This window comes from Aureimonas psammosilenae, from assembly GCF_009176975.1.
GTDB lineage: Bacteria > Pseudomonadota > Alphaproteobacteria > Rhizobiales > Rhizobiaceae > Plantimonas > Plantimonas psammosilenae.
Genome location: NZ_WEZG01000007.1, coordinates 169420 through 255791 on the forward strand (window position 1 = coordinate 169420; position 86372 = coordinate 255791).

Sequence of the window (86372 nt, forward strand, 5' to 3'; positions counted from 1 at the left end):
ATATCGGCACGGAGATGGTGCGCGCCATCGACGAGAAGGTCTTGAACGAGCGCATCCTGCCGCTGATCCCCGTCGGTCGCCTCGGCGAGCCGGAAGAGATCGCGCGCTGCGTCCTCTTCCTCGCCTCCGACGAAGCCGGGTTCATCACCGGCTCCACCATCTCGGCCAATGGCGGACAATATTTCGTCTGAGATCCCGCACCGCAATCGGGTGCCGGCCTTCCAAACCGGGGGCCGGCGTCCCAGATAGATGCCCGACATGAACGATCGCCGACCCTCGCCGTCACCGGCCCGCTTCGACGGCACTGGCGTCACCGCCGTCCTCGGACCCACCAATACCGGCAAGACCTTCTATGCGATCGAGCGGATGGTCGCCCATTCCTCGGGCGTCATCGGTCTGCCGCTGAGGCTTCTGGCGCGCGAGGTCTATGGCCGGCTGGTGGAGCGGGTGGGCGAGTCCCAGGTCGCGCTCGTCACCGGCGAGGAGAAGATCAAGCCCCCGAAGGCCCGCTTCCATGTCTGCACCGTGGAAGCCATGCCGCAGAAGACGGATGCCGCCTTCGTCGCCATAGACGAGGTGCAGCTCGGCGCCGATCTGGAGCGCGGCCACGTGTTCACCGATCGCATCCTGAACACGCGCGGGCGGCAGGAAACGCTCCTTCTCGGCGCGTCCACCATGCGCAGCGTTCTGGAAAAGCTGCTGCCGGGCGCGCATTTCGTCACCCGCCCGCGCATGTCGCAGCTTCTTTACGCCGGCTCCAAGAAAACGACGCGCCTGCCGCGCCGCTCGGCGATCGTCGCCTTTTCGGCCGACGAAGTCTATGCCATCGCCGAACTCGTGCGGCGCCAACGCGGCGGGGCGGCCGTGGTGCTCGGCGCGCTGAGCCCCCGCACGCGAAACTCCCAGGTCGAGCTTTATCAATCCGGCGAGGTCGATTTCCTGATCGCCACCGACGCGATCGGCATGGGCCTCAATCTCGACGTCGACCACGTCGCCTTCGCGCAGGACTGGAAGTTCGACGGCTTCCAGTATCGCCAACTGACCCTGCCCGAGATGGGCCAGATCGCCGGCCGCGCCGGGCGGCACCTGCGCGACGGCACATTCGGCGTGACGGGGCAGGTCGATCCCTTCGCGCCCGAAGTGGTGGAAGCCTTGGAGGCGCACAACTTCCCGCCCGTCCGCAACATGCAATGGCGCTCGGCCGATCTCGACTTCTCCTCGGTGCGCGCCCTGATGGCCAGCCTCGACGTCGTGCCCTCGCTTCCCGAACTCACCCGCTCGCTGCCGTCCGTCGACCAGCGCGCCCTGGAACACGTGTCGCGCGACAAGGGCATCGCGGACCGGGCGGTCGGGGCCGCGCGCGTCGCGCTTCTTTGGGAAGCCTGCAAGCTGCCGGACTACCGGCGCATCGCGCCCGCCCAGCATGCCGAAATCATCGCCACCGTTTATCGCGACCTTGCGGATAACGGCCATGTGGCGGAAGACTACATGGCGGCCGAGGTGCATCGCGCCGACCGGATGGAAGGCGACATCGACACTTTATCGCGTCGAATCGCGGAAATCCGTACCTGGACCTATATTTCGCATCGTCCGGACTGGCTGGCCGATCCGACACACTGGCAGCAAAAGACGCGTGACATCGAGAACCGTCTTTCGGACGCGCTGCACGAGCGGTTGACGAAACGCTTCGTTGATCGCAGGACAAGCGTCCTGATGAAACGGCTGAGGGAGAAGGCCTTTATGGAAGCAGAGATCGGCAGCGACGGCAAGGTGACTGTCGAAGGCCACCATGTCGGCGAGCTGCAGGGCTTTCGCTTCTCGCCCGACACCCACGCCGATGGACCCGACGCGAAAGCGGTGCGGGCCGCGGCGCAGCAGGCGCTCGGAACCGAGTTCGAAACGCGCGCGGAGCGCTTCGCGAACGCGCCGAACGGCGATCTGGCTCTCGGCCAGGACGGTCTCCTGCGCTGGCTCGGTGCGCCCGTCGCGTCCTTGTCGGGCGGCGAGAACCCCCTGAAGCCCCGCCTCGTGCTTCTGGCCGACGACCAGTTGGCCGGCCCTGCGCGCGATAAGGTGGTGGCGAGGGCCGAGCGCTACGTGACCTTCCAGGTCTCGACGCTCCTGAAGCCGCTCGCCGATCTTCAAGCCGCCGAGGAACTGACGGGCACCGCCAAGGGCATCGCCTATCGGCTGGTGGAAAGCTTCGGTCTTCTACAGCGCCGCGAGGTTTCCGAGGAAATCCGCTCCCTCGATCAGGAAGCACGCGCGGCCTTGCGCCGTCACGGCGTTCGCTTCGGCGCCTACCACATCTTCGTGCCGGCTTTGGTGAAGCCCGCGCCCGCCAATCTCCTTACCCTCCTTTGGGCGATCGCCCATGACGGGCGCGACAAGCCGGGCTTCGGCGACGTGACGCAGTTGCTCGCCACCGGCCGCACGTCGGCGGTCGCCGACACGAGCTTCGATCCGACCTTCTACGCGCTGGCCGGTTACCGCCTTCTCGGACGCCGTGCCGTGCGCGTCGATATCCTGGAGCGGCTGGCCGACCTGATCCGCCCCGCTCTCGCCTGGAAGCCGGGCACCGCCAAGCGGCCGGACGGCGGCTATGACGGCGCGCAGTTCGTGGCAACGCCGGCCATGATGTCGATCCTCGGCGCCACCGCCGACGACATGGAAGAGATCCTGCGCGGTCTCGGCTATCGCTCGCAGGGGGTCGAGGCCGAGGTCGTGACGCGCACGATCGCCCGTTTCGAGGAAGAAGCGGCAGAAGCCGCGCGCGCCGCCAAGGCCGCGGCTGAAACGCTGGCTTTGAGCGAAGCAGCACCTGCCGAGGGTGTTGAGGCTCCGGCGAGCGAAGCATCCGCCGGTTCGATGCAAGAGCCCGTTGCCGCGTCTTCCGAAACAGAAGGCGAAGCAGCGGTGGCCCCTGAAGCCGTTGCAGAGGAAGCGCCGGAAGCCGCTCCCGTCGAGGAAGTTGCTGTCGCCGAGGACGCGGTTCCCGCCGAGGAGACGGCGGCTGCCGGGGAAGTTTCCACCGATCCGGTGGAAGCCCTGTCCGCCGAAGGCACGACGCCTGAATCCGCCGAAGCGCAGGCTGCCGCACCGGTCGTGGAAGACGCCAAGCCGGCGGAAGCGCCGAAGCTCGTTCAGGTCTGGCGGCCGGGCGGGCGTCACGACAACCGCCGCGACAATGCCCGTCAGGGCCATCGTGGTCCGCGCGGCGAGCGCAATGCCGGTGCCGGGCAAGGTCGCGGGCGCGGCGGCAACGAACGCGGCGAGGAGCAGGCGGCGTCCGCCGGAGCCGAGAACAAGCCCCGGCGCGATTTCAACAATCGCCCGTCCTTCAACAAGAAGAACGGCGAGAACGAAGGGCGCGGCCCGGGGCGCGGCGGCAACAACGAGCGCCATCGCGGACGGCCGGACGGCGAGCGCAAGGGGGGCGGCCCAAGCAATGGCGGCGGGGAGCGGCGTTTCGACAAGCCGCAGTCGCAAGCAGCGCCCAAGCGCATCGATCCCGATTCGCCCTTCGCGAAGCTCGCCGCGCTTCGAGACAAGCTCGGCAAGTAGGCGAGGGCGGCCTTGAGCGAAGGACAGCGCATCGACAAATGGCTGTTCTTCGCGCGCGTCGTCAAATCGCGCTCGCTGGCGCAGAAACTAGCGGTGTCGGGCGCCGTGCGCGTCAACCGCGAGAAGATCGCCAGCGCCTCCCGGCTCGTGCGGCCGGGGGATGTCCTGACCCTTTCCATGCCGCGCGAAATCCGCGTTCTTCGCATTCTGGACGGCGGGGAGCGCCGGGGTCCGGCAAGCGAAGCGCAGCGTCTCTACGAGGATCTCGGGCGCGAAACGGCGCCGGCAGATGCGGGAGGGGCGCCGAGCGAGGTCGAGAAGGCGGTTCCTTCCCAAAACGGCTCCGAGCCTGTTTAGGCCGATCGCGGGAACGGCTTTCCGCCGCAGCGCCTTTTCGCGACAGGCTTTGCCCTTGCAGCCATCTTCGCCAGCCGCTACCTGCAAAGCCTGAAAGGCGAGTTCCCGCCGATCGATCAGATCGGCGGCGCGGGCTTGGCCTGCCATAGAACGAGGGACCGGGCCCACGCGAGCCTTCAGTCCCATCTTCCGAGGATCGCATGACCTACGTCGTCACCGACAACTGCATCAAGTGCAAGTACATGGATTGCGTCGAGGTGTGTCCGGTGGACTGCTTCTACGAAGGCGACAACATGCTCGTCATCCATCCGGACGAATGCATCGACTGCGGCGTCTGCGAACCGGAATGCCCAGCCGAGGCGATCAAGCCCGACACCGAACCGGCGCTGGAGAAATGGTTGAAGGTCAACGCCGATTATGCGGCGCAATGGCCGAACATCACCATCAAGCGCGATGCGCCCGCCGACGCCAAGGCCCATGACGGCGAGCCGGAGAAGTTCGAGAAGTACTTTTCCGCCGAGCCCGGCCAGGGCGACGCCTGATTCGCATCAGCCGGCCGTGAATCCCCGTTCGGGGCGGCCCGGAAGCTCGGTCGACGCCGTCTGGCGTTGACTGGTTGTTAATATTTCAGGGCATAACCCCGATTCGCCGTTTTTTATGGGCGCCTAACCGGGTTTGTCGAGGCGTAATGGCGCACGTGCGCGCTGCAAAACTTGAATTTTGCAGCGTAACAGGGTATTATTCCTGCAACAGTCGAGCGAAAAGCCTTCTCCAAGGCTCGCACCGCCTCGAGACTTCAAAGGACGATCCGCCTTCAACGCCGCGCCTTGACCCGCTTTCGGGCGGATTGGTCGCGTTTGTGGAAGGCGAATTCCTCGCCGGTCGAACTGTTGCCCCGTTCCGGCGGGGCGCGTTGCAATTCGTGGTGCGAAGCACCGCCGTCCGTGTCTAGCGGCTGTCATGGCCGGGCACAACAGGGAGTTTAGGCAAGCGTATGACCTCCATTCAGAAGAAGTCGGTTTCGCAGCGTCCTTCCTTCAAGACCGGCGAGAGCATCGTTTATCCGGCGCACGGCGTCGGGCAGATCGTGGCGATCGAAGAGCAGGTCGTGGCCGGCATGAAGCTCGAACTCTTCGTGATCGACTTCGACAAGGACAAGATGCGCTTGAAGGTGCCGGTCGCCAAGGCCGAGAGCGTCGGCATGCGCAAGCTGTCGGAAACGGATTTCGTGGAGCGTGCGCTGAAGGTGGTGCAGGGCCGCGCCCGCGTGAAGAAGACCATGTGGAGCCGCCGTGCGCAGGAATACGACGCCAAGATCAATTCCGGCGACCTGATCCAGATCGCCGAAGTGGTTCGCGACCTCTACCGTGCCGACAGCCAGCCCGAGCAGTCCTATTCCGAGCGTCAGCTTTATGAAGCCGCCCTTGGCCGCATGGCGCGCGAACTCGCCGCTGTCCAGGGCATCTCCGAAACCGAAGCCGTGCGCCTCATCGAGGTGAACCTCAACAAGGGCCCCCGTCGCGGCGCCAAGGTCGAGGACGAGGCCAACGAAGGCGATGCCGAGGACGCCGAGGCGGAGATCGACGCCGAAGTGCAGGCGGCCTGATCCGCTTCCCATCCGGACGCATCATCTAACGGCCGCGCATTGCGCGGCCGTTTTATTTTTGCCGGCTCTCGACTTCCGCCGGTCGCTTCCAAGGCGCATGGTCTGACCCTCAAGATTTAATGGTGCCGGAACAAAGAGTTCGACCCGGCTCTTGCCGTCACCCGCGCTCATCCCAATTCTGAACGGAAAGTCTCACCCTCTGGGAACGTTTTCCCGCCAAAGCCGTTTTGTGCTTGGGGCGCTTGGGGCCGTATCGGCGTTTGCGCAGGCCAGCCGCAAGGCTATGGCATAGCAACGAGGTGAGCGATGAAGACTCAGTCCGCACGGCGCACGATGATCCGGGCCGCGATGGCGGCGCCGTATCTCGAGCGCGAGGAAGAGTACGAACTGGCGGTGAAGTGGAAGGAGAACCAAGATCAGGCGGCTCTCCACAAGATCACCTCGGCGCATATGCGCCTCGTCATCTCGATGGCGGCGAAGTTCCGTCATTTCGGCCTGCCCATGAACGACCTGATCCAGGAAGGCCATGTCGGCCTTTTGGAAGCCGCGGCTCGCTTCGAGCCCGAACGCGAGGTTCGCTTTTCGACCTATGCGACTTGGTGGATTCGCGCCTCGATTCAGGACTACATCCTGCGCAACTGGTCGATCGTGCGCGGTGGCACATCCTCGGCGCAGAAAGCTCTCTTCTTCAACCTCCGTCGTCTGCGTGCGCGCCTGAGCCAGGGCTCGGAAGCGCTCTCCACTTCCGATATGTATCGCGAGATCGCGACCGCATTGAAAGTGTCGGAAGGCGATGTCGCCTTGATGGATTCGCGCTTGTCGGGGCCGGACTCCTCGCTCAACGCACCGCTTCTGGAAGACGATTCGGGCAGTGCCGACCGTCAGGATTTCCTGATTGCCAACGACCCGCTGCCGGACGAGATGGTGTCCAGTTCCATCGATGACGAGCGCCGCGTCCTTTGGCTGAACACCGCCCTCGATGTCCTCAGCGACCGCGAGTTGAAGATCATCCGCGAACGCCGCCTTCAGGATGAAGGCGAAACGCTGGAAGCGCTTGGCACAAAGCTCGGCATTTCCAAGGAACGCGTGCGCCAGATCGAGACCCGCGCCCTGGAAAAGCTGCGCGCGGCGCTTCTCAACGCCGTTCCCGATCAGACCGCTTTCGTGAGCTGACAGGCGGCGCTTCCGACAGGACCACATAAAGAAGGGAGCCGTTCGGCTCCCTTTTTCGTATCGGGCGGGAAAGACGTGGCGGGTGGTTCGGCTATTCAGCGACGATCTTGTAGCGCGTTCCGGCGCTGACGCCCCCGTCTTCCGGGATCTCGTTGAGAAGGCGGAAGATCTCTTCCTTCCGATCGATGCCGACGATCTTGCGCGAGATCGAATCCACCGTGTCGCCGCTCTTGGCCTGCACGATGCGGATGCGAAGCGGCTTCAGCGAATTCTTCTCTTCCGGCGTCAGTAGGCGGAACGAGCTCGCCACGCCCTGCGCGGTGCGCTGGATGCCTTCCCCCGCCGCGCTCGGCATGGCGGTGAGGAAGCGATAAACCTGCCCGCCGATGCGGATCACCGTTACGTCGAACACGTATTCGCCGCCCGTCGCGCGGGCCGAAACGGCTTCGAGGTTGCCGATGCGCTCCGGCTGGATGCTGGACGGGTCGAGCCCGCCGATCCAGCCGCTGGTGATGTAGTCGCGAAGCGGCGTCGTTTCCGGTAGAGCCACGCCGTCGAAGCGGATCGCCGTGTCGGACGGCCCTGTCGCGAGCACGGCTTCCGCCGTGTTGTCGATCACGAAGCCTTCTGGCACGCGGAAGGTTATGCCGAGGCCTGGATGAAAGAAGTCGTGGCCGCGCACATAGCCTTCCACCGCCGAATCGCCGAACAGCATGCCGTCGATGCCCGACAGGTAGCGGTCGCGGTCGGTCGCCCCCGTTCCGGGCGCGCCGAACTGGCGGGCATGGTTTTCCGCGAGATCGATGCGCTGCGGCGTGCCGGGATGGGAGGCGAGGAAGTCGAGATTCGGGTTCTCGGCCTGGAACGCGTTGCGGAAATGCGAGTAGGCGTCCATCGCCCGAAGGAAACGCGCCGCCGCGAAGGCGTCGAAGCCCGCCCGCCCGATCTGGCGAATACCGAGCGCGTCGGCCTGAAGTTCCTGATTGCGCGAAAAGCTGGCGAGGCTGAGACGCCCGCGCGCCAGGGCCGCGCGCCCCGCCGCGTCGCTCGCCAGCACTTCCGACACGACGCGGCCGGCAAGCTCGGCCGCCTGCTCGCGCCGCTGCCGCTCGATGCCGTGATTGGCGGTGACGTGGCCCATCTCGTGGGCGATTACCGCTGCGACCTCGGCCGAATCGTTGGCGAGGGCCAGAAGGCCACGCGTGACATAAAGATAGCCGCCCGGCAGCGCGAAGGCGTTGACGTTTGGGGAATTCAAGACGGTGATGCGATAAGCGCGGGTCTGGTCGTCGGTCACCGCCGCGAGCCGCCCGACGATGGTGGCCAGCGTCTGCTCCAGCTTCGGGTCGTTGTAAGCGCCGCCATAGGTCGCGAGGATCTTGGGGTGCTGCGACTGGCCGATGCTGGATTGCGGGTCGCCCTTCTGCACGCCCTCGAAGGTGACGGGATCGCGCGAGGGACCGGGCATGTAGCCGGTCTGCATCTTCGCCGACTCCGCGTCCGCCGCTTCCTGCAGACTGTTGCCGATGGAGGTGCAGGCGCCGAGCGAGGTGACCAGCATGAGGGCCGCCGCGCGACGCATCAACTGGGCCCCAAGCGGCCGCATCTGGAACATCCCGGTCACCGGCAAGCATGGCGTCGCGAGCATGCGAGGCGTCGTTCCCTCATCAAGACGATCGATGGCTTCTTCGCGAGTGCGAAAGAACCATCCACGAACGTTTCTCGTAGCGCGGGACCGGGGGACGGCGAAAGAGCCTAACGGCCACAATCGTCGAGCATCCTGATCTTCGCCAACGGTCGATGGCAAAGCGCGGTAATCGGCAATGTGGACCGAAATGCGTTCCCCCGATCAGGCCTCGTCAAAGCCCGAGATACTGCGCGACCGGACCGGAGGCGGCGGAGAGGATTTCCTCGGTGTTTCCCAGCGCCGCGATGCGCCCGTCTTCCACGAAGGCGGTGCGGTTCGTGCGCCCGCGCGCGTCCTCCGGATGGTGCGTCACCATCAGAACGGTGAGGGGAGAGCGGCCGGCTCTGCTGCGCAGAGTGCCGAGGAGTTCCATCATCTCGCGGCGGAGCGCCGGCCCGAGCGCGGCGAAGGGCTCGTCCAGAAGAAGAAGCGGGCGCTCGCGCAGGAACGCCCTCGCCAGCGCCACCCGCTGTCGCTCGCCCCCCGACATCTCGGCCGGACGGCGATTTTCGAAGCCCGCGAGACCGACGCTGTCGAGCGCCTTCGAGACGGCGGCCTTTCCCGCTGCATCGAGCTTCAGGTCGGGCGCGATGCCGAGCGCGACGTTTCGGAAGGCGTCGAGATGGGCGAAGAGATTATGTTCCTGAAAAACCACGCTGAGCGGCCGCTCGGCCGGGGAACGGCGCGTCACATCCGCCCCCGCGATCAGGATGCGCCCTTTGCCCGGCCGAAGAAAACCGGCCACGAGGTCGATCAGCGTCGACTTGCCGGCGCCGCTCGGCCCGATCACCGCCAGCCATTCGCCGGCGGCGACGTCCAAGTCGAAGCGCATGGCGCGGCCCTCGAAGGCATATTCGACACCGTCGAGAAGAAGGGCGGGCTCCGTCGTCATCGGGCGTCGTTCCCGCGTTTGCGAAAGGCGGCTTCGGCGAGCGTCACGAGGATGAGGCTGGCCGCGCCGAGGATCAGCGCGATGCCGGCTGCATCTGCCGTGCGATAGCTGCCCATGCGCTGGTAGAGAAGGAAGGGGAGGGTCACGAAATCCTCGTTGCCGAAAAGGGCGACCACGCCGAGATCGCCGAGCGACAAAGCAAGCGCCAGCGCGAAGCCGAGGCCGAGCGGGCCGCGCAGGGCCGGCCATTCGATATGGCGAAGGCGCGACAGGCCCTGGAGGCCGAGATGCGCGGCGAGGCGGCGATGGCGCGCGAGCGTTTCGGTCAAGGCGGGGCCGAGAATGCGCATCGTGAAGGGCATGGCCATCACGGCATTGGTGGCGACCACCATCGCGGGTGCGAAGGCGAAGACGTCCACGCGTCCGGTGAGAAGGAGAAACCAGCCGGCCCCGACCACCACGGGCGGCACCACGAGAACCACGCCGGACGACAGATCGAGGAAGGTGCCGACGAGCCGCGCCCCCCTGCCGCCGTCGCGTAGGGCTTCCCGACCGAACAGGAGCGACAGGGCCAGAAGGCTCGAAAGGCAAGCGGCACCGAGCGATACGGCAAGGCTCGTCAGCGCCGCGCGGTGAAGCAGCGGATCGCCGAAAAGCCGGGCGAGATCGGCCTTCGCGCCGTTGATGACGATCGCCGCGAAGGGCAGGAGAATGAAGGACAGGCCGAGAAGGAGCACCGCTCCGTCGAGAAGCCGTGAGGCGAGAGACGGCTTGCCGAAGCGCCGCGCCGGTCGTCCGAGGGTGAAGGCGGTGTCGAGCCGGCCGGCAAGGCGCAGCGTCAAAGCCAGGAAGACGGCGGTCAGAACGATCTGCGCGAGCGACAGGACCACCGCGCGCGCCGGATCGAAGTCCGCTCTCAGCGACTGATAGATCTCGACCTCCAGCGTGGTCGCGCCGGGTCCCCCGCCCAGAACCAGAACGAGCGTGAAACTCGTGATGCAGATCATGAAGGTGAGGCTCGCCGCCCCCGGAAGAGCGCGACGCATGGCCGGCCACTCGATCAGGCGGAAGGTGCTTGCCCCCGAAAAGCCGAGTTGCCCTGCGAGCCGCCAGCTTTCCCCCGGCACGGCGTCGAGACTCGCGAAAAGAAGGCGCGTCGCGAGCGGCAGGTTGAAGAAGACATGGGCGATCAGGATGCCGGACAGACCGTAGATATCGAGGCGCGGCAGTCCGAGAAGAACGAGCCCCTGTGAGACGATGCCGGACCGGCCCCAGACGGCGAGGAGGCCGAGCGCGCCGACAAGAACGGGCAGCGCCTGGGGAAGAAGCAGAAGGCGGAGAACCAAGCCCCGGCCCGGAAAGGCCGTGCGGTGAAGCGCGAGCGCCAGCGGCACCGCGCCCACGACGGAAAGAAGCGCCGACAGAAAGGCCTGTTCCAGCGTGAAGAGAACCACGCCGCGCAGATAGGAATCGCCGAAAAGGGCGCTCGGCGAGACGCCTTCCGCCGCTCCGAAAAGAAGGGCAAGGAAGGCGACGCCGAGAAACAACCAAAGACCGGCGGCGGCCCCGAGGCCGAGGCCGATCTTCCCCCTCCGGTCCGCGTCGAAAACGGGCGCGCTCAGCGGCCGAGCGCCTTCAGCCATTCGTCGGTCCAGGCCCGGCGGTTGGCGGCGACGGTCTCAGCATCCACGACGAGCGGCTTTGCCGGCTTCACCAGCTTGTCGAAGGCTTCCGGCAGGGGTGTCGCGGGCGGCGTGACGGGAAAGGCCCAGTTGGTGGTGGGCAGAATGGCCTGCGCCTCCGGTGAAACCAGGAAGGCGAGGAAGGACTTGGCGAGTTCGGGCTGCTTCGAGCCCTTCAACATGCCGGCAAGTTCCACTTGGAGATAATGGCCTTCCGAGAAGCTTGCGGCTTGATAGCGCTCCGTTTTCTCCTCGATCATGTGGTAGGCGGGCGAGGTCGTGTAGCTCAAGACCATCGGCACCTCGCCGGAGGTGAAGAGCCCATAGGCCTCGCTCCATCCCGGCGTGACAGTGAGGATGCGCTTCGACAGGGTCTGCCACTTCTCGGCGGCCTTGTCACCGTAGACGGCCTTCATCCAAAGAAGGAAGCCGAGGCCGGGCGTGGAGTTGCGCGGGTCCTCAATCACGATCTTTTCGTTCGGATCACCGTTCACAAGGTCTTCGAGGCTTTTGGGCGGCGCTTTCAGCGTCTGCGTGTCGTAGACGAAGGCGAGATAGCTGTAGTCGAAAGGCACGAAGCTATCGTCGCTCCAGCCGCCCGGCACCTGAAGCCTGGAGAGGTCCGCGCCGCTCGGCGCGAAGAAGCCGGTGGCCTTCATTTCGGGCACGAGTTCGGCGGTCATGCCCAGCGCCACATCGGCCTTGGTGGTGCTGCCTTCCAGCTTCAGGCGGTTGAGGATCGCGACGCCGTCGCCAAGCCCCACCCATTTCAGGTCGCAGTTGCAGTTCTTCTCGAAGGCCGCCTCGATCTTCGGCCCTGGCCCCCAGTCGGGCAGGAAGCTCTCATAGGTATAAACGGTGAGAACGGGTTTGCCGCTTTCCTGCGCGTCGGCGATCCCGCCCGCTGCGACAAGGGAAAAGGCGGCGAGGAGAAGAGCCGAGGAACGGGGCATGGCGGGCGCGGGCCTTTCGCGAAAGGACTTCGGGCCTGCATCGATGAAGGGGGAGCGTTGCCCTTGGAAGCCGTCCGGCCCGGGCGCCCGCAATCCCTCCGCCGGTACGAGCCGGATCAGGTTCGGCGGGTTGGCGGATCGCCTCTCAGCCCGAATGGGCACCCCGTGTGAGCACTGGGGACGTTAGGGGAGGGCGGAAGGACAAGCAAGCGGGGAGAAGCGTGCATAAGCTTTTCCGGCGCATGTTTTCAGCCTATGGGCCGAGCATGGAGCCTTTCGTCATCCTTCTCGCCGGTCCGATCCAGGCCAACGACCTTCTTCGCCGCGAGGTGGCGGGCCGTCGCTGCATCGCGGCCGACCGCGGCATGATGCATGCGACGGTGCTCGACCTCGTGCCGGAGCTTTGGGTCGGCGATTTCGATTCGGCGCCCACCGAGCTTTCCGATCTTCATGCCGACGTGCCGCGCGCCGAGTTCCCGCGCGACAAGGACATGACGGATGGCGAGATCGCGATCGAGGAGGCGATCCGTCGCGGCGCCCGTTCGCTGCTTCTCGTCGGCGCGCTCGGCGGCCCGCGCACCGACCATGCCTTCGCGCATCTGGTTCTGGCGCTGCGCTACGGAGCGAGCCACGATCTTACCCTTTTCGACGGTCGCGAGCGCGCCGTGCCCCTGCGCCTCGGCGAAACGCGGATGCGAAGTGTGGCCGGCGCGGCCTTCTCCATCCTGCGCTTCGGCGATGTCGAGGGCCTCACCATCCGGAACGCGCGCTGGCCGCTCGACAGCGTGTCTCTGCCCTTTTCCTCGATCCTCACCCAATCCAACGAGGCGACGGGCGAAGAAATCGTCGTGAACCTCGCCAAAGGTCAGGCGATCCTCATCGCGCAGGCGAGCGCGGAAAAGGACTGAGAGTCGGGGACGAAGCCTCTGGGCAGAGGATGGGCGAGGGATTTCCGTCCGATGACAAGAAGCGAAGCACAGTCGATGCGAGGGCGCATCGGCGAGCATTCGCGACGATAGTCAGCGGCGGAAAGACCCGGCCAGCCGACCCCAAGAGGTTTCATCCCCGGCTCGAAGGTGCCGCACTTGGCGGAACCGCGCCCATTTGTTAGGAAAGAAGCGGCGGTCCCGTAGCTCAGCAGGATAGAGCACCAGATTCCTAATCTGGGGGTCACTGGTTCGAATCCAGTCGGGATCACCATCGGATCGCCAGGGCTTGGCTCGTTTTTCCGCATCGCGCGCAGCGCAGGGCAAGATCGGGACGCGAGATGTTTCTGCAAAAGGAATGGGAGCCGCCGCTGGAGCCGCCGCCACGGCCGAGGCGCGGCATGTCCGAGCGCGAGGAACGCTGGCTCCTGCGCTTCATCTTCGTGATGGCGTTCTTTTCGCTGGTCGCGCCGATCGGCGGCGCGTCGCTCATCGAGGCCCTCGCCGCGCTTTTGAAACTATAGCCGACGAAAACCGGCTACCACTCGATCCGCGAGCCGTCATACGCGAAGAAGCCTCCATTCGCCTCGGGCGGAAGGCTGTCGAGAACCGCGAGAAGCCGGGACGCGGACATCGGCGGCGTCAGGCGTTCGCGCCCGGCGGCGAAGGGGTCCGACAAGGGCGTCGCCACCGTTCCGGGGTGAAGGGCGACAGCCACGGCCATGGGGTGGCTGCGCGCGATCTCGATCGCGGCCGTGCGCAGGATCTGGTTCAAGGCGGACTTCGAGGCCCGGTACGAAATCCATCCGCCGAGCCGGTTGTCGCCAATCGAGCCGACCCGCGCCGAAAGGGTGGCGAAAAGAACGCGGCGCTTGCGCGCCAGAAGCGGCGCGAAATGCTTGAGGATCAGCGCCGGGCCGATCGCGTTGACGGCGAACTGCGCCGCCATGGCGGCCGGATCGAGGGCACGCAGCGTTTTTTCGGGGCCTTGGCCGTCGATCAACAGCGCGCCCGTCGCGTCGAAGACGAGATCGAGCGGACCGCCTTCCGCCGCCTGCTTCGCGGCCGCTTCGATGGAGCTTTCGTTCAAAAGGTCGAAGCCGGTCGCGCGTGACAGGCCGATAACGTGCGCGCAGCGAGGATCGGCCCGCAACTCGCTGAGGATCGCGGAGCCTATGCCCCCGGTGGAGCCGAGAACGACCGCCCGGTAGTCGGATCGCAGCGAGGGGAGCATGGGCATCCTCCAGATGACTGGCGCGGCCTCGTGGCGGTGGGCCCGCGCCGGCTGAATGGCGAGTGAACGCACCCTTCAGGGAAGGTTCCAATGCGGGGGCGCAAAAGAAGATCGTTCGATCCACCCGAGCCCTCGTGCTCCACCGGAGTTCCCCGATGATCCGCCATTCGCTCGCCGCCCTTCTCGCCACCGTCATCGGCTTCGCGGCCGTGGGCGAGGCTTCCGCCAACGATGTCCGTATCGACCAGTATGGCTGGGCGAACTCGGCCGGCGGCAAGCAGGGCGGTTATCGCAACCGTATCCGCGTCCACCAGGACGGCCGGTTCAACACCATGACGGGACAGCAACGCGGCGACCGCAACCTGTCGGCGGTCGGCCAGCAGGGCTCCGACAATTACGGCGCGACTTACCAGACGGGCGACCGCAACCAGGCCGGCATCGGGCAGTTCGGCTCGCACCACACCACTATCCTGACGCAGGACGGCAACGGCAATATCGCCGCCGGCGTCCAGGTCGGTCGCGGCTGCGAGGCCAATGTCGCGCAGGGCGGCAGCGGCAATGTCGCGGCCTTCGTCCAAGCCTGCGACTGAAGCGAAAGGGACTGAGAACAATGATTCCTATATCCAAACGGATCGTGCCGGCGCTCCTCACGGCACTCGCCGCCGGCGCCGTTCTCGCCCCCGCCGTTTCCGCCCGGACCGGCGATGAGGCGGCGAGTTGCGAGATTCGCGCTTCGCGTGGCGGAGGAGCCGTCACCCTCACCGCCCTCGTTCACGCCGAGCACCGCGTCGAAGGCAGCTATTCCCTGCGCGTGAAGGGCAGGGGGACAAGTATCGACCAGGGCGGCCCCTTCGCCGCGCGGGCCGGACGCGAGGCCGTGGTGGGCACCGTCACGCTCGGCACGCAAGGCGCCTCCTTCGAGGCGAAGCTCGACGTCACCGTCGACGGCGAAACCGTGACATGCCGACAAAGCATCCGTGGCGGCATCTGACATGCCTCCACGACAAATCCGCGATCAAAGGGCGCCCTCATCCGGCGCCCTTTTGTTTTTCTCTTATTTTGGCGCGTGGCTGAACGGCAGTTGAACGAAGGGTTCCGGCGCTGTTCAGCCGGTTCGGGCGATGATGCGGCATCGGTTGGACAAGACCGGACGACGGAGAAACTCCCATGACGATCGCATCACCCCGCCCGCAGATTTTCGCCGTGCTCGTCGCCGCCGCCACGGTGATGGTCGGGCAGGCTGCCTTGACCGAGCCGGCCTCGGCCGGGGGCCGCGTTTCCTGGACCTATGCGCCGAGCGATCGGGATGCGTCGAGCGCCCTTTCCATGGGGCTCCAGGCCTATGGGTTGATCAACGATTTTCGTTCGGGAGAGATTCGCCAGAAGGGGCGGAACAATCGCGCGGGGCTCGGGCAGAACGGTCGCGGCAATCTCGGCATCGTGCAGCAGCGCGGCGACGGACATTCGGGCACCCTGCAGCAGAACGGCGACAACAACGCCTTCGGTTTGTTCCAGTTCGGGCGCGGCACCGACGACCATGTGGTCCAGAACGGCGACGGCGGCAGCGGCACCACCTTCAGCTACGGCTGGTGAACGGGTGTTGACAGGCGATCGCGCCGAGGCAGGATGGCGGCCATGAGTGTTTCCCTTTCCGATCTAACGCCGCTGCAGATCCGACTGATGATCCGCCTCGACGAGGATTGCGAAAGCCACGACCATGTCGGCCGGTTGCGCAGCGAGATCCCCCCATTCTTCGCGCCGGCCATTGCTTCGCTTTGCGATCTGGAAATCGCGGAGGAAACGGCCGGATGGAACGGCACGTCCTGGATTCGCCTCACCGGGCTCGGGCGGCGCTTGCGGGCGATGGCGCGATCCGAATAAGCGGGCGCGAGGGGCCAGCCTTCGCATGCCGCGAATGTTCTCAACACCTTGTTGACCTTGCCGAAAAATCCGGCCGGACCGCGATGACCTCATCGAAAGCACGCACGTTGTGAGGAGGGAGCCCTTGGGCGCCCCGACCATACGGAGATGCTCGTGCCTTCCCTTTCGATGCAAGACGGGATGTATCGCCAGCTCGTGCAGGGCGTGTCCGACTACGCGATCTATCTGCTCGATCCCAACGGTGAAATCCTGACCTGGAATCCGGGCGCCGCATTGATGAAGGGTTACGGCGAAACCGAGATCGTCGGCCGGAACTTCGCCATCTTCTATACGGACGAGGAGCGCGCTGCCGGCATTCCCTCGCACAATCTGTCGAGGGCGCGCGGATCGGGGCGCTTTTCGGAGGAAGGCTGGCGTCGGCGAAAGGACGGCACGAGGTTCTGGGCCGATGTCGTGATCGATCCGCTGCGCGACGAGAAGGGCGATGTGGTCGGTTTCGCCAAGACCACGCGGGACATGACGGCCCAGCGCGCCGCCGAGTGCCGCCTCGCGCATCTCGCCGGACACGACGCCCTGACCGGTCTGCCGAACCGCGCCACCTTCTTCGCGAAGCTGGACGAGGCGATCCCGCAGGTCGTCTACGGCGCGGGAATGGCCGTGCATTACGTCGATCTCGACCGCTTCAAGCCGGTGAACGATAGTTTCGGCCATCTGGTGGGCGACGACGTTCTGCGAACCGTTTCCGCGCGGCTGAAGGCGGTGGCGGGGCCGGGATCTCTCGTCGCGCGGCTTGGCGGCGACGAATTCGCCGTGCTCCAGTTCGGCGTCTCGAACGTGGAGGCCGCCGGCGCCCTCGCCGAGCGCATCGTGTCGACCCTCGCCGACCCGATTCGGGCGCAGAATGCCGTGGTGGCGATCGGCGCCAGCGTCGGCTACGCTTGCGCGCCCATCCACGGCGACCACGCCTGTTCGATCCTCAGAAACGCCGATCTGGCGCTTTATCGCGCCAAAGGCGAAGGGCGGGGCTGCTGGCGGGTCTATGACGAGACGATGGGTGCTGAGGCTTTGACGCGCGGCGTCATGGAGTTGAAACTGCGTCAGGCGCTCATGGCCTGCGATTTCCAGCTTCACTACCAGCCGGTCGTGGAAACAGGGAGTTTGCGCACGGTCGGCTACGAAGCGCTTTTGCGCTGGCAGGACGCGGGCGGACGCCACATCCCGCCGGGCGAATTCGTGCCGCTCGCCGAGGAACTCGGTTTGATGCCGGAACTCGGAGCCTGGGTGCTCCGCAATGCCTGCCGGGACGCGGTTCTCTGGGAGGACGATTCGATCCTGTCGGTGAACGTCTCGGCGACGCAACTTCGCGAGCGCGACTTTCCCGATATGGTGGTCTGCGCCCTGCGCGACAGCCGATTGCCGGCACGGCGTCTGGAACTCGAGATCACCGAAGCGGCGGTTCTTTCCAATCCTGGGATCGCGGAGGATGTTCTGGCGCGCCTGCGCTACCTCGGGGTCGCGGTCGCGCTCGATGATTTCGGCACCGGCTTTTCCGGGCTCGGCACGATCGATCGGCTTCCGCTGAGCCGGGTCAAGATCGATGGGCGGTTCGTCGGCGCTCTCGACAAGAACCCGCGCTCCAGAAGCGTCGTTCGATCGATTCTCGCCCTTTGCCAAGGCTACGGACTGCCGGTGACGGCGGAAGGCGTCGAAACGCGCGAACAGTTGGCGCTGCTGCGGCGCGAAGGCTGCGGTTTCGCCCAAGGCTATCTCGTCGGGCGGCCGCAGCCGGCGATCCATTGGCGCCTCGAAGCGAGCGCCCTTCGTTCCGCGTGACGGGAACGCATTCGACCTCTGTCATTCTACGTCTGCCCGTGAAGCAAGGCCCTGCAGAGCATGCAGGCCATGTCATCCGGTCGTCACGGAACCGGCTTATCCGATCACTCCGTGGCCAGCGAAAGTTTCGCGCAGGTTGGGTGGGATAGACTGCCCGTTACTGTCGAAGAGCGCTGGATGATCACTTCGCGAAGTCGAAGTCGGCATTCATTATTAGTTAATACTTCTTCTTCGGCATTTTTCTCCCGTGCTTATCCAATTCCGGACGTGTTAGACTCCGCATCTGATCGATGTTGCGGAAATGTCGCTGTATGATCCGCCAAATAGTGCTTTTTTTGCAACAAATCTACTTCGAGATCTCACGGCGCAGCTGAAACATATTGATTATGTCGGTCAGTTCAGTGAATTTCCTCCTCGGAAGCCGGCGGATCAGTTCCGGCGCTTCTGAACGAAACGAAGGAAGGCGAGCCGGTTCGGCGAGACCTTACCCGAAGCAAATTCTGGCTGGAGCTGATACCATGAACATCAAGAGCCTTCTTATCGGCTCTGCTGCGGCACTCGTCGCAGTTTCCGGCGCCCGCGCCGCCGATGCCCCGTGACCATGGTCGAGCCGGAGCCGGTTGAATACGTCCGCGTCTGCGACGTCTACGGCACGGGCTTCTTCTACATTCCCGGCACCGAGACCTGCCTCAAGATCGGCGGCTATGTCCGCATGCGTTTGAACGCCGCCGGCGACATCGAGGGAACGGGCAACGACCGCATCGGAGTTAATGCGCGCGATCTCGACGATGCGAACCGCGACTACGACTTCAACACCCAGACTCGTGGCCGTCTCGAGTTCGACGCCCGCGAGGAAACCGAGCTTGGCATGCTGCGCGCTTTCGCCCGCCTCGAAGCCACCAACATCTCCGGCTCGGATCTCGGCTACGGCACGTCCAACAACGGCGTGAACATGCCGCAGGCGTTCATCCAACTCGGCGGCGTGACCATGGGCCGCCTCGACTCGCTCTGGGCGACCGGCGACGGTCTCTACACCGACAACGACTGGTCCGTCGGCGATCTGTCCAACAACCAGGTCCGTTACACCTTCGCCACCAACGGCTTCACGATCTCGGCCTCGGCCGAAGACGAAGGCGACGGTGACGCGATCCCGGATGTCGTGGCGCAGATCGCCTACAAGTCGGCCTGGGGCTCTGTCTACGTGTCCGGCGTGTACGACGAGGACGCCTACGATCCGAACCTCCTGGGCGGCGTCACCCGCAACTACGCCATCTTCGGCAAGGATCAGGGCGACAACGAGGACGGCGCCTTCGCGGTCAAGGCCGGCGCCGAGATCAAGGACCTCATCTACCTCGGCGGTTCGCTCAAGATCGAAGGCCATTACGCTTTCGATCCGACCGAATACGCCTCGCTCGCACCCGGCAACTACCTCATCGGCATTCAGGCCCAGGGCACCTCGGCCAGCGGCACCTTCGCCACTGTGTCGCTTCCTGAAGAATGGCAGATCGGCGGCGGCTACAAGCAGTCCTTCGGCAAGCTGACGGCCTATCTCTCGGGCATCTACGGCCAGACCTTCGACATCGGCTATGCCAACGGCACCGAAGACAACGCCAACATCTGGGGTGTCGCCGGCAGCCTCGGCTACCAGGTCACCTCGAACTTCTCGGTTCTGGGCGAAGTCTCCTACCGCGACGTCGATCTGTCGGGCGGTTTCAACGATCTCAACCAGACCCGCGGCTTCGTCGAGTTCAAGCGCTCCTTCTGATCGCATCGCGACAACGCAAGCAGCATAGGAAAGGCCTGGCGGAAACGCCGGGCCTTTTTTCATTTCCCGTTCTTTGAGCGGACGCCGCCTCGCTCCCCTGACCGCCTTAAGCCCGATGGAACGGCTCCCGCCTTCCCCCGCTTTCCCTTCCCGGCATCGCGGCCGTGTCGAAGGTCGCGCGGACGAGCGGAGACGTTGGCATGGCGAATGATCCAAGACCCTTCACGGTGGATTGGGACGAGGCGGCGGTCGAAGCGGTGCTGGAGCGGGTGCGCTCCTATCGCTTTCCGCCGCAGCCCGAAGGGGAGGGCTGGCGCTATGGATGCGACGGCGAGTTTCTGCGGGCGATCACGGCCTACTGGACGCAAGGCTACGATTGGCGCGCTGCGGTAGAGCGGCTCAACCGCTTCCCGCAATTCACCGCCACGGTCGAGGGCGTCGATCTCCACTTCGTCCACGTCGTCGGCGAGGCCGAAGGGCGGCGGCCCCTGCTTCTCAGCCACGGCTGGCCAGGCTCGCACCGCGAGTTCTGGAAGATCGTCGAGCCTCTCGCTTTTCCTTCCCGGCATGGCGGACGAGCGGAGGATGCCTTCGATCTGGTGATCCCGTCCCTGCCCAATTTCGGCTTTTCCGGCAAGCCGGCCGAGACGATCGACCAGCGCCGGACCGCCGATCTCTTCCACAGCCTGATGACGCAAACGCTGAGGTATCGCCGTTTCCGTGCGCATGGCGGCGACTGGGGGGCGCTCGTCACCTCGCTTCTCGCCCTTCATCACGGCGGCGACCTCGACGCGGTCCATCTCACCATGATGTTTCCCAAGCCCGCAGACGCTCCGGAAAGCGAGGATGAACGCGCGTGGCAGACGAAGATGGAGGAGATCGAGCAGCGGATGGGTGGCTACCGCCATCTGCAGGGCTCCCGTCCGCAAAGCCTGTCCTGGGCCGTGTCCGACAGTCCGGTCGCGCAGGCCGCCTGGATTCTGGAGCGTTTCCATGATTGGGCCGATCTGGAAGGTCGGCGGTTCGAAGACGTCTTCACGCGCGACGAGCTTCTCGACACGATCATGATCTACGTCATGACCGGCGCCTTTCATTCCTCCATCCGCTGTTATTCGGCCGCGAAGGAAGCCTCTTTGCGCGAATTGCCGAAGGGACGGCGGATCGAGGTGCCGACCGCCTTCGCGCGCTTTCGCGATCCGCTCCATCCCTGGCCGCCCCGCGATTACGCCGCCAAGGCCTTCGCGATCTCCCGATGGACGCAGATGGCCCATGGCGGGCATTTCCCGGCTCTCGAAGCACCCGATCTTCTGGTCGAGGATCTTCGTGCCTGGGGACGGGAGTCCTGAGAAGCGGCCGATCTCTTCCCGCACGCCGGAAACTCGGGTCCTTCCCGGCGGCCGGCCCCTTGTTACATGAATGAGATGCGCTGAGGGCGCGAAAGGGAATCCCCGACCGGCAGGTCCGGCAAGACGAGGAAACGACGAGTGCCCGGCGATTTCTATGCCGATCTTCCGCCGGTGGAGCATTTTCTGCATCTCGCAGGAATTGAGCATTATCGCCCGGTTCCCGACGATACGGTGCTGTTTCTCGGCGATGTGGTGGGCTCGACGGATGCCATCGCGGAAGGTCGATACAAGGAAGTCAACGTCGCGGCCGCCGCCATCGTCGCGGCGATCGGCAATGCCTTGAGCCCCCGCCGCGTCGCCTTTTCCTTCGGAGGCGATGGCGCGGCCTTCATTCTGCCGGCGGACCTCGCCGAAGCCGGCCGCAGCGCCCTGGCCGGCGTGGTGCGCTGGGTCGGGGCGACGATGGATCTCGATCTGCGCGCCGCCTCGATCCCGGTCGCCGAGATTCGCCAGGCCGGTCTCGACCTTCGTCTCGCCCGCTTCGCGATCACGCCCGACCTGTCTTATGCGATGTTCTCCGGGGGCGGGCTCGCCTGGGCGGAAGCGCGCATGAAGGAAGGGCGTTTCGCCATCCATCCGGCCGACGAGCCGCCGCCGGACCTCGAAGGCCTGTCCTGCCGCTTCGCCAGCATGCCTGCGCGCAACGGCTTGATTCTGTCCCTCATCGTGGTGCCCGGCGAACGGGACCGGCTGCCTGAGTTTTCCGCCTTCGTGCTCGATCTCCTGAAACTCGCCGAAAGCCGCCACGGCGAGTTTCGTCCGATCCATGAGAAGGGGTTGAAGATCCGCTGGTCCTTGAAGGATTTCCTGACTGAGACGAAGACAGCCGCGGCACGGCGGGGAGGGCGCAACTTCGCCAGCTTCCTGCGCTCGGGCGCCAAGAGCGCCGTCGCCAACGCGGCGATGCGCATCAATCGGCCGTTTGCCGGTTTCGATCCCGCAATCTACCGTCAGGACATCGTCCGCAACACCGATTTTCGCAAATTCGACGACGGGTTGCGCATGACGCTCGATTGCAGTGCCGCGACCGCCGACGAGATCGAGGCGATGCTGGCGCGCGGAAAGGCGCAAGGGCTCCTGCGCTACGGCACCCACCGGCAGGACGAGGCGATGCTGACCTGTTTCGTGCCCTCGCCCCGCGCCAAGGACCACGTCCATTTCATCGACGGAGCGGCCGGCGGCTACGCTTTCGCCGCGCAGGCCCTCAAAAGCGGCGGGTGACGGCGGCCGGGCCGGAGGCGTTCGCTCAGCCGAAGCGCTTCAGCCTTTCCGAAAAGGCCAGGGCGCGCTCCTGCAGGCTGCGAACGGGGAAGGACGAGGCCTGCAGCGCTTCCAGGCGGCGCGTCACATGGCTTTCCAGAAACTGTTCCGCTTCTTCCTGCGGCAGCTTCAAGCGGCTTTGGCCGTCGCGGCTGCGCTTGCGGTCCCAGCCCATGGAGATGGAATGGGCGCGGGCTTGCGCGTTCGAACAGCCGAGAAACTCGCCCGCTTCTGCGTAGGTCAACCAGATCTGAGGCATGGGAAAGGTCCTTGTCTTTGCCTGCTCCTGCCTCGACCTTAAGCGCGTCCGGCTTAAGCCTCCCGTCCCGCATTCGGTAAGAATCGAGCCATTCGCTTGCTCCTCGAATGGCGTCGAATGGGGACGACCGGAAAAGCGGCAAATCGAACGGAGCGGTCCGTTTCGTTGCGCAGTTCCTCCTTCCGAACCGCGTATTTTCGCGCGAGACACGGGAGAAACGAACCGGATGCAGGCAGACTTTTCTTCCGATATCGGCTTGGCGGAACGGATCAAGGAGAAGGGTCGGATCTGCGTCTTCGCGCCCTGGCCGATCTTCACGGTGACGATCGAGCGTCACGCCACGGGGGCGGACGACGTTTATTTCCATGCCGGGGGACAGGCCGTCTGGGTCGCGCGCATGGTGGCGGGCCTCAACGGGCACCCGATCCTGGTCGGCCCGTTCGGCGGCGAGGCCAAGACGCTTCTCGAAGCGCTTGTAGCGTCGGAGGGCATCGAGCTTCGCTGCGTGCCGGTGAAAGCTTCGAACGGCGGCTATGTCGACGACCGCCGCGAGGGCACGCGGCTCCGGCTCGCGACCGTCGCTCCGCCCACGCTTGACCGTCACGAAGCCGACGACCTCTACAACGCCACGCTGGCCGAGGCGCTGCGCTGCGGCACGGCGGTGCTGACCGGCCTGCCCGACAAGGAAGTGCTGCCCACCGACTTCTTCCACCGTCTCTTGAAGGACCTGCGTGCCAACGACGTGAGGGTCGTCGCCGATGTCGCCGGTCCCGTTCTGGAGGCGATCGAGACGGGCTTGACCCTTTTGAAGATCAGCCACGAGGAACTGAACGAAGCGGGGCTGGCGAAGGATGACAGCCCGGCCGAGCTTTTCGCCGCCATGGACAAGCTGCGCGGCAAGGCCGAGAACGTTGTCGTATCGCGCGCCGGCGCCGGCTCGCTTGCCCGGTTCGGCGATCGGCATTTCGAGGCCAAAGGACCCGAAATCCACAGCCGCGACCATACGGGCGCGGGCGATTCCATGACGGCGGCGCTTGCCGTCGCGCTCGCCGCCGGCCTCGATCCCGCCGACGCTTTGCGCCTCGCCACCGCCGCCGGTGCCATGAACGTCACGCGCGGCGGGCGTGGCACGGGCCGGCTCCGGGATATCGAGGTCCTGGCCGCGCGGGTGGAAATCAAGGAGATCGAGCCATGAGCCGAACCCTGCCGGATCTCGCGCCGATCCATGCGCTGGCGGTCGAGATGGCCGAACTTGCCGGGGCGCAGATCACCGCTTCGCTCGGGCGGGCGCTGGCGGTGCGTTATAAAGCGCTTGGCGCCGATCCGGCGGCCGAGTTCCGCGATCCCGTTTCTGAAATCGACCAGAACGTGGAAACGCTGCTGCGCACCCGGCTCGCAGACCGGTTTCCCGATCACGGCGTCATCGGCGAGGAAAGCGCGCCCACGGGCGGCTCCGGTGCGGACTTCACCTGGATCATCGATCCGGTGGACGGCACGGCCAATTTCGTCAACGGCTATCCGCTTTTCGCCGCATCCATCGGCGTCGCCTTCGAAGGGCGGCCGGTGATCGGCGCGGTCTGGTGTTCGGCAAGCCACGCGCTGCGACCGGGCGTCTACCACGCCGTGGAGGGGGGAGCGCTTCATTTCGAGGCGCAGCCGATCGCGGCCGTGGATCGCAGCGGCGTTCGTCGCCGGATCGTCGGCCTGCCGCGCGTGCCGGTCGGGCTCGATGTCGGTTTCGAGGCGCGCCAATCGGGCTCGGCCGCGCTCGAATGCGCGTTCGTCGCGGCCGGTCTTCTGGCCGGAGCGCGCTTCGAGGCGCCCAATCTTTGGGATGTCGCGGGCGGCATCCCGCTCCTGGCCGCCTCGAACCTGTCGGTCCTGACGCGTCTGTCGAATGCCACCGCCGAATGGGAGAACTTTGCCGGCTTCGGGGATATCTGGACGCCGGAGGAAGGCGCCGCGATCTGGCGCCAACCTCTTCTCGTGGGGGATCGGGCGGCGGTCGCAGCCCTTGGCCGGCTGGATCTTTAGGACCTTGCCCTTCCGCCCCCTGTCAACGCAGGCGGCGCAGGCGGGTGGTCAGAAGTTCATCGACCTTGCCGAGGACGCGAACCTGCGTCTCGAACTCTTCCGCTCCGAACGAGCTTTTCAGTTCCGCTTCCAGCCGATCCCAGACCTCCTGGACGGAGTTGCGCGCTTTTTCGCCTTCCGGCGTCAGGGCGACCATGGTGCGCCGCGCGTCCTCGCTGCTGGCCGTGCGCTTGACGAGATCGCGGTCGATCAACCGGTCGAGCATCTTGGAAACGGTGGAAGGGCGCACCGCCAACTGGTCGGCCAGAACAGAAACGCTGATCGTCTCGCCCGGTATCAGCGACTGAAGCAACTGGTCCTGACCGGGATGCAGGCCGACATCGGCCAGAAGCAAGGTGAGAAAAGCACGACTCGATTTGGCGATCGATAGAAGCGTCGGGACGAGTTCGCCGACTTCTTCTTCCGATCCGGACGCAGCGACGATCGTGCCACCTTCATCCGGGGTCATTCCGGTGATCTCTTCATCGCGGTTCCCCTTGCAGCCTGAATAGACCTCTCGGCTAACATTCTTAAAGGGGACACACTGCTTAACTGCGATATAGAACGAATGGGAATTGCATCCTTTTCGGCAGAATCTCATCCATGTCAGAATGCAACGCTCCACGAGGTAGTTGCCTCGTGGCGAAGCTCGAACATTACATGGAGCTTTCCGATGCCGAGCGTGACCATCTCGCGAGGCTGGAGGAGGTCGAGCGCGATTATCGCCGCCGCGAGGTCCTGACCGAGCGCGACGACGCGATGGCCGATATCATGGTGGTGAAGTCCGGCTGGGTTTACGGCAGTTCGGCCAATCCCGACGGCAGCGAGTTCGTGGCGGAACTCTACCTGCCGGGCGACTTCATCGGCATCAACCAGATCGGCTTCTTTCGCTCGCCCTTGACCTATGCCGCCGCGACCGACGCGGTGTGCTGTCCCTTTCCCAAGGTGCTGATGGCCGGGATGATGAAGGCCCACCCCCGGCTCGTCGCTCTGATCTTCTCTATCGCCTCCATCGAACATTCCGAAACCATCGATCGGATGCGCGCCATCGGCCGCATGGGTGCGCGCGAAGCGTTGGCGATCTTTCTTCTCCAGATGCTTTCGCGTTTGCGCATCACCGCCGGCAGAGCCGACGGGAGTTCCTTCGACATGCCCTTGTCCCAGGAAATGATCGGCAACATGGTGGGGCTGTCCATGGTGTCCGTGAACCGGGCTTTCCGTCAGTTGGAAGACGAGGGGCACATCCGCCGCGACGGGCGGCGGATCGAAGTCCTGGCGCCCAAGCGTCTGGGCGAGGAGGTCGATTTCATGGACCGCCACCAGAGCATCGACACGAGCTGGTTTCCCTGAAGGCCGGGGCGCGGCGCTCCGACCCACCCGACGGAACGCCTCGGGGCTCCCGTGCCTTTTCGTTCAAAGAGCGAGTGCAGGAGACCGACCTCATGTCCGATACCAACAAGAACCGCCTTGACGATCCGCGCCTCGACGCCGACCTCGCCCATGTCGGCGACGGCGACAAGACCGATCCGAAACCAGCCCGTCTCGGCTCCGCGCCGGCGCCCGACGGCGGCGATAACCCGGACCGCGCCGGCGGCGGGGTCGATCGGGAGGCGATCGGCGGCGGCGCTCCCCGCGCCAGCAGCGTCGAGGGCGTGGACGAAGCCGCGGCCGAGCGCGAATCGATCGTGGACGCGACGCGCTGATCCGACCGGCCCCGGCGGGGGCGATATCGTCCTCGCCGAACTGCGGCAGCGGTAGGGCGAAAGCAAGGATTGTCGTCTTATAGTTCCGGGCGACAAACAACCCATGAGCTTTCGGACTTCGCGATGTCCCGTTTCGACCTGATCATCATCGGCAGCGGGCCTTCCGGCCGACGCGCCGCCGTGCAGGCCGCCAAGCTCGGCAAGCGGGCCTTGGTGGTGGAAAAGCGCCAGCGCGTCGGCGGTGTGTCGGTGCATACTGGCACCATCCCCTCCAAGGCGCTGCGCGAAACGGTGCTGAACCTCACCGGGTGGCGCGAGCGCGGCTTCTACGGCGCCGCCTATCGCGTGAAGAAGGATATCTCCGCCGCCGATCTCTGGCAGCGCGGCGCCAAGGTGCTGGAACACGAGGTCGACGTTCTCGACCACCAGTTCGCGCGCAATCGCGTGGCGACCGTGCAGGGCGAAGCGCGCTTCGTGTCGCCCCACCGCATCGAAGTACGCCGCACAAGCGACGGCGAAGCCGAGCATTTCGAGGGCGACCGCTTCCTGATCGCCTGCGGAACACGACCGCACCGGCCGACGCATGTGCCCTTCAACGGTCGCACGGTGTTCGATTCCGACGAAATCCTGAAGCTCGAGGAACTGCCGCGCTCGATGACCGTGGTCGGGGCCGGCGTCATCGGCGTCGAATATGCGACGATCTTCTCGGCGCTGGAAATCGCCGTCACGCTGGTGGAGCCCCGCGCCACCTTCCTCGACTTCATCGATCGCGAACTGATCGAGGAGTTCATGCACGAGCTGCGCGACCGCAACGTGTCCCTGCGCCTCGGGGCGGAGGTGACGGCGGTGGAGTTCGATTCCGCCGGCCGACCGATCTGCCGCATCGCCAGCGGGCGGGACGTCACCAGCGATGTTCTTCTTTATGCCGCCGGCCGGATGGGCGCGACGGAGGGGCTCGGCCTCGAAGCGGCCGGGCTTGCCACCGACCATCGCGGCCGTTTGTCGGTCGATCCCAAGACGCTCCAGACCGCCGTCCCGCACATTTATGCCGCGGGCGACGTGATTGGCTTCCCGAGCCTGGCGTCCACCTCGATGGAGCAGGGACGCCTCGCCGCGCTCCATGCCTTCGGCCTTCAGCCTCAGTCTCCGCCCGAGCATTTTCCTTATGGCATCTACGCCGTTCCGGAAATGTCGACGGTCGGCATGAGCGAAGAGGAAGTCCGGCAGCGAAAGATCCCTTACGAATGCGGCGTCGCGCGCTTTCGTGAAACCTCGCGCGGCCACATCATGGGCCTTCAGTCGGGCATGATGAAGATGATCTTCTCCAAGAAGTCGCGCCGGCTTCTGGGCGTCCACATCATCGGCGAAGGCGCGACCGAACTGATCCACATCGGTCAGGCGGTTCTGAACCTCAAAGGCACGATCGACTACTTCATCGATTCGACCTTCAACTATCCGACGCTCGCCGAAGCCTACAAGATTTCGGCGCTGGATGCCTGGAACCGCGCCTTCGCGCCGAGCGCCATGCCGCCCGAGCAGCCGGCGATCGACGACGCCGCCTGACGGGTTTTCGCGTCAGGCCAGCATGTCGCGCACGAGCGGCGCGACCTTCGTCCCATAGAGATGGATGCAGCGCATCATCTTCTCATGGGACAAGGGGCCGGCGGAATATTTGAGATCGAAGCGGGAAAGGCCCAGCGCCTTCACGGTCGCCGCGATCTTGGCGGCCACCGTTTCCGGCGAGCCGATATAGAGCGAACCGTGGTCGGCCTCGCGGTCGAAGTCGGCGCGCGACAGCGCCGGCCAGCCGCGCGTGCTGCCGATCAGGGCATGCATGCGCTGATAATCGGGAAAGAACTCGTCGCGCGCCGCCTCGTCGCTCGTTCCCACATAGCCCGGCGAATGAACGCCGATCGACCGCACGGGCCGGCCGAATTCGTTGAACGCCCGGCGGTAGAGATCGGCATAAGGGCGGAAGCGGGCGGGGTTGCCGCCGATAATGGCGAGCATCATCGGCATGTCGTAGCGCGCCGCGCGCACCACCGATTCCGGCGAACCGCCGACGCCGATCCAGGTGACGAGCCGGCCCTTCTCGACGGTCGGGAAAACGCGCTGGTTTTCCAGGGGCGGGCGCGTTTGCCCGCGCCACGTCACCGCGCCGCCGGCCGCCAGCTTGGCGAAGAGGTCGAGCTTGTCCTCGAACAGCGCCTCGTATTGCGAAAGGTCATAGCCGAAAAGCGGAAAGGATTCCGTGAAGGAGCCGCGCCCGAGAATGACTTCCGCCCGGCCGTTCGACACCGCGTCGAGGGTGGCGAAGCGCTGGAACACGCGGATCGGGTCGTCGGACGACAGAACCGTTACGGCCGAGCCGAGCCGGATGCGGCTCGTGGAAGCGGCGAGCGCGGCGAGCACCACGTCCGGCGCGGAAACGGCGTAGTCCTCGCGGTGATGTTCGCCGATGCCGAAGAAGTCGAGCCCGCTCTCGTCGGCGAGCCGTCCTTGCGCCACGACGTTGCGCACGACCTGTGCGTGCGCCAGCGCATGACCGTCCGCCCCGGCCGTCACGTCGCCGAAAGTGTCGAGGCCGAGTTCGAGGGTCGCAGTCATGAGGTCCGCCGTGGCACTGGATGGCATTCGCTTCTGTCACAGCGCGCGAGGAGGAGAAAGCCGCGCGCCCGGCGACGCAGCGTTCAAAGCCGGTTCAGCGTCGCCTCGTCCCGTGTTCCATCGAAGAAGCGATCGATTGCCTCTGCGAAGGGCCGAGGGTCGTCGGCCGCACGCTCGAACAGCGTCATGGAGGAGCGGAACTTCACGTCGTCGGGCGAGCCGAAGATTTCGTGGGCTGATCGCCCCGCCACCGCATTGACGAGTTGGGTACAGTGCATGAGCCGGGGCCCCAGCACCGGATGGCGCGCGAAGGCTTTCGCCTCGTCGAGCGAGCCGATCGCATAGAATTGCGCGATCGAACTGCGGCCGAGACCCGCGATCTGCGGGAAAACGAACCACATCCAATGGCTCGTCTTCCGGCCCCGGCGCAGTTCCTCCATCGCCCCCTCGATCACGGGAGCCTGGGCGTCGAGAAAGCGCGAAAGGTCGAACTCGCTCAAGGGCTCGAAATTTCCGGCAGGGCGGCCGGGGCCACCAGGGCGGGTGGGCGCTCGGCCACCGCCCGCGCTTGTTCGTAGCCGTCGCGCCAGGACATCCAGTCCCCGCTGTCGGCGTCGTGCGGATTGGCGCTACGCGCCATCCCCGCGGCATAGGCGGCAACGCCTTCGGCCAAAGCCTTTTCGCTCATGTGCTTCAGTCTCCCGCGTCCCTGCGACAAAGGCAGCCATGCGGTCGCGTCGGAATTGTGGCCGGGCACGGATGGCACGAGAACCGATTGCTCAGTAAATTCATTAGCCGTCGCAAGGACATGGCGGGCACCCCCGTTCACCCTTCTTTTTGAGCGTGCGAGGTTCCCGTAAGCTTCCGTTGACACGTTGTCGGGAGCCGCTCATACAACTTCCTCCCCGCATCGGAGCCAGAGGCGACCCGACCGTTCTTTCTCGAGGATCGGAAGGGCGAAGCGCCGCGACAAGGACTAGTGCGCCAGTGAGCTTGAATGATTCCGTGAAGACGGTTTGGCCTGCCGGCGGTGGCGAGGCGGGGGCGTTGGTAAGGGCGCTGGACTGGTCTGCGACCTCGCTTGGGGGCCGCCAAAGCTGGCCGGCGCATCTGCGCGGCGCGGTGGATACGGTGGTCAATTCCCTCATCCCGAAAGTGCTGATGTGGGGCCCAGACCATGTCATGGTCTACAACGACAGTTATTCCCGGATTCTCGGCAATTATCACCCTGCCGCCATGGGCGGGCGCGTGGCCGAGGTTCTGAAGGAGCTTTGGGACTTCAACAGGGTGGTCCTTTCCAAAGGGCTGGCGGGGGAGGTCCAGAGCTATCCCGAGCAGCGCATGACCATGCTGCGTCACGGGCAGGCGGAGGAGGTCGTCTTCGATCTTTATTATACCCCGATCCGGGGCGACGACGGCGTGGTGGCCGGCGTTCTTTGCACGGTTCTCGAAACCACGGAAAAGGTGCAGGCCGAGCGCGAGCTCCTGGCCAGCAACGAGCGCTTCCGCGCCGCCATGAACGCGGTGAACGGCGTGCTTTGGACCAACAGCGCCGATGGCCGGATGCTCGGCGAGCAACCGGGTTGGGCGGCGCTCACCGGCCAGACCCGCGAGCAATACGAGAACCACGGCTGGTCCGAGGCCGTGCATCCGGGCGACAGGCAGCGGACCATCGACGCCTGGAACGAGGCGGTCGCCGGCCGATCGATGTTCATCTGCGAACACCGCGTCATTCGCCATGACGGGGTTTGGCGTGACTTCTCCATTCGCGGTGTCCCGACCTTCGGGGAGGACGGCGCCATCGCGGAATGGGTCGGCGTCCATACCGACATCACCGAGCAGCGCACCGCCGAAACCTCGCTCACCGACCACGCGCATCGGCTGGAACGGCAGATCCGCCACCGTGAACGCGCCGAGGAACAGCTTCGCGCCTTGAACGAGTCGCTCGAAAACCGCGTCGTGTCGGCCATTCAGGAGCGACGGCAGGCGGAAGTGGCGCTGGCGCAGGCGCAGAAGCTGGAAACCATCGGCAAGCTGACGGGCGGCGTCGCGCACGATTTCAACAATCTCCTTCAGGTCGTGTCCGGGAACCTGCAGCTTCTGGCCAAGGACATCGCCGGCAACGACCGCGCCGAGCGGCGGGTCGCCAACGCCATGGCCGGCGTGTCGCGCGGCGCCAAGCTCGCTTCCCAGCTTCTCGCCTTCGGCCGCCGTCAGGCGCTGGAGCCCAAGGTCGTCAACGTCACCCGCTTCGTGCGCGGCATGGACGACATGCTGCGCCGCGCCATCGGTGAGGGCATCGAGATCGAGACGGTGATGGGCGGCGGCCTGTGGAACACCTTCATCGATCCGACCCAGATCGAGAACGCCCTCCTGAACCTCGCGATCAACGCGCGCGACGCCATGGACGGCCAGGGCAAGCTGACGGTGGAACTCGGCAACGCGCATCTCGACGACACCTACGCGCGCGCCCACAGCGAGGTGACGCCCGGCCAGTACGTAATGCTCGCCGTGTCCGATACCGGCTGCGGCATGAGCGCCGAGGTGATGGAGAAGGTCTTCGAGCCCTTCTTCTCCACCAAAGCCGAGGGCAAGGGTTCGGGCCTCGGCCTTTCCATGGTCTACGGCTTCGTGAAGCAGTCCGGCGGCCATGTGAAGATCTATTCCGAGGTCGGGCACGGCACCACGATCCGCCTTTACCTGCCGCGCGCGGTGGGGGCCGAGGATGTCGAGGTGCGCTTGTCGAGCGAACCGGTCGTCGGCGGCCAGGAAACGATCCTCGTCGTGGAAGACGACGCGGAAGTGCGCGACACGGTGGTGGAACTCCTCACCGATCTCGGCTACCGCGTTCTGAAGGCGGTGGATGCGCAGTCCGGCCTGTCGGTCGTGGAAAGCGGCATTCCGATCGACCTCCTTTTCACCGACGTGGTGATGCCCGGCACGCTGAAGAGCCCGGAACTGGCGCGAAAGGCCAAGGAGCGCCTGCCGAACGTCGCGGTGCTTTTCACCTCCGGCTATACGGAAAACTCGATCGTCCATGGCGGGCGGCTGGATGCCGGCTTGGAGCTTCTGTCGAAGCCCTATACGCGCGAAGCCCTGGCGCGGAAGGTGCGCCATGTTCTGGCCAACGAGAAGCAGCGCCAAGCCGCCGGCCCCGCGCGATCCGACGCCGCGCCCCTTTCCTCCGCCCGTCCGACGGAGGCCGTTCAGCAGCGATCCTTCACGCCGCGCACGGTGCTTTTCGTGGAAGACGACTCGCTGATCCGCATGAACTCGGCCGACATGCTGCAGGAAGCCGGCCATGTGGTGATCGAGGCGGGAAGCGCCGAGGACGCGCTGGTCGCGCTGGAAGCGGCGCCGATCGAGGTGCTGGTGACGGACGTCAACCTGCCCGGCATGTCCGGTCCGCAGCTTGCCGAGAAGGCGCGCCGCATCCGGCCGGATGTGGCCGTGGTCTTCGCCACCGGCGATCCGAGCGCGCCGGGCCTCGAAGGTGCCGTGATCCTCAGGAAGCCCTATGGCGCTTCGGATCTCGATCGCGTGGTGATCGAAGCCAAGGGGCCTGCGCCCGTCGCCGTCAAGGTTTCCTGAGGGCGAAGGACGCGACGGGAACCGCGAGGGCGAAGTCGCGCCCTTGCGTCTTCCCGCCCGCGACTTGGATGCCGACCAAGCGGCCTTCCTCGTCGAGAAGCGGGCCGCCGGAATAGCCGTGCTCGATCCGGCAGCCGACGGCCAGCGTTCCGTGCGGTCCTTGGCCGAGAACCGGGCAGGGCCGCACCGCCGTCAGCGCGTAAAGGCGGCTTTGGGCAAAGCCCGCCGAGATGAGGCTCGCGCCTTCCTCCAGCCGACCGGGCGCAGGCTCCACGAAGGCGGTTCCTTCGGGCGCCGGTTCTTGGAGCGACAACAGCGCCCAATCGTCGGCGATCGTGTCCGTCGGGGCCTTGGGGTCATAGGCGGGGCCGAGCTTGATCTCGCGCGCGACGGTCTGGAAGGCATAGGCCCCGCGGTCGTAGCCGAGCACGAAATGGATCGATTGCGGCCGCATGAACTGGCCTGTTCCCTTGTTGAACAGACAGTGGGCAGCCGTCACCGCGACCTCGCGCGACAGGAGGATGCCGGTGCAGCGTCCATAGGCGCTGTTGTTGACCTGTCCAATGGCGGTCCAGGGCTTTTCCTTGATGTCGACACGCTCCGGCGCGCCCGCTTCCTGCGCGACGGATGGAGCCGCGAACAGGACGCCGAGAACGGCCGGCAGCAACAGCCGCCGCTTTCGCCCCTTCATGCGGATGGGCGGGCGTCCTTCGCCTGAAAAAGCGCGGAGCCGTCCCGCGCGATCTCCTCGTCGGCAGGCCGAACCCGTCGCGCCGCCTTCGATCCTTCCGCCTCGAAACATTCGCGACCTTTCGCTTGCTCGTCGTGGCGAGCCTCGATCCGCGCGCGGATTGTGCCGAAATGCTGGCCGATTCAACCGGGGAAGACAAGGGTGTCGATCCCGCCTCGCCGCCCAGTTTTTCGCCCCTAACCTTTCGCGCCTCGTGAAGCATGGGCGCGCCGGCCTATGTCCCCTGTCAGGAAACCAAGGGACCGGCGACGCATGGGCGAGATCGAGTGGTGGCGGCGCGGCGTGATCTATCAGGTCTATCCGCGCTCCTTCCAGGATACGGATGGCGATGGCACCGGCGATCTCAACGGCATCCGGCACCGTCTCGGCTATCTCGACGAACTTGGCGTCGACGCCCTTTGGATTTCGCCGATCTATCCCTCGCCCATGGCCGATTTCGGCTATGACGTCGCCGATTATTGCGACGTCGATCCCTTGTTTGGGAGCCTTCGCGAATTCGATGCGCTCGTGGAAGACGCGCATCGGCGCGGTATGCGCGTCATCCTCGACTTCGTGCCGAACCACACTTCCGACCGCCATCCCTGGTTCCGCGAGGCCCGGCAGGGTCGGAAGTCGCGCAAGCGCGATTGGTACATCTGGCGCGACCCGAAGGCGGACGGCTCGGCCCCGAACAACTGGCTGTCGAATTTCGGCGGCAGCGCCTGGGAATACGACGAGGCGAGCGGGCAATATTACTACCACGCCTTTCTGAAGGAGCAGCCGGATCTCAACTGGCGCAACGCCGAAGTTCGCGCCGCCATGTACGATGCCTTACGCTTCTGGTTGCGGCGCGGCGTCGATGGCTTCCGGGTCGACGTGCTTTGGCATCTCGTGAAGGATGCCGCCTTCACCGACAATCCGCCGAACCCCGCTTGGCGCAAAGGAATGCCGGAGATCGACCGCCTGCTCCAGACCCATTCCACCGACCAGGACGAGGTGCACGAGGTCGTCGCCGAGATGCGCAGCGTCCTGTCCGAGTTCGGCGAGGATCGCCTGCTGATCGGTGAGATCTATCTGCCGGTGGAGCGTCTCGTTTCCTATTACGGCAAGGCGGGGGAGGGGGCGCAGCTTCCCTTCAACTTCCAGCTCATCCATGCCGCCTGGAACGCGCCCAATCTGGCGCGGCTGATCGAGACCTACGAGAGGGCGCTTCCCGCGAACGGCTGGCCGAACTGGGTGCTCGGCAATCATGACCAGAAGCGCATCGCGAGCCGTGTCGGCGAGCCGCAAGCCCGCGTCGCGGCCATGCTTCTCCTGACATTGCGCGGCACGCCGACGCTCTACTACGGCGACGAAATCGGCTTGACGCAGGTGGCGATCCCGCCCGATGGCGTTCGCGATCCGTGGGAGCGCAACGAGCCGGGGCTCGGCTTCGGGCGCGATCCCCAGCGCACGCCCATGCAATGGGATGCAAGCCCGAATGCCGGCTTCACGGCCGGGCTTCCATGGCTTCCCCTGTCGGAGGATCGCGAAAGCCGCAATGCGGAGGCCATGCGCGATGACCCGTCCTCGCTTCTGGCGCTTTACCGGCGGCTGATCGCACTGCGCCGCCGATGGACGGCGCTTCATCTCGGCGCCTTTCGTCTCCTTCGCGGCGAAGGCGATGTCCTCGTTTTCGAACGCGTCCACGAAAGCGAGCGCCTGCTCGTCGCCCTGAATCTCGGCCACGAGCCGACGTCGGTGGATCTCGGCTCCTTCGTCGGCGGCACGGTGCTCCTGTCGACGCGTTTCGGGCGGCCGTCCGAGCGCTTGGGGCCTGTTCTGGAACTCGATCCCGACGAAGGCGTGGTGGTCGCGCGCGGTCGCACTGTCGCGGGCGGGCGCGATTTCTGAATGCTCAGGGAACCGATCGTCCCTTCGCATGTTCGAGGGGCGATTCCCTGTCCGCCCACCAATCGGAACCATCGTCGATGACCGTTCGATACAAGCTCGGCTGCGAGCTTTCCTATGAGATCAAGAGCCTGACCGTCTTCATCTTCAACCTGGAGGTGGCGAAACTCGCCCGGCACATCGACCTCGTCGAGACGCTGACGATCGATCCGGTTCGCCCGATCCGCACCTATACGGTTCCCGATATCCGCAACCGCTACTTCAGCCTGGAAGCGCAGGCCGGGCCTCTGGAAATCCGCTACGAGGCGGAAGTGACGCTCGACGTCCACCGCGCCGATCCGGCGACGGTACGCGAAACGCCGGTGGCGGAACTGCCGCTCGACATCATGCCCTTTCTTCTGCCCTCGCGCTTCGTGTCCTCCGATCGCCTCGCCGCCTATGCGCAGCGCGAATTCGGGCATCTGGACCAAGGCCATTCGCGCGTCACCGCGATCTGCAACTGGCTCTACGACAATATCGAATACCGCCGCGGTTCATCGAACGGCGAAACCACGGCGGACGAGAGCCTGCTTCTCAGGGCCGGCGTTTGCCGCGACTTCGCCCATCTCGGCATCGCCTTCTGCCGCGCGCTCAACATCCCGGCGCGTTTCGTGAGTTGCTATGCCTACGGGCTGGAGCCGAGCGACTTCCATGCCGTGTTCGAGGCCTATCTCGACGGGCGCTGGTGGCTCTTCGACGGCACGCGGCAGGCCAATCTCGACGGGCTCGTGCGCATCGGCGTCGGGCGCGATGCCGCCGAGATCGCCTTCGCCTCGCCCTTCGGCGAGATGCAGCCGGGGCCGGTCCGCATCACCATCCAGCATGCCGACGGCTCGCCCGAAGCGCCCGGCCGCACCGTGGACGCGATCTCCACCGAAGAGCCCGCCCCTCACGCGGGGGCGAACTGAAGCGTCAGGCGAGTTCGAACGTCGTCACCTCGAAGCGCGACAGAATGGTGGGGCCGAAGCTCGTGGAAAGGGCGACGTCGGTGGCGTCGCGGCCCGTCGCCATCAGGATGCGGCCGATGCGCGGAAAGTTGTGGCGCGCGTCGAACGTATACCATCGGCCGCTGAGATAGACTTCGAACCACGCGCTGAAATCCATCGGCGAGGGGACGGGCGGGATGCCGATATCGCCGAGATAGCCGGTGCAGTAGCGCGCCGGAATGTTCATGCAGCGGCAGAGTGTGATGGCGAGATGCGCGAAATCCCGGCAAACGCCCGTTCTGTCCGTGTAGCCGCCGAAGGCCGAGCGGGTGGAATCGGCGTTCTGGTAGTTGAAGGCGATCTGGTTGTGGGTGAAGTCGCAGATCGCCTGCACCCGGCCCCAGCCCGGCGCGGTGTGGCCGAACAGAGACCACGCGATCGTCGCGAGCTTGTCGGTGTCGCAGTAGCGGCTGCCAAGGAGATAAACCAGAACCTCGTCCGGCAAGTCCTGGATCTCGTGCTGGACGGCGTCCCAGGCGACGATATCGGGCTGACCGGAATCGTAGATGTCGAAGGTGGTGGAGATGTTGATGAGGCCGGGCGGCGCGACGATGCGCGTGCAGGCGTTGCCGAAGCCGTCGACATAGTCCCAGGCCTCCACCGGCTGGTCGAATCGGAGGACTTGTTCCGACAGGAGATCGATCCGCCGGGACGGATGGACGTTGAGAACCAGCAGCATCGGTGTCGGCTGGCTGCATTCGTATCCAAGGGTGAAACCGGCGTGGATCTTCATGGCGGCCCCAAATCCTCGAACGAAATGCCTTCTATGTCATCATTTGGCATTACTGCTCAGAAATCCAGCCCTTTTGAACCCTATCCTTCGGCAAACGTGCGTTCGGCCTGCTTGGGCAGGAGCAGCGGGGCCACATCCTGGGTCGTCACGTTGACCTGAACCACCATGCCGAGATCGTCCGACGCCTCGCCGAAATAGCTGCCCGACAGGGGGATGGCTTGGCGCGGGTCGCGCGTCACGGCCACGCGGATGAGGTCGCGGCTGCCGACGATGCCGTTGGTCGGATCGAACTCCACCCAGCCCGCGCCCGGAATGAAGACCTCGCACCAGGCATGAGTGGCGCCGCCGCCCAGCACCTGCGATCCGTCGCGGTCGGGTACGTAGATATAGCCGGTGACGAACCGTGCCGCGAAGCCGAGCGAGCGCACCGCCTCCATCATGAACAACGCGAAGTCGCGGCACGTGCCCCGCCGCGTATGGAGGGTCTGGAGCGGGGGCTGCGTGCCCGCTTCCAGGCGGCGCGAATAGGAAAAGCTTTCGCGTATCGCGTAGCAGAGCGTCATGAGGAGGGAGCCGGTATTGGTGCGCTTTCCCTTCGCCACGAACTGGCGCGCCCATTGGCCGACCTCGTCCTTCGGGTCGGGGTAATGGCGGGCGATGAGGCGGGCGAGATCCTCGGCCTCGTCCTCGCCATAGGCGAAGGGGTAGGTGAGGGCCTTGCGGTCGGCGCGAAAGTCGGGCGCGGCCTGCGGGGAATGATCGACCTGGATGCGGGTCTCGAAGCGCAGTTCCCTGGACTTGCCGCCGGGGCGCACCACGGCGACGCAATTGCCGAAGACGTCGTGCAGCCATTGAACGCTTTTGGGCTTCGGCTCCACCTCGAGGACGGTTTCGATCAAGCGCTGGTCGTAGCTGTCGCGCGGCCGGAACATCAGGCGATGCTCGCCGAAGGCAACCGGGCGCGCATAGCGATAAAGGGTCGTGTGACGCACGGAAAAGACTGTCATCGAATGGTCTGATCGCTCGGAAGGAAGTCAGCCGTTGAGGAGCTGGTGACGAAGAACGCTTGGCCTCCTACGGGGCAGGGCCGCCGCGCGGGAACAAAGTCTCCTCGCCGATGCTTTCTCGGGCCTAGCCGAGCGAGAGGAGCAGCGCCAGTGCCGGACGAAAGCAAGCTGAAGAAGGCCAGCGACGCGTTGAGCGCGCAAGGCCAGCAGGACGAGCTGAAGAAGCCTGAGGAACTCGACGTGGTGGGCTCGGCGAAGGGGCAGCATCCGCAGGCGAGCGCGGCTGAGGTCAAGAACCGCGATCCGAAGGCCTCCTGAAGTTCAGGCCACTACCCCGGCGATGGCCTCGGCCGGCATCGGTCGGCCGAGCAGGAATCCTTGCGCCGCCGGAATGCCGAGGCGTTTCAGGACATCGAGTTCCGCCTGCTTCTCCACACCCTCCGCCACCACGCGACAGGCCACTTGTCCGGCAAAACCCATGAGAGCGGTCGCGAGCGCGAGCTTCATCGGGTCGAGGTGGATGTCGCGAACGATATCGCGATCGAGCTTCATGATGTCGGGGCGGATCGCCAGCACATGGCGCAGGCTGGCATAGCCGGCACCCACATCGTCGATGGCGATGCGGATGCCTTCCGCCCTCATGCAGGCGAATTCCGCGACGAGCGGCGCGTAGTCGCGGACCTTGTCGTGCTCGGTCAGTTCGATCACGATCCGCCGTGTCGGAAGGCCGGCGAAGGTTTTGTGGAAACGGCTGTCGAGGATCGTCTCCGGCGATGCGTTCACCCCGAGCGACAGATCGGGAATGGCCCAAAGAGGGGCGAAGGCTTCGAGCGCGTTGCGGATCGCCTGGAGTTCCAGATCGACCTGAAGCCCAACTTCGGCGGCCTCGGCGAACCATTCGTCTGGAGGTCGCCGGGGCTCCATGGAAAAACGTGCCAGCGCTTCCACCCCGATCGGGCGCATCGGCTCCAGGTCGAAGATGGGCTGGAACACGATCGACGGCTTGCCGGAGGCGATCACGGAGACGATGCGCTCGCGCTTCTCCGTGCGGCTGCGATCCATTTTCCGGGTGCGCTCGATGCGCCGGGCGGTCAGTTCGGCGAAGGTGCGCATCATGCGCAGATCGCCCATGTCGAGCGACGGTGCAGGCTCGTGGCTGAAGCAGCAGAAGGTGCCGTAAAGGCTGCCGTCCGATAAGCGGATCGGAACGCTGAGATGGGCGCCGATGGGAAGCTCGGCGGTGACGGGAAGGGTTGCGGTTTCCGGCACGCGGCTCGTGTCGCGGATCAATTGGGGAAGGCGGCCGTCCACGATGCGCTGGCAGTAGCTTTCTTCCAGCGGCGTGCCCTCGCCGGCGGAGAAGGGCGATGCGGCTTCGCTTTCGATATGGCGGAAGATCCGGCGCGATCCGACGAACTCGCCGACAAAGGCGACATCCATTCCCAGATTGGCTCTTACCGTCCTGAGAATATCGCCGACATCGCCGAGAATTTCGGATTGCTCCCCCGCTTCCTCCTCCGGTTTGCGCACGTTCCGAATGTCCATCCCTACGCACCGGCGCGACTCCCATCGTTGGCCGGTTTGACCTTTCATAGGAACGAATGGTTTTCTCCAAAAAGTAAAGATCGCCACCTGGCCTTTCCGACTGGCCGGCACGCCATTCGGGCAGCGACGGGACTGACGACCAAGCCTTTGGCCGCGCCGGTGCCGGGAATGCGAGGTCGCCTATGCGTGCAAATGCCACGCATCTTTGGCGACTTTCAGTGAAAACGGGGAACCGATGTCGGCCGAGGACAACTTTCCCTTCCGCTCGCTATGACGCATAGACGGAGCAGATCGTTGAAACCCGAGCGAACCGAAGGCGCGATGTCCGACAACGATAAATATACGAACGAGAAGCACGGCACGTTCACCCCGATCGGGGTGATCCTCGTGATCGCGGTCTGCGTGCTCGTGGCGATCTTCGTCTTCACGTGGAGAAGCGGCGGCTATGCGCCGCCATCGGCTCCCACATCGGCGCCCGCCGCGACGGGAACGGGCGAGCCCAATCCGAACCAGCTCGCGCCAGCGCCTGTCCCCGGACAATCTCCGACGGCACCTTGACGATCAGGCTCGGGGGCCGGGCAGCAGTCCGTCCCCCGGAGCTTGAAGGTCAGTCCTTGGCGCGTTCCACATAGGAGCCGTCTTCCGTCATGATGACGATGCGCGTTCCGGCCGAGATATGCGGGGGAACGGTGGTGCGTACGCCGTTGGACAGGATCGCCGGCTTGTAGGAGGAGGAGGCCGTCTGGCCCTTCGTCACCGGCTCGGTTTCCGCCACCTCGAAGGTGACGCGCTGCGGCAGGACGATGGTGAGCGGCACGCCGTTGTGCTGGGAAACCTGAACCGCCATGCCTTCCTGAAGGTACGGGGCCTGGTCGCCGACCACATCCGGGGGAACCGCGACCTGATCGAAGGTCTCGGGGTTCATGAAGTGGAAGCCTTCGTCGTCGGAATAAAGGAAGGTGTGCTCGCGGTCTTCCACGAAGGCGCGCTCGACCTGTTCGGTGGTGCGGTAGCGGTCGGAAACCTTCACGCCGTCCGAGATGCGGCGCATGTCGAGCTGGGTGACGGGCGTGCCCTTGCCGGGATGGATGTTCTCGGCGAACAGGATCACGTAGAGCTTGCCGTCCTCGCGTTCGACGACGTTGCCTTTGCGGAGCGAACTGGCAATAACTTTGACCACGGGCGAGCGACCTTCGATAAGCGGCCGGCATCGCGCGCCGGCATCCGATTGGGTTGGGCACGCCCTATAGCATCTTGCGCGCCGCCGCCAGTCGGTCGCCTTTTCGCGAGTTCATCAAGGTTTCATGACGCAAGCTTCGCCCTGGTGGACGCCCCATGTCCATGCCGACCGCCGTCCGCGCCTTCTCGCCCGCAACCGCATCGCTCGCGCCTTTCGCGACTGGTTCGAAGCGCGCGACTTCGTGGAGGTGACGACCGCCTGCCTCCAGGTCTCGCCCGGCAACGAGGCGCATCTGTCGGCTTTCTCGACGGAAATGATCGCTCCAGGCGGCCGCCGCCACCCGTTCCATCTCCACACCTCGCCGGAATTTGCCTGCAAGAAGCTTCTGGCGGCCGGCGAACCGCGCATCTTCAGCCTCGGCCCGGTCTGGCGAAACCGCGAGCGCGGGGCCTTGCACCATCCCGAATTCACCATGCTGGAATGGTACCGCGCGGGGGAGTCCTACGAGAGCCTGATGCGGGACGCCGCCGATCTCGTGGCGCTGGCCGCCGAACGGGCGGGAGCGAAGCGTTTCTCCTTCCGGGGCCGCGAAGCCGACCCCTTTGCCGAGCCTGAGCGCCTGTCGGTGGCCGAAGCCTTCCACCGCTTCGCCGGCATCGATCTTCTCCAAACCGTTTTCCCCACCGGCGAAACCGACCGCGAGGGCCTTCACGCGGCACTCGCGCAAGCCGGCCTTCGCACCGCGTCCGACGACACATGGGCCGATCTCGTCAGTCGCGTCATGGTGGAGCGCATCGAGCCCAATCTCGGGGAAGGGCGCGCGACGATCCTCTGCGAATACCCCATTCCCGAAGCGGCGCTCGCGCGGCCGAAGGCCGGCGACGGGCGGGTGGCCGAGCGCTTCGAACTTTATCTCTGCGGCGTCGAACTCGCCAACGCCTTTGGCGAACTCACCGACCCGGCCGAGCAGCGGCGGCGCTTCGAAGCGGAGATGGACGAGAAGGAGCGCGTCTATGGCGAGCGCTATCCGCTGGACGAGGACTTCCTGCGAGCGCTCCACGCCATGCCGGAAGCCTCAGGCATCGCCCTTGGCTTCGACCGGCTCGCCATGCTCGCCACCGGCGCGCGCCGGATCGAGGACGTTCTCTGGACGCCGGTCGCGGACCCCGAAGGCTAACGCCCCGCGACGAAGCCGAGGAAGTTGGATAGCTCGCGCATCCGCCGCTCGGGCTCCGTCACTTCCCGGTCGAGGCCGAGCATCCAGAGAAGGTCCTTGCGGTCGGGTTCGCGGCCGAGAGCCTCGATCCGGTCCGCATGGGTCGCGGCGTCCTTTTCGTTCTCCACGAGACCCGTTTCGACGATCTCCTCCGCTTGCCGGCGGATGGAGGCGGCGATCTCTTGAAGCGTCAGTTCGGGGTGATACTGGACGCCCCAGAACAGGCCTTCGCCGCGCCGCATCTCGACGGCCTGGACAAAGGTGGTGCGCGCCTCAGCCAGAACCACCGCCCCCTGCGGCAGTTCGGCGGTTTCGTCGAAATGCATGGCCGGCGCGTCCCAGGCGATGGGGCGCTCGCGCAGCATCGGATGGTCGCGGCCGGCATCGGTCGCCACGATCCCGCGCGTGAAGCCGGCCGCCATGCGCGGCTCGCGCTTCTTCACGCGCCCGCCAAGGGCTGCCACCGCGATCTGCAACCCGGCGCAGGAGCCGAAGACCGGCAGGCCCGCATCGAGCACCGCCAGCATGGCGGCCTTTGCGCTCCGGGTCTCGGGACTGGAGGATGCCATCTCGATGGGTGAGCCGGAAAAGAACGCCGCGTCGAAGCCCGCCAGTTCTGCCGGCGAGGGCAGGGGCGTGCCGTCGACACAGGAGACCGACCGGCAAGAACAGTCCGGGTCCAACTCCCGCAGCGTGTCGGCATAGGTCTCGTCGGAAGCGGCTCCGACGCTTTGCCGGCGCGCTTCGCGCTCGTCCGGCGTTTCGCTGGCGACGATGAGATAGCGGTGGGTCAAGGGAGAAACCGGTTGGGAAGGTTAGCCGCTACATAAGGTGCCGTCGCCTCGGACAGATGCGCCCCTTCGTCACGTTGCGGCGATCCTTTCGTGAGCGTCGCCCCCGCATCCTCGTTGCCTTCCCCGCTCCTCCGCCGCCATAATGGACGCTCGTGAGGGGCAATGACGCAATTCGATCTGATCGTCTTCGACTGCGACGGGGTGCTCGTGGATTCCGAGCTTCTCGCCCGGCAGGCGCTTCTGTCGGTGTTTCGCGACGGCGGCATCGAGATCGACGCCGATCTGGCGCGGGCGGCGGTCGGCATGAAGTTCGCCGACGTCCTCGCTCTCATCGAAACGCGGACGGGCCTCATGCTCGATCCCGCCCGCCACGGCAACCTTTGGCCGGAAACGGAGAAGCTCTTCGCGCGCCATCTCCGGGCGATGCCGGGTATCTTCCCCTTTCTCGATCGGGTCGCTGCCGTGCCGCGCTGCGTCGCCTCTTCCTCGCAGCACCTCCGCATCCGGCGCAGCCTCGAACTGACCGGGCTTGCCGAGAGGTTTGCGCCTGACGCGATCTTCTCCTCGCAGGACGTTTCGCGCGGCAAGCCCGCACCCGATCTTTTCCTTCTTGCGGCCGCCAGGATGGGTGCCGACCCTCGGCGCTGCCTCGTGATCGAGGACACGCGCTTCGGCATCCTCGGCGCGAAAGCCGCCGGCATGGCCGCTTTCGGCTTTCTCGGCGGCGCGCACCTTCGCGGCGACGCGGGCGAAGCGCTGGTGGAGGCCGGCGCGGACTTTCTGGCGGGGGACTGGGCCGCTGTGGCGCACCGTCTCGGGCTCGGGGGCTCGTGATGTGGGACGAGAGCGACCGTCAGGCCCCGACGCTCAGCGACGTGGCGCGCCATGCCGGGGTAAGCCTTGCCACCGCCGACCGCGTGGTGAACCGGCGTCCGGGCGTCCGGGCCTCCACCGTCGAGCGGGTCGAAGCGGCCGTCCGAACCCTCGGCTTCGTGCGCCATGCGGGCGCCGCAGCGCTCGCCCGGCGGGCCGGCTTTCGCGCCGTGGCGATCCTGCCGAGCGGCGCCAATCCCTTCGTCGCCCGTCTCGCCGAGGAACTGACCGAGGCGGCGCGCAACGAAGGACAACGCCGTCTCGATCTCCAGCTCGTGGAAACGAACGGTTTTTCCGCCGCGGGTCTCGCCGAAACCATCCTGGCGGCGAGTGAAGGCGCGGACGGCGCCATCGTCATGGGGCTGGACGATCCGGCAGTCGCGGCCGGCATCGACGCGCTCGCCGCGCGTGGAACACCGGTGGTGACGCTCGTGTCCGACGTGCCGGGATCGAACCGCCAGCGCTATGTCGGGATCGACAACCGCGCGGCGGGGCGTGTCGCGGCCTCGCTTCTCGGCCGTTTTTCCGGGCCGGCGGCGCGCCGCGTCCTCGTGGTTCTCGGCTCCCTCACTTTGCGCGATCACCGCGACCGCCTGGACGGCTTTCGCGAAGCGCTGGCCGGGCGTTTCCCCGCGCTTTCGATCCTCGATGTCGTAGAAGGGCAGGACGACGCGGCGCGGATGCGGCAGATGCTGGAAAAAGCTTTCACGCAAGCCGGCCCGCCCGACGCGATCTATAGCGCGGGGGCCGGCGTTTCCGGCCTTGCCGGTGCGTTGACAGGCTTCGACGCACGGCCCGTCGTCGTCGCGCATGAATTGACCAGTGAAACCCGGCCCCTGGTGGAGGCTGGCATTCTGGACGCCCTGATCGTTCAGGACCCCGGCCACGAAGCGCGCTCGGCGGTGCGCCTCCTGATGTCGGCCCTGACAGGGGGCACAGTCTTCGAGGACCAGGAGCGCATCCGCATCGAGATCATCCTCAACGACAATTTGCCTCGCTAAGCGATACGCTTAACCTTTCTTTCACGGACGGAGTTGCGTTCGGGATCGTGTCTGAGGTACGTATCTCAGAAATGACGCATCGCATGGGGGAGACGACGATGTCGAACGGGTTCTTCGGGCTGGATTCCAGGATCGCCTTCGAAGGCGAAGAAAGCCGCAACCCGCTCGCCTTCCGCTTCTACGACAAGGACCGGACCGTCATGGGCCGGCGGATGGAAGATCACCTCCGCTTCGCCATCTGCTACTGGCATTCCTTCACCTGGCCGGGCGGCGATCCCTTCGGCGGCGAGACCTTCATCCGGCCCTGGATGCAGCCGGGCGATCCGCTCGCCCAGGCGAAAGCCAAGGCGGAAGTCGCCTTCGAGCTGTTCGAACTTCTGGACGCGCCCTTCTTCACCTTCCACGATGCCGACGTTTCGCCGGAAGGCGCGACCTTGAGCGATTCCATCCGCAACCTCAACGAGATCGCCGATCTCTTCGAGACCAAGATGGAAAGCGCCAAGGTGCGCCTCCTTTGGGGCACGGCGAATCTCTTCTCGCATCGCCGCTACATGGCGGGCGCAGCCACCAATCCGGACCCGGAAGTCTTCGCCTATGCCGTCGGCCAGGTGAAGGCGGCGCTCGACGTGACGCATCGCCTGAAGGGCGAGAACTACGTCTGCTGGGGTGGGCGCGAGGGCTACGAGACGCTTCTCAACACCGACATGAAGCGCGAGCTGGACCAGCTCGGCCGCTTCCTGTCCATGCTGGTGGACTACAAGCACAAGATCGGCTTCACAGGCCCGATCCTGATCGAGCCGAAGCCCAAGGAGCCGACGAAGCATCAATACGACTTCGACACGGCGACCGTGTTCGGCTTCCTTCAGAAGTACGGCCTGGAAAAGGACGTGAAGCTCAATCTGGAGCAGAACCACGCGATCCTCGCCGGCCATTCCTTCGACCATGAGGTGAAGCTCGCCTATGCGAACGACCTCTTCGGCTCGCTCGACATCAATCGCGGCGACGATCTTCTCGGCTGGGACACGGACCAGTTCGCGATGGACGTGAAGGAGATGACGCTCGTCTTCCACGAGATGCTGAAGCATGGCGGCTTCACCACGGGCGGGCTCAACTTCGACGCCAAGATCCGGCGCCAGTCGATCGACCCACAGGATCTGGTGATCGCCCATGTGGCGTCCATGGATGCCTGCGCGAGGGCGCTTCTCGCCGCCGAGCGGATGCTGGCGGACAAGGCGCTGGAAGCGCCGCTTGCCGAGCGCTACGCTGGCTGGGACAAGCCGGAATACAAGGCTATTCTCGCCGGAGAGAAGAGCCTCGAGGAGGTCGCAGAGCTGGGGACCAAGCTGCAGCCGCAGCCGCGTTCGGGCCGGCAGGAACTCCTCGAAGGCATCGTCAACCGGTACGTTTGAGATCCTGCCCGCCGCGCGCGGGCAACGGGGCAAGGCCGGGGATGCGGGGCGAGGAGGCTCCGCTCCGGCGCGAATGGGAGGTTTTAAGTTCATGAAGCTTCATCAGGTTCTGATGGCGGGCGCGGCGCTGGCGATCGGTCTTGCCGGATCGGCGGCGCTCGCCCAGGAAAAGACCGCGATCGGCGTCGCCATGCCTGACAAGACGGTGGCGCGCTGGATCGACGACGGCAACAACATCGTCAAGCAGTTGCAGGACAAGGGCTATGCGCCCGACCTGCAATATGCCGACGACGACATCCCGACGCAGGTCTCGCAGATCGAGAACATGGTTACCAAGGGCGCCAAGGTGCTCGTGGTCGCCGCGATCGACGGCACGACCCTGTCGGACATCCTCGCCCAGGCGCACGACAAGGGGATCAAGGTCATCTCCTACGATCGCCTGATCCGCGACACTGCGAACATCGACTACTACGCCACCTTCGACAACTTCCAGGTCGGCGTCATCCAGGGCACCTCCATCGAGCAGTCGCTTGGGCTGAAAGACGGCAAGGGTCCGTTCAACATCGAACTCTTCGGCGGTTCGCCGGACGATAACAACGCCTTCTTCTTCTACAACGGCGCGCTCAGCGTGCTTCAGCCCTATATCGACTCGGGCAAGCTCGTGGTCGCTTCCAGCCAGACCGGCATGGACAAGGTCGGCACGCTGCGCTGGGATGCGGCGACCGCCCAGTCGCGCATGGATAACATCCTGTCGGCCTTCTACACAGGCAAGCATGTCGACGCGGTGCTCGCGCCGAACGACGTCATCGCGCGCGGCGTGATCTCCTCGCTGAAGGGCGTCGGCTACGGATCGGGCGATCTGAAGATGCCGGTGATCACGGGTCAGGACGCCGAAGCGCCGTCGATCAAGTCGATCATCGCGGGCGAGCAGACCTCCACCGTGTTCAAGGACACGCGCGATCTCGCCAAGGTCACCGTCGACATGGTGGACGCCATGGCCGCCGGCAAGGAAGTCACGGTGAACGACACCAAGAGCTACAACAACGGCGTGAAGGTCGTGCCGTCCTATCTGTTGAAGCCTGTTCTCGTGACCAAGGACAACTATCAGCAGGTGCTGATCGACAGCGGCTACTACAAGGCCGATCAGCTCAAGTAAGCGAACTTTTTTCGAAAAGGGCGGTCCCGGGTTTCCGGGGCCGCCCTCAGTGCATTCGACGGGTCACCGAGCCGACCCGATCTGCGCGGACACGAGCTGCGACAGGTTCGCCAACATCTCGCGCCCGGTCTCGTCGAGCCCGTCGCGAGGCACGAAATCCACCACGCAGACCGCGCCGACGGCTTGTCCGGTCGCCGGATGGAAAAGCGGCGCGCCGGCATAGAAGCGCAGGCCCGACTCGCCCTGCGTCAGCGGGTTGTTCATGAAGCGCTTGTCGGCCGCCAGATCCCCGACCACGAGCGGCTCCTGTCCCATCACGGTATGGGAGCAGAAGGTGATCTTGCGGGGCAGGGTGTTGATGTCCGTGCCGTGCCGCCCGATCAACTGCGCCGTTTCCTCGCCGAGCAGGGACACGAAGCCGATCGGTGCGTCGAGAAGCTTGGCGGCCGAGGCCGCGATGGCATCGAGCTTTTCCACCTTCACCTTGCAAAGCTGCAGGATCGTGCTCGCGGCTTCCGCGCGTTCACGCTCGGCCCCGTCGTCGAGCCGGTCGGGCGCCGTGACGAGCGATGTCTCGGACACGATCCTGTTGCGCCCCATGCGCTTGGCCTCGTAGAGGAGCCGGTCGGCGTCTACCACGAGTTGCGCGGCCGCGCCGCGGCCGACCCGCTGCTCACCCAGCTCGATCGTGGCATGGCCGATGCTGACCGTCACGACCCCGCCATTGGCCGGGTTGCCGCTATGGGGGATGTTCAGGGCCATCACCGCCAAACGCACGGCCTCGGCGATCTGCGTCGCAGCGGCCGCATCCGCTCCCGGCAGCAGGACCGCCAGCTCCTCCCCACCGTAACGGGCCGCCACGGCATCCGCACCCGTCGGCACGCTCCTGATCGCCTCGCAAACTCGGCGCAGGCATTCGTCGCCGGCCGGATGGCCGTAATGATCGTTGAAGAGCTTGAAGCGGTCGAGATCCATCAGGATGAGCGAAAGGGGAGACCCCGCGCGGTCGGACCGGCATTCCAGCGCCAGCGCCTCGTCGAACCGCCGGCGGTTGGCGAGCCCGGTGAGGCCGTCCGTATTGGCGAGATGGGACAGTTCGCGATGCGCGGCGACGAGCTTGGCTTCCGCTTCCTTGCGGCGCGAAACGTCCCGGAGGACGACGATGAAGACATGGTCCCGCGCGACATAGCTGTAGCGGCCTTCCACCCAGACGTCGTGCCCGGCCGCGTGTCGCAGGCGATAAACGGCCTCCGCATCGTCCCGCCCCTGCCGGGCCTTCGCGACGATGCCCGCCACGGTCGGGAAATCCTCCGGGTGGATCAGATCGCGCGTCGACTTGCCGACGAGATCCTCCGGCGCGAGACCCACCAGGGCGCGGCTGGCGGGGGACACGTATTCGCGCACGAGGTTCTCGTCGATGCGCATGATCAGATCGGTGGCGTTGTCGGCCAGAAGCCGGAAGCGCTTTTCGCTCTGGCGAACGCTCCGCTCGGCCGCCTTGCGGCGACGCAACTCGCTGCGCATGGAAAAGGCGATGGCGAGCGCCGCGAGACTGAGAAGCGCGAGAGCGATGCCGACCCATGTCGCGAGGCGGTTCCACAAGGCGAAGATGCCGCGATCCGACAGGGCGACGTCGAGAATGAGCGGCAACTCGCCGACGCGGGTGAACGTGTAGAGACGCGGCACGGCGTCGACCGCCGAGATCCCCGTGAACGACCCGCTGCCCTCGGCCATGAAGCGCCGCACGTTCGGGGTGGCCGAGAAGTCCTTGCCCATCGCGTCCGCCACGAAAGGTTGGCGCGTGATCATCACGCCGTCGGTGGAGAAGATGTTCAGGGCGTCGTGTTCCTTCAGCCGCGTTCCCGCAAAGAGGTCCTGAAAGAGCGCGAGCCGCACCGTGCCGACGACAACCCCCGCGAAGGAGCCGTCCGGGCCATTCAAACGGTGGGACAATGCGATGACTTCGTCGCTTCCCGTCACCCGGCGGCGAAAGGGATGGCTGACATTCAGCTTCGAGTCCGAGGCGCGCTGGGCCGCCCGGAAATAATCGCGGTCGGCCAGATTGCCCTTGCGCGGCGGAAAGCTGTCCCGGTCGCGCAGGATATCGCCGTTCTGGTCGAGAACGAGAAGGCTGGTGAAATAGGGATCGGCGGTTGAGCCCTCGAACAGGATCTCCTGCTGCATCTGCGGCGACAGGGCCTTGAAGGTCGGGGACGTCGTGAGACTCGTGACGCGCCGCAAGGTCGCGTCGTAGGTGAGCAGATTGCTTTCGATATCCCGCGACAGGATCGTCAGGAGATTGCGCGCGCCGTCATTGGCCTGTTTCCAGGCATCGTCGCGAAGCTCCAGAAGGGTCAGGGCGGAGATGCCGCAAAAGGAGGCGAGAACCGTCGCGAGGACGATCCATCGCAGAACCGCGTTCTCCAAGGCCTTCTTCAGGCGTGCGGCTCCAAGGAGCCGGAACGGAAGGTCCGGAGCCCAAGAAGGCGCGCCGATCGTATCACTCATGCCGAAACGAACCTTCCGGCATCGCAGAGCTGCCCATGCCCGGCCCCTCTTCGCATTTCATTGACCCCCGCATCCGCTTCGAGAAGCGTTATCGCCGGCGCGAATGCCGGCGGGAGAGCGAGGACCGCCCGACCATAGGGCGATGCCTCCTAAGAAAGCGTATGAGTGCCGGAAGCTCGCGCGAGCGAGCGGAGATCAGGCGGTGCCGGAGGTTTCCTCGTCGTTTCCGCTTTCGGCGTTGTCGAAGTCGATGGTCTCGAGGACCTCTTCCGCATCGTCGCGAATCTCGTCCAGGAACTCGATCGCGTCATCGAAATTGTCGCCGCCCTGAGCGGCCAGCATCGCAAGCTGGATGGTCATGATGCTGGCGACGTCGTTGAGTTCCAGCCCTTCGAAAAGCTTCCCGATCTCGGTCGCGATCCGATCTTTTTCCTCGTTGCTGATCATGGGATCGCTCCTTTCGTTTGGTGCCGTCGTCATGCGGTCGCCGACCCTATCTAGGCAGGCGAGGGGAGTTGGAGAGGGGGCCCCGATCCTCAACCGCGCCGGAAGAGCGAGGTCAAGCGGGAAACCGGGTCGGACATGCGGTTGACCACGACGAGACGCCGCACTTCGCCGCGCCGGAAGGCGGCGAGGAAGCGGTTGTAGTCCTTGAACGACACGCAGCCGTTCGAGTCGCCGCGCTTGCCGAGCATGTAGGTGTGGGCGAGGAGGCCGACGCGGTTGAAGATCCGACGCTCGCCGCCGACCGGGTTGAGGCGGATGGCCTGGACGCCGTGAAACAGGCTTTCGCGTAAAGTCAGGTCGTAGACATGGGGCGGCGTCGCGCCGCGCATCTTCTGATGCACGAAGCGCGGATCGTCGCGCAAGGAACCGAGGCCCGAATGGGCTTCCAGGCGCTCGCCGTTCGGCATGAAGACGGTGGCCGCGCTGATGTCGTAGACGGCGACGCCGTTGCCGGGCCGCGCGGACGAGAAAAGACCGCCGGAAAGACCGGACTTCTCGTTGTCGTCGCGCCCCGCATCCGGCCGCGCATAGGCCAGCGCCTGCGCCGGCGGCAGAACGCGTTCGGGCGCCGACAAGCGGATGGGCGTCGAGCGGCGATAAAAGGGGCGGGCGCTCGGGGTGGGCACGAGCGCGGCTTCCAGCGCTTCCTCGGCGCTTGTCGGCGCGGCGATGGAGGGCGCCTCGACGCTATGGGCTTCGAGCGTGCGGATGGCAGGCTCCGGCACCGGCAGACTTGGAACGGGGGCCGAGGCGGCGGCGACTTCCAGCGGCGCTTCCTGCCGCGCCTTGGCGAAGACGTTCATGGCGAAGCCCGCGTCGCTGCGGCTTTCGAAGGCGGTCGCATCGCCGACATGCGCCGCCGCCAGGAGATGGGCCGGCAGGTCGATCCGGTCGGCCTTCTGTGCCGTTTCGACCGGCGGTCGCGCGATGGGCACGGGTACCCGGCGCGCGAGGCGGGCGGTGGTGGGAACGGGCGCTTCGGGCGTCATCACTCGCGACGGCGCTTCGCGGCGCACCGCGTTGGAGGCGGAAACGGGCGGCGCGGCGCGGCGGGCGGCGGGGATCGGCAGAACGCCCATGCCAAGCGCCACGACCAGCAGCCCGCAGGCTAGCCCTGCGCCGATCGCCGGTTTGGAGCGCAGGGAGGAAAAGCCGACGATGTCCGTGGCTCCAACCGATGGGAGCGTCGCGCCGATATGTGTCATGGGCGAGCGAAGTCCTGCAAGTGAGCGGGACGCCGCGCCGCGCGACGTTCAAGTCGCGTGATTGGTTGCCCCTCTTGTCCTGAGGATCGCAGCTTATGGTTAGCGAATGGTGTGCAAATGAGGCGAAGGCGAGCGGGCGACCGAAATCGCCCGCTCAGATTTTTTCAGGCGACTTCCGGCAAGCGGTCGAGAAGCTTGTCGAGAGTCATCGGATAGTTCCGCAACCGGACCCCGGTGGCGTTGTGGATGGCGTTGGCGATGGCCGCGCCGACGCCGCAAAGCCCGAGTTCGCCGCAGCCCTTGGCCTTCATCGGCGAAGAATAAGGATCGGGATCGTCGAGGAACACGACTTCCTGATGCGGGATGTCGGCATGAACCGGCACCTCGTAGGACGCCAGATCGTGGTTGACGAAGAAGCCGTGGCGCTTGTCGACGGCAAGCTCCTCCGTCAAAGCCGCCCCGACGCCCATGGTCATCGCCCCGATCACCTGGGAGCGAGCCGTCTTCGGGTTCAGGATGCGCCCGGCGTCGCAAACCGCGAGCATCCGGCGGATACGCACTTCGCCGGTGAAGGCGTCGACGCCGACCTCTACGAAATGCCCGGCAAAGGTCGATTGCTGCGTTTCCTTGTCGAGATCGCCGAACTCGATCTTGTCCTCGACGGTGATGTCGCCATCCTTCGCGGCCTCGCCCAGCTTCACGGCGCGATTGCCGGCGCGCACTTCGCCATCGGCAAATTCGGCCTCTCCCGAATTGAAGCCGAGCTTCTGCGCGACCGTTTCGCGCAGCTTGGCGCAGGCGGCGTAAACGCCGGCAGTGGAAGAGTTGGCGCCCCACTGGCCACCGGAGCCGGCGGACACGGGAAAGCGGGAATCGCCGAGCCCGACCGCGACTTTCGACAAGGGAACGCCCATCATCTCCGCCGCCGTCTGCGCGATGATCGTGTAGGAGCCCGTGCCGATATCGGTCATGTCGGTTTCCACCGTCACGACGCCTTGCTCATCGAGCCGCACGCGCGCGCCGGAGGTCATCACCGGACTGTCGCGAAAGCCCGCCGCGACGCCCATGCCGACGAGCCAACGCCCATCGCGCTTCGTGCCGGGTTTCGGATCACGCTGGTCCCAGCCGAAGCGCTCCGCACCGTCCTGAAGACAGCGCACCAACTGGCGTTGGGAGAACTTGCGGCCGGGCTTTTCGGGGTCCTCCTGCGTGTCGTTGAGAATGCGGAAGGCGACGGGGTCCATGCCGAGCGCCTCGGCCATCTCGTCCACCGCGATCTCCAGCGCCATCATGCCCGGCGCTTCGCCCGGCGCGCGCATGGCGTTGCCTTCGGGCAGGTCCAGTTCGGCGAGCCGCATGGCGGTCATCCGATTGGCGCCGGCATAGAGCATCTTGGTCTGCGCCACCGCCGTTTCCGGCCGCCCGCCCTTGACGTTGCCGGAGGTCGAATCGTGCGCGATGGCGGTGATCCTGCCCTCGCGCGTCGCGCCGATGCGGATGCGCTGGATGGTCGCCGGGCGATGCGTCGTGTTGTTGGCGACGAGCGGGCGCGTCAAGGCGACCTTCACGGGGCGTTTGGCTTGCCGCGCGCCGAGGGCCGCCAGAAGCGCGTCGGCCCGCAGAAAGAGCTTCGACCCGAAGCCGCCGCCGACATAGGGCGACACGAAGCGCACGTTCTCCTTCGGGATCTTCAAGGTCGCCGCCAAGTCGGTCACGCCCCAATCCACCATCTGGTTGGAGGTCCAGAGCGTCACCCGATCGCCTTCCCAGCGCGCGATCGACGCGTGCGGCTCGATCATGCAATGGCTTTCGTCGGGCGTCGTGTAGCGCTGGTCGATCTTCACTGGCGCCTCACCGAAGGCGCGCTCGAAGTCGCCATATTCGCCCACCGGCGGCGCTTCGCTTCCTTCGCCGCTATTGCCCTCGACGGGCGGCGCGGTTTCGGCGAAGGGCTCCAGATCGAACTGACCCTCGCCCCTCTCGTAGTCGATCTTCAGAAGGTTGGCGGCGGCGCGCGCTTCCTCGAAGGTTCGCGCGACCACCAAGGCCACGGCCTGATGGTAGTGTTGGATGTCCGGGCCGCCGAGGAGAGGGGCGAAGTTGCGCTTGCCCTTGCCGAGCTCGCCGGCATTGCGATGCGTGACGAGAGCCAGAAAGCCGGGAGACCGCTCGGTGGCCGAGCTGTCGATGGAGCGGATGCGGCCCTTGGCGATGCTCGATCCGACCACATGGCCATAGGCGACGTCGTTGCCGACATCGTGGCGCTCATAGGCGTAAGGCGCGGTGCCGGTGGTCTTGAAGCGCCCGTCGATGCGGTCGTGCGGCTGGCCGACCACGGCTTCGCGATCGATCGGGTTGGTGGTGGCGGGTTTCTCGAACTTCATCGGATCAGCTCCTCGCCTCGTTGAGAACCGCGCTCAGCGTGCGCTCGGTGAGGGGAATCTTGTAGGCGCTGTCCTTTGTCGGCCGCGCGCCCGCCATCAGGCGCTCCGTCACGGGACCCGCGCCGCGCTTCAAGTCGGCTTCGGCTTCCGCCACGCGCCAGGGCTTATGCGCGACGCCGCCGACGGCGATGTGCCCCGAGCCGTCTTCCCGAAGGATAGCGGCGACGGACACGAGCGCGAAGGCATAGGAGGCGCGGTCGCGGACCTTGCGGTAGAAATGCTTGCCGCCGACGGGTTTCGGCAGCGTGACGGCGGTGACGATCTCGCCCGCCTCCAGCGCCGTCTCGATATGCGGGGTGTCGCCGGGAAGCCGGTGGAAGTCCTCGATCGGAATAGTGCGGGCCGCGCCGTCGGGCTTCACCGTTTCCACTTGTCCGTCGAGGACGCGAAGCGCGACATTCATGTCGGACGGGTTGGTGGCGATGCAGGCGTCGCTGACGCCGACGACGCCGAGCTGGCGCGAATAGCCCTCCAGCGCCGAGCAGCCGGAACCCGGATTGCGTTTGTTGCAGGCCATGTTGGTGTCGTAGAAATACGGGCAGCGAGTGCGCTGCAGGAGATTGCCGGCGGTGGTCGCGCGGTTGCGAAGCTGGCCCGACGCGCCGGCCAGAAGCGCGCGCGACAGGACGCCGTAGTCGCGCCGCACCGTCTCGTGGGACGCGAGATCCGTGTTGCGCACCAGGGCGCCGACGCGAAGGCCTCCGTCCTCCGTCGCCTCGATCTTGTCGAGACCGAGACCGTTGACGTCCACGAGGTGGCGCGGGGTCTCGATCTCCAGCTTCATCAGGTCGAGGAGATTGGTGCCCCCGGCGATGAACTTGGCGTTCCGGTTGCGCGAAACGGCGGCGGCAGCTTCCGCCGGCGACTTGGCGCGCTCATAGGTGAAGGTCTTCATGCCGGCACCCCCGCGACTTCGCCCATCGCGTCGAGAATGTTGGAATAAGCACCGCAACGGCAGAGATTGCCGCTCATGCGCTCGCGCAACTCGGCAAGTGTCGCTTCTTGGCGGGCGGTGAGGTCGGCGCTGACATGGCTCGGAATGCCGGCCTTCACCTCTTCCAGAACCGCCACCGCCGAGCAGATCTGGCCCGGCGTGCAGTAGCCACACTGGTAGCCATCGTGTTTCACGAAGGCGGCCTGCATCGGATGGAGATCGTCCGGCGTGCCGAGGCCTTCGATGGTGGTGATGTCGTCGCCTTCGTGCATCACGGCGAGCGACAAGCAGGAATTCATGCGCCGCCCGTTCGCCATCACGGTGCAGGCGCCGCATTGGCCGTGGTCGCAGCCTTTCTTGGTGCCGATCAGATGCAGATGCTCGCGAAGCGCGTCGAGAAGCGTCGTGCGCAGGTCGAGGTCCATCTCGCGCCGCTCGCCGTTCACCGTGAGCGACACCGTTTGGCGCACCGGCGCGTCCGCTTCCTGCGCCAAGGCACCTGCGGGAACCGTCGTGATCGCGGCTGTCGCGGAAGCGCCAACCATCAGATCGCGCCGGTTCATTTCCAGTAAGCCCGGTCTGTCCATGTTTCCGCCCATTCCTGAATGTCGGCGGGACATGGCTCTTTTTGGAACGAGAACAATTCCAAGGAGCGGGATTCAGGCTCACGATCGAACAAAGACCCGTGAGACGAAATATCCTTTGGAATATAACGATCTATCGCCGAGAACGCGCATCACGCCACGCACGTTTTCGGGCGGTCGGTTTCAGCGGCGCTTGAAGGCTTCCGCCAGCGCCGCGCCGAAGGCACCCTCGGTCTTTGGCGAAGGCTTTTCCTCGCGCGGCTTGAAGCTCGCACCTTGGCGCGGCGCGCTTCTGTCGACTGAGCGCGGTGCGCTGTCGGCGCCGCCTTCGCGCTTCATGGTCAGCGAGATGCGTTTGCGCTTGGCATCGACCTCGACCACGCGCACCGACACGACCTGCCCCGCCTTCACCACCTCGGCCGGGTCCTTCACGAAGCGGTCGGCAAGCTGCGAGACATGGACGAGGCCGTCCTGATGAACGCCGATATCCACGAAGGCGCCGAAAGCCGCGACATTGGTCACCGTGCCTTCCAGAACCATGCCCGGCCGAAGATCGGAAATCTCGTGGACGCCATCGGTGAAGGTCGCCGTCTTGAAGGCGGGGCGGGGATCGCGGCCGGGCTTTTCCAGCTCGGCCAGGATGTCCTTCACCGTCGGCAGGCCGAAACCCTCACCGACGAAGCGGTTCGGATCGAGGCTCTTCAACGTCGTGCCGTCACCCATCAGGGCCCGAAGCTCCTTGCCGGAGGCCGCGACGATCTTCTTGGCCACCGGATAGGCTTCCGGGTGAACGGCGGAGGCATCCAGCGGTTCGGTGCCGCCCTGGATGCGCAGGAAGCCGGCGCATTGCTCGAAGGCTTTGGGCCCGAGGCGCGGAACCTTCAAAAGGGCGCGGCGCGTGCGAAAAGGGCCTTCTTTGTCGCGATGGGCGACGATGGCCTCGGCGAGCGTCGGGCCGATGCCGGAAACATGCGCGAGAAGCGCGGGCGAGGCGGTGTTGACGTCGACGCCGACGGCGTTCACCGCGTCCTCCACCACCGTTTCCAGAGCGCGGGAAAGAGCGCCCTGGTCGACATCGTGCTGATACTGGCCGACGCCGATGGCCTTGGGATCGACCTTGACGATCTCGGCGAGCGGGTCCTGAAGGCGCCGCGCGATGGAGGCCGCGCCGCGCAGCGAAACATCGACGCCCGGCAGCTCGCGAGAGGCAATCTCTGAAGCGGAATAAACCGAAGCGCCGGCCTCCGACACCACGACCTTCGTCGGCTTGGCGCCGGGAAGCGCGGCGATCACCTCGGCCGCGAGCTTCTCCGTTTCGCGGCTCGCCGTGCCGTTGCCGATGGCGACGAGTTCGACGCCGTGCTTCTCGATCAGGCGGCGCAGGGTGGCGGCCGCGCCGACGAGATCGTTGCGCGGTTGGAAGGGATAAACCGTCGCGACATCCACGAGACGGCCGGTCGGGTCCACCACCGCCACCTTGACGCCGGTGCGGATGCCGGGATCGAGACCCATGGTCGCCTTCGGCCCGGCGGGCGCGGCGAGAAGCACGTCCTTCAGGTTGCGCGAGAAGACGCGAATGGCTTCCGCGTCCGCGCCGTCCTTCATCGTGCCCATCATCTCGACGGAAAGATGCCCGTGGATCTTCTGACGCCACGCCCAGCGCGCGACGCCCATCAGCCATTCGTCGGCCGGCGAGCCGCCCTGGCTCCGCACGTTGAACTGACGGGCGATCATCGCCTCGACGGGCTTCACGGGGGAGGGGTCGGCGGCGTCCACCTCGACATCGAGCGAGATCACGCCTTCCTTGGCGGCGCGCAGCAGCGCCAGAACGCGGTGGCTCGGGGCCGAGGCCCATTTCTCCTCGTGGTCGAAATAATCGGAGAACTTCGCCCCCGCTTCCTCCTTGCCCTTTACCACGCGGGCGCGAAGCCGCGCATGGGACACGAGATGGGAGCGGATCGCGCCGACAAGCGCCGGCGTCTCGCTCATGGTCTCGGCCACGATGTCGCGCGCGCCTTCCAGCGCGGCTTTCGCGTCCGGCACCTGATCGTTCAGGAATTTGGCCGCGAGCTTGCCCGGATCGACGGAGCGATCGGAAAGGATCGTTTCGGCCAAGGGGGCGAGGCCCTTCTCGCGGGCGGCGTCCGCGCGCGTGCGGCGCTTCGGGCGGAACGGCAGGTACAGGTCTTCGAGGACGGCGCGCGTTCCGGCGCTCTCGATCTGGCGGGCGAGGGCGTCGGTCAGCTTGCCCTGGTCGCGGATCGAGCGCAGCACCGTGTCGCGCCGGGCTTCGAGATCGCGCAAGGACCCGAGACGCGTTTCCAGCGTGCGCAACTGCGCGTCGTCGAGGCCGCCGGTCGCTTCCTTGCGGTACCGGGCGACGAAGGGAACCGTCGCGCCGCCGTCGAGCAGCGCGACGGCGGCCAGAACCTGCGCTTCGCGCGCGCCGATCTCGCCGGCGATGATGGTCTCGATGGTCGGACGCGGGGCGGCCATGGTTCCCGTCTCCTTTGGATCGGCGGCTTTCGCTTAACCCGCGTCGCACGCACCCCGCAAGAAAGGAGAAAACGGGGCATCGCTAAAATTGGAACCATCGCCAACACCTTCCCGGAAGAGGGCGGGTGCTACAAACCAAGCCGAGACGCACGGAGAGGACGAGATGGCGCGCGATGGCGGGAAACCGGCTCCCAAGAAGGTGAACAAGGCCTCGGACGGCGAGATGAGTAGGCCGGTCAAGTTCGGCATCGTCGCTCTCGCCCTGGCGCTGGCTCCGACGCTCGTGGTGCTGTCGCGCTTGACCGACAACAGCGAGGTCCTGGCGCAGCAGCGAGCCGAGCGCATCGCCTTGCAGGACGCGAAAAACCGCCAGCTCGAATATGACGAGATCAACCGCCGCCTCGGCAACAAGTAGGCGCGGCTTCCGCCGTCCACCATTCGGTAAGCATGGGACGAGTGAAATCCGGGCCGGGATGCAACCGGCCGGCTTCCAGTCACTGAGCGATACTTCCCCTTAAATCTTTCATGAAATCGTTCGGACAGGACGTTCTCCCGCGCCATCGAGGCTCGGGAACGACACGGTTCGGCGTTCCGCCGGACACCTGCGACGAGTTCGGAGACCATCATGCCCGAGCCTCAGCCATCATCGTCGCCCGCGACGATCGAACTGCCGGCGATCATGGACATCAAGGCGGCGACGCCGCTTCATCGCCGCCTTCTCGCCCTTCGCGGCGAGGCCGTCCATCTCGACGCCTCGCGCGTCGAGCGGATCGGCGGACAATGCCTTCAGGTGCTGTGCGGCGCGGTCGCCGCCTGGCGCCAGGACGGAAAGGCGCTTTGCGTCGACACGCCGTCGCGAGCCTTCGAAGACGGCCTCGCGCTTCTCGGATTTTCTCTCGATTCCCTGACCGGAAGGCAGGTTGCCCCATGACCAAGACTATTCTGACCGTCGACGATTCGCGCACCATGCGGCAGATGCTGATGCAGGCGCTGAGCTCTGCCGGCTTCAACGTGATCCAGGCCGAGGACGGCGTTCACGGCCTCGAAGTCCTGGAAGGCTGCGACCCGGACGTGATCGTCACCGACGTGAACATGCCGCGCATGGACGGGCTGGAATTCATCGAGCACGTTCGGGCCGACGGCGAGCGTCGCGCCATCCCGATCCTGGTTCTGACCACCGAAAGCGACGCGGAAAAGAAGGCGCGCGCCCGCCGTGCGGGGGCCACCGGCTGGATCGTCAAGCCCTTCGACCCCGTGAAGCTCGTCGACGCCATCAACCGCGTCGCCGCCTGAACCTCCAACGGGCAGTCAAGCGCCAAGCGCCGCATCCCGTTGGACGGGGCGGCAAGGGCGGCACGTCCCGGCAACCTCTCAAGCGCCGCTTCGAAAAAAACGAAGCCAGGAACTCCCGTCATGGACGCAATGGCAGAAATCCGGCAGACATTCTTCGAGGAATGCGCCGATGGCCTCCGTGAACTCGATACGGCTCTCGCCGCGCTCGCCAAGAACGAAACCGAGCCCGATACGGCCAATGTCGCCTTTCGCGCGGTGCACTCGATCAAGGGCGGGGCGGCCTCGTTCAGCCTGTCCGACCTGTCGCACTTCGCGCATCTCTTCGAAGTGGCGCTGGATGAGTTGCGCTCCAAACGCGCCGAGCCGACGCCGGAATTTCTCGGCGTCGCCACCCGCGCGGCGCAAGTGCTGCGCGATCTGACGGACGCCGCGAAGAACGACACGCTGCCCGACGAGCGGCGGATGCTCGACACCGTGGAGGAGTTGAAGCCGCTCACCGGCGAAAAAGGCGCCGGCATCGCACGCTATTGGTCCGGCGAAGAGATCGTCGAATCCGACGACGGCATGGAGGGGCTGGAATTCACGCCCGTCGGCATCGATTTCGCCGACATCCTCGGCTCGGTTCCCGAATCCGTCTTCCGCGTCACCTTCCGCCCGATGCCGGAACTCTACCAGAACGCCAACGAGGCCTCGCGCCTCATCCGCGATTGTCTGGCGCTCGGGACCGGCACGGTTTCCTGCGACACGAGCGAGTTGCCTGCCTTCGCCGATATGGACCCGGAAGGCGCTTATCTCACCTGGACGATCGAGCTGACGACGCGCGCCAACGAACAGGGGGTGCGCGAAGTGTTCGAATTCGCTGAATGGGACTGCGAACTGACGGTGGAGCTTTGCGAGGATGTGGGAGAAGCCGGCGATCCCGCGATCGACGCGGCCTTCGCCTCGCTGCTTCTCCAGATCCAGTCCGGATCGAATGCATCGTCCTTCGAGCCCGAGCCGGAGGAAGAGCGCGAGGACGCCTGAGCCCTCGCGACGCATCGCGGCTTTCAGCCGCCGGTGCCGTGGGACAGGCCGAAGGCGACGAGAAGGCCGATCACCACGAGAAAGCCGGTTCCGCCGCGTTCGCCTTCCACGGCTTCCGGAATCATCGTGTCGGCGACCATGGTGAGAAGCGCGCCGGCGGCGACCGCGTTCACGGTGGCCAAAACCGCGGGGGCCGCGTCTCCGAGCAGCGCCGCGCCAAGAAGCGATGCGAGGCCCGACGCCACCGCGATGCCGATCCACAGGCCGAAGATATAGGTCCGGCTCCGACCGGCTTTCAGCATTCCCACCGCGCTCGACAGCCCTTCCGGCAGGTTGGACAGAAAGATCGCCGCGAACATCGGCAGGCTCACCCCGCTGCCACCGAGCAGGCTGACGCCGAGAACGACGCTTTCGGGAATACCGTCGAGAAGCGAGCCGATGGCAATCGCCATACCGCCGCCCTGGCTGCCGTCCTGCTGTTGCCCGCCAGAGCGCTTGCGGTGGCGCGCGCCGCTGCGCGATACGAGCCAGTTGGCGACCGTGTAGGCGACCGAGCCAGCGACCGCGCCGAGAATGATCGGCTGGATGCCCGCACTGCGAAAGCCTTCCATGATGAGGTCGTAGGCGATGGCCGAGATCAGGACGCCGCAGCCGAAGGCCATGATGCCGGTAACGAGCCGTACCGGTAGTTTCAGAAGCGTGGCGAGCGCCGCCCCGACCACCAGGGACGACGCACCGGCAAGGCCCCAAAGCCCCGCTTCCAGCCAGATCGGCATTCGTTCTTCTCCATTCCTTCGACCGGGCGCGGGCGACCCGGCCGGGGAACGGCAATTATTCGACCGAGCAACCCGTTCCGGCGCTCAGCCGGATGGATGAATGGTTGGCTCTCAGTTCTTGGCCGTACCGGGTGCGGCCATCTTGCGGTGTTGCTCGGCCAGAAGCGGGGCGGGCGTGATGTTGGCGATGGCCGCCTGCATCTTGTTCTTCCAGCCCGATACGACGTCGCCCTCGTCGTTCATCATCGCGTCGAAGCCGTCCTGCGCCACCTTTTCGGCCGGGTCCTTCTTGGCTTGTCCGACATCGCTGTCCATCAGATCGCCGCGCCGGAAGAACTCGGTTTCGGTAGGCCCCGGCATTAGGCAGGACACCGTGACGGATGTGTCCTTCAACTCGTTGCGAAGCGCGAAGGAGAAGGAGTTCAGAAAGGCCTTGGTGCCGTTGTAGACGGCCTGGAAGGCACCGGGAATGAAGCCCGCGATGGAGCCGACGATGAGGATGCGCCCGGCATCGCGCGCCCGCATGTCGCGCCCGACGAGATGGATCAGGTGGATCGTGCCGGTGACGTTGGTTTCCACCACCGCCTTCGCACGCTCCCAGTCCTGATCGAGAAAGCCGCGACCAAGACCCCGACCGGCATTGGCGAGAAGCGCGTCGACCGGCTGCCCGAAGGCCTTGGAAGCCGCATAAAGCGCTTCGACGCCCTCGGCCGTCGAAAGATCGGCCTCCAGTGCCTCGACCCGCCCGCCATGGCGCCGAAAGGCCTCGGCCGCCTCATGGATCTTGGGCTCGTCCGCCGCGACCAGAAGATCGAAGCCGTTCTTCGCGCAGATATCGGCGAGATGGTAGCCGATGCCGGTGGATGCCCCCGTGACGATGGCGAATTGGCGAGCCATGACGAACCTTTCCAAGCTGGGAGAACCCCCAGAAGGGCGCCTCCGATGTCGGCGGAAAGGCCGCGGTGCTCCCCCATGTTCCCCGATGGCGACGGAAAGGCGCAGGAGTTGCGTGCCCGGCCAAGGATATCCGCCATCGAAAGGCGTGCATCGGGCCGAGCAGGGCGGATCGGCTCGGCGCCGTCAGGCTGCCTGGGCCTGGCGCTCGGGCCGGTTGGCCGGTTTCTGCTTCACCGAGCGCAGGTGCGGGGCGAGTTCGAGGATCGCCATGCGGTAAAGGGCGACGATCGTCGCCGCCCCCGTGCGCTCCAGCGCCTGGGCTTCGTTGATCGTGCAGGTCTCGAGGGCGCGGATGGTTTCGGTCGCGGTCATGGTCGTCTCGTATGCTGGCGTGTCGCCGCATCGAAGTCCTGAACCGTGGCAAGGTTCCGGCGAAGGGGCGATGAAAATCCGATCTACCCGACAAAGGTTTCGGTAGGGATAACGCAGGGTTAACGAGACCTCGCGTGAGCGGCGAGCGGCCGCCTGATCCAGACCTCCAGCGGGCGCGAACGACCCCGCAAAGGCAGGACCATCGCCTCGAACCCTTGCGGTGTCATGCCGGCCGAACGCATCACGGCGTCCGACACCACGAGCTCGGCATCGGCCGTCTTCGCCAGCCCTTCCAGGCGGCTCGCCACGTTGATCGTGTCGCCGACGGCGGTGAGGCTGGCAGCCGAGCCGTATCCGATCTCCCCGACGATCGCGGGCCCGCGATGAAGCGCGATCGCGATGCGCAGACCTTCGCGCACTTCGTGGCCGAGAAGGTCGTTCACGGCGTCGAGACCGGCCAGAATCTTCTCCGCCGCCGCAAGTCCCTGCGCCGCCGCCTCGCCTGGCGAAGAGGACACCCCGAACAAAGCCATCGCGCCATCGCCGACGAACTTGTCCACCAAGCCGCCGCTTTCGGTGACGGCCCGGCCGACGAGGTCGAAATAGCGGTTCAGGATGAACACGACATCGTAGGGCAGGCGGTGCTCGGCCAGGCTGGTGAAGCCCCGGATGTCGCAGAAGAGCACGACGATCTCGCGCTCCTCGCCATAGGAAGCGCGCCTGCCGCTACGCAGCGCTTCGCCGGGCGCGATGCTGGGATTGACGAGCGGCACGATGTCGATATCGCGCACCGGCCTGAACTGGCAGGCGAGCCGCACGTTATCGCCGCCCCCGATGCGCTCCAGCGTGTTGCGCTCCAGATCGCTTGGAGCCGGCTGGCCATGCCCGCCGCGCACGATCTCGACGCGGCAGGTGGAGCACCGCGCGCGGCCCCCGCACACGGCCTGATGCGCGATCCGCCCGCTGCGGCTCGCTTCCAGGATGCTGAAGCCCTTGGGCACTTCGACGAAACGCCCGTCCGGATAGCCGATCCGCACGCGATCGCGCCGGCGATACGCGCCGCGCACGCCGCGCGCGGCGAGAACGAGGCCGATCGGAACCGCGAAGCTCAGTTCCAGCGCCGGCCCGATCCAGTCGGGAACGCGGTTCGTGCGATCCTCCAAGATCCTGTCTCGGCCTGAGACTTCCTTGCCGGCCTCCGTGAAACCCAGGATCGACAGAACCGGCACGAGGATGGCAGCGGCGAAAAGGAACGGACGCCAGGCGGGGAAGCCGCGCTTGACCCGCAGCCAGAAATACAGGCCGAGGCAGACATGCAGCCAGGCGACCAGGAGCGCGGCGATCTGCCGGCCGCCGATCGAGGGGTTTCTGACCCAATAGTTCTCGACCATCGCCGGATAGGTCGCCACGGTGTCGGTCAGCGCGAATTCGATGCGGGTGGCCGTGACATGGCCGATCAGCATGAAGGGCAGCGCCAGCCCCAGAACCGTTTGGCCGATCTCGCGCATCGGCATGCGAAGGGTGCGCCGCGAGTAGAGCGTGCGAAGCGTCAGGGCGAAATGCAGCGCGACCGAGCCGTAAAGGAGAACGGTGCCCGGTGGCGTGCGCCAGGGCGCCGACAGAAACGGGCGCGCCGCTTCCATGGCTTCCACCGAGATCAGCCCGAAGGCATGGTTCACGAAATGGCAGAGGATGAAGGCGCCCATCGCCAGCCCGGACGCCAGCCGCAGATCGCGCGAGCCGAGGCGCCGGCTCGAACTGAACGGGTTGAGGATGGTCATCGGCCGATGGTTCGCATTCGCGGATGGCGTGAAGCATGGTTTTGCATTGGTGAGCCGGCTGCCGCAACTTGGGGAGCCTTCGATCGGCTCCGCTTCACCCGATCGTTAGTGGGCGGCGCTCTTTGCCGTCTCGACGCCAGAACCGGCCTTTGGGCTCCTGCATTGCCCCTATCAACCCTAGTCGGGAGCTGAAAGGGAGAACCGAACCGTGGAAGAATGGGACGGGATCGTTTCGGACGACACGCTTGCATCCGTCGTGAAGGGGCTCGGCTGGTTCAGCATCGCGCTCGGAGTCGTGGAACTCGTCGCGCCCCGAAAGCTCCACCGGGCGCTGGGGCTCGGCCATCACGAGGCGATGACGCGGGGATTTGGCCTCAGGGAAATCGCTGCAGGCGTCGGCATTCTGGCCACCCGCGATCCGACGCCTGCCGTTTGGTCGCGGGTGGCCGGTGACGCGCTCGATCTGGCCAGCCTCGCGCCGACGCTCCGACGCTCCAACCCCCATCGCGCGGTGGCCGCCGGAGCCTTCGCCAACGTGGTGGCGATTACGGTTCTGGATATCGCCTGCGCTCTGGCCTTGTCGCGACGCCGCGCCGAGCATCGCGACCGGTCGTTCTGAAACACGAGCCATCCTGCTGCCATCCGTCGCAGCCATCGAATCGGCGATGTGCCGGCTGGTGAAGCCGCATGAAATCTGCTTCCATGCCTGCCGGAAGGAGAGGCTGGGAGGCTTCGGACGTTCCGAATGCGCCGTTTTATGGCTGCAAGGTTTTCCTTGCGGTCTTTTCCTTGTTTGTCGTTCGATCCCAATAAAGAACAAGTGTCGTGCGGGGCGAAAGCGCCGAAGGTTAAATCAATTGCGTAGTATCTGAATAATACCCATTCGCGATTTGGTTGTTCGATTGTCTCGCCGACGAGTTCCACGGGAGGAATAGATGGCGAAACTCGTGCATAGCATGATCCGGGTCCTGGACGAGGCCCGTTCTTTGAGTTTCTACGAGCGCGCCTTCGGGCTGGCGGTGGCCGAGCGGCTGGAATTCGACGGCTTCGTGCTGATCTACCTGTCCAACGCCGAAAGCGGTTTCGAGCTGGAGTTCACCGTCAACAAGGACCGCGCGGAGCCCTACGCGCTCGGCGACGGCTATGGCCACCTCGCCGTGGTGGTCGAGGATGTCGAGGCCGAGCACAAGCGGTTCGAGGAGAACGGGCTGGAGCCGCGCAAGCTCGTGGATTTCCAGCACGACGGGCGCACCCTGGCACGCTTCTTCTTCGTCAAGGACCCCGACGGCTACCAGATCGAGGTCATTCAAAAAGGGGGACGGTTCGGCTGAGAAGCCCGCCGGCTGGGAGGCCGGGACTGAAAGCATTCGAGAACAACGGGAGGAGAACCACATGGATAGAACGGTCGACAACGCGCCCCCGCGAAGCGCATCGCCGACGGCGATGGCGCAGGTGACGGGCGCTTCGTATTCGCTCGATTTCGGCAAGGACGAAGGCAGCCGCCGGCTCATCGCCCGCATGGTGCGCGTGATGTATCCGCACAAGAATTTCGGCGACGGGCTCTACGAGCGCTCCGCCGAGGCGATCCTGAAGGCGGCGGGCGCAACGCCGGCGCTGAAGGTCGCCTTCGCCACCGCCCTTCACGACCTCAACGAGGCGCGCTTCACCGAGCTCGACGACGCAAACGCGCTGAAGCACCTGAAGACGATCGAAGCGACGGCCTTCTTCAAGCTGGCGCGCTCCACCGCGGTCGTGACCCTTTACGACGACGCTGAGGCCTGGGACGCGCTCGGCTACGAGGGCGAGAGCTTCGACAAGGGCGGTTACATCCATCGCGGCTTCAACGATCTCGACTGGCTGCCCGAACCGCGGATCGAGGAACTGGGAGCCGGCCAATGACCACGATCGCGCATGACGAAAAGGCCGTGGTCATCGTCGGCTCGGGGGCCGGCGGCGGCACGCTCGCCTATGAGCTGACCAAGGCGGGCATTCCTTGCGTTCTTCTGGAAGCCGGCCCGTTCCTGAAGAACGAGGATTACAAGAACGACGAATGGGAAGCCTTCCGCCAGATGGCCTGGCTCGACCCGCGCACCACCACGGGCTCGTGGCGGATCGCCAAGGACTTTCCCGACCTGCCGGCCTGGATCGTCAAGGCGGTGGGCGGCACCACCACCCACTGGTCGGGCGCGACGCCCCGCTTCCACGAGCACGAGTTCAAGGCCCGCTCCACCTATGGCGAGGTGGAAGGCGCGGCGCTTCTCGACTGGCCGCTGACCTTGAGCGAGCTTGCGCCCTATTACGACCAGGCCGAGATCGCCATCGGCTCCACCCATCGCCACGGCCGCCCGGCCTTGCCGGCCAACAATAACTACAAGGTCTTCGCCAACGGCGCCGAGCGGGTCGGCTACAAGCTCTACGCCACCGGCCCCTATGGCACGAACGCCGAGCCCTATGACGGCCGCCCGGCCTCCATCCAGGACGGCTTCAACTTTCAGGGCGACAAGAACAAGTTGAAATGGAGCATTCTCGTGCGCGAGATCCCGCGTGCGCTGGAAACCGGCCTTCTCGACCTTCGTCCCGACGCCCATGTCGTGCGCATCACGCATGATGCCTCCGGCGAGGCCGATGCCGTGCTTTACGTGGATGCCGAGGGCAATCTCCACCGTCAGGCCGCCAAGGTCGTGTGCGTCGCCGGCAATTCCATTGAAACTGCCCGTCTCCTGCTCTTGAGCGACAGCGGACGGTTCCCGACAGGCCTTGCCAACGGCTCCGATCAGGTCGGCCGGAACTACATGCGCCACCTCACCGGATCGGTCTATGCCCGCTTCGACAAGCCGGTGCGCATGTATCGCGGCGAGACCATGGCCGGCATCATCGCCGACGAGGCCGTCCACGATCCCTCGCGCGGCTTCGTCGCGGGCTACTACATGGAAACGATCTCACTTGGGGTCCCCTTCCTCGCCGCCTTCGCCGATCCTGGCGCCTGGGGGCCGGACTTCGCGGAACTCATGGACGCCTATGCCAATACGGCCGGCATGTGGATCGTGGGCGAGGACATGCCGCAGGCGACGAACCGCGTGACCCTGTCCGACAAGGTCCGCGACCAATGGGGCCTGCCGGTGCCGAACGTGCATTTCGACGATCACCCGAACGACGTCGCCATGCGCGAATATGCCTACGAGCACGCCGAGAAGCTCTACGGTGCGGTCGGCGCCATCGCCTGCCACCGCACGCCGCCCTATCCTTCCACGCACAATCTCGGCACCTGCCGGATGAGCGAGCGGGCGGAAGACGGCGTCGTGGACCGCTGGGGCCGCGCCCACGAGGTGCGCAACCTCTTCGTGTCGGACGGCTCCGTGATGACCACCAGCGCCGCCGCCAACCCGACTCTGACGATCGTCGCCCTGGCGATCCGGCAGGCCGAGTACATCGCCCGCGAGATCAAACGGGGCGATCTCTAAGGCCGACGAACCCTCGCCGCCCTTCGTGTAGAGAGGGGCGGCGGGCATCGAACGGGAGGGAAATGCCATGTGCCGGTTGTTCGTGGGCGCCAGCCCCGACCTGTGGGAAAGCCAGACGCGGTCCGTGCGCATGGACGGCATGGTGACGAGCGTCAGGCTGGAAAGGATGTTCTGGACGGTGCTCGAGGATATCGCCGCCAAGGACGAGATGAACATTCCCCAGCTTCTCCATCAGCTCTACAACGAGTCGATCGACGAGGGGCACGATCTCGGCAACTTCACGTCTTTCCTTCGGGTCTGCTGCCTGCGCTATCTCGATCTCCAGTTGCAGGGACTTCTGCCGGAGGGGCAGGGCGACGCGCGCACGGCCGAGGACATTTTGAGGCTCGAAGCGGAAACCCATCGGGCGCGCGACGAGAAGCGCAGGGTGGCCGCGCCGCCGCTCATCGGGAAAGGGCGGGCCTATATCCAATGAAACCGGGCCCGAGCCTCGTTCGCCCTCGCCGAGCCGTTGAAGGAAGGGGCGGGCAGTGACGGCGCTTCGATCCTTGAAGCAGCCCTTCACTGCGCGGGCAGGGCTCGGATCGACGAGGGCGGGGGAGGCGGAGCGCTTTGTCGCCGAGTTGCACGACATCGTCGGCGCGCGTCACCTTCTCACCACCCCTTCGAAAATGCGCCGTTATACGCGCGGCTATCGCTTCGGCTCGGGCAGCGCGCTTGCGGTCGCGCTGCCGGGCACTCTCGTCGAGCTCTGGCGGGTGGTGGAGCGCTGCGTCGATGCGGATACCGCGATCGTGCTTCAGGCCGCCAATACGGGCCTCACCGGAGGCTCCACTCCCTTCGGGGAGGACTACGACCGCCCGGTCGTCGTGATCGGCACGATGCGGATCAAGGCCCTGCATCTCCTCGGCGAAGGGCGGCAGGTCGTGGCCTTTCCCGGCACGACGCTGGACGAGTTGGAAAAGGCGTTGAAGCCGCTCGGGCGCGAACCGCATTCGGTGATCGGCTCGTCCTGCCTCGGCGCGTCCGTGATCGGGGGCATCGCCAACAATTCGGGCGGCTCGCTGATCCGGCGGGGGCCTGCCTATACCGAACTCGCGCTTTACGCCCGTGTCGGCGCAAACGGGCGGCTGGAACTCGTCAACCATCTCGGCATCGATCTAGGAGAGGCGCCGGCGGAGATCCTGTCGCGCCTCGACCGCCACGACTACGGCGAAGCGGCGGTGGATTGGCAAACGGAGCGCGTCGCCTCCGACCCGGACTATGCGACCCATGTTCGCGACATCGATGCCCCGAGCCCGGCCCGGCACAATGCCGATCCCCGGCGGCTTTTCGAGGCGTCCGGCTCGGCCGGGAAACTCGTCGTCTTCGCCGTGCGCCTCGACACGTTCGAAGCGGAACGGAACGCCCGCGTCTTCTATGTCGGCACGAACGACCCGAATGAGCTGACGCGCATCCGCCGCGAGATGCTGGCAAGTTCCGCCTCGCTGCCGGTCGCGGCCGAATACATCCATCGCGAGGCCTTCGATATCTCGGAGCGCTACGGCAAGGACATCTATCTGCTGGTGCGCCGGCTCGGCACGCAGCACCTGCCGAAGCTCTTTTCCCTGAAAAGCCGTTTCGACGCGCTCGCCGAGCGCCTGCCATTTATCCCGGCCAACCTGTCCGACCGTTTGATGCAAGGAGCGGCCAGCCTGTTCGGCCCCCATCTGCCGCCGCGATTGACCGGGTTTCGCGACCGCTTCGAGCATCATCTGATGATCAAGGCGGCGGATTCGGGCGCGGAGGAACTGCGCCGGATCTTGAGCGATCTATTCCCGAGCGCGGCGGGCGATTTCTTCGAATGCACGCCCGAAGAAGGGGCGGCGGCCTTTCTCCACCGCTTCGCGACCGCCGGCGCGGCGGTGCGCTACGATGCGGTGAAAGGCCCGCGCAGCGGCGGCGTGATCGCGCTCGACGTGGCGCTCGCCCGCAACGAACGCGACTGGGTGGAGCACCTGCCGCCCGCGCTATCCGGCTCGATCGCGCACCGGCTTTATTACGGGCACTTCTTCTGCCACGTCTTCCACCAGGACTACCTGCTTCACGAAGGCGTCGATTGGCACGCCACCAAGCGCGAGATGCTGGCGCTCATGGACAAGCGCAACGCGCGCTATCCGGCCGAGCACAATGTCGGGCATCTCTACGAGGCGGGCGAGGTTCTGGCCGGGCATTATCGCGAGCTCGACCCCTGCAACTGCTTCAATCCGGGGATCGGAAAAACGTCGAAGCTCCTGCGATGGCGTCGAAGCGGCCATTCCGGCGCGTCGTCGCCCGCGTGATTTTCCGAAAGGCGAGGCGTCGCGCCCTTTCAACCTCTCGGCTTCCTCGGGTCGGCTCGCGAAAGTCGTTTCTGCTCCCCATCGACGCGTTGTCCGGCATTTTGCCGTTCCGTTTCATCCGCCTGTCATTTCCCTCCCGCAAAAGGCGGCGCGAAGGCGAAGGTGAGTGACGATGTTCGGGATAATGCGTGTTTCGGCCCTTTGGCCCTTCGGTCCAAGACGCGGCCGCATGGAGGCTTGCCCCTTCAAGCAGCGCCGGATCGTGTCCATGGTCGATGAAGGCTGCAGCTATGCCGTCATCCGTCGGCGCATGCGGGTGGGCAACACCGAAATCGACGTCGCGCTTCGCCAAAGCCTGAACTGACGCTCAAGACACCTTCCAAGCCCGCCTCCGGCCCGGATGATCCGGAGGCCCGCCCGTCGCTCAGGCGTTCCAGCTCATCGCGCAAAGGATTTCGAACATCATCGTCGCGCCGGTCAGCGCCGTCAGTCCGCTTTGATCGAGCGGTGGGGACACCTCGACGAGGTCCGCGCCGACGATGTCGAGCCCGGCGAGACGGCGAACCAGGCCTTGCGCTTCGCGTGTCGTGAAGCCGCCGATCTCCGGCGTGCCGGTGCCGGGCGCGAAGGAAGGGTCGATGCCGTCTATGTCGAAGGAAACATAGGTCGGCCTGTCGCCGACAAGGGCACGCGCCTCATCCATCACGGACGCGATGCCGCGCTCGGCGAATTCCTCGATGAAGACGATCCGGATGCCGGCCGCTCTCGCATAGTCGAAATTCGTCGCCGAAGAGATCGCGCCGCGGATGCCGATCTGGATCGAGCGCTTCGGATCGATCAGCCCTTCCTCGATCGCCCGCCGAAAGGGCGTCGCATGGTTGTAGCGCTGGCCGAAGAAGTCGTCGAACGTATCGGAATGCGCGTCGAAATGGATGAGCCCGACCGGCTCGCCCCGATGGAGGCCGCGCAGGATCGGAAGCGTGATCGAATGGTCGCCTCCGGCGGTCAACGGCCGCGCGCCGGCTTTCGCGATGTCGCGAAAGAAGGCCTCGATCGACGCGAAGCTTTCGGTGAGATCCAGCGGGTTGACCGGCGCATCGCCGCAATCGGCGATGCGAAGCGCCTCGAAGGGCGAACGGCCGGTGACGTGATGCACGGCCCGCACGAGGCTCGATTGGTTGCGGATTTCGCGAGGTCCGTGGCGCGCGCCCGTCCGGTTCGTCGCGCCGCCGTCGAAAGGCACGCCGACCAGCGCGATGTCGACCTCGTCCGGGCGAGCCTGCGGCAGGCGCATGAAGGTCGCGGGGCCGGCAAAGCGCGGCACGAGACCGGAATCGAGAGGCTTGAAGCGTCGTTGTTCGGCTGGCGTCATCGCGTGGCCTGTCCTCATCATCGGCGATCCCCCGTTCGAGCGGACGGAAGGGATTTCGCACCCTTAGTTAGACGTATCAGCCTCGTTGCGAAGAGCCGCCTGGTTCCGGTGCGATCAGGGACATCACTTGCCGATCGAGGGGAAGACGCGCGATCAGCGTACTGAGTTCGGGTTCCGCGACGAGGTCGGCGGCCTGGAGAAGGCCGGCCCAGCGCATTTCTCGCTGGCCCTTTTCCTTCCATTTGGCGAGCGTGCGCTCGACCCGCATCGCATAGGCGACGACCGTCGTCAGACGGAAGTCGTGGCTCGTGCGCCGCCAATAGGTGTAGCAGCCGACCGGCTCGCGCAGCATCGTGCCCTCGATGCCCGCTTCCTCGAAGGCTTCCGTGGCGGCGGCGCGGTGATCCTTCACGCCCTTCATGGTCCAGCCCTTGGGCACGATCCATCGCTGCGTCTGGCGCGAGGTGACGAGAAGGAGTTCCGGGCGACCATCGGGCGACAAACGAAGCGGCAGCGCCGCGACCTGATAGTCGTGTCGGCTTTTCTTGGCGGCGGGCATCTCCTCGCAAACCTTCAGCCTGCCGGGCGTCGCGCCGGATGGAGGAGCGAGAAAAAGCGTCCGTCCCGCCTCATGCCGCTTCAACTCGCGCCGACAAGGTCGAGGAGATCGGCTCTGGTTCCCGGTGCGCCGGCCAGAACCGCGCCGCCCTTCTGCATATCGTCCCATCCCGCCGGATCGACGATCCAGCCGCCCGCTTCCTCCACGAGAAGAAAGCCCGCATAGCAATCCCAGGCGTTCATGTGCGGCTCCCAGTAAGCCGCGAGCCGCCCGGCGGCGACATAGGCGAGCATCAGCGCGCCCGAGCCGTTGCGGATGAACATGCCGCCCCGGTCGAGGAGCTTTTCCACGACGGTGGAGATGGTGCGGCTCGGCACGCGATGGTTGGCGCCAAGGCCGAGGACGCCGTTTCGCAAGCTGACGTTCGGGGCGACCCTGATCGCCGCCCCGTTCATCCTCGCGCCCGCGCCGCGCCGCGCCGAATAAAGCTCGTTCGTCGTCGGCGCGAAGACGACGCCCGCGACGATCTCCTGGCCGCGCATCACCGCGACGGAAACGCACCAGGCCGGGATGCCGAAGACGAAGGGGCTCGTGCCGTCGATCGGGTCCATCACCCAGGTGAAGCCGGAGGAGCCGTGCTCCATCCCGTATTCCTCGCCGAGCAGGCTGTCGTCGGCAAAGGCCTCGGCGATGCGCCGTCGCAGCAGCGTTTCCACTTGCTTGTCGGCGACCGACACGACGTCCTGGCCGTTCATCTTCTCGTCCACCGTCAGACGGCTGCGGTCGCGGAAATAGGAAAGGGCGATGGCGCCGCCTTCCCTGGCGATGGCTTCGGCGAGTTGCCGGCGGGCCTCCACGGCGTCGTCGGCGTGTGGATTGGGGGAGGGGGTCATGGAAACGGATCTCATGCGGGAATGAGGGCGACGCCGCGCTCGTGAAGGCCGATGCCGACATCGCTCGCGACGGGGCGGACCTCTTCGATGGCGGGGTCCACGATGAACAAGCGGCCGAAGGCGGTCTCGACCTCGTATTCGATATGATCGCCGAGATAGGCTGCGCTCATCACCCGGCCGTCGAGGAAATCGGCGCGTCGGTCGCCAAGAAACATGGCGTTCGGGCGGATGGCGAGCTTGGCCGCCCCTTCGCGGGCCGCCCCCGCGCGGATTTCGTGCGCAAGCCCGCCGAGCCGCGCCTTCAAGCGGCCGTCGCTGTCCCGCACGACCTCGCAGGGCACGACATTCGCCTCGCCGATGAAGTCGGCGATGAAGGAGGAGGCGGGCGTCTCATAGAGATCGCGCGGCGAGCCGGCCTGCGCGATCTCGCCGTCCTTCATCACCACGATCCGGTCGGACACTGCGAGCGCTTCCTCCTGGTCGTGGGTGACGTAAACAGCCGTGAAGCCGAGCCGTTGCTGCAACTCGCGGATTTCGGTGCGCACATGGCGGCGCAGCCGGGTGTCGAGATTGGACAAAGGCTCATCCAACAAAAGCACCTGCGGTTCCAAAACGAGTGCGCGGGCCACCGCCACGCGCTGTTGCTGGCCGCCGGACAATTCGCTCGGAAGACGCGGGCCGTAGCCGCCGAGACCGACTTGGCTCAGCCCTTCCTCGGCGCGCTCGCGGGCAGCCTTCCGGGAGAGTCCGCCCGAGCGCAGGCCATAAGCGACGTTCTCGGCGATCGTCATATGCGGAAACAAGGCATAGGACTGGAACACCATGGACACGTCGCGCTCGTTGGCGGGAAGGGCCGTCACGTCCTTGCCCCCGATCAGGATGCGCCCCGCCGTCGGCTGTTCCAGGCCGGCCAGCATCCGCAGCGTGGTAGTCTTGCCGCAGCCCGACGGTCCGAGAAGTGTGACCAGCGTTCCCGGCTCGATGTCGAGGGACAGGCTGCGGATCGCCGTCACCGCGCCGAAGCGCTTCTCGACATTCTCGAAACGGACCGATCCCTTGGGCGACAAGGCAGTCATGCGACCTTCTCCTGGGGAAGCGTTGCGGCGCTGATGGGCGATAATGCGGCGGGGGCGGTGTTGCCGGTTTCGCGGCGCAGCCGGCGCTGCCCGACGAGCATCTGGAAGAGGCCGATTACCGTGATCATCACGAGGATCAGCATGGTGGAATAGGCGATGGCGACGCCGTATTCGCCGTTCTCCGTCAGGCCGACGATGTAGGACGTCGCCATGTTGTACTCGGCGCTGACGAGAAAGATCACGGCGCTGATCGAGGTGATCGAGCGCACGAACGAGTAAACGAGCGCGCTGACGATGGCGGGTTTGAGAAGCGGCAGCACGACGCGGCGAAGCGTGGTGAAGGAATTAGCGCCGAGCGTCAGCGAGGCTTCGTCGAGGCTCTTGTCGAGCTGGCTCATCGCCGCGATGCCGCCGCGCACGCCGACCGGCATGTTGCGGAAGATGAAGCAGACGATGAGGATGATCGCCGTGCCGGTCATCTCGATCGGCGGCAGGTTGAAGGCGAGAACGTAGGACACGCCGATCACCGTGCCGGGAATGGCGAAGGACAGCATCAACAGGAATTCCAGCGTGTCGCGGCCTGCAAAACGCTGACGCACCAAGAGATAAGCGGACAGAAGGCCGACCGCGGCGGTCAAGGGCGCGGAAACGAGCGCGATCTCCATGGTGGTCCAGAAGGAATCCCAGGCGACGCCCGTCCAGCGCAGGCCGTTCTCGGTAAAGGCAACCGAGAAGGCCTTGGCGTAGTGGTCGAGCGTCAGGGTGTTGTCGAGGCCGAGTGTTCGAACGAAGCTGCCGACGACGATCATCGCGTAGACGGCGAGGGTGAATGTGATCCAGGGCAGGACGAGCGCGTAGACGCCGGTGCGCAGCCGCGCGTCGAGGGCGGCGTGGCGGCCGGAATCGCCCTTGCCCGTCACCGTCGTGTAGCTCTTGCCTTTCAGCCAGAAACGCTGCGCGGCGAAGGCCGAAAGGGTGAAGGCGAGAAGCACGAGTGCCAGAACGGCCGCTCTCGCCGGATCGTTTTGCGCGCCGACCACGGCGAAGAAGATTTCGGTGGAAAGCACGCCGTGGCTGCCGCCAAGCACCAGCGGGTTGCCGAAATCGGCCATGCTTTCGATGAAGCCGACCAGAAAGGCGTTGGCGAGGCCCGGACGCATCAAGGGGAAGCTCACCGTCCAGAAGGTGCGCCAGCGGTTGGCCCGCATGGTCTGCGCGGCTTCTTCCATGGAGGGGCTGATGCCTTCCACGACGCCGATCAGCACCATGAAGGCGATCGGCGTGAAGCTCAGCATTTGGGCGATCCAGATGCCGGTGAGACCGTAGAGCCAGCGCCCGCCATCATAGCCGGTGAGGGACAGGATGCCCTGCGTGACGACGCCGGAGCGCCCGAACAGGAGGATGAGGGCGAGACCGATCACGAAGGGCGGCGTGATGATCGGCAGGATGGTGAGAAGGCGCAGGAGCTTCTTGAACGGAAAGCGCGTGCGCGTCGCGGCAAGCGCGAAGGCGAGACCCAGAACCGTGGTGCCGAACGCCGTCATCAGCGCCAGAAACACCGTGCGCCAGGCGAGCCCGCAGGCGCCGGAACCCGTCACGCAGGACAGCGACCAGATGGAGGGATCGACGATGTTGGCCGAGAAGCTCGTCGCATCGAACGAGCCGTCCAGCGATTGGAAAGCGCCGATGAAAAGGCTCACCAAGGGGTAGAGCACGAAGGCGCAGACAAGGGCGACGACGATCGCGATGGCGGACAGAACAAAGGCGTCGCCGCGCAACCGCCCTCGCTCGGCAAGGCCGAAAGCGAGAAGGAGAAGAAAGGCAAGAGCCAGCGCGAAAGCGCCGAGGCCGAAAGGCGGCTGCCCGTTTTCCAAGGGGCCGAAAAGCGTTTCCCAGCCGCTCCAGTTCCAGCCGCCATAGCCGACGGAGAGACCCTCGACAACGAGAAGCGCGAGCCCCAGACCACCTGCCAGCGCCAGCATCGATCCGCGCGCCTCGCCCGGACCCTTGAAGCGAAGGGCAATGGCCGCCAAGAAGGCGAGCGCGACAGGGGCGAGCCAGAAGGCGTGGCGAAGCGGGATCTGAAGCACGCCCGGCGCGGCGTCGGACCCGAGCGGCCAGGAGCCTGCCCAGCCGCCGTTCCAGAACCCGCCTTCCAGCCCGTACCAGGGCAGGACGGCGAAGGCGACGAGCCCGAGAAGCAACGCCCCGTCGAGCCGGCGAATGCGCGAATCCATCGACTATCCTTCCCGAAGAGTTGGAAGAACGGGCACGCGCTCGGGCGCCCGTTCTTCGCCGTCAGTTGGCGGAAGCGCCGATCTCGCGGTCCCAGCGCTCCAGAAGCGCCTTGCGGGTCGCGGCATTGCCGAACTTGGCGAAGTCGTAGTCGATCAGCTTGATGTCGCCGAGCTTGGGCGCTTCGGGCGGCACGGAAGCGTTCTTGTTGGAGGGCAGTTGGAAGGAATCGGCTTCGGCGGCGTGCGACTGCACCTCGGCGGACAAAGCCCAGTCATAGAAGACCTTGGCGTTTTCCAGGTTCTTGGCGCCCTTCACGATCGACATGGAGCCGACCTCGAAGCCCGTGCCCTCGCAAGGGGCGACCGTCTTCACCGGAAAGCCCTGCTTGGTCATGGCGACCGCATCGTGCATGAAGACGATGCCGATGCCGGTTTCGCCGCGCGCCGCCGCCTTCACCGGGGCGGAGCCGGATTTGGTGTATTGCGTGACATTGGCGTTCAGCGCCTTCTGGTACTCGAAGGCCTGATCCTCGCCCATCAACTGCACGAGGGTGGCGAGCGCCGTATAGGCGGTGCCCGACGAGTTCGGATTGGCGATCTGGATCTCGCCCTTGTATTTAACGTCCGTCAGGTCCTTCCAGCAGGCGGGGGCGGCAAGGCCTTTCTTTTCGAGGATCTGCGTGTTGTAGCCCCAGCCGAGCGCGCCGGAATAAACGCCGACGGTGCGATAGCCCGACACTTCGGCCTGTTTCTGCGCCCAGGGCTGCAGCTCGCCGAGCTTGGGCGACTTGTATTCCAGCGTCAGCTTGTCCTCGGCCGCCTGGAGATGGGGGTCTCCCGTTCCCGCCCACCAAAGGTCGGTCTTGGGGTTGCGCGCTTCGGCGCGGAGGCGGGCATAGGCCTCGCCCGAGCTCATGCGCACCATGTTGACGTCGATGTCATGGTCCTTCTCGAAGAGCCGCTCCATCAGCTCGCACCATTTCACGTCCGCTGCGCAAACGAGATTCAAGCTGCCCGCGGCATTGGCCGGCAAGGCGGATGCGGCGATGCCGACAAGCATGGTCGTGACGAGGAAAGTCGTGCGCATGGAGGGCCTCCCAGCACCTGAAGATTTTGCACTCGTGTGCAAGGTTGCGCGATACACTCCCATTGTCAACAGACCGTCATGCTGACAATCTAGGCGTTGGAAACCAATGCAAGGCCTTGCAACCGGAAGGCAGGAAGATGGAGCATCCGAAGGAAGGCCTCGCGCGGCCGGCGACATTCGCCAGCGCGCAGGAAGTCGCGCGCCTTGCCGGCGTGTCCCGCTCGGCCGTGTCGCGCGCGTTCACGCCCGGCGCCAGCATCTCGGAGGACACGCGCGCCAAGGTGGAGGCGGCCGCCGCCGCGCTCGGCTACCACGTGAACCATCTCGCGCGCGGCCTGATGCGGCAGAAGACGGGTATCGTCTGCCTCGTCGTCGCCGACATCCACACGCCGTACCTGTCGCGACTTCTCGACCACCTGTCGCGCGCTTTCCAAGAAGCTGGAAAGGTCGTCATGGTGCTGAATGCCGGCCGGGCCGCCCGCAATGTGGAAGACGCGTTGCGCCAGACCCTGAACTACCGCGCCGACGCCACGATCGTCCTGTCCGGCACGCCTTATCGCTCGATCGCGCAAAGCTGTCTCGACAGCGGCCAGCGGCTCGTTCTTCTGAACCGCGCCGACCAACTGCCGGGCACGATCAACCTTGCCGTCGACAATGCCCGCGCCGCCCGCACCGCCGCCACCCTGTTCCTGCGCGCGGGGTATCGCCGTCTGGCGCTCGTCACGTCCGCGGTCGGCACGCCGAGCCTGACGGCAAGGCGGGATCACTTCGTGGCCGCCGCGGGGGAGAACGGCGTTGCGGTCGAGGTCTGGCAGGGGGGCGCTACAGCCTATGAGAGCGGCCTGGAAGGCGGCACGGAACTGCTTGCGAGAAGCGAGCCCCCGGACGCCGTCTTCGCCGTCACCGACCTTCTCGCCTGCGGCGTTCTCGACGCGGCGCGCCGCCGTTTCGGCCGCCGGGTGCCGGAGGAGATCGGTGTCATCGGCTTCGACGACATCGAACAGGCCGGCTGGGTCTCCTACGACCTCACCACCTTCGCCCAGCCGGTGGAGGACATCGCCGGTTGGACCGTGCGAATCGTGGCAGACGGGGTCGAGGAAGGCGAAGAAGGAAGCCGCGTGTTCGAGGCGCCCCTCGTGTGGCGCTCGTCCGTCGCCCGCCGGGGTTGAGCGCAAGGCCCCGGCGACGCTTTGGGCCTTCGACGGCGGCCGGGACGGACTGGCGTAAGGCACGATGCCGGTTCGATGATCCGTCTTTATCTCCGGTCGCGACCGTCCTGCCGATGGTGACGGTATGGGCCCGAAGGGACGGTTCTGCGAACTTGAGTAGCGATTCAACGATCGATGCCGGCTTCGGGACGAAGCCCGACCCGAACGGGACGCCCCGCGTGACGGCTTTGATCGATCGCCACGATTGGCGGTCAACCGCCCTCGGCGCTCGCGACGCCTGGACGCAGAGCCTGCGAACCACGCTCGACATCATGCTCGGCTCGGGACATGCCATGTGTCTCGCGTGGGGGCCGGACCGCATCTTCCTCTACAACGATGCCTATGCCCCGTTCCTTGGCGCGCCATCCCGCAGCGCTCGGCATGGTCTTCGCCGATGTCTGGCCGGATGTGTGGACCGACATCTCGCCGCTGGTGGACCGCGTGTTCGCGGGCGAGACGACGACCTTCCAGGCCATGCCGCTCGTCATGACCCGCAACGGCTATTGCGAAGACACTTGGTGGGACTTCTCCTATTCCCCGGTCCATGACGAGACGGGCAAGGTCGCCGCGCTTCTCAACGTGACATCCGACGCGACGCCGCCGGTGAGCTGGCCGATCGCTTCCGTCTTCTGGGACTGGCGAAGGGCCTCCTGCGCTTCGAGGAGTTGCGCTCCCCGCCGCAGGCACTCCGTGACGTCGGTGACGAACTGATATGTGCCGATCTGCCTGCCCGCCTCTTTGAACAGCGGCCGGAACTTGACCTCGTAATAGGGCCGCGCCCGGTCGGGATCGCCGAACTCCTCGATGACGGTGACTTGCTCGCCGCTGAGGCCGCGCGCCCAGCCGGCACGGACCTCCGCTTGTTGTTCCGGCTGGTCGGCGAGAAGGTCCAGCATGTTGCGCTCCACCGTGCGCTCGGCGACGCGCTCTTCCAGCGTCGCGTTCAGCTCGCGCAGACGGTCCTCGGCCAATTTGCGGTCGTTGATGTCGATCGCAGCCCCGAACCATCGCAGGATTTCGCCCGTGCGCCCGTCTCTGTATGGCTCCGCGCGATCCGGAAACCAGCGATATTCGCCCGTCGCCGAGCGGATGCGATGCTCGAAGACGTGGGGCTTGGTGCCCTCTCGCGCCGTTTGAAAGGATGCGACCACCTCAGGCCCGTCTTCGGGATGGATGAACGCGGCGGCGATCTCGCTGGGCGACATCGGGTGGAAGGACGCGCCGGTATCCGGTATAGTGCGAGAACGGACGGCTGAGAAACTCCATCCGTCCATTCGCATCGGCGATCCAGATGATCTGGGGGGCCGTGTCCACCATCAGCCGGAACCGAGCCTCGCTTTCGGCGAGCGCCGCCTCGGCCCCGATCCGGCTCGTTGTTTCGCCTGAAGAGACCTATCGGCGGTTTAGCCTCGTCGTTCGAACAGGGTTGCGCTACTCGAAAAAAGCAGACGTGCGAGATTTGTGGGAAATAGCCGGAGCGCCCGAAGAATACAGCGGACAAGAGGGCCGCTCAACGTCCAAGTGGCAGCGAAAGAGAAGGTTCTCTATGGCATTCAGTTCGTTGGCGGTAGAAACCGCTCGGACCTAGTTCTGGCGGAAAGGGGGTCCGCCAAACTTATGTCCTTCCCCATTCGCTGGCGTCTCTCAGAGCCCTGCGCTGCGGGCCTGTTCTTTCTCTGTTCGTCTGCCACTGTCCGCCATAGTTCGCTAATATCTCCACTTCAAAGTGGGGAAGAAAGTGGGGAAGGATGGCGCGTACCACCGGCAAGCTGACGGACACCGGCATCAAGTCGAGCGGCTTGAAGACCGGCCGGCATTCGGATGGCGGCGGCCTTTACCTGAACGTTGCGGCTGCCGGGTCGAAGTCGTGGGTCTTCATGTGGACCATTGGTGGTAAGCGCCGGGAGATGGGCATGGGTGCCTATCCTGAGATTGGTCTTGCGAGAGCGCGCAAGATGGCTGCCGAGTACCGGGAGGCCGTCGCAGAGGGGCGGGACCCGATAGCCGAGCGAGTTGAAGCGCAAGCAGCGTCATCGGAGCCCACGTTCGGGGAATGCTGCGATCAGTTGATAGCGTCCATGTCCTCGTCCTGGCGCAACGAGAAGCATCGTGCGCAATGGAAGATGACGCTGGAAGTCTACGCCAAGCCGATCCGCGAGAAGCGCGTCTCCGCTATCGATACCAACGACGTTTTGAAGGTCCTCAACCCGATCTGGACGAAGAAGGCGGAAACGGCATCACGGCTGCGCGGCCGGATCGAAAACGTCCTCGACTTTGCCAAGGCCAAGGGCTGGCGAACCGGAGAGAACCCGGCACTGTGGCGGGGCCACCTAAAGAACGTCCTGCCACCTCGCCAGAAGCTCACGCGCGGGCACCATGCGGCGATGTCCTACGATCAAGTTCCGGCTTTAATGGTGGCGCTCCGCAAGTCGGAGGGCCTATCGGCTCGAATGCTGGAACTGACGATCCTAACGGCGGCACGCTCCGGTGAAACTCGTGAGGCGGTATGGCCTGAGTTCGATCTGGACAAGGCCGTCTGGACGATCCCGGCGAAGCGTATGAAGGCTGCGAAGGAGCATCGTGTCCCACTATCCGGCAGAGCCGTAAAGATCCTGCGCGAACTGCATGAGGTGCGAACAGACAACCTTGTGTTCCCTGGCAACCAGCGCGGTGAGCCGGCGGAAGGCGTCAAACCGCTCTCCGTCATGGCGATGGACATGCTGCTTCGGCGCATGAAGCAGGATGTGACGGTCCATGGCTTCCGGTCTGCGTTCCGCGATTGGGCAGGGGAGGAGACCAACTTCCCGCGCGAGGTAGCGGAACAGGCTCTTGCCCATCACGTGGGTGATGCTGTCGAGCGAGCTTATCGTCGTGGTGATGCGCTCGAAAAGCGTCGGCAGCTTATGGAAGCGTGGGCGTCGTATCTGGCACCGGCCGGGGAGGGGATGGTGGTTCAGTTGCAGCACAAACGCGCAAACAGTTAGTGTGTCAGACGTATCGGCCGGGATCGGGCAATCCGTGACGACGAGCTGACGCGAGCTATTTTCGGCGAAGCTTCAACGGTCATGTCCGCCGCAGGACGTTGAAGCGTTCGGTAGCAAACTGCGAGTTCCAGTCTGGAACGTATCTCCATAACCCTTCCTTCCCCGAGCAAAGGGAGACTTTGCATGTCGAACAACACCGCGACCGAAAACCCGAACGACAAAATGCCCGCCGGCAAACCGCTGGACGACAATTCAGCGGTTCCGGAGGGTGGCGCGTCCGAAGCCGGCGATCTGCGCGAAGACGGGGCGACGCCTAGCAATCAAGATCGACCGATGACGGAAGACGAGAAGCTCGAAAAATCGCTCGAGGATACGTTTCCGACTTCCGATCCCATTCCGCCCAGCCAGATCGATGGGCCGAACAACTAGGTCCGCCTCGCATAGCCTCGGTGGCACCATTCTCACGGTGTCGGGCGTGGCAGGGGGGACGGCAGCGACAACTAATGGCAGCGCGTGAAGCGCCGAGGCGATACGCAACACGCCTCGGCGCTTCGTGCATGTGGCGTCCGAAAAAGGACGCGCCTGGACGGCATTGAGCATCCTGACGCGAAGTCGTTGAGGATCGGTCACTGGGCGTAGCGGAACCAGATGGAACGGGAACGCTTCCTCGATACACATTGAGGAGGAACCAATGTCCGACGTTGCCAAGACCGACAAAGACGGAACCGAGTACCGCTCGGACGGATCGAAGATCGCGACCGCAGACGATCCGTCCGGCGAAACCGAAACCGAAAAGGTCCAGCGCGAAGAGAGCAAGCTGCCGAATGGCGGTCGGGCGCCGGAATACGACGAAGCCGATCCAGACGACATCGCGGCACCGTCGCCTCCAACTGGTGCGTAACCGGTCGCGCTCCTCTACCCACGATGCTCAAAAACGCCGCCGTATCCCAGCCGGTGGCGTCCATTGCGCCAGCGCTTCACGGTCAACGATCTCCAATAGGATGTAGCGAGCTCGCAACAGCACCCGATCACGATCTTATCATCGGTGAAGCCGGAGCATCTCGACATCCGTATCTCACGCGACGATCGCCGTGATGGCGCTTCGGCAGAACCCATTTGGGAGAGACGACATGCTCAAGACGATGATCCGCACCGGTGCCCTCGCCACTGCGCTTGCCGTTGGCTCGTTCGGTCTAGCGTCAGGCGCCATCGCGCAGGATATGCCGATGGTCGGTGGTGCGCCGATGGACCCCGCCAAGACGATCCCCGAGAATGCCTCGAAGGCGAACAACCTGACGACGCTCGTCGCGGCAGTGAAGGCGGCGGGCCTCGCCGACACTCTGGCAGGTGCTGGTCCGTTCACGGTCTTCGCGCCGACCAATGCAGCCTTCGAGAAGCTGCCGGCGGGCACCGTCGACACGCTCGTGAAGCCTGAGAACAAGGCGATGCTCACCAAGATCCTGACCTATCATGTGGTCCCGGCCAAGGCGACATCGGAAGCCGCAATGAAGATGATCAAGGACGACGGCGGCAAGCACATGGTGAAGACCGTCCAAGGCGAAGAGCTGACGCTGGCGATGAACGGGGACAAGCTCACCGTGACCGACGCCAAGGGCAACACCGCGACCGTGACCCAAGCCGATGTCCTGCAAAAGAACGGCGTGGTTCACGTCATCGATACGGTTCTGATGCCGAAATAAGTCAGGGCGCCTAGGGGCCTAGACATCTTGAAGGTGGGAGCATTCCTCCCGCCTTCGTCTCTCGGCCACTATGTCGATCGAAAGCACGTGTCCAACCGTCTCATTGCTCGTCTTCGGGGTCGATAACCTTGAAGTTGGCGCGATGGCGGTCCGCCTTCAATGACCGCACAATCTTCTCGAACTCTTCAACCGACCGCCTGAGCTTTTCAAGGCTATCCGCTGTCATCAAAGCCGAAGGCATATCCGGCGAACTCGCGCCGTCGGAGCTTTCCCCCTCCGACGGTTTCTCATCTTCTTTATCCACGGCGATCAGAACTCTTCCCAGCTATCCTGAGAAGGCGCGGACTTCGCGACAGTTCCGTTAAAACCGGTATGCTTCATTTGGCGAACCGGGCGGGCGGTGGCCGGCTTAATGCTGCTCGGCCGCCGGATGCTGGCTTGGGACACCGCATGATCACGGCCGCCATTTGCTACCCGCACCTGGAACCGTTCGGTCAATGCAGCCAGCTCTTCCGTTTCGCTGGAAAGAGACTGCGCGGCGGCCGTTGTTTCCTCGACCATCGCTGCATTCTGTTGCGTGACCTTATCCATCTGGTCGGCAGCAGTGGAGACTTCGCGGAGGCTGACCGACTGTTCGCGTGCGGAGTGCGCCATCTCGGCGACGACGGTCGCAACACCTCCGACCTGTGCCACGATCTGCTCCAGCGATCGACCCGAGGCGGATACCAGCTCGACGCCCGCTGCAACTTGCGCTGACGAAGTCGAGATGAGGTCCTTGATCTCTTTCGCCGCTTCCGCCGAACGCTGCGCCAGCCCGCGCACTTCCTGTGCTACCACCGCAAACCCCCGGCCAGCCTCGCCGGCGCGCGCCGCTTCGACGCCCGCGTTGAGCGCAAGGAGGTTCGTCTGGAAGGCGATCTCGTCAATGACCGAAATGATGTTGCCAATCTTGTTGGAAGACGTTTCGATCTCAGACATTGCCGCCACCGTCTGTGCGACCACCGCGCCGCCCTTTTCGGCTTCCCTTTGTGCCAAGGTTGCCGCCGCACGAGCGTCGTCCGCGCTTTGCGCCGTACCGTTCACGCCACGCGCGACTTCCGACAACGCGGCCACTGTTTCCTCAAGGCTCGCAGCCTGCTGTTCCGTGCGCTGCGACAGGTCGCCCGCAGCAACCGTGATCTGGTTAAGGCCAACGCGCATTGATCCAACGGCCCCTACTACCGAGCCGATCGTGGCTTCGAGTTGCTCAACGGAGGCATTGAACTTGGCGCGGATAGGCTCGAACTCGGAGGCGACGGCTTCGTTCATTCGGACCGTCAGATCGCCGGAGGAGAGCCTGTCAAAGCCGGCCTCGACGGCGTGGACGAACACACGCAGATCTTCCGCCTTCGCATTGTCGATCGCTGCCTGCCGTTCCCGGCTCGTTGCCTGCGCGTCACGAGCCTCCTCCGCTTCGCGCTCAAGTGCCAGCTTGGACAAAGCTCCTAGTCGGAAACCTTCCAGCGACTTAGCCATGCGGCCAATCTCGTCGTTTCGTGTCCTGCCAGCAATCTCGTGTTCGAGCTTCCCTGCAGTCATGTCTGACATAACGCCTTCGAGCATTCCGATGCCCCGCACGAAGCGCGTAAGCATTAGCCAAGCGAAGGCAATAAGATCCAAAAGAAGTGCGCCAGCGCTTACGAGCATAAGGGTAGCGTAAAATGAGACTTGTTCGTTCGCCTTCGCGACTTCCGCATTCGTACGTTCGCTCAAATGCACAAGAAACGCGTCAACTGGCTGCAGAATGTTGCCGATAAACTCGTGATACTCCTTCGACACCAAGAGATCGCCAGCCGCTTTCCGCTGTTCAGGCGATACAGTCGCTTGCTCAACCATCTCCATCGCTTGCGTTTCCATAGTAACCAGCTTGTCGGAGCGGGCGATGGCTTCATCAAGAAGGGCAAACTCCGCCCCTTGAATACCGGCTCGCTTCATTCTTTCTCGTAGAGAAAGTGCTTCCTCGTTTGGCCGAGGTTCACGTTGTCCAGCAGCAACAAACTCCCAGTAGGGTCTAGTGTAATAATCGAGAGGGGTGGGAAGCTTGCCTTCCTGAATATCTAAGACTTTGAAATATTGATCCTTAAATGCGGTATCTCCGGTCGAAACGTATGTTCGGACAAGCCGCGTTAAGTCTGCCGAAGATTGCCGAAACCCATTGGCAAGTTGGTAATCTTCGTAACGTTGATCGTAGGCAAGGCGAACTTCGTTTTGCCCATTCCGGTAGAGGAAAAGAGAAATAAAGAAAGCTATGAGAAGTCCAAATGTAAGCGCGCTAAAAGCGACGAATATGCTGCGGATACTCACGTCAAACTTTCCGAGCTGGTTTTTCTAAACGTATCTCTAAGATGACGTTGAGCCGAAAAAGCTTAATTTTCACGCACAAGATTGTCCAAAAAACCAGCAGAAGGCGTCTTTCGCCAAATAGTCTCGATCTGGAGGCAGAGAGGCAAATGCTGGCGGCAACCAGTGAGAGAGGCGCGTTCGATGTCGGTTAGCAGGTGTTAGCTTCGCAACAGCTCTTTCTCGTTCTAGCTCTTCCGCAACCTCACCCCTGGCCCGTCTCCGTTCTCCGTTATGAAGATGACGCCTGCGGCTTCGACGAAGTGTTGCGTCTCAACCTTTCAGATACCCTTCTCTGGTCAGCCATTCGGTCATCACCTTCTGAATAAGGCTCGACAGCGAACGCGCATCAGCTTCGGCAGCCTTGTCCAATGCCTCCTTCGTTGACGGCATGAAGCGAACGCTAACAGGCGTTGTCTTTTTTGTATCGACTACCAATGACTACACCGTATTGACAGGGTTGCGGCTACGCCATACAGTGTAGTCGAAAGTAGCCAAAACACCTAGCGGAGAATTGTCATGCAAAACGCCTCCATCCAGGCGACCGGCGAAGCTATGCCTGCCGTCACCCGCCGTTCTTTCCTCCGTACGACTGCCGGCGCTAGCGCTGCTGCAATCGCGTCCGGTGGCATCGCCGTTGCCGCCCAGGCGATCCCCGACGACAAGTCGAGCGCCATCAACGCTCTTCTCGAGGACTATCTTGCCGAGAAACGGCGATACTGGGCTCTTTCCTCGGAACGTAAGCAAGCCGATGCGCGCCTTCCTGCCTGGGCGAGGCCTGGTCCGAGAGAACTGAACCCGGACGGCAGCAGAAGGGGCATTATCGTCGGCTGGCCCGAATTGCCCGAGCCTTTGGTGCCAAATCCTGAACAGTCGAGCATCAAGGTCTTGATCCGCCCCTCGCTGCGCGATGCTTGGAAAGCCGCGCGCGAGACCATCTACGACGGGCCGTTCGTCGTCCGAAACGAGGACGGCACCATGACGGTGCTGAAACCCGCGCCCGTGTTCGGAGAGAAGCGCCGCGCCGCTCGCCTGCGTGGCTATCAGACGGTCCGCGAGGTCATGGACCGCGTTCGCCAGCAGCGTGAAGAGCAAAGGAAGGTCGGCTTGCCGCGCCTCGATGCTGAGATGGATGCTTCATGCGATCGAAGCGACGCAATCGAACGCAGCATTCGTGAACTCGCAACCGGTTTCAGTTCCGCTGAGATCGCCGCCGTCTCTCTGTTCGAATTCATGTACGGCGCGGAAGACTTCCCGCTCTCGC

At 65.3% G+C, this 86372-nt stretch carries 84 protein-coding genes, 1 tRNA gene, 3 pseudogenes and 1 riboswitch (1 of these 89 running past the window's edge); of the genes and pseudogenes, 50 read left to right on the forward strand and 38 right to left on the reverse strand.

Annotation, left to right across the window (positions count from 1 at the left end; genetic code table 11):
- From phbB to F9929_RS14425, 6 genes are all read left to right on the forward strand, one after another.
- Positions 1 to 191 carry the 3' portion of a beta-ketoacyl-ACP reductase gene (gene phbB, locus F9929_RS14400; RefSeq protein WP_152047279.1) on the forward strand. 535 nt of this gene lie to the left of the window's left edge, so the window shows 191 of its 726 coding nt (coding positions 536–726); its start codon lies beyond the left edge, outside the window; the stop codon is at positions 189 to 191.
- A 67-nt stretch (positions 192 to 258) separates the two neighbouring features.
- Positions 259 to 3564, forward strand: coding sequence for a helicase-related protein (locus F9929_RS14405; protein WP_152047280.1), 3306 nt, complete (start codon positions 259 to 261; stop codon positions 3562 to 3564).
- A 12-nt stretch (positions 3565 to 3576) separates the two neighbouring features.
- Positions 3577 to 3921, forward strand: coding sequence for an RNA-binding S4 domain-containing protein (locus F9929_RS14410; RefSeq protein ID WP_152047281.1), 345 nt, complete (start codon positions 3577 to 3579; stop codon positions 3919 to 3921).
- 200 nt (positions 3922 to 4121) lie between these two features.
- Positions 4122 to 4463 carry a ferredoxin FdxA gene (fdxA, locus tag F9929_RS14415; RefSeq protein ID WP_152047282.1) on the forward strand — a complete coding sequence of 114 codons (342 nt, stop codon included), beginning with the start codon at positions 4122 to 4124 and terminating at the stop codon, positions 4461 to 4463.
- Positions 4464 to 4915: 452 nt separating this feature from the next.
- Entirely contained in the window at positions 4916 to 5527 is a 612-nt protein-coding gene (locus tag F9929_RS14420) for a CarD family transcriptional regulator (RefSeq protein WP_152047283.1), read from the forward strand.
- 306 nt (positions 5528 to 5833) lie between these two features.
- Complete coding sequence (locus F9929_RS14425) at positions 5834 to 6700, forward strand: RNA polymerase factor sigma-32 (RefSeq protein ID WP_152047284.1); 867 nt, start codon at positions 5834 to 5836, stop codon at positions 6698 to 6700.
- Between the two features lie 91 nt (positions 6701 to 6791).
- Here the strand turns inward: F9929_RS14425 and F9929_RS14430 are convergent, their stop codons facing one another.
- From F9929_RS14430 to thiB, 4 genes are all read right to left on the reverse strand, one after another.
- Entirely contained in the window at positions 6792 to 8348 is a 1557-nt protein-coding gene (locus F9929_RS14430) for a M48 family metalloprotease (RefSeq protein ID WP_235919315.1), read from the reverse strand.
- 211 nt (positions 8349 to 8559) lie between these two features.
- A complete protein-coding gene (gene thiQ / locus F9929_RS14435; protein ID WP_152047285.1) occupies positions 8560 to 9279 on the reverse strand; it encodes a thiamine ABC transporter ATP-binding protein in 720 nt (239 codons plus the stop codon).
- The gene (thiP, locus tag F9929_RS14440; protein WP_152047286.1) at positions 9276 to 10922 is read right to left on the reverse strand and encodes a thiamine/thiamine pyrophosphate ABC transporter permease; all 1647 of its coding nucleotides are present in this window, start codon (positions 10920 to 10922) and stop codon (positions 9276 to 9278) included. The genes thiQ and thiP overlap by 4 nt, the downstream gene beginning before the upstream one ends.
- Positions 10898 to 11914: a thiamine ABC transporter substrate binding subunit gene (gene thiB, locus F9929_RS14445; RefSeq protein ID WP_152047287.1), complete on the reverse strand. Its 1017-nt coding sequence runs from the start codon at positions 11912 to 11914 to the stop codon at positions 10898 to 10900. Before thiB ends, thiP begins: the two co-directional genes overlap by 25 nt.
- A gap of 75 nt (positions 11915 to 11989) precedes the next feature.
- A riboswitch (TPP riboswitch) is annotated at positions 11990 to 12090 on the reverse strand.
- A 45-nt stretch (positions 12091 to 12135) separates the two neighbouring features.
- Here thiB and F9929_RS14450 point away from each other — a divergent pair.
- The 3 genes from F9929_RS14450 to F9929_RS24710 all read left to right on the forward strand — a co-directional run bounded on the left by F9929_RS14450 (position 12136) and on the right by F9929_RS24710 (position 13364).
- Entirely contained in the window at positions 12136 to 12822 is a 687-nt protein-coding gene (locus F9929_RS14450) for a thiamine diphosphokinase (RefSeq protein WP_235919317.1), read from the forward strand.
- Positions 12823 to 13037: 215 nt separating this feature from the next.
- A tRNA-Arg gene (locus F9929_RS14455) sits at positions 13038 to 13114 on the forward strand.
- A gap of 127 nt (positions 13115 to 13241) precedes the next feature.
- Positions 13242 to 13364: a hypothetical protein gene (locus F9929_RS24710; protein WP_268915662.1), complete on the forward strand. Its 123-nt coding sequence runs from the start codon at positions 13242 to 13244 to the stop codon at positions 13362 to 13364.
- Between the two features lie 14 nt (positions 13365 to 13378).
- On the opposite strand, the gene F9929_RS14460 is transcribed toward F9929_RS24710, so the two are convergent.
- Positions 13379 to 14074, reverse strand: a complete 696-nt coding sequence (locus F9929_RS14460; protein WP_152047288.1) for an SDR family NAD(P)-dependent oxidoreductase — start codon at positions 14072 to 14074, stop codon at positions 13379 to 13381.
- Positions 14075 to 14229: 155 nt separating this feature from the next.
- Between F9929_RS14460 and F9929_RS14465 the strand changes: the two genes are divergently transcribed.
- The 8 genes from F9929_RS14465 to F9929_RS14500 all read left to right on the forward strand — a co-directional run bounded on the left by F9929_RS14465 (position 14230) and on the right by F9929_RS14500 (position 22180).
- A complete protein-coding gene (locus tag F9929_RS14465) occupies positions 14230 to 14664 on the forward strand; it encodes a curlin (RefSeq protein WP_152047289.1) in 435 nt (144 codons plus the stop codon).
- 20 nt (positions 14665 to 14684) lie between these two features.
- The gene (gene csgH, locus F9929_RS14470) at positions 14685 to 15065 is read left to right on the forward strand and encodes a curli-like amyloid fiber formation chaperone CsgH (protein WP_152047290.1); all 381 of its coding nucleotides are present in this window, start codon (positions 14685 to 14687) and stop codon (positions 15063 to 15065) included.
- Between the two features lie 176 nt (positions 15066 to 15241).
- Entirely contained in the window at positions 15242 to 15667 is a 426-nt protein-coding gene (locus tag F9929_RS14475; RefSeq protein WP_235919319.1) for a curlin, read from the forward strand.
- Positions 15668 to 15709: 42 nt separating this feature from the next.
- Positions 15710 to 15955 (forward strand): hypothetical protein, encoded by a 246-nt coding sequence (locus F9929_RS14480; protein ID WP_152047291.1) that lies wholly within the window; start codon positions 15710 to 15712, stop codon positions 15953 to 15955.
- A gap of 153 nt (positions 15956 to 16108) precedes the next feature.
- Positions 16109 to 17788, forward strand: a complete 1680-nt coding sequence (locus F9929_RS14485) for a putative bifunctional diguanylate cyclase/phosphodiesterase (RefSeq protein ID WP_193227766.1) — start codon at positions 16109 to 16111, stop codon at positions 17786 to 17788.
- 601 nt (positions 17789 to 18389) lie between these two features.
- The gene (locus tag F9929_RS14490) at positions 18390 to 19553 is read left to right on the forward strand and encodes a porin (RefSeq protein WP_235919328.1); all 1164 of its coding nucleotides are present in this window, start codon (positions 18390 to 18392) and stop codon (positions 19551 to 19553) included.
- Positions 19554 to 19753: 200 nt separating this feature from the next.
- Positions 19754 to 20899: an epoxide hydrolase family protein gene (locus F9929_RS14495; protein WP_152047293.1), complete on the forward strand. Its 1146-nt coding sequence runs from the start codon at positions 19754 to 19756 to the stop codon at positions 20897 to 20899.
- Positions 20900 to 21037: 138 nt separating this feature from the next.
- Positions 21038 to 22180 (forward strand): DUF3095 domain-containing protein, encoded by a 1143-nt coding sequence (locus F9929_RS14500; RefSeq protein ID WP_152047294.1) that lies wholly within the window; start codon positions 21038 to 21040, stop codon positions 22178 to 22180.
- Between the two features lie 25 nt (positions 22181 to 22205).
- Here F9929_RS14500 and F9929_RS14505 read toward each other — a convergent pair whose 3' ends face one another.
- Positions 22206 to 22478 carry a hypothetical protein gene (locus F9929_RS14505; RefSeq protein ID WP_152047295.1) on the reverse strand — a complete coding sequence of 91 codons (273 nt, stop codon included), beginning with the start codon at positions 22476 to 22478 and terminating at the stop codon, positions 22206 to 22208.
- Between the two features lie 226 nt (positions 22479 to 22704).
- On the opposite strand from F9929_RS14505, the gene F9929_RS14510 reads away from it, so the two are divergent.
- Both F9929_RS14510 and F9929_RS14515 read left to right on the forward strand, forming a co-directional pair.
- Positions 22705 to 23673 (forward strand): 1-phosphofructokinase family hexose kinase, encoded by a 969-nt coding sequence (locus F9929_RS14510; RefSeq protein ID WP_193227767.1) that lies wholly within the window; start codon positions 22705 to 22707, stop codon positions 23671 to 23673.
- Positions 23670 to 24512: an inositol monophosphatase family protein gene (locus F9929_RS14515; RefSeq protein ID WP_152047297.1), complete on the forward strand. Its 843-nt coding sequence runs from the start codon at positions 23670 to 23672 to the stop codon at positions 24510 to 24512. Before F9929_RS14510 ends, F9929_RS14515 begins: the two co-directional genes overlap by 4 nt.
- Before the next feature lie 22 nt (positions 24513 to 24534).
- Here the strand turns inward: F9929_RS14515 and F9929_RS14520 are convergent, their stop codons facing one another.
- Positions 24535 to 25020, reverse strand: a complete 486-nt coding sequence (locus F9929_RS14520) for a MarR family winged helix-turn-helix transcriptional regulator (protein WP_152047298.1) — start codon at positions 25018 to 25020, stop codon at positions 24535 to 24537.
- Between the two features lie 170 nt (positions 25021 to 25190).
- Here F9929_RS14520 and F9929_RS14525 point away from each other — a divergent pair, with 170 nt between their 5' ends.
- The 3 genes from F9929_RS14525 to sthA all read left to right on the forward strand — a co-directional run bounded on the left by F9929_RS14525 (position 25191) and on the right by sthA (position 27817).
- Complete coding sequence (locus F9929_RS14525) at positions 25191 to 25901, forward strand: Crp/Fnr family transcriptional regulator (RefSeq protein WP_193227768.1); 711 nt, start codon at positions 25191 to 25193, stop codon at positions 25899 to 25901.
- A 92-nt stretch (positions 25902 to 25993) separates the two neighbouring features.
- Positions 25994 to 26254, forward strand: a complete 261-nt coding sequence (locus tag F9929_RS14530) for a hypothetical protein (protein ID WP_152047300.1) — start codon at positions 25994 to 25996, stop codon at positions 26252 to 26254.
- 123 nt (positions 26255 to 26377) lie between these two features.
- On the forward strand, positions 26378 to 27817 hold the full coding sequence (gene sthA / locus F9929_RS14535) for a Si-specific NAD(P)(+) transhydrogenase (RefSeq protein WP_152047301.1): 1440 nt from the start codon (positions 26378 to 26380) through the stop codon (positions 27815 to 27817).
- A 12-nt stretch (positions 27818 to 27829) separates the two neighbouring features.
- On the opposite strand, the gene F9929_RS14540 is transcribed toward sthA, so the two are convergent.
- The 3 genes from F9929_RS14540 to F9929_RS14550 form a co-directional block, all read right to left on the reverse strand.
- Positions 27830 to 28861 (reverse strand): LLM class flavin-dependent oxidoreductase, encoded by a 1032-nt coding sequence (locus tag F9929_RS14540; protein WP_152047302.1) that lies wholly within the window; start codon positions 28859 to 28861, stop codon positions 27830 to 27832.
- 83 nt (positions 28862 to 28944) lie between these two features.
- Complete coding sequence (locus F9929_RS14545) at positions 28945 to 29361, reverse strand: DUF1810 domain-containing protein (RefSeq protein ID WP_152047303.1); 417 nt, start codon at positions 29359 to 29361, stop codon at positions 28945 to 28947.
- Entirely contained in the window at positions 29358 to 29549 is a 192-nt protein-coding gene (locus tag F9929_RS14550; protein WP_152047304.1) for a hypothetical protein, read from the reverse strand. Before F9929_RS14550 ends, F9929_RS14545 begins: the two co-directional genes overlap by 4 nt.
- Before the next feature lie 317 nt (positions 29550 to 29866).
- Here F9929_RS14550 and F9929_RS14555 point away from each other — a divergent pair, with 317 nt between their 5' ends.
- Complete coding sequence (locus F9929_RS14555; protein WP_235919321.1) at positions 29867 to 32452, forward strand: response regulator; 2586 nt, start codon at positions 29867 to 29869, stop codon at positions 32450 to 32452.
- Here F9929_RS14555 and F9929_RS14560 read toward each other — a convergent pair.
- Entirely contained in the window at positions 32439 to 33143 is a 705-nt protein-coding gene (locus F9929_RS14560) for a trypsin-like serine peptidase (RefSeq protein WP_193227769.1), read from the reverse strand. The genes F9929_RS14555 and F9929_RS14560 overlap by 14 nt on opposite strands.
- Before the next feature lie 312 nt (positions 33144 to 33455).
- Here F9929_RS14560 and F9929_RS14565 point away from each other — a divergent pair, with 312 nt between their 5' ends.
- Entirely contained in the window at positions 33456 to 35075 is a 1620-nt protein-coding gene (locus tag F9929_RS14565; RefSeq protein WP_152047306.1) for an alpha-amylase family glycosyl hydrolase, read from the forward strand.
- A gap of 77 nt (positions 35076 to 35152) precedes the next feature.
- The gene (locus tag F9929_RS14570; RefSeq protein ID WP_152047307.1) at positions 35153 to 36019 is read left to right on the forward strand and encodes a transglutaminase-like domain-containing protein; all 867 of its coding nucleotides are present in this window, start codon (positions 35153 to 35155) and stop codon (positions 36017 to 36019) included.
- A gap of 4 nt (positions 36020 to 36023) precedes the next feature.
- On the opposite strand, the gene F9929_RS14575 is transcribed toward F9929_RS14570, so the two are convergent.
- On the reverse strand, positions 36024 to 36830 hold the full coding sequence (locus F9929_RS14575) for a transglutaminase-like domain-containing protein (RefSeq protein WP_152047308.1): 807 nt from the start codon (positions 36828 to 36830) through the stop codon (positions 36024 to 36026).
- 80 nt (positions 36831 to 36910) lie between these two features.
- The gene (locus F9929_RS14580; protein WP_152047309.1) at positions 36911 to 37837 is read right to left on the reverse strand and encodes a transglutaminase family protein; all 927 of its coding nucleotides are present in this window, start codon (positions 37835 to 37837) and stop codon (positions 36911 to 36913) included.
- A 150-nt stretch (positions 37838 to 37987) separates the two neighbouring features.
- Between F9929_RS14580 and F9929_RS24055 the strand changes: the two genes are divergently transcribed.
- The gene (locus F9929_RS24055) at positions 37988 to 38155 is read left to right on the forward strand and encodes a hypothetical protein (protein ID WP_193227770.1); all 168 of its coding nucleotides are present in this window, start codon (positions 37988 to 37990) and stop codon (positions 38153 to 38155) included.
- 3 nt (positions 38156 to 38158) lie between these two features.
- Here F9929_RS24055 and F9929_RS14585 read toward each other — a convergent pair whose 3' ends face one another.
- Entirely contained in the window at positions 38159 to 39382 is a 1224-nt protein-coding gene (locus tag F9929_RS14585; RefSeq protein WP_193227771.1) for a sensor domain-containing phosphodiesterase, read from the reverse strand.
- Between the two features lie 321 nt (positions 39383 to 39703).
- On the opposite strand from F9929_RS14585, the gene F9929_RS14590 reads away from it, so the two are divergent.
- On the forward strand, positions 39704 to 39940 hold the full coding sequence (locus F9929_RS14590) for a hypothetical protein (protein ID WP_152047311.1): 237 nt from the start codon (positions 39704 to 39706) through the stop codon (positions 39938 to 39940).
- 49 nt (positions 39941 to 39989) lie between these two features.
- Here the strand turns inward: F9929_RS14590 and efp are convergent, their stop codons facing one another.
- Positions 39990 to 40562, reverse strand: a complete 573-nt coding sequence (gene efp / locus F9929_RS14595; protein ID WP_152047312.1) for an elongation factor P — start codon at positions 40560 to 40562, stop codon at positions 39990 to 39992.
- Positions 40563 to 40686: 124 nt separating this feature from the next.
- Between efp and epmA the strand changes: the two genes are divergently transcribed.
- On the forward strand, positions 40687 to 41739 hold the full coding sequence (epmA, locus tag F9929_RS14600; protein WP_152047313.1) for an EF-P lysine aminoacylase EpmA: 1053 nt from the start codon (positions 40687 to 40689) through the stop codon (positions 41737 to 41739).
- On the opposite strand, the gene F9929_RS14605 is transcribed toward epmA, so the two are convergent.
- A complete protein-coding gene (locus F9929_RS14605; protein ID WP_152047314.1) occupies positions 41736 to 42572 on the reverse strand; it encodes a glutamine amidotransferase-related protein in 837 nt (278 codons plus the stop codon). The two genes, epmA and F9929_RS14605, sit on opposite strands and share 4 nt — an antisense overlap.
- A gap of 162 nt (positions 42573 to 42734) precedes the next feature.
- Between F9929_RS14605 and F9929_RS14610 the strand changes: the two genes are divergently transcribed.
- From F9929_RS14610 to chvE, 4 genes are all read left to right on the forward strand, one after another.
- On the forward strand, positions 42735 to 43406 hold the full coding sequence (locus F9929_RS14610) for an HAD family hydrolase (RefSeq protein ID WP_152047315.1): 672 nt from the start codon (positions 42735 to 42737) through the stop codon (positions 43404 to 43406).
- Positions 43406 to 44446 (forward strand): LacI family DNA-binding transcriptional regulator, encoded by a 1041-nt coding sequence (locus F9929_RS14615; protein ID WP_152047316.1) that lies wholly within the window; start codon positions 43406 to 43408, stop codon positions 44444 to 44446. Before F9929_RS14610 ends, F9929_RS14615 begins: the two co-directional genes overlap by 1 nt.
- Before the next feature lie 98 nt (positions 44447 to 44544).
- Complete coding sequence (gene xylA / locus F9929_RS14620) at positions 44545 to 45855, forward strand: xylose isomerase (RefSeq protein ID WP_152047317.1); 1311 nt, start codon at positions 44545 to 44547, stop codon at positions 45853 to 45855.
- Between the two features lie 91 nt (positions 45856 to 45946).
- Entirely contained in the window at positions 45947 to 47011 is a 1065-nt protein-coding gene (gene chvE, locus F9929_RS14625) for a multiple monosaccharide ABC transporter substrate-binding protein (RefSeq protein ID WP_152047318.1), read from the forward strand.
- A 63-nt stretch (positions 47012 to 47074) separates the two neighbouring features.
- Here the strand turns inward: chvE and F9929_RS14630 are convergent, their stop codons facing one another.
- The 7 genes from F9929_RS14630 to F9929_RS14660 all read right to left on the reverse strand — a co-directional run bounded on the left by F9929_RS14630 (position 47075) and on the right by F9929_RS14660 (position 57689).
- Entirely contained in the window at positions 47075 to 49519 is a 2445-nt protein-coding gene (locus F9929_RS14630; protein ID WP_152047319.1) for a diguanylate cyclase, read from the reverse strand.
- Between the two features lie 195 nt (positions 49520 to 49714).
- Positions 49715 to 49966, reverse strand: coding sequence for a hypothetical protein (locus F9929_RS14635; RefSeq protein ID WP_152047320.1), 252 nt, complete (start codon positions 49964 to 49966; stop codon positions 49715 to 49717).
- 89 nt (positions 49967 to 50055) lie between these two features.
- On the reverse strand, positions 50056 to 51231 hold the full coding sequence (locus tag F9929_RS14640; RefSeq protein WP_152047321.1) for a tlde1 domain-containing protein: 1176 nt from the start codon (positions 51229 to 51231) through the stop codon (positions 50056 to 50058).
- A 164-nt stretch (positions 51232 to 51395) separates the two neighbouring features.
- The gene (paoC, locus tag F9929_RS14645) at positions 51396 to 53615 is read right to left on the reverse strand and encodes an aldehyde oxidoreductase molybdenum-binding subunit PaoC (protein ID WP_152047322.1); all 2220 of its coding nucleotides are present in this window, start codon (positions 53613 to 53615) and stop codon (positions 51396 to 51398) included.
- Between the two features lie 4 nt (positions 53616 to 53619).
- Positions 53620 to 54570, reverse strand: coding sequence for an FAD binding domain-containing protein (locus F9929_RS14650; RefSeq protein ID WP_152047323.1), 951 nt, complete (start codon positions 54568 to 54570; stop codon positions 53620 to 53622).
- Positions 54567 to 55196, reverse strand: a complete 630-nt coding sequence (paoA, locus tag F9929_RS14655) for an aldehyde dehydrogenase iron-sulfur subunit PaoA (RefSeq protein ID WP_152047324.1) — start codon at positions 55194 to 55196, stop codon at positions 54567 to 54569. The genes F9929_RS14650 and paoA overlap by 4 nt, the downstream gene beginning before the upstream one ends.
- A 180-nt stretch (positions 55197 to 55376) precedes the next feature.
- Positions 55377 to 57689, reverse strand: coding sequence for a Tex family protein (locus tag F9929_RS14660; RefSeq protein WP_152047325.1), 2313 nt, complete (start codon positions 57687 to 57689; stop codon positions 55377 to 55379).
- A gap of 163 nt (positions 57690 to 57852) precedes the next feature.
- Here F9929_RS14660 and F9929_RS14665 point away from each other — a divergent pair, with 163 nt between their 5' ends.
- The 4 genes from F9929_RS14665 (at position 57853) to F9929_RS14680 (ending at position 60005) form a co-directional block, all read left to right on the forward strand.
- The gene (locus tag F9929_RS14665; protein ID WP_152047326.1) at positions 57853 to 58104 is read left to right on the forward strand and encodes a hypothetical protein; all 252 of its coding nucleotides are present in this window, start codon (positions 57853 to 57855) and stop codon (positions 58102 to 58104) included.
- Positions 58105 to 58314: 210 nt separating this feature from the next.
- Positions 58315 to 58620 carry an STAS domain-containing protein gene (locus F9929_RS14670; protein ID WP_152047327.1) on the forward strand — a complete coding sequence of 102 codons (306 nt, stop codon included), beginning with the start codon at positions 58315 to 58317 and terminating at the stop codon, positions 58618 to 58620.
- Complete coding sequence (locus F9929_RS14675) at positions 58617 to 58982, forward strand: response regulator (RefSeq protein ID WP_152047328.1); 366 nt, start codon at positions 58617 to 58619, stop codon at positions 58980 to 58982. Before F9929_RS14670 ends, F9929_RS14675 begins: the two co-directional genes overlap by 4 nt.
- Positions 58983 to 59102: 120 nt before the next feature.
- Entirely contained in the window at positions 59103 to 60005 is a 903-nt protein-coding gene (locus F9929_RS14680; protein WP_152047329.1) for an Hpt domain-containing protein, read from the forward strand.
- A 23-nt stretch (positions 60006 to 60028) separates the two neighbouring features.
- Here the strand turns inward: F9929_RS14680 and F9929_RS14685 are convergent, their stop codons facing one another.
- From F9929_RS14685 to F9929_RS14700, 4 genes are all read right to left on the reverse strand, one after another.
- Positions 60029 to 60781, reverse strand: coding sequence for a ZIP family metal transporter (locus tag F9929_RS14685; RefSeq protein ID WP_152047330.1), 753 nt, complete (start codon positions 60779 to 60781; stop codon positions 60029 to 60031).
- 111 nt (positions 60782 to 60892) lie between these two features.
- Positions 60893 to 61678, reverse strand: a complete 786-nt coding sequence (locus tag F9929_RS14690) for an SDR family NAD(P)-dependent oxidoreductase (protein WP_193227772.1) — start codon at positions 61676 to 61678, stop codon at positions 60893 to 60895.
- 183 nt (positions 61679 to 61861) lie between these two features.
- A complete protein-coding gene (locus F9929_RS14695; protein WP_152047332.1) occupies positions 61862 to 62050 on the reverse strand; it encodes a hypothetical protein in 189 nt (62 codons plus the stop codon).
- A gap of 119 nt (positions 62051 to 62169) precedes the next feature.
- Complete coding sequence (locus F9929_RS14700) at positions 62170 to 63831, reverse strand: adenylate/guanylate cyclase domain-containing protein (protein ID WP_152047333.1); 1662 nt, start codon at positions 63829 to 63831, stop codon at positions 62170 to 62172.
- Between the two features lie 208 nt (positions 63832 to 64039).
- Between F9929_RS14700 and F9929_RS14705 the strand changes: the two genes are divergently transcribed.
- From F9929_RS14705 to F9929_RS24715, 7 genes are all read left to right on the forward strand, one after another.
- On the forward strand, positions 64040 to 64450 hold the full coding sequence (locus F9929_RS14705; protein WP_235919324.1) for a hypothetical protein: 411 nt from the start codon (positions 64040 to 64042) through the stop codon (positions 64448 to 64450).
- Positions 64451 to 64766: 316 nt separating this feature from the next.
- Positions 64767 to 65162, forward strand: a complete 396-nt coding sequence (locus F9929_RS14710; RefSeq protein ID WP_152047334.1) for a VOC family protein — start codon at positions 64767 to 64769, stop codon at positions 65160 to 65162.
- A 61-nt stretch (positions 65163 to 65223) separates the two neighbouring features.
- Positions 65224 to 65730 (forward strand): hypothetical protein, encoded by a 507-nt coding sequence (locus tag F9929_RS14715; RefSeq protein ID WP_210251342.1) that lies wholly within the window; start codon positions 65224 to 65226, stop codon positions 65728 to 65730.
- On the forward strand, positions 65727 to 67292 hold the full coding sequence (locus F9929_RS14720; protein WP_152047335.1) for a GMC family oxidoreductase: 1566 nt from the start codon (positions 65727 to 65729) through the stop codon (positions 67290 to 67292). The genes F9929_RS14715 and F9929_RS14720 overlap by 4 nt, the downstream gene beginning before the upstream one ends.
- A 67-nt stretch (positions 67293 to 67359) precedes the next feature.
- Positions 67360 to 67767: a ribbon-helix-helix domain-containing protein gene (locus F9929_RS14725; protein WP_152047336.1), complete on the forward strand. Its 408-nt coding sequence runs from the start codon at positions 67360 to 67362 to the stop codon at positions 67765 to 67767.
- Between the two features lie 55 nt (positions 67768 to 67822).
- Positions 67823 to 69613, forward strand: coding sequence for a D-lactate dehydrogenase (gene dld / locus F9929_RS14730; protein WP_268915663.1), 1791 nt, complete (start codon positions 67823 to 67825; stop codon positions 69611 to 69613).
- A gap of 229 nt (positions 69614 to 69842) precedes the next feature.
- Positions 69843 to 69977, forward strand: coding sequence for a hypothetical protein (locus F9929_RS24715; RefSeq protein ID WP_268915664.1), 135 nt, complete (start codon positions 69843 to 69845; stop codon positions 69975 to 69977).
- Positions 69978 to 70037: 60 nt separating this feature from the next.
- Here the strand turns inward: F9929_RS24715 and speB are convergent, their stop codons facing one another.
- The 6 genes from speB to F9929_RS14760 form a co-directional block, all read right to left on the reverse strand.
- On the reverse strand, positions 70038 to 70985 hold the full coding sequence (speB, locus tag F9929_RS14735; protein ID WP_152047337.1) for an agmatinase: 948 nt from the start codon (positions 70983 to 70985) through the stop codon (positions 70038 to 70040).
- A gap of 76 nt (positions 70986 to 71061) precedes the next feature.
- Positions 71062 to 71544, reverse strand: a complete 483-nt coding sequence (locus F9929_RS14740; RefSeq protein WP_193227773.1) for an NUDIX hydrolase — start codon at positions 71542 to 71544, stop codon at positions 71062 to 71064.
- Positions 71545 to 71624: 80 nt separating this feature from the next.
- Positions 71625 to 72437 carry an inositol monophosphatase family protein gene (locus F9929_RS14745; RefSeq protein ID WP_152047338.1) on the reverse strand — a complete coding sequence of 271 codons (813 nt, stop codon included), beginning with the start codon at positions 72435 to 72437 and terminating at the stop codon, positions 71625 to 71627.
- 11 nt (positions 72438 to 72448) lie between these two features.
- Positions 72449 to 73513 carry an ABC transporter ATP-binding protein gene (locus F9929_RS14750; protein WP_152047339.1) on the reverse strand — a complete coding sequence of 355 codons (1065 nt, stop codon included), beginning with the start codon at positions 73511 to 73513 and terminating at the stop codon, positions 72449 to 72451.
- Entirely contained in the window at positions 73510 to 75750 is a 2241-nt protein-coding gene (locus tag F9929_RS14755) for an ABC transporter permease (RefSeq protein WP_152047340.1), read from the reverse strand. The genes F9929_RS14750 and F9929_RS14755 overlap by 4 nt, the downstream gene beginning before the upstream one ends.
- 61 nt (positions 75751 to 75811) lie before the next feature.
- Positions 75812 to 76837 carry an ABC transporter substrate-binding protein gene (locus F9929_RS14760; RefSeq protein ID WP_152047341.1) on the reverse strand — a complete coding sequence of 342 codons (1026 nt, stop codon included), beginning with the start codon at positions 76835 to 76837 and terminating at the stop codon, positions 75812 to 75814.
- A gap of 137 nt (positions 76838 to 76974) precedes the next feature.
- On the opposite strand from F9929_RS14760, the gene F9929_RS14765 reads away from it, so the two are divergent.
- Together F9929_RS14765 and F9929_RS24865 are read left to right on the forward strand one after the other, a co-directional pair.
- Positions 76975 to 78006 (forward strand): LacI family DNA-binding transcriptional regulator, encoded by a 1032-nt coding sequence (locus tag F9929_RS14765; RefSeq protein WP_152047342.1) that lies wholly within the window; start codon positions 76975 to 76977, stop codon positions 78004 to 78006.
- 420 nt (positions 78007 to 78426) lie between these two features.
- Positions 78427 to 78582 (forward strand): annotated as a pseudogene (locus F9929_RS24865) (histidine kinase); the annotation flags it as partial.
- Between the two features lie 47 nt (positions 78583 to 78629).
- On the opposite strand, the pseudogene F9929_RS24945 reads toward F9929_RS24865, so the two are convergent.
- The 3 genes and pseudogenes from F9929_RS24945 to F9929_RS24725 all read right to left on the reverse strand — a co-directional run.
- Positions 78630 to 79025 (reverse strand): annotated as a pseudogene (locus F9929_RS24945) (PAS domain-containing protein); the annotation flags it as partial.
- A 33-nt stretch (positions 79026 to 79058) separates the two neighbouring features.
- Positions 79059 to 79250: pseudogene (locus F9929_RS24950) on the reverse strand (PAS domain-containing protein); the annotation flags it as partial.
- Positions 79198 to 79362 (reverse strand): PAS domain-containing protein, encoded by a 165-nt coding sequence (locus tag F9929_RS24725; RefSeq protein ID WP_268915666.1) that lies wholly within the window; start codon positions 79360 to 79362, stop codon positions 79198 to 79200. The pseudogene F9929_RS24950 and the gene F9929_RS24725, both read right to left, overlap by 53 nt.
- Positions 79363 to 79793: 431 nt before the next feature.
- Here F9929_RS24725 and F9929_RS14785 point away from each other — a divergent pair, with 431 nt between their 5' ends.
- The 4 genes from F9929_RS14785 (at position 79794) to F9929_RS14800 (ending at position 82729) form a co-directional block, all read left to right on the forward strand.
- Positions 79794 to 81029: a tyrosine-type recombinase/integrase gene (locus F9929_RS14785; protein WP_152047344.1), complete on the forward strand. Its 1236-nt coding sequence runs from the start codon at positions 79794 to 79796 to the stop codon at positions 81027 to 81029.
- Between the two features lie 183 nt (positions 81030 to 81212).
- Positions 81213 to 81458, forward strand: a complete 246-nt coding sequence (locus F9929_RS14790) for a hypothetical protein (protein WP_152047345.1) — start codon at positions 81213 to 81215, stop codon at positions 81456 to 81458.
- A gap of 262 nt (positions 81459 to 81720) precedes the next feature.
- A complete protein-coding gene (locus F9929_RS14795; RefSeq protein WP_152047346.1) occupies positions 81721 to 81930 on the forward strand; it encodes a hypothetical protein in 210 nt (69 codons plus the stop codon).
- 229 nt (positions 81931 to 82159) lie between these two features.
- The gene (locus F9929_RS14800) at positions 82160 to 82729 is read left to right on the forward strand and encodes a fasciclin domain-containing protein (protein ID WP_152047347.1); all 570 of its coding nucleotides are present in this window, start codon (positions 82160 to 82162) and stop codon (positions 82727 to 82729) included.
- A gap of 100 nt (positions 82730 to 82829) precedes the next feature.
- On the opposite strand, the gene F9929_RS14805 is transcribed toward F9929_RS14800, so the two are convergent.
- Together F9929_RS14805 and F9929_RS14810 are read right to left on the reverse strand one after the other, a co-directional pair.
- Positions 82830 to 83033: a hypothetical protein gene (locus F9929_RS14805; protein WP_152047348.1), complete on the reverse strand. Its 204-nt coding sequence runs from the start codon at positions 83031 to 83033 to the stop codon at positions 82830 to 82832.
- A 5-nt stretch (positions 83034 to 83038) separates the two neighbouring features.
- Complete coding sequence (locus F9929_RS14810; protein ID WP_152047349.1) at positions 83039 to 85072, reverse strand: methyl-accepting chemotaxis protein; 2034 nt, start codon at positions 85070 to 85072, stop codon at positions 83039 to 83041.
- Positions 85073 to 85627: 555 nt separating this feature from the next.
- Here F9929_RS14810 and F9929_RS14815 point away from each other — a divergent pair.
- Positions 85628 to 86372, forward strand: a 745-nt coding sequence (locus tag F9929_RS14815) for a hypothetical protein (RefSeq protein ID WP_152047350.1), incomplete at its 3' end; no start/stop codon positions are given.

What these genes read in the sequence shown, in the direction of transcription:
- F9929_RS14405 (WP_152047280.1), top strand. Translation starts at nt 259, where the DNA reads ATGAACGATCGCCGACCCTCGCCGTCACCGGCCCGCTTCGACGGCACT.
- fdxA (WP_152047282.1), top strand. Translation starts at nt 4,122, where the DNA reads ATGACCTACGTCGTCACCGACAACTGCATCAAGTGCAAGTACATGGAT.
- F9929_RS14420 (WP_152047283.1), top strand. Translation starts at nt 4,916, where the DNA reads ATGACCTCCATTCAGAAGAAGTCGGTTTCGCAGCGTCCTTCCTTCAAG.
- F9929_RS14425 (WP_152047284.1), top strand. Translation starts at nt 5,834, where the DNA reads ATGAAGACTCAGTCCGCACGGCGCACGATGATCCGGGCCGCGATGGCG.
- F9929_RS14430 (WP_235919315.1), bottom strand. Translation starts at nt 8,348, where the DNA reads ATGCTCGCGACGCCATGCTTGCCGGTGACCGGGATGTTCCAGATGCGG.
- thiQ (WP_152047285.1), bottom strand. Translation starts at nt 9,279, where the DNA reads ATGACGACGGAGCCCGCCCTTCTTCTCGACGGTGTCGAATATGCCTTC.
- thiP (WP_152047286.1), bottom strand. Translation starts at nt 10,922, where the DNA reads ATGGCTGAAGGCGCTCGGCCGCTGAGCGCGCCCGTTTTCGACGCGGAC.
- thiB (WP_152047287.1), bottom strand. Translation starts at nt 11,914, where the DNA reads ATGCCCCGTTCCTCGGCTCTTCTCCTCGCCGCCTTTTCCCTTGTCGCA.
- F9929_RS24710 (WP_268915662.1), top strand. Translation starts at nt 13,242, where the DNA reads ATGTCCGAGCGCGAGGAACGCTGGCTCCTGCGCTTCATCTTCGTGATG.
- F9929_RS14460 (WP_152047288.1), bottom strand. Translation starts at nt 14,074, where the DNA reads ATGCTCCCCTCGCTGCGATCCGACTACCGGGCGGTCGTTCTCGGCTCC.
- F9929_RS14465 (WP_152047289.1), top strand. Translation starts at nt 14,230, where the DNA reads ATGATCCGCCATTCGCTCGCCGCCCTTCTCGCCACCGTCATCGGCTTC.
- csgH (WP_152047290.1), top strand. Translation starts at nt 14,685, where the DNA reads ATGATTCCTATATCCAAACGGATCGTGCCGGCGCTCCTCACGGCACTC.
- F9929_RS14475 (WP_235919319.1), top strand. Translation starts at nt 15,242, where the DNA reads ATGACGATCGCATCACCCCGCCCGCAGATTTTCGCCGTGCTCGTCGCC.
- F9929_RS14480 (WP_152047291.1), top strand. Translation starts at nt 15,710, where the DNA reads ATGAGTGTTTCCCTTTCCGATCTAACGCCGCTGCAGATCCGACTGATG.
- F9929_RS14490 (WP_235919328.1), top strand. Translation starts at nt 18,390, where the DNA reads ATGGTCGAGCCGGAGCCGGTTGAATACGTCCGCGTCTGCGACGTCTAC.
- F9929_RS14495 (WP_152047293.1), top strand. Translation starts at nt 19,754, where the DNA reads ATGGCGAATGATCCAAGACCCTTCACGGTGGATTGGGACGAGGCGGCG.
- F9929_RS14505 (WP_152047295.1), bottom strand. Translation starts at nt 22,478, where the DNA reads ATGCCTCAGATCTGGTTGACCTACGCAGAAGCGGGCGAGTTTCTCGGC.
- F9929_RS14510 (WP_193227767.1), top strand. Translation starts at nt 22,705, where the DNA reads ATGCAGGCAGACTTTTCTTCCGATATCGGCTTGGCGGAACGGATCAAG.
- F9929_RS14515 (WP_152047297.1), top strand. Translation starts at nt 23,670, where the DNA reads ATGAGCCGAACCCTGCCGGATCTCGCGCCGATCCATGCGCTGGCGGTC.
- F9929_RS14520 (WP_152047298.1), bottom strand. Translation starts at nt 25,020, where the DNA reads ATGACCCCGGATGAAGGTGGCACGATCGTCGCTGCGTCCGGATCGGAA.
- F9929_RS14530 (WP_152047300.1), top strand. Translation starts at nt 25,994, where the DNA reads ATGTCCGATACCAACAAGAACCGCCTTGACGATCCGCGCCTCGACGCC.
- sthA (WP_152047301.1), top strand. Translation starts at nt 26,378, where the DNA reads ATGTCCCGTTTCGACCTGATCATCATCGGCAGCGGGCCTTCCGGCCGA.
- F9929_RS14540 (WP_152047302.1), bottom strand. Translation starts at nt 28,861, where the DNA reads ATGACTGCGACCCTCGAACTCGGCCTCGACACTTTCGGCGACGTGACG.
- F9929_RS14550 (WP_152047304.1), bottom strand. Translation starts at nt 29,549, where the DNA reads ATGAGCGAAAAGGCTTTGGCCGAAGGCGTTGCCGCCTATGCCGCGGGG.
- F9929_RS14560 (WP_193227769.1), bottom strand. Translation starts at nt 33,143, where the DNA reads ATGAAGGGGCGAAAGCGGCGGCTGTTGCTGCCGGCCGTTCTCGGCGTC.
- F9929_RS14565 (WP_152047306.1), top strand. Translation starts at nt 33,456, where the DNA reads ATGGGCGAGATCGAGTGGTGGCGGCGCGGCGTGATCTATCAGGTCTAT.
- F9929_RS14570 (WP_152047307.1), top strand. Translation starts at nt 35,153, where the DNA reads ATGACCGTTCGATACAAGCTCGGCTGCGAGCTTTCCTATGAGATCAAG.
- F9929_RS14575 (WP_152047308.1), bottom strand. Translation starts at nt 36,830, where the DNA reads ATGAAGATCCACGCCGGTTTCACCCTTGGATACGAATGCAGCCAGCCG.
- F9929_RS14580 (WP_152047309.1), bottom strand. Translation starts at nt 37,837, where the DNA reads ATGACAGTCTTTTCCGTGCGTCACACGACCCTTTATCGCTATGCGCGC.
- F9929_RS14585 (WP_193227771.1), bottom strand. Translation starts at nt 39,382, where the DNA reads ATGGACATTCGGAACGTGCGCAAACCGGAGGAGGAAGCGGGGGAGCAA.
- F9929_RS14590 (WP_152047311.1), top strand. Translation starts at nt 39,704, where the DNA reads ATGTCCGACAACGATAAATATACGAACGAGAAGCACGGCACGTTCACC.
- epmA (WP_152047313.1), top strand. Translation starts at nt 40,687, where the DNA reads ATGACGCAAGCTTCGCCCTGGTGGACGCCCCATGTCCATGCCGACCGC.
- F9929_RS14610 (WP_152047315.1), top strand. Translation starts at nt 42,735, where the DNA reads ATGACGCAATTCGATCTGATCGTCTTCGACTGCGACGGGGTGCTCGTG.
- F9929_RS14615 (WP_152047316.1), top strand. Translation starts at nt 43,406, where the DNA reads ATGTGGGACGAGAGCGACCGTCAGGCCCCGACGCTCAGCGACGTGGCG.
- xylA (WP_152047317.1), top strand. Translation starts at nt 44,545, where the DNA reads ATGTCGAACGGGTTCTTCGGGCTGGATTCCAGGATCGCCTTCGAAGGC.
- chvE (WP_152047318.1), top strand. Translation starts at nt 45,947, where the DNA reads ATGAAGCTTCATCAGGTTCTGATGGCGGGCGCGGCGCTGGCGATCGGT.
- F9929_RS14630 (WP_152047319.1), bottom strand. Translation starts at nt 49,519, where the DNA reads ATGAGTGATACGATCGGCGCGCCTTCTTGGGCTCCGGACCTTCCGTTC.
- F9929_RS14635 (WP_152047320.1), bottom strand. Translation starts at nt 49,966, where the DNA reads ATGATCAGCAACGAGGAAAAAGATCGGATCGCGACCGAGATCGGGAAG.
- F9929_RS14640 (WP_152047321.1), bottom strand. Translation starts at nt 51,231, where the DNA reads ATGACACATATCGGCGCGACGCTCCCATCGGTTGGAGCCACGGACATC.
- paoC (WP_152047322.1), bottom strand. Translation starts at nt 53,615, where the DNA reads ATGAAGTTCGAGAAACCCGCCACCACCAACCCGATCGATCGCGAAGCC.
- F9929_RS14650 (WP_152047323.1), bottom strand. Translation starts at nt 54,570, where the DNA reads ATGAAGACCTTCACCTATGAGCGCGCCAAGTCGCCGGCGGAAGCTGCC.
- paoA (WP_152047324.1), bottom strand. Translation starts at nt 55,196, where the DNA reads ATGGACAGACCGGGCTTACTGGAAATGAACCGGCGCGATCTGATGGTT.
- F9929_RS14660 (WP_152047325.1), bottom strand. Translation starts at nt 57,689, where the DNA reads ATGGCCGCCCCGCGTCCGACCATCGAGACCATCATCGCCGGCGAGATC.
- F9929_RS14665 (WP_152047326.1), top strand. Translation starts at nt 57,853, where the DNA reads ATGGCGCGCGATGGCGGGAAACCGGCTCCCAAGAAGGTGAACAAGGCC.
- F9929_RS14670 (WP_152047327.1), top strand. Translation starts at nt 58,315, where the DNA reads ATGCCCGAGCCTCAGCCATCATCGTCGCCCGCGACGATCGAACTGCCG.
- F9929_RS14675 (WP_152047328.1), top strand. Translation starts at nt 58,617, where the DNA reads ATGACCAAGACTATTCTGACCGTCGACGATTCGCGCACCATGCGGCAG.
- F9929_RS14680 (WP_152047329.1), top strand. Translation starts at nt 59,103, where the DNA reads ATGGACGCAATGGCAGAAATCCGGCAGACATTCTTCGAGGAATGCGCC.
- F9929_RS14685 (WP_152047330.1), bottom strand. Translation starts at nt 60,781, where the DNA reads ATGCCGATCTGGCTGGAAGCGGGGCTTTGGGGCCTTGCCGGTGCGTCG.
- F9929_RS14690 (WP_193227772.1), bottom strand. Translation starts at nt 61,678, where the DNA reads ATGGCTCGCCAATTCGCCATCGTCACGGGGGCATCCACCGGCATCGGC.
- F9929_RS14695 (WP_152047332.1), bottom strand. Translation starts at nt 62,050, where the DNA reads ATGACCGCGACCGAAACCATCCGCGCCCTCGAGACCTGCACGATCAAC.
- F9929_RS14700 (WP_152047333.1), bottom strand. Translation starts at nt 63,831, where the DNA reads ATGACCATCCTCAACCCGTTCAGTTCGAGCCGGCGCCTCGGCTCGCGC.
- F9929_RS14710 (WP_152047334.1), top strand. Translation starts at nt 64,767, where the DNA reads ATGGCGAAACTCGTGCATAGCATGATCCGGGTCCTGGACGAGGCCCGT.
- F9929_RS14715 (WP_210251342.1), top strand. Translation starts at nt 65,224, where the DNA reads ATGGATAGAACGGTCGACAACGCGCCCCCGCGAAGCGCATCGCCGACG.
- F9929_RS14720 (WP_152047335.1), top strand. Translation starts at nt 65,727, where the DNA reads ATGACCACGATCGCGCATGACGAAAAGGCCGTGGTCATCGTCGGCTCG.
- F9929_RS14725 (WP_152047336.1), top strand. Translation starts at nt 67,360, where the DNA reads ATGTGCCGGTTGTTCGTGGGCGCCAGCCCCGACCTGTGGGAAAGCCAG.
- F9929_RS24715 (WP_268915664.1), top strand. Translation starts at nt 69,843, where the DNA reads ATGGAGGCTTGCCCCTTCAAGCAGCGCCGGATCGTGTCCATGGTCGAT.
- speB (WP_152047337.1), bottom strand. Translation starts at nt 70,985, where the DNA reads ATGACGCCAGCCGAACAACGACGCTTCAAGCCTCTCGATTCCGGTCTC.
- F9929_RS14740 (WP_193227773.1), bottom strand. Translation starts at nt 71,544, where the DNA reads ATGCCCGCCGCCAAGAAAAGCCGACACGACTATCAGGTCGCGGCGCTG.
- F9929_RS14745 (WP_152047338.1), bottom strand. Translation starts at nt 72,437, where the DNA reads ATGACCCCCTCCCCCAATCCACACGCCGACGACGCCGTGGAGGCCCGC.
- F9929_RS14750 (WP_152047339.1), bottom strand. Translation starts at nt 73,513, where the DNA reads ATGACTGCCTTGTCGCCCAAGGGATCGGTCCGTTTCGAGAATGTCGAG.
- F9929_RS14755 (WP_152047340.1), bottom strand. Translation starts at nt 75,750, where the DNA reads ATGGATTCGCGCATTCGCCGGCTCGACGGGGCGTTGCTTCTCGGGCTC.
- F9929_RS14760 (WP_152047341.1), bottom strand. Translation starts at nt 76,837, where the DNA reads ATGCGCACGACTTTCCTCGTCACGACCATGCTTGTCGGCATCGCCGCA.
- F9929_RS14765 (WP_152047342.1), top strand. Translation starts at nt 76,975, where the DNA reads ATGGAGCATCCGAAGGAAGGCCTCGCGCGGCCGGCGACATTCGCCAGC.
- F9929_RS24725 (WP_268915666.1), bottom strand. Translation starts at nt 79,362, where the DNA reads ATGGTGGACACGGCCCCCCAGATCATCTGGATCGCCGATGCGAATGGA.
- F9929_RS14785 (WP_152047344.1), top strand. Translation starts at nt 79,794, where the DNA reads ATGGCGCGTACCACCGGCAAGCTGACGGACACCGGCATCAAGTCGAGC.
- F9929_RS14790 (WP_152047345.1), top strand. Translation starts at nt 81,213, where the DNA reads ATGTCGAACAACACCGCGACCGAAAACCCGAACGACAAAATGCCCGCC.
- F9929_RS14795 (WP_152047346.1), top strand. Translation starts at nt 81,721, where the DNA reads ATGTCCGACGTTGCCAAGACCGACAAAGACGGAACCGAGTACCGCTCG.
- F9929_RS14800 (WP_152047347.1), top strand. Translation starts at nt 82,160, where the DNA reads ATGCTCAAGACGATGATCCGCACCGGTGCCCTCGCCACTGCGCTTGCC.